The organism is Vibrio sp. S457-15 (genome assembly GCF_000960545.1).
GTDB classification, from domain to species: Bacteria; Pseudomonadota; Gammaproteobacteria; order Enterobacterales; family Vibrionaceae; genus Vibrio; species Vibrio parahaemolyticus.
The window spans coordinates 1-115,343 of sequence record NZ_JYOQ01000121.1 but is presented as its reverse complement, the minus strand read 5'-3'; the positions used below and the strand labels follow the sequence as shown (position 1 = coordinate 115,343).

Below are 115,343 nucleotides of genomic sequence, written 5' to 3'. Positions count from 1 at the left end.
AACGCATCAAAGACAATTTTAGAAAATTGGCACCAATTGCCAAATGTATTGTTATTCGCGTGCCGGTTGTGCCGGGCTTCAATGACACCATTGATGAGCTCAAAGCGATCATTGACTTCGCTGCTTCTTTAGAAAGCTGTCAAGAACTTCACTTGCTGCCGTATCACACCCTCGGCATCAATAAATACCGTTTGCTCGATATGCCTTACGAGTGTTCTGACAAACCATTAAATAATCCAGAACTGCTAGAAAACGCAATGCAATACGCAAGCGAACATACTCAACTTAACGTGATTGTTAGAGGTTAACCATGGACCTACATACCCTTCCAGAGCGAATCAAAGCCCACAAATCGGCACTGGTCAACATCGTAACGCCGCCTATCTGTACTGAGCGCGCAGAGGCTTATACTCGAGCGTATCAGGCAAATGAAGACAAACCTGTGATTGTGCAAAGAGCGCTGGCGCTACAAGAGCACTTACGCACTCGTACCATTTGGATTAAGCACGACGAGCTGATTGTAGGCAACCAAGCGAGCAAAGTACGCGCTGCGCCGATCTTCCCTGAATACACGGTGCGTTGGATTGAAGCGGAAATCGACGAACTGGCCGACCGACCTGGGGCTGGTTTTGCGGTAAGTGAAGAGGACAAACAAAGCATTCACGCCATTACGCCATACTGGCGCGGTAAAACGGTTCAAGATCGCTGCTATGGACTTTTTACCGACGAGCAACAAGAGATCCTAGCCAGCACTATCATTAAAGCCGAAGGCAACATGACTTCGGGCGACGCGCACCTTGCAGTGGATAACGAAAAAATCCTGAAGATCGGTATGAACGGTCTGCTGGACGAGGTTCGTCAGCATCGCGCTAATAACGACGTGTCGACGTATGAAGGGTTGAAGAAAGAGCAGTTTTATAAGTCCGTCGAAATTGTCTTGCTTGCGATTCAGGAGCACATGGTGAGTTACGCCGATCTCGCTCTGGAAATGGCACAAAACGAAACGCGACCAGAGAGGAAAGCGGAACTGGAGACAATTGCAGAAAACTGTCGTCATGTGGCTTTCCATGCGCCAACCAACTTCTGGCAAGCTCTGCAACTGAGCTATTTTGTGCAGTTGATGTTGCAAATTGAATCGAATGGCCACTCTGTTTCATTCGGTCGGATGGACCAGTTCCTAAACGACTACTACGTGCGTGATCTTGAAAGTGGCGCGATGAACAAAGCGTTCGCCCTTGAGTTATTGCAAAGCTGTTGGTTGAAATTGCTTGAAGTAAACAAGATTCGCTCTGGCGCGCACTCAAAAGCATCGGCAGGTTCTCCTCTGTATCAAAATGTCTGTATCGGTGGCCAAAAGCTGAATGAGAATGGAGAACCTGAAGACGCCGTAAATCCGCTATCTTGGGCGATTTTAGAGTCTTGTGGTCAGCTACGTTCCACACAACCGAACTTGAGTGTTCGCTATCATGAAGGTCTGAATCAAGAGTTCTTGATGGGCTGTATTGAAGTGATCAAATGCGGATTCGGTATGCCTGCATTCAACAACGATGAAATCGTCATTCCAGAGTTCATCAAGCTAGGCGTCGAGAAAGCAGACGCTTACAACTACGCGTCTATTGGCTGTATTGAAACCGCTGTTCCAGGCAAATGGGGTTACCGTTGCACGGGCATGAGCTTTATTAATTTTGCGCGTATTTTACTGGCTGCGCTTAACGAAGGTGTGGATGCAACGACGGGCAAAGCCTTCTTGCCGCATGATAAGTCGTTGGCAAAAGGCAACTTCGAGAGTTTTGATCAAGTCACCGCTTCTTGGGCGGAGCAAATTCGCTATTACACACGTAAATCGATTGAGATTGATACCGTAGTCGACAGCGTGCTTGAACAGCAAGCGCAAGATATTTTCTGCTCATCGCTGGTGGATGACTGTTTGGCGCGTGGTAAAACCGTAAAAGAAGGCGGAGCGAAATACGATTGGGTATCTGGCCTGCAAGTGGGTATCGCCAATTTGGGTAACAGTTTGGCGGCGATCAAACATTTGGTGTTTGAAGAAGCACAAATCAGCCAAACGGAACTGGCAAAAGCATTAGAAGAAGACTTTGATGGTATTGAGAACGAACAACTTCGCCAACGCTTAATCAACTTCGCGCCAAAATACGGCAATGACGACGATTATGTCGACCAATTGCTGGCTGATGCTTACCAAGTTTATATCGATGAGTTGGCGCAATTTGTCAACACACGTCATGGGCGCGGGCCAATTGGTGGTGGCTACTACGCGGGAACATCAAGCATCTCTGCCAACGTGCCATTTGGCGCATCCACGATGGCAACACCAGATGGTCGAAAAGCGAAAACGCCACTGGCGGAAGGCGCAAGTCCAGCATCGGGCTCTGACCGTTTGGGACCAACGGCGGTGTATAACTCAGTCGGTAAAATTCAAGCCAATAAAATCCTAGGTGGCGTGCTGCTTAACCAGAAGTTAAGCCCAGCGGCTGTCGCTTCAGAAGGGGATAAGCTCAAGCTTTCAATGCTGATTCGCACCTTCTTTAATCACCACAAAGGTTGGCACGTGCAGTACAACATCGTCTCTCGTGAAACCTTGCTGGCAGCGAAGAAGAACCCTGAGCAATATCGTGACCTTGTCGTGCGAGTTGCGGGCTATTCAGCCTTCTTTACCGCGCTATCACCAGACGCGCAGGATGACATCATCGCCCGTACCGAACACGAGTTGTGATGATCTAAACCCCAGTTAATGCAGAAGGCACCGATAGGTGCCTTTTTGTTTGAATACTTAATTAGCTAATTACTACGCCTGAACGCATTACAGCTTGCGCAAAATTTCCACGCATTTCTTTGTGACGTCGTCGTACTCTTTTGTCATGTAAGCGGTAGTGATGGCACCTTCTTTCATGATGCAGATGGCATCGAGTAATGATGTGTTGTCTGATTTGAGATAGCGTTGAATTAGCTCACGAACCTGTTGTTTATGGTGGCGGCAATACGTTGCGATCTCGCCGCTGTCGTCACTGAATTCGGCGGACGTGTTGATGAAGAAACAGCCGCGAAACTCGCCCAATTTTTCCTCAGAACCATGAAACCAGCCGTTAAGCGCGGTAAACAACTGGTCGATCACGTCTGTACTCGATTGTGCTGATGACAGTTTTTCCTCTAGCCACGCCATGAAGATTTGGTGGCGTTGTTCTAGTGCGGCGAGGATGAGCGCTTCTTTGCTCTCAAAATGGCTGTACAGCGTGCGTTTAGCCACGCCAGAAACTTTAAGGACTTCATTGATGCCAATAGAGTTGATGCCCTGTTTGTAAAACAGTGACAACGCGGTGTCGATCAATAACTGTTTCTTTTTGTTCATAACTACGTCCTCAAAAAGTTCTACAAACACATATTGACAAAGGTAGACAGATTTGTCTATTTTAATTTGTAGACAATTCGGTCTACTTTGAGGTGTTTATGAATAATTTAATTTTATCGTTGGTCGCGGGGCTTGGTGCGACATTGGCTATTGGTGTGTTGTCTTACGCCGAGGTATCTCTTACTGAGGTTGTACTTCTCATGGCGCCATTTGGTGCTACGGCGGTGTTGGTGTTTGGGGTGCCTAGCAGCCCTCTCGCTCAACCAAAAAACGTGATCATTGGTCACTTCATTACGGCATCTATCGGTATTGCGTTTAGCCAATACGTTGAGATCACGCCAATCACCCTCGCGATTGCGACTGGGTTAGGTGTGTCAGCTATGCTGATTACGAAGACAACGCATCCACCTGCGGGTGCAAATCCTATCTTGATCATGGCATCTGGGCAGGGGTGGAGCTTTCTGTTCACGCCAGTACTGATCGGCGCGGTGGTGATTGTGCTGGTTGGTAAGGCTTTGCAGTTGCTACAGAGTCAGTACTTAAACCCTCGTTTGAACGGTCAAAAGACCTAAGTGGGTTGTAAGTAAGGCCGCATTGGGAGATGACCTCTTTTGCGGCTTTTCTCTTTCGTGGATGCTTAAAAATAAAATCTGATTCTCTCTTGGTATTCAGTCGTATACATAGAGATGAAAGTTAAATTGGTATACTGCGATGAATAGAATTCACCCAAAGAAACTATTGCACAGCAAATGGACGGCGACGTCACCTAAAAATAAAGAGAAGCACTTTGTCGTAACTGAAATGGAACTGGATGAAGACGGCAATGTTGTGAAATGTGTCATTGAAGCCGTTATGAGTAAACGTGAGCAAGAGATGAACTGGCAAGATCTGAAAGACCCAGAGTTATGGCGGCAGGGTTGGAAGTAATTTGGGTTTTGCAGTAGATGAATCAAGCAAAAACGGTTGAGGTAGATAGGCAAAACCGGTGTGGTCTGATACGTTGAGAAATTCGTTTTTCAGCCTATTTAAAGGACGACTCATGATCGACTTCGATAACTCCTCTGTGTTCAAGCTTAAGCCTATTGACGTTTCCAAAGTCAGAGATGATTTCCACAAATTTTTGATTGATGGTGAGACCATTTTCGCCGCTTTTAAAACCGTTCGTGACCAAGTGGTGTTTACCAACAAACGAGTGATTGCGGCGAATGTGCAAGGGATTACGGGCTCAAAAGTGGATTACACGTCGCTGCCTTACAGTAAGATCAATGCATTCTCTATTGAGACTTCCGGCACGTTTGATCTCGATTGCGAAATTGAGTTTTTCTTAAGTGAAGTGGGACGAGTTCGGTTTGAAATTAAAGGCTCATTTGACCTTGTTGCGTTCAATCGTATGATCAGTGAACGCGTGCTTGATTAGGTTATGGGGCTCTTAAACCAGAAAAAAAAAGTAAAGGAAGCAGACAAAAGCGAGCAACGTTGCTGATAACACTGGGTAGATGATGTATGAGTCTTGCTTGTTGGTTCGTTGAAAACACAACGACACAAGCAGAACATTGTAAACCACGAGGAGCAGGCTGATCATGGTGCCACTGTTTAGGTTGAGGCTAGAGAGTTGGGTAAGAAAAAACGCCAATAATAAATAGTCGAAGATGATTAGCCATAAAAAGGCTTTCTTCAACATATCACGTCTTGTTGTGTCGGGCATTGGCTCGTGCATATTGAACTCTACTAAAAGTCACGGCAATTGGATTAGGGATTAAAAAGGTCACCAGCTGGGCGAGGTGACCTTTGTGGTTTATGGCGTTGACAAGCGTTATAGCGCTTGGATTTTTGCTTCTTGTTTTTCTGAGTCCGCCGAGTAACGGATCACTTCTTGTCGAATAACGGGTTGGTTAAATTCCGCTTTTTGTTTCGCTTTTTGCAGCTCGCTGTCATCTTGATTGCCAAATAGGGTCTCAAGCACTTTTGCTGCTGGTGTTGTCAGAATAAACAGTTCGATTCGACGGTTTTCGCTTGAATCTGGCTCATCTGGGTTCAGCAACGCTCGATCTGACATGCCGGTAACTTGCATGACGCGATCATCGGGCATTCCACCTTCAACCAGCGTTTTTCTCGCCACATCAGCACGCGATGCCGACAGCGCCCAGTTCGACTGACGGCCAAAACGTTTCTTAAACGGAATCGCATCGGTATGACCACTGATGATCAATGGGTTGGTTACTCGCTCGAAAAGAGGGGCAAGTGCCAACAGTAAATCTTCAAAAAATGGCGTAAGCTCGGCTCCACCACGACTGAACATGTGCTGTTTGTAATCGTCTTGCAACACGATACGCAAGCCTTGTGGTGTCACAGTAACGTTGACGTTTCCTTGCGCGTTGATCTGCGCGGTCATCTCTTCGATAACTTTTGCCAGTGCAGCAAGTTGTTCTTGGGTGTCGAAGGTGCCAGGAACTAGAGAGTTAATTTCTGGACCATCACCGTCACCTTGAAAGTAAGAGCTCACAACGTGATTGGAGTTGTGTTTACTTGGCACAGAAGAGTCCTGTGCCAAGTCGATAGGAGAGATACTTTGTGAGGTATCAAATGGGTTGCCGTAACTCTTGTCAAACACGCTTGAGCTATGCAAGTGGGCAACAATCGCTTTACGCTCTTCTTTATCCACCACTTGCATGACCCAAAGCACAAGAAACAGCGCCATTAGGGCGATCATGAAGTCAGCAAACGCGACTTTCCACGCGCCGCCATGAGGTTCGTCATGGCCGTGAGCTTTGGCACGTTTGAACACTACATGCTCTTGTTTTTGCATTATCCCTCCTGTTCAGCTAACCACTTCTCCATTTGGTTGAATGTTGGTTTGATGTCTAGCTGAATGTGTTTACGGCCAGCGTCGATGGCGAGCAATGTTGGCTTTTTAGCGACGTAAGCAACGAGTGTTGCGCGTACGCATTCAAAAGCGGTCATATTACGTTTCACTCGCTGAGCCATGGCATTACTTAGTGGATCTAGACCACAGTAACAACCAAAAATACCAATGAATGTACCTACAAGGGCAGCGGCTACGTGATAGCCAATGAGCGCAATAGAACCATCTATGGCTTGCATAGTGATGATGATGCCACCAACTGCGGCAAGAATACCGAAACCAGGTAGTGCTTCTGCGGTACGCTGTAATGAGCGTGAAGGCAGGAGCAGCTCGTTCTGGATAGCTTCGATTTCTTGTTCTAACAGTCCCTCTAATTCATGAGGCGACATTTGTCCCATCGCCATTAAACGTAAATTATCAGTAATGAACGAAATCAGACGATGATCCTCAGAAACTTGCGGGTACATCAGGAAGATAGAGCTTTGTTCTGGTGCTTCGATATGAGAATCCAAAAACTTGAAACCACGGCTACGCGCTGTTTCTAGCAGGTTGTTTAATAGCGCCATCAGCTCCATGTAGTACTCGTACTCTTCAGTTGGACCTTTGATGGTTGCTGGCACTTGTTGGCGCATCTCTTTCAGCACGTGTGGTGGGTTACCAATAATGAGAGAACCCGCTGCCGCGCCGATGATGATCAGAAATTCTGCTGGTTGCCAAATTGCACCTAGCTTACCGCCAGCCCACATGTATCCGCCGAAGACACACACAAGGATAGTGAGGACTCCTAAAAACTTTTGCATCTTGTGACTCCTAAGAGGACATTAATTGGTTGAGTTGTTTCAGCGCTTGTTTATGAAGCTGACAAATTCGAGGTGGCGTCAGATCCAAGACGAGGGCTATTTCGTGTAAATTGAGTTCGTGTTGATAAAACAGCGTCAGTAGCAATTGATCTCGCTTTGACAGTCGGCCTAGTGCGCTGTCTAAGCTACGACGAATGTGCTCGTGCTCCATGCCGTCGTATTGACCACCAAAGTGGCTGTCGGTGCTGTTTTCCATCAGTTGATCGAGACTTTGCATTTCACCTGCAAGCGCCGCGTTTTGACGGTTGTAATAATCCTGCTCGTTGGTGCCGAGAGCTTTGATGATTTCTGAGTCCGTTGGCATGCGACCTAACGAGCGGGTGAGGTCACGAGTGACGTCGTTAAGCTCATGGGCTTGCTGACGTGTCTTACGTGAGCGCCAGTCTAAACGGCGCAGCTCATCTAAGATCGCGCCACGTACGCGGCAAACCGCAAACGCTGGAAAGTGAGTATCGTCAATGTCTCCATAACGACGTCCTGCTTCAACCAGCGCGATAAGACCAATTTGCTGCATATCTTCGATACTGCAATGGGAAGTGGCATGAACGCGAAGCTGGTTAACTACGCGTTTCACCATCACTTGATGACGTTGCAAAAGTGCGTTTTCATCAATCGGGCGTGATGGTGTGTTCACTTCCTCTGGTGCGGTGTACGTTTCTTGAGGGTTCATGTCTAACATGGTTGTGCTCCGTTATTGCACAACGTATTTCGTCAGCAGTACATCATCGATATCACGCACGATGTCAGTCTTCGCAAAGGCTACCAACAGCGTTTGCTTCACTTCGTTTTGCAGAATATCGATCGCGCCTGTCTGTTGCAGTTCATCGAAAGTTTTGTCGCTAAACAGCTTCAAAAGCGAGTTTTGAACCATTGGCATGTAGTTATCGATGTCTTTAATACGTTCTGGTCGACGCGTCTCAATAGCCAGCTCTAGCATGACAAAGTGCGTCTGTTTCTTGCCTTTAATGCTCAGTACCACTTTGTCTAGAGGGTGAAAGCTTGGGCCTTTGCTAGTTGGCTGTTCAGTCACAAGAAAAGACAAAGGAGAGTTCTCAAGCAGTGAGCTGGTTTCTCCTGAATCTTGTGCCTGTTTATTGAGATACCAAATACCACCCATGATGGTGGCGGCCGAAACGAGGGCGCTGGCGATGATCATGGCGATAAACATGGCGATCATTTGTTGTTTGGTCATAACCTTTTTCCTCGATGACTAACTTAGGCTTGAGTGTTCAGCCAGTGTTCTGAATAGTTTGTTGTTGTATTGGATTGAAATGCGCTGGACTCACGTGCAGCGAAAATTGTGGTGTCTTCGTCATTCATCTGTTGTTGATGGCGCTCTTGACCTTGGTCGGCACCTACATTGACATCAACATGGACGAAGTTTTGTTCTTGTAGTTCAGTGCGTAAGCGTTCCGATACTTGCATCAAGGCTTCACGTGTTGCCGCCGTGTTTGCGTTGATCTGTACGCTCAATCGATCGCCCTCAACACGAACGAGTAAATCCAGTTTGCCTAGATCGGGCGGATCGAGACGTATTTTCGCTTCCTGAACACTTTGCTGTGCTTGCAAGGTGACTCGGTCATGCAGCACTTGCATCATCTGCTCGCCCCATTTGCCTGCACTTGTGTCCACTTTCACTGCTGCCCACTCTGAGCCTTGCGTATGAGCATGAGCTACTGTCGCAGCGCTCACTGCTTGAGCGGACGGAGCAGAAGTTTGAACGTTCAGTGGTGCAGTCGTTGCTTGCCCTTGCGCTGGTTGGTTCAACAAGACTTGAAAGTCTACGGCAGAGGTGTTCACGCGTGCATTCGCAGAAGTCGTTTGGCTAATTTGAATATCTTGCTGTTGCGGTGATGTGTTTAACAAGGCATTAGCTTGCGCTGGGCTTGTTGTTTTTGCTTCACCTTTTACTTCCAACGGATTGACTTTGTTGAACGACGCAACCGATTTCTCAGCCATGTTTAGCATGCCTTGCGTCAAGGTTTGCGCTTGCGCTGCAAGGTCTGATGTTTCAGTTGGCGTTGTTGCACTCAGAAGAACATTCATTCCTGTGGTATCAACCGTAGCATTTTCTTCTGTTGTTGCAGTTGTCGCCTCTTTGCGCTCTTCACTTGAGAAAGTTTGTGCAGCAAGGCGAAAGCTAGGTACTGCTTGCTCTGATAATGCTGCGGATTGATTCAGAGGTGTTTGCCCTGAAGCATTGCGCTGCGAAAAGCCTTGAACGTCTTTTGCTTGCGTGATTCGGCCTTCTGAAGCTGGAGCGGCGTTTGACGATGGCAGTGAAGAAGAAATCATCATTGTGTCATCTCCATTGTCATCGCTAGTTGATATGCCATGGCACGCTCTTGTTGATCGTTCGCCATGTTCATCTCTTTTTTGAGCTCACCAGTGGCTTTCTCTAATGCAGCAAAAGCATCCGCGTGCACGGATTTAGCACGCTGAATCTCAGGTGCTAATTTGGGATCTTTCAAAAACGGCTTATGACTGATAAGCAGCTCTCGAAGCTGCAAATCATGGCGTTTTAGCGCGTGCCAATCCGCCGTCTTAGTGGCGAATTGGATTAGCTGAGATAAGTGACGGAATCGCTCTGGCGACACTTTATGCTTGTTGTCCAAAATTCATCCAACCTTCACGAATATTACCCATTACACGTTCGACGTTCATTAAACGGTCAGCGTCATTTTGTACGCTTGCGTAGTACAGTTCGACTTGACAGAAGTCGTACAGTTGGCGCAAGTTCTCTGCAATTTCGCCACCATTTTCGTCATCAAGGGCACTGGTTAATCCAATTAAAATGTTCATACATTTATTGATGCCAGCGCCTTTCTCTGCCAAGCGATTGGCCAAAAGGTGGCCACGAATACGTTCAACTTCATCGAGTAAGCCATCAATAAGCATGATGACAAGTTGATGAGGGTTTGCTGCTGCTGCTTGAGCGTCAAGGTCGACTTGTTGATATGAGTCGTAACCAGAGTCCATAAGCATGAGATATTCTCCTAAAGCCTTAGCCAAACATTGACATGGTTTGGTTCATTTGAGTCATTAATGTATTCATTTGAGTGAATTGTTTTAGGTAACGCTTGTACGACATGTCGTACTTACGTTCTAAAGTGGTTTGTTTGTCTGAGAGGCGATCGATGTTTGCTTGCAGCGCTTCTTTACGAGATTTGAACGCACCAGAAGAAAATTTGAGGAATGGTTCGACCATGGCGTCCATTGAATCAAGTAGTGCACCATCACCATTGAACATCGCTTCTAAGCCAGCGCTGTTGTTTTTTTGTGCCTCTGCAAATTTTTCTTGGTCCACTTTCAGTTTGCCATGGCGATCCAATGTCACGCCGATTTCGCTTAAGCGCATACCGCCATGCTCGCCTCGAACAAGGTTTGATAGTTGGCTTTCAATTGATCGCATGGTTGGATCACTAGCTAACACGCCGCGTTTTTTATCCTCTCCACCAAGTTGGGTGTGTTGATCAATGGTTGAAACGAGTTTGTTGTATGATTCGACGAACTTGTTTAGTTGCTCTTTTGTCGCTTCGTCATCAGCGCCGATACCTAAACCAATCGCGGTTTCTCCAGAGGTCTGAGCCTTGGTTACGGTAATGTCTACGCCATCAATAACCCCCTCAAACGTATTGCTCGAGTTAGTGAGTTTTAGACCAGTATTCTCTGCACCCAACCAGATCACGGCATCTTGTGGTGCACTGATTTGATTGAGGTTTGTGAATGCATCTTCAAACCATGTTTGACCTGTGCCCGTCGCTGACACGTTGATTTGATTGGCAACGCCGGTTTCAGTGCTTGAAAGCATGAAGTGAGTTTGACCGTTTGAGCGGACTAAGGTTGCGTTTACACCAGGGTTGTCACTGTTGTTATTGATCGCTTTCGTTAAGTCACTCACCGTCGCTACACCATCACCGTCGGTATCGACCGTTGATAGATCAATCGTCATTGTTTTACCGTTGACGGTGAACTCAAGATTTCCCGTTGTTGGGACTTCAGTAGTCGCTTCTAGATTCGCTGGCATACCTGTAGAAACTTGGTGTGATGTTGCTACTTTCTCGACAAAGATCTGGTAGCTACCCGATAGGGCCTTGGCATCTGCATTGGCAGTGAAGTAGCCTTCTTGAGAGATGGAGGCTGAGTTTTTAATGATGCTGCTTGTGCTGCTGTTCATTTCGTTGAGTGCTGTGCGGAATTCACGCATAGCACTCTCAACTTTGCCCAAAGCAGATAGCTGAGCTTGGTATGTATTGGTTTGCAGTTGGTAGCGTTGTTTAAAAGGTTGAACTTCTATCTGCGCCAATTGGGCTGCAAAGGTTGCTGGATCTATTGAACTCACGAGCTTACTCCCTCTCTCATTGGTAATTGGCGTAACTCTATGCCTTGAAAATATGTCTTATCGCAAGATATGTGCCTAACTTAAATGTGCTTGTAAAACAGGGTTTTGCGATATTATTTGAGTTTGAGAGGAAGTAGGTTTTCCACCTTCGGTGTTCCGCCTTCCTCTAGAAAACATCTAGTGTTTCCCTATAAGACAAGGCGACTAAAAAGCTGAAAGTATTTAATCTATTTTAGGCATGAGATGTATTGGTTGAGTTGTCATCGACGCACGGTTTTAGGTGTTTCCTGCTATTTAAATAGGAGTATTCCTACAAAGGGAGTCGCTCAACTTTTGGTATCTTTTAATTAAGCATATTTTGGTGTTTTAGCGCACCTCGCCAACGTCAGGCTATCACTTAGAAAAGAACGAAAGAAATGAATGAATTTGTTTTTCGGCTGATGAAATGCGCTCGATCTTACGAGACGTTTATTAGTGCGAAGTTATTGAGTAAACAAAATATTAATGCGGATGAATTGGCCAGTATTCAGCAGGAAGCGATATCTACTTTCCCTGAGCTAAAAACTTATCAACAAGGGAAGGAAATAGAGACAGTTGAACTGGAGCTATTTAACAAAGTGCTTCACAACATGATGCGAAAAGTGGGCTTCAGGATGCCGGATGAACCGATTGGCAGTGCAAGTTCCATTTACATTCGACGTTAAGAAAGAAAAAGCCTCTATTTTAGAGGCTTTTTCTTTTTAAATAGTGACTTACGATTTCATTTTTGGGGCAATTTCATACATTAATATGTCTGCTAGTGTTGTGAAATCGTGGGCTTCTCGGGCTAGATTGATACGAGACAGCACTTCGAGCAACGCTGTTCTTTCAGCTGACACAGAGAAGAGTTTAGCTAACAGGTTGAGACACTGACCTAGCATCAGATCGCCAGTTAGGTGATCGCCATAGTAATAGACTTCTGCTGTTTTAATAAAAGTATCGTAAACAGAGTTAGCGACGGTTTCCATACAACTCCTCCACGTTAAAATATTCAGCGCCAATGATCTTCGCACCAATACGACTCCAGTTATAGAACTTAGTCTGTGGTGATGCTGCAATAAGGTTCTCTACACCGCTGCCAAACATCCGGTAAGCAGGAGAGGTTTTAATCATCTCGCCAAACCCGTTTTCAACACGAGCTGTCATTGTTGCGTTTGGATCATCTGCTCTGTTCTCTCGCCCTGAATGAATAATGTCTCCAGGGAAACCGAAGTCACAGCCAATCAATGAGATTCTTGAAGCACCTTGCAATAATGTAAAGTGGATCAGAGGGTGGATCACAGAACCAAATGAATATGGTCGATATTTTACTGGTAGTTTGGCCGCAAATCGGTCGTAGGTGAAATCACCCAAATGTAAATAGTACTTTTCACCGTGCCAGTTTTGGAAAATACGACTAGGCATATGGCTAGCAAAAACTAAAATGGTGTTTATAGCGAGCTCAAAAGGAATATGTTCGTCACCTAAATCCATATCCACAGCAAACACGACGTCAGGTTTGATGCCGTTCTCCATTAAGCATTTGCATGCGGTTGACGCGGCAATGAACTTTGGACGATTTGGTTGGCTATAAACGACTTTTAACTCTTCAATATGATGTTGGAGCGATGGGCCTGCACCAATGCAAATAGCGTCATCGACTTGATACATCAGATAATGATCAGAGGATTTAATTCGTTTTAAAAGGGGGGCGTTTTCTTCTTCTCTTGTTACTAGTTCAGCGTCGCTATGTCGGTAGTTTGCGTTCGCAAAGCCAATCAAAACACGATTTTCTAGTCGGAAGTAAAGCCATTGATGTGTATAACGAGAAATCGCTCTGTCAGCATTAATAATTATACAATCATCCCAGCACAGGCTTGATAAGTGTTTTCCGATTTCACAATGATCTTCAGAAACTGCGACTAGTGAGACGCGAGGATCGGATAACCAAGGTTGAGGAACAAGAGATAGTACCAATTTTGCTAGCGAAAGGTTGTAAAGATAAACGCAAATAGATCTGGCGCTTTGATCTTGAGCTAACAGGGATGGGACGTTGCCCATACCAATGCCCCAAATATGATATTCGTTGCTAGACGTTAGGCTTCGGTACTGAAAGGCTTCTTCGAGCGGGTCGTAGGCACTACTAAGCTGCACGCCATTGACTTTAAGCGTCATCGCCGCTTTTTCAACGACTTCGAAATGTAGGTCGCTAAAGTCAGCGTTGTCTAGAGCTTGTGCAACATCGGGCCAACGAGATCGAATGATATCAATATGTTGAGAATAAACTGGTGTCATAATATTCAGATAGTAAAAAACCCCACCGGATGGGTGGGGTTATAAGCTTCAATGATTAGCGTAGTAGAGACATTGCCATGCCAGGAAGCTGGTTAGTCTTAGAAAGAACTGTTGTACCTGCTTGCATAAGCATTTGGTTCTTAGTCATGTTTGAAGACTCTGTAGCGAAGTCTGCATCAGTGATACGGCCTTTTGCTGCAGAAGTGTTTTCAGTCATGTTACCTAGGTTAGTCATTGTGTGTTCTAAACGGTTGATGTTTGCACCGAACTCAGCACGCGCAGTACCAAGTTTCGCTAGCATACCACCAGTGCTTGAAAGCTTGCTAAGTGCAGTAGAAGCAGCTGCTGCAGTGCTGATGCTAGTTAGACCAGCGATAGCTGTTGAAATACCGTTTAGTTCAGTCTTAGCGTTTACAACAAGTTTTTCTGCGCCAGTTGCACCAATTTGGTAGCTCACGCTGCTTGCGCCAAAACCGCCGCCTTCAGCTAGAAGTTTTTGACCACCGAATGAAGTGTTGCCCATGATGTTGCCTAGCTCAGATGCTAGCTGTTTAAACTCTGCATCCATTGCTGCACGGTCTTCTGCGCTGTTTGAGCCGTTCAAAGATTGTGTTGCAAGGTCGTTCATACGGTAAGTGATGTTAGTCATCTCTTCCATAGCGCCTTCAGCAGTTTGCATCATAGAGATGCCGTCTTGAGCGTTACGCATTGCTACGTTCATACCGCGAGTTTGAGCTTCTAGACGAGTCGCAATTTGTAGACCTGCTGCATCGTCTGCTGCTGAGTTGATGCGGTAACCGGTGCTTAGACGCTCCATCGCAGTATTTAAAAGACCACTTGTGCTGTTTAGAGTGTTTTGAGTTACAAGTGATGCGTAGTTAGTGTGCATTGATAAAGCCATCTTAGTCTCCTTAGTTTATCACTATTTCTTTCAGGCCTTGGGATATTCCCTAGTCACTAACTAGAGGCGGTCGCTTGCCACTAATGATTAATTTGAAAATTAAAAATTTTCTAAAAAAGATCAAAATTGATGATTTTTAGTGACTTGCATTCCACTAAGTTGGGGGTTGTTACCGTTTTAGCGTTAGTTTCCGATGTGTTTTGATCGGCATAAGATTAAGGCAAAGAGAAAATCTAAAACGAGAAAAGTAAAAAAGCGCGAATCATTCGCGCTTTTTAGTTTAGCCATGAGGGTTGGGTTTCAGCTATTCCTCATCAAAGGAACGAAAAGACAGGGAAGTAGGGATGTCACTGAAGTAACCAAAGTAATAACTTGCACCGAGCAGTCGATAGCGGTTGAGTTCGACTTGGCTTGCAACGCGACCAGCCACCCACTGGTATTTGTGTTTTCTTAGAAATCGCGCAATGGGTAAAAATGAGTGTTGATCTTGTTTGTTCTCTATCGTTACCGAGAGTTTGATCATATCTGGATCAAATTCAGCAATGCGTTCAAAATGCGTTTGGGATGTGGCTACTTCAAACCACAATGCAAACGCATTTTCCTTTAGTTTTTCGACAAGCGTTTCCATGCGTTCGTGAAGGCACAATGTTTCATCTGCTTGTAAGGATGGGATTACATGCTGGAAAGCGGCTGAGTGAAACTGAACCATCTGCTCAAGAAAATACACGCCCGGATCCCACAGCAGTGCATCGACACGAATGGGTACGACGACGTTGCTGATTAAATCTGGATGAAAAGCTTCTAATTGAAATTGAGTTTGTCGTAAGGCGAGATAAAGGCTGAACAAATCTAAGCAGTATTGCATTTGCTCGGAAAGCTCAAACTGATAAACGCTTTGCTCTCCGCGCAATCCGAATCTCAAAGTGAGGTGTTGATACACCACCTCACCGGATTGAGTTTCACGAATGGCTTGGCAAGCGTGTTGGATGTCATTGTGTTTGAGTGCTTCAAATACCAATTGATCGTCGTCCGTGACGATGTGTTGTACCGCGAGACTACAAAGATATTCGTATATCGCGTGTGTTGAAATAAGATTAACCAAGGTTTCCTACCACATTGATCTGTTTGTTTTCTGGAATTTCGTTGTAAGACAGCACAGCCAATCCTTGAGTAAAAGTACGCGCATAACGCGCCAGTAATGGGCGTAACTGTGGCATTACAAGTAGAATTGGCGGTAAGCCTTGCTGCTTAAGTTGTTGTCGAATCAAAGGTAAGTTTTGTTGGAACTGACCAAGAATATTCGGTTCGATTGGGAAACTATCGAGAACCACTGTACCTGAAGCTTGCGCTTGTTGCAGCGACGTCAGTAGCATTTGTTCCAACTCATCCGATAAAGCGTAAACATTGATCTCAGGTTTTTGCCCTGCAATTAAGTTAACTAGCGTGCGTTTTAGTGCGCAGCGAACATCAGCAGCTAACAAAATCGGGTCTTTCGTGTTTTCTGAAGACTCCAGCATGGTATTCGCAATGGTTCGGATGTCTTTTAGTGGCACCTGATCAAGCAATAGCTGGCGGTACACTTTGAGCTGTTGAGCTGGGTTAAGTGCAGCGGCTAAGGCTTCTGCCAATTTCGGCGCTTGTTGGGTTAAGCGCTGCGTCATCGCTTCTACATCATCGTGTGTAAACAATTCTGCAAGGTTGGTTTTCATGATTTTGCTGATGTGCGTTGCGATCACTGTACCGTCATCCACGACTTGGTAACCCATGTTGAGTGCCTTCGCCTTGTCTTGATGTTCAATCCAAACCGCAGGAAGTTGGTATGCAGGATCGCTCCCTAGAATGCCATCGATTTCACCGTAGGTGTCGCCAACGGCAATCGCCATTAAACGCTCTGGTTCGATGAAGCCCTGCTCAATCACTTCGCCATTAAGCGAAATGGTGTATTGGTTCGGTTTTAGGCTTAGGTTATCGCGAATGCGAACTTCGGGTAGAAGAAAACCTACTTGTTCTGAGAGGTTACGACGTACGCCACGAATACGTTGCGAAAGTGGCGCACCTTGATCCTTGTTTACCAAGTGAACAAGACGGTAACCAAGCGCAAGAGACAGGGTGTGCACGTGTGGGATGTCGTCCCATGTGAGTGGTGTGTCTTCCTCTTGCATGGCTTGAGAAAGTGCTTCCACCTGTTCGACTTGCGTGTCTTGAACTGGTTTCTTACTTTGTCTCCAACCTGCAAACCCTAATGCGCCAGCAAATGCAAAGAATGCAAGGTGCGGCATGCCCGGAACCATACCAATGACGGCCATGATCCCTGCAACCGTAAACAAGGTCGCTGGAGTTGCGAGCAACTGTTTCTGCATGGTTTCTGACATGCCGTTGTCGCTGTCATTGATGCGAGTCACAATGATTGCAGCTGCGGTTGCCAGTAATAGCGATGGAATTTGCGCTACCAAGCCATCACCGATGGTTAGCAGTGCATAAGTTTTGAATGCTTCAGACGCTGGTAAGCCGTGTTCGAAAACACCGATGCTGATACCACCGATGATGTTGATGAATAGAATCAACAGACCCGCGACCGCATCACCACGAACAAATTTCGACGCACCGTCCATTGAACCGTGGAAGTCGGCTTCGTTTGCAACTTCTTTACGGCGCAGACGAGCGGTTTCTTGATCAATCAAACCGGCGTTTAAGTCCGCATCGATTGCCATTTGTTTACCCGGTAGGGCATCCAATGTAAAACGCGCGGAGACTTCTGAAATACGTTCACCACCTTTGGTGATAACCACAAAGTTAATGATCATTAAGATGATGAAGACCACCATACCGACAACGTAGTTGCCGCCGATCACCACTTCACCGAAAGCTTGAATGACTTTACCAGCGGCATCGCCACCGTTATGGCCTTCTAGTAATACGATTCGGGTTGAGGCGACGTTCAGCGTTAGGCGAAGTAAGGTTGCCACCAACAAAATGGTTGGAAAAACAGAAAAGTCGAGTGGTCGCTTTGCTGTGGTACTGACCAGCAATACCAAGATCGCCAATACGATGTTAAAAGTAAACAGCGCATCCAATAGCAATGGTGGTAATGGCAAAATAACCATCGCCAGAATCATCAGCAAAACAATGGGGATGCCAATGTAGCCTTTGGTTGAGGTTTGAAGTTGTTTTAACCGAGTAAGCATACTTTCGTGTCCTTGGATAAACGCGGGTTAATCAGTGCTGCAAGTGTTTTGGAATTGAAAAATGAGGCAAAGGTGTCGGCTTTTTTCCGTCTCCTTTACGAAAGGCTTTCAACTGCAAAACGTAAGTAAGAATGTGTGCCACGGCGATATAAAGTTGGCTTGGAATTGCTTGCTCTATCGCGGTGGTGTGATAAATCGAACGTGTCAGAGGTGGGGAGTTAATGATTTCCACCTGATTTTCTCGCGCGATACGTTGAATGTGCATGGCAGTTTCATCGACGCCTTTGGCGACCACAAATGGCGCATCTGAGAGCGACGGCTCATATTTTAGAGCGACCGCATAGTGCGTCGGGTTTGTGATCACTACGTCGGCGGTCGGTACCATTTTGTCGATTTTTCGGCGCGCAAACTGCTGTTGAATTTGGCGTATACGTTGCTTGACTTCCGGGCGGCCTTCGTTGTTTTTGAATTCTTCCTTCAATTCTTGCTTCGTCATGCGAAGTTCTTTGAGGTGTTCCCAACGTTGGTAAGGAATATCAATCACACCAAACAACAGCAAAGCAAATCCCATCAAGAGCAGTCCTTCAAACAAGATAGACATCACCATTGAAAAACCTTGGTTAAGCGGAAGGTTTTGAATGCCTAACAATGGCTGAAGGTGATTGTCCAAGTAGCCGTAAAGGATGCCGAAAATCACCGTTACTTTGATTGTCGACTTAACCAGCTCCACCAACGAACGCGTTGAGAAAATACGCTTAATGCCGCTGAGCGGGTTGAGTTTACTTAGCTTTGGCAACATGTTTGCGGGACGAAACATCCAGCCGCCCAAGACCATACTGCTACCGAACGTCACGATGATGATAACCGTGAAAAGTGGCAACAGCATTTCGATGATCATGCCAAGGCTCTGACCCACTTGTTCTACCATTTGCTGTGGGTTTTCTAGGTCGGCTTTCGTCAACGACATGTTATAGCGGAAAATGCCGAACATGCTTTCCCAGATGCTATTGATTTGAGAGTAAAAATACAGCGCTACAGCCATAAAAATGACTGCAGTGGTGAATTCTTTCGCTCGTGGAATTTGGCCTTCCTGGCGGGCTTTTTTGACTTTCTGGGGGGAGGCCTTTTCGGTTTTGTCTTGTGACGACTGATCGCTCATGCGCCCCCCAACATAAAGTTGTTTAAGTGTCGGATCGTCTCATGCACCAGCGCGGTGTAGCGGCCCGGAACACCGGAAACAGAAATCAAAACACTGAACAGGCCAAGTAGCATGGTCATCGGAAAACCTAGCGCATAAACGTTCAGAGACGGTGCGGCGCGGTTCATCACACCAAAGCTGATGTTCGCCAACAGCATTGACACGATGGCAGGCAGCGCAAGTGCGAGAGAAGCCGCAAACATCCAACCAAACACATTGATCACGCCTTGTAGTGATAGGGCCGTGATGCCTGAGCCAACAGGCCACACCACAAAACTCTGAATAACGATGTCGATCACCAGTAAGTGCCCTTCTAGTGACAAAAAGAGTAAGGTCGAAAAAATCAAAAAGATACGGCCTAGAATCGCCACCGACAGACCATTCACAGGGTCGTTCATCATTGCCATACCCAAACCCATCTGCAAAGAAATGGTTTGGCCGAGCATGGTGAACACGTTAAACAGCATGTGCAGAATCAGACCGAACATCAAACCCCAAATCGCTTGCTCAAATGCCAGAAACAAAGAGGTTAATGAGAAGAGTTCAACCGCAGGCATTGTTGGCATTAATGGCGCTGTGATGACCACGATAGAGAGTGCTAATAAGCTGCGAACCCAAATCGGAATCAACGCGTCACCAAAAAATGGCATGGATAAAAATACCGCTCCCACACGAAAAAACGGCCACCAAAGTTGACCGAGAATTGCGGAGAGGTCTGCAAATGTGATGGCCATCAGCCAATCATCCCCGGAATGTTGTGGAACAAGAAATCAAACAACTCCATGATTTTGCGAAGAATCCAGTGTCCTGCAAAAATCACCATCAACAGAGTGACGATCAGACGTGGTAAAAAGCTCAATGTCTGTTCGTTGATTTGCGTTGCCGCTTGGAATACCGCAATACCCAAACCCACAATCAGGCCTGGCACTACCAGTACGGCCACCATCAAGATGATAAGCCATACAGCATCAGAAAATAGAGTAACGGTTAATTCAGGTGTCATCATGAGCTCCTGTTAACCGAAACTGGCTGAAAGAGTGCCGACCGTCATCGCCCAGCCATCGACCAGAACGAACACCACCAACTTGAATGGCAAAGAGACGATAAGTGGTGAAAGCATCATCATACCCATGGCCATCAAGACGCTAGCGACCACCAAGTCGATGATCAAAAACGGAATGAACAGCATAAAGCCGATTTGGAACGCAGTTTTAAGCTCACTGATCACAAACGCAGGAAGAACAACGGCAAACGAGATGTCTTCTACTTTTTGATCGAGCGGCTCATTAGCAATTCGCAACATTTGCTCAAGAGAGCTTTGATGGGTTTGCGCCAACATGAAGTTGCGAACGGGCTTTTCCGCCACGGAAAATGCTTGAACCAGCGTAATTTCACCATTGTCGTATGGTTGGAACGCGTTCTCGTAGATATCCGTCCAAACTGGGCGCATGATGAGCAGAGTAAGCGTTAATGCAATACCCACTAGCACGCGGTTTGGCGGGCTCTGCTGCAAACCAAGCGCTTGGCGCAAGATAGCCAGCACCACAATAATGCGTGTAAAGCTCGTCGCCATCAAAATGAAAGCAGGAAGGAAACTGAGCGCCGTCATCAACAAAAGAATTTGTAGTTTAACGCTGTACTCTTGTTGTGCGTCGCCGTCCGTAACGGACAGAATTGTTAAGCCGTTGTCTGCTGCCATTGTTGGGAATGCAAACAAAAGTGACACCAATACCAACAAAGGTAACCAACGATGCCAAGCGCTCAGATTGTTCATTGTACTGCCTACCAAAAATTATCGACCAACGCCGCTTAATGCCGAATCGTGTACGTCAATCAAGCGAAGACCGTATTTGTCATTAACGACAACTACTTCCGCATGGCCAAGTAGGGAACCGTTCACTTTTACGTCCAACGGTTCGCCGTTCAGCTTTTCAAGTTCAATGACGGTGCCTTCGCCCGCTTTCATCAAATCACCAAGTGGGATCTCTTTACTTGCGACTTCAAGCGTGACAGTCACAGGGATGCTTTTGAAAAAGCTCAGGTCGCGCTCTGCAGCAACAGGCTCAGGTTGGCGCGTTGTTTCAGCTTCAAAGTCTTCTAATTGAAAATCATCAAAGTTCAGTTCATCTGTGTCGAACGCTTTAGTTTCAGGCGCTTCGCTCATCGCTGCGTTTCCTTATCCGGGTTAAAAATCAAAACAAGCTGTCCGTCTTGCTCAGCAATACGGCCAGTAAAGAGAGGTTGATTGCCAATGCTTACCGGTACGGTATTCAGTAATTCGATTGGCATGATGTCATCAGGTTTTAGGCTGACAACGTCACTTAGAGCCATCGTTTTTTTACTCAATACCACGTTAAGACGAACTGGCGTTGATTCTAGGGAACGACAAAAAGGTTCATACAAATCCACGTCTGATTGCAGCTCAAGCTGTTCAATCAAGGTTTGGATCAGATGCGTGTCCAGTTTTAAGTACATCGACCCTTGATAACCTTCAAAGGTGATATTTAATTGGACACATAAGCCTATGCCGCGTTGAGCTTCATACTCACATGCTTCCCACATGTCTTGCGGTGCTAGCCAACCGATAATAATGCGGCTGATTCTTTCCTGTAGGCGAAGATCACTGGCAGTCAGTGTTGCGACTGAACGCTCTGTATTAGCGCCATAAAAACGGTCTGCTAATTTAACGAGAGTCTGAGTATCACCGTGAACAAATACCATGCCACCTTCTTGGTGCTTATGGGTGGATGTCTGATCTTTGTCCATCATTGCAGGAGAGAATCGATGCAGGTCTACGGAGGTTAAGCTAGCTTCCACTTTGTTTGTACTGAGCCAATTTTGTAATTCATTCGTTAGGCTTGAACAAGATTCTGAAATTAAATTTTCAAGCTTATCTCGAATGATATGAATAGGCTTGCCTAATAATTCGACATCAAGAGGTTTGATATCGGAAATAGACTCACTAACTCTAGTTTCCATTTATATTTTACCGTGCGTTAACAAACTAAGTTCTTCTAACTTAATATTCGGTAGTCTACACAGAGTTTTTCATGATGTTTTAGTTTTAACTTCGAATTATGTGACTTTAGTTCACATGTTGCTTATGTCAGTACATGCGAAGCTTTTAATAAAAATTAAAAAGGGTTAGTTTCATTTATAAATCGGTTAATAAATTAAAATAGCAACTTTTGAGCAATGTTTGTTGTTATTTCACCAGGTTCCTCTATCTGGTGACTAACGTGATTATTATAAAAATATTAATATAACTAATTGTTTTATTGGTCTTATCTCGTTTGTTTTATGGGTGTTCCAGCTCATACTAAACGTTTGCCAATCAATTTAAATATTTCAGAATAGGTAATTAACATGATTAGCTATGCCAGTTATAGAGCTTCAGTGGCATATTTAATTAAGCTGCTTAAGTCATGGAAATGTAAGATATACCTTTCCTTTCGTAGTTTGATAATAATTTGTAACGTCTTTTTTTCTTTGGGTTTGGTCAATTTTAATCCAGCCATGTCTGGTGAGGTGTTGACAGTTCCAATGGATATTTCTAATTGGTCTTTCAAAGGAAATAAATTTGAGTGCAACCTGATGCATTCAAAAGTTCCAATGGGGAAGTTTTATTTCCGTGCGGAACCAAATAATCAAATTTTATTTATTTCCGATATACGCAACGAAGGGAATAAATGGCAAGGTGTGACATTAATTAGTCAAAATGCACCGTGGGGTAAAGAGCTTTATAGAAAAGTTGAATCTTCTCTTACGGTTACCAAGCCTTCTCGTCGATTTGTATTCCGTAAAGGCGCACCCTCACTAATGAAGGCGATTGCCGGTGGTAGTTGGATTACGCTGGTATTGGAAGGAAAAGATGCTTCCGCTTTGTCAGAGGTCAGAATCCCAACAATTCAAATTCAAAAGGCACTGAGCGAATTTAATGCGTGTCTTGAGCGACTACCGAAACTGTCGTTCTCACAAGCAAGAGACATCGTTTTGCCTTTTCAATTCGGTCAGAAAACACTAAATGCGACTCAGCAACAGACGTTAGCTGCGCTCTATAGCTATCTTTCTGTTGATGACCGAGTGACGAAAGTGCTAATCGATGGCCATACCGACAATGTTGGACCAAGGCTCACCAACCTTTCGGTATCACGTTTACGTGCTCAACAAGTGGCCGATGCACTGATTGCTCACGGTGTAAACCCAAATATTATCGAAGTCAGATCTCATGGTGACCGATATCCGGTCGCAAATAACAATACAGCAGCTGGTCAGGCCAAAAATCGACGTGTGACGTTGCGCCTAGTCAGAGACAACGAACGCACCATAGAAAAAAACACCATGTACGTACAACAACAGACTCAACAAAAGAAGGTTAAGGTTCAATGATGACGAAAACGAATATTTTGTTGGTTGAGCCGAACGAACACCTTGCTCAACCTGTACTGGATGTGCTGAAGAATGCCGGTTACACCGCAAAGCACACACGTACAGGGCGAAGCGCACTATTAGAAGAGCGCGCAAGCATCACGTTAGTGAGCTCTACGCTACCGGATATGTGCGTACGTGAGTTTGTTACGTGTCACCAGAAGCAGCGTAATGCTGGCGTTGTGATTGCGATTGTGGATCAAGAACAAGGCATTTTGGCGGCAGAGACTATGAAGTCGGGTGCGACCGATTACTTGTTGCGTCCATTTGAAGCGAATCAGCTCATCAATTTGCTAAAGCGTGTTGAAGCTCTTGGCAAACCAATGGCAAACATTGTGGCTGAGTCGTGGCGCAGTAAGCAGGTACTTCAATTGGCGCACCGTGCAGCGTGTACGAACGCGAGTGTGTTGATCACGGGTGAGTCTGGTACGGGTAAAGAGGTGCTAGCTCGATATGTACACGAACACTCTCCTCGCATTAATGGCCCATTTGTTGCAGTGAACTGTGCCGCGATTCCTGAATCGATGCTAGAAGCGGTGCTTTTTGGTCATGTGAAAGGCGCGTTTACTGGCGCGACGAATTCGCAAAGCGGTAAGTTTGAAGAAGCAAACGGCGGCACGATTTTGTTAGATGAAATCGGTGAAATGTCTCCTGCAGTCCAAGCCAAACTTTTGCGCGTACTTCAAGAGCGAGAAGTGGAACGTGTGGGCAGTCACAAAGCCATCAAGCTTGATATTCGAGTGATTGCAGCAACCAACAAAGATTTACGCGAAGAAGTGCAAAAAGGCACCTTCCGTGAAGATCTTTACTATCGATTGGATGTGTTGCCATTGCATTGGCCACCACTTCGCGAAAGAAAAGAAGACATTTTACCGATCAGCCAATTCTTTATTGAAAAATATCAAGATAGCAGCCGCTGTCACTTATCTCAGGATGCGATCAGCGCTCTGAGTCAGTATCACTGGCCGGGCAATATTCGTGAATTAGAGAACGTTATTCAACGTGCCTTGGTGATGCGCCATGGTGACTACATTACAGCGCACGATCTGATGTTACCGATTGAACTCATTGCCCCAGTGCCTTCCATGGAGCCAAAGTCCAGCTTTGGTCATGTGGAAGCGAAGAAGCAGGCTGAATACCAATTTATTTTGGACAAATTACGTCAGTTTGGTGGAAACCGAACCAAAACCGCAAACGCCTTGGGAGTATCAACCCGAGCGCTACGTTACAAGCTCGCAGCCATGCGAGAACACGGTATTGATTTACAGTCGGCTCTAGGCTCGGCTGCCTAATAGGAGAAAAATATAGATGGCAAGTCAACCTACTAATGCGGTCTCGGCAGAGCAACTCATGTTGTCAAAAATGCAGGCGATGCAGGCTCAAGTGCAGCCGCCTGAATTTATCGTGATTGCCAACCCTTTAGATCAACAAGCACTGAATGCTCCACTGTCGTTTTCTCAAGCGATGACGAACGTGTTGGATACAGTCAATCAACATCAATCTGCGGCCAGTCAAAAAATGACGGCGGTAGAAACTGGGCAAAGTGACGACTTAGTTGGCGCAATGGTCGCAAGCCAGAAAGCCAGCTTATCGTTCAACGCTCTTATGCAGGTGCGCAACAAAGTGGTTGCCTCTTTTGAAGATATTATGAAGATGCCGGTGTAATTCATGTCAGAACTAACCCCCCAAGTTGCCGGAAATACGGCCATGACGACCAGCACGACACAAGCGTTCTCGCCAGCAGGCAACATGGACGACGTGACAAATAAGCTAAAGCAGCTTTGGTCAAGTAGCCAACGAAATCTTGTTCTATCCGCTGTTCTCGCGGCGATTGTAGCGGCGATCATTGTGGTTGCGCTTTGGAGTTCTTCTCAAAGCTTCCGTCCGCTATACAGCCAACAAGAGCGATTCGATATTGGTGAGATTGTCTCGGTCTTAGAGAGTGAAGGTGTGAGCTACCGCATGCAGGAGCAGAACGGCCAAGTGCTGGTTCCTGAAGGTGAGGTGGCTCGCATTCGTATGTTATTGGCGTCAAAAGGCGTAAAAGCGAAACTGCCAACCGGATTGGATTCGCTGAAAGAAGACAGCTCATTAGGTACTAGCCAGTTTATGGAGACTGCGCGTTACCGTCATGGTTTAGAAGGTGAGTTAGTACGCACTATCATGTCGCTAAACTCGGTAGCGAATGCGCGTGTTCACCTTGCGATTCCTCGTCAAACTTTGTTTGTACGCCAAAACGGTGAAAACCCGTCTGCATCTGTCATGCTCGAACTCAAACCGGGTGAAGACCTTAAGCCAGAACAGGTTGAAGCGATCATCAACTTGATCGTAGGCAGTGTGACGGCAATGAAGCCTGAGTTTGTTTCTGTCATCGATCAATATGGCCGACTGTTGAGTGCAGATGTGGCGTCGGCAGAAGCGGGCAAAGTAAACGCGAAATATCTGGAATACCAAAAGAACGTTGAGAAGCAAATCATCCAACGTGCGGCAGACATGCTAACGCCGATTGTTGGCCCTAGTAATTTCCGCGTTCAGGTTGCAGCCGATATGGATTTCAGCCAAGTGGAAGAAACGCGAGAAATCCTTGATAACGCGCCAGTGGTTCGTAACGAACACACCATTCAAAACAATTCGATTGACCAAATCGCGCTTGGCGTACCAGGTTCTCTCAGCAACCAGCCTCCAGTGACTGGTGAGGCGGCGACAAACGACAGCCAAAACACCAATGCGCGCTCTGAAGTGAATCGTCAGTATGCGGTTGGCAGTAGCGTGCGTCGTACTCAGTACCAACAAGGTCAGATTGAGAAATTGAGTGTATCGGTTCTATTGAACTCAAAAGCATCGCCAGACGGCGTGGCTTGGAGCGATGCAGACAAAGCGCAAATCTCTACCATGATCACCGATGCCGTTGGCATTTCAGCTGCGCGAGGTGACAGCTTGAGCTTGATGAGCTTCAACTTCACACCGATTGATATCGATGCGCCAACAGCTCTGCCTTGGTGGCAAGACCCTACGGTTCAACAGCCATTACGTTACGTGATCGGCGGTATGTTGGGCTTGGCGATGATCTTCTTTGTGTTGCGTCCATTGATCATGCACCTAACCGGCGCAGACAAGCCAGTTCCTGAACTGAACTTTGCTGAGCCGCCACAAGAAGAGCCAGATTACGACAACTTGCAAACACGTGAAGAGCGTGAGCATGAAGAAGTGCTTAACCGTCGTCTGTCTGAAAAAGGCATTTCTGCCTCGACGGGTCTGGATGTGAACAGCGACATGCTGCCTCCTGCAGGTTCTCCACTAGAGATTCAATTGAAACACCTACAGCTTATTGCTAATGAAGAGCCAGAGCGCGTAGCCGAAATACTGAAACAATGGGTAAACATCAATGAACACAGCTCAGTTGACGTCAAAACAAACGCTTAGTTATGTAGAACAAACCGCGCTTGTGCTACTGGGCATGGGCGAGGATGCAGCGGCCAAAGTGTTGCAGCATTTCACCCGCGACGAAACACAGCGTGTGACTCGCGCAATGGCGAAACTGAATGGCATAAAAAGCGATTCAGCACGCGGCGTGATTCAAAACTTTTTTGAAGATTTTCGTGAGCACAGTGGTATTCGTGGTGCATCGAAAGAGTACTTGTCGAACACCTTGCGTAAGGCGCTCGGTAACGATCTTGCTAAAGGTCTGTTGAACAACCTGTACGGTGACGAAATTCGCAACAACATGCAGCGTCTGCAATGGGTAGAGGCTGAAACGCTGGCGCGATTTATCGTCAACGAGCACCCGCAGATGCAAGCCATTTTCTTGGCTTATCTGCCAGCGGATAGCTCATCTGCCGTGCTGAAGCATCTGCCTCAAGACTACCATGATGAAATCATCTTCCGTATTGCGCAGCTACAAGACATCGATCACCAAGTCGCGACCGATCTGCATGAACTGGTTGAACGTTGTATCGAAAAAGTGTCTGCAAGCCAAAGCGTACCGCTTTCTGGCGTTAAGCAAGCGGCAGACATCATCAACCGCTTTGAAGGCGACCGTGGTTCACTGATGGAAATGCTCAAACTGCATGATGAAGAAGTGGTTAACGCCATCGAAGAGAACATGTTTGACTTCATGGTACTGGGCCGTCAACGCGAAGAAACCATGGACATGCTCGTACAGCAAATTCCACTCGAGCTTTGGGCTACGGCACTGAAAGGTTCGGATATCACGTTGCAGCAAGCGATCAAACGCTCAATGCCACAACGTATGGTGAAAGCGCTAGAAGACGATATGGAAGCGCGTGGTGCAGTTGCACTGAGTCGAGTTCAGAAAGCACGCCAAGACATCATGCAAATGGTGCGCGAGCTTGATGAGTCGGGCGAAGTTCAGTTGCTTCTATACGAAGAGCCAACGGTGGAATAAAGCATGGCAGAACAAAGATCGAACATTATGCGACTGCCTCCAAGTGGTTACCGTTTACACCGTTTTCCGCCGCTGGCTCAGCCAGTTGCGGTTGATGAAGAGTTCGGCTTGGACAACCAAGGTTGGCAAGAGTCGCAAGTGGACATTCAGCAGCAACTTGAAGCAGGTTTCCAACAGGGGCTGCAACAAGGTCATGAAGAAGGTTTACGCCAAGGTATCGAGCAAGGTAAGCAACAAGGCTTGCTCGATGGTCAGAAAGAAGGCTTTCAGAAAGGATTTGTTTCTGGTGAACAAGCTGGTAAGCAAGGCTTTTTAGAAGCGGCGAAGCCAGTTAATGACTTGTTCCAAGCCTTATCTCGCTGGCAAAGTGAAAAAGAGCAGCAGCAACGCCACATGATTTGTGAGTTAGTACAGAAGGTGGCTCAGCAGGTGATTCGTGCCGAGCTTACTCTGATGCCACAGCAAATTCTGGCGCTAGTGGATGAAACACTGTCTGCGATGCCGGGCAAAGCGGAGACTGTGACGGTTCATCTCAACCCACAAGATCTAGAACGCATTACGCACATTAACGCGGATCTGCCTAAGTCTTGGAAGCTGGTTGCCAACAACGAACTGCCAATAGGTGGTTGTCAGTTAGTGACGGATGATGCGGAAGCAGACGCCAGTTGTGACTCACGCTTAGAGGCGTGTATGGACAACGTAAAACAGCACTTGTTAGACGAAGTCAGCATTCCACAGGTTGAGTCTGAAAATGAGTAGTACATTAAGCCACGAGCTATTAAGTGAGCGTTTGAGCGATGCATTAGCATCGCTTGATTCTATTCCCGTTGCGCGAGTAACCGGACGCTTGATTAAAGTGAACGGCTTGATGTTACAAGCGGTTGGATGTCGTTTTAAGCTTGAGCAACGTTGCTTAGTGGAAACCGCCGAAGGCGATATGATCGAAGCACAAGTGGTCGGCTTCGATCATACCGTTGCGTACTTAATGCCAATCCGCCGTTTAGGCGGTTTGTTTGCAGGTGCGAAGGTGATCCCATTAGACGGCGACAGTACCGTGCAACTCAGCTCTCAGTGGATGGGACGCGTGGTGAACGGCTTAGGCGAGCCATTGGATGACGGCATGCCGCTTAAAGGAGGCGATCGTGTTTCACTTGAACCTAAACCGATCAACCCCCTTAAGCGTCGTCCTGTCGATACCCCGCTTAATGTTGGCGTTCGTGCGATCAACGGTTTGCTGACGGTCGGTAAAGGTCAGCGTATTGGTCTAATGGCGGGCAGTGGTGTTGGTAAAAGTGTGTTGATGGGGATGATCACCAAAAACACGGAAGCGGACGTCATTGTGGTGGGTTTGATTGGTGAGCGTGGTCGAGAAGTTCGTGAGTTCATTGAACGCAACTTAACGCCAGAAGCGAGAGAAAAAGCCATCATCATTGCTGCGCCTGCGGATGAATCACCATTGATGCGACTTAGAGCGACACTGCTTTGCCACCGCGTCGCGGAGTATTTCCGAGATCAAGGCAAAGATGTACTTTTGTTGATGGATTCCCTAACGCGTTATGCGATGGCTCAACGTGAAATCGCGTTATCTTTGGGGGAACCGCCAGCGTCGCGCGGTTATCCGCCTTCAGTATTCAGTGTGTTACCGCAGCTATTAGAGCGAGCGGGTAACAGTGAAAATCCTCATGGCAGCTTAACGGCGATTTACACTGTACTGGCGGAAGGCGACGATCAGCAAGACCCAGTCGTGGACTCTGCTCGTGCCATTTTGGATGGACACGTTGTGTTGTCGCGCCAGCTGGCTGAACAAGGGCATTATCCGGCGATTGATATCAACGCTTCTATCAGCCGTTGTATGAGTACTTGTACGCAACCTGCTCATTCCACCATCGCAAACAACTTCCGCCAAATGTACTCCAATTACCTTCAGGTGAAAGAGTTACTGCCGCTTGGTGGCTATCAACCGGGTCAGGACCCTGAGTTGGATCAGTCTGTGTCGATGTATCCGCATTTGCGTTCGTACTTACAGCAATCAGCGAACGAGGCGGTGGATTACACCACAAGTTTGACTGAGCTGGCTCAAATGTTCCAAGGCGCACAGTAGAGAGCGAACGCAGCGATGAAAGCCAAACTTAAAGCGGTCGGCAAACTGCAACAAATGGAAGAAAAGCAGCGTGATAGGGTCGGGCAGCAGCTCGACGCTATGCGTCAGCGTCACAATCATCTTTCAACGCAGTTGCAACAACTTTCAGCTCTCAAAGGACACGCTGGTCAATCGGCGTTGTCCTCTCCGTCTTTGAATAGCGCGGCGTTGATGAACTTCAACCGCGTTGATCAGATGCTGCAAAGAATGCTTCGTCACCACGAGCAAGAACAAGCGGTGATGCAAGCTGAATGTGCATCAGTACAAAAAACGTTAGAACACAAACACGCTCGCGTTCAAGGGTTGGAAAAGGTATTAGAGAGATGGCGTACCAAGCAAAATTATGAGAAAGCCAAAAAAGAGCAAAAGCTGATTGAAGACATCATCAACTCTCGCGTGAAACGCAAAACGTTGTAAGCGTTTTGCGTTTATTTTTATCTAGTAAAGAGAAACGTTACGTCGTCTTTCTGCGTCGCAGCCAACCGAATAATCCTCCAAAGAGCAACAACCCTGCGCCTATTGCACCGCCGCTGCCGTTATCGCTAAATCCTGAAACATTAGTGTCTTCTGGATCAAAGCCTGAATCACCTTCGCTATGGTAATCCTCTAAGGCTGCTAAGCTCGCGTTATAAACGGTTTTGACCCCAGAACTGGTTCTTGCCTCTATCCACGAGGTGTAATTCAGAATCTCTGTGAAGACGCTCGGAATGGCTGCCGACTCACAAATGGATGAGCCGTAGCTCACTATCCCGATTTGCTGATACATACCGTTGCTGTCTTGATAGGTGAGAGGGCCGCCAGAGTCCCCACTACATATTCCGGTATAGCTACGGTCTGGAAAGCCATTTGCACAAATGTTTTCTTGATCGTTATACCCCACAACGAGAGAAGCGCATTGGGCATCAGAAAGCGGTTGAACCTCCGCCCATCGCAAATAGTTCGGGCCGCTGGTGTCGGTCGTAGACGTTTGTCCCAATCCAAAGATTTGATAAACCGATTCGCCGCTGTAATCGCCAAAATCTTGAGGCAGAGTGATGGACTGAACGTTATCGGTAATTGGTCGGGTTAACTCCAATACCGCCAAGTCGTTAATCCATAGGTCATTAGGATCATAGTTGGGGTGAATTGTAATAGTGCGAACGTCTTTGAACTCTTCGACATAAACATCGTTCATGGTTGGATTTTTTACCAGAACACGGAGATCGTTCGCTGTCCAACCGTCAGTAAAAACCGTGGATTCTACGCAGTGGGCGGCCGTTAATATGAAACGATCATTAACGATAGAACCACCACAAATATTCGCGAATTGTCGGTCGCCCGTTTTGTGTAAAATTAGCCGAGCAAAGAAGGGGAGCTGATTTTGAGACGCTTGCTGGCCTCCGATAATCGCGGTTGAAATGCCTTGCTCGTCAAGCTCCGACCCGTCACTGGCATTACCCACTGCTGGTACAACGAGACAAGCCCCAATCACTACTCTATGAAACAATCGCATAGCCTCATCCTTGAGTTTTTTCGCACTCTATTTACTTTAGCCGAGAGTTCACCAAGCTCAAGTTAACGTATTGAGTAACAGGCTCAGTTACGCAAATTCTTGTTTTAACCACGAGCGCAATAAGTGAAAGCTTTCTTGCTTAAGCTTATGCGGTGGGCACACAAAATAAAGCTGCTGATTAGGATTGATCACAGGCTCACCAAGTTCGATCAGTTGACCGTACTTGATGTCGTCTTTCACAAACAAACGATGAGTCACCAACACCCCCAAACGACGCGTGGTTGCCTGTACTGCTTGAATCGACATATTAAAAGTGATGGGCTTTTTGTTTTTTGGACGAGCGACTCCTGTCGCGTCTGACCAGACTTGCCAATCGTATTTTCTGCGCTCATTCGTGACCTCAATGAGCGGATACGTCTTTAAGATGTCAGAAAGGTTAACTGGATTGCTGTGGTCGATGAGATCAGGGCTGCACACTAATACCAGTTCGTCTTCACTGAGCTTTTCGCAATAGTAGTCTTGCCACTCTTCAGGGTTGCCATGCACCAACGCAGCATCAACGCCTTCTTGTTCCAAATTGAACCGTCCAGAAAGGTTAGAGAGGCGTACATCAAGTTGGGGCGCGTAGGCTTGAAGGCTTGGCATACGTGGGATCCACCAATGCAGTGCCAAGGAATTCACCATGTTTAGCGTAATGCGTTGAGAGTTTTGATCGTGCATCAGTGCTTCGGTTGCATCGACGATTTGTTCTAACGCTGGCGCGACTTTGCGGTAGTATTTTTTGCCTTCGGTATTGAGGTACACATGGCGTCCAATTCGGTCAAAAAGCGGTTTGTTTACTTGGCTTTCGAGAGATTTAATCGCTTGGCTGATCGCCGAGTGGCTAACGCTCAGAAGCTGGGCGGCTTCCGTCATACTGCCTGATTCCGCCACCGCCACAAACGCGTAGATGGATTTTAATGGTACTAATTTGCGCATGGAACGAACCTGTTTTCAATGTGTAAGTTTTACTTACAATAGTGGTTAATATTACTCGCTATTTCTATAAAGTCACTTTTCATAAAATGCTCCGAGAATTAAGGAGTATCTAATGAATCACGTTCACAAACCCATCGTATTTATGTTGATGTCTACATTAAGCTTATCTGTTACGGGCTTGCTAGCAAAGCAGCTGTCTGAGGCGCTTTCGGTAACCATGTTCAGCTTTCTGCGATTTTTCCTACCTGCGCTTATCTTGCTCTTAGTTCTGATCCCGAAAGGCATCAAACTGCCGAAATCGACCGAGTTGAAGCCCACTTTGCTACGCGCACTTTGTATTGGTCTGTCTCAATTGTGCTTTATTGCGTCTCTTCAAACGTTAACGCTGGTCGAAAGTGTGGTTCTTTTTGCTACAGGTCCGTTGTTTATGCCTGTGATTGAAAAGCTTGTCTGGCATGGAAAAATTCGCGCGTCCACCGTTTTTGGTATTGTGATGGCGTTTAGTGGTGTGGTGTTGTTGGCTGGAACGGAAGGCGAATTTACTTTGCGATACGACTTACTGCTTGGTTTGGCCGGTGGCCTGTTTAACTCCGGCTCACAATTGACGCTGTATAAAGTCAGCAAAAGTAATATGTCGCCGCTAGAGATCAACTTTTGGGCGTTTAGCTTTGCCGCGTTATTTATTCTGCCTTTGGCGCTTATCAACGATGGCTCTGGACTGTTGGGGGCTCATTCATTCTCACTATCCGTTGAGCCTAGTGTGCTGTGGCTATTAGTCATGTCGATGTTGATCATCAATACTCAAGTGTTTCGTGCAAAAGCCTATCAACTGGCCAGTAGCGGCTCTCAACTCGCACCACTGATTTTTACCAACTTGTTGTTTACGGCCGTTTGGCAATCACTTTTTTTCGCTGATGTAATGAGCCGCACTCAAATCGCGGGCATGGGCTTAATTGTGCTCGCGACGGTATTGAATGGGTTCTGGGATGTATTGGTCAAGCATCATCAAAGCAAGGCGTTACAAACGAGAACATCTTAGTGTCTCGTAAAAGTAAGTTGAGATAAGCATTTAAAACGCAAGCAAATTTGATTTTTCCTGAGAATAAACTAGCGTCAATGAAGGTTCAGGGAGAGAAAACATGCTTACATTAAACTATTACGTAGAAATAACCGCGACTCCGCAGCGCGTATGGAGAGTGCTGACGGATGCTGAGCTTTACAAGCGTTGGGCGCAGGCATTTTCACCTCAATCTCAATTCGAAGGAGAGTGGGAAGAGGGCAGCGACATCACCTTTTTTGATCCGGATATGGGCGGCACTCGCGCAGTGATTGATTCTGTGCAGCCACTGCATCGGCTAGAGTTTCATCATGTTGCCATCTTTAACCCCGACAATAGGCAACAGTTGGACGCCGATATCGCCGCCAAGTGGATTGGATCTCGTGAGATCTATCAGATCGACACAGAAGACGAACGCTTGTTGCTCAACATCACCATTCACACTCACAGTGACTTTGTATCGATGTTCAACAATGGGTGGGAAAAAGCGTTGCCATTGATTAAAAGTATTTGTGAGGAAACGGACTCGCAATAGCACTAAATATCGAGACTCACTTTTTCCATTTCTAGGCTGAGTAAGAGAGCGTTCACCGCCGCATTTTCGGTGTTCGCTACATCTTGACCGCACGAGGGTATACAATACCCGCAAATTTGAGCACTCAAGAGACTGGATGATGGAATTTAAGGTTGATACCCACACGCATACTTACGCGAGTGGTCATGCGTATAGTACGTTGATTGAAAACGCAAAGTCGGCAAAAGAGAACGGGTTAACCATGTTTTGCACGACGGACCATGCGGAGTCGATGCCGGGTGCGCCTCACTACTGGTTTTTCTCCAACCAAAAAATTCTGCCTCGTTTTCTTGAAGATGTTGCCATCGTTCGCGGAGTGGAATCCAACATACTTAACATTGAAGGTGAAATTGATATTCCGCCAAGCGTCGATCGCAATTTGGACTGGGTTATTGCCAGTTTCCACGAGCCCGTTTTTCCACCTGCCAATAAAGAAGCACATACTGAAGCGCTGATAAACGTCATCAAAAGCGGTCGCGTTGATGCGTTAGGGCATTTGGGTAACCCGAACTTCGACTTCGATTTTGAACAAGTGCTGAAGTGCGCTAGAGAGCACAATGTAGCGATAGAAATCAATAACACCACGCTCAAAGGCAACAGCCGTGTTGGCAGTGTGGATCGTTGTCATGAAATTGCGCAAATCGGCAAAGCGTTAGATGTGTATTTTACTACGGGAAGCGATGCACACTTTTGTCATGATGTGGGCAATCTGGAGCTTGTCAGTGAGCTGATGGACAACCTTGATATTGATAGCAACAAAGTGATTACTCACTCTGCTAAACAGTTTTTGTCATTTCTTGAACTGCGTGGCCGCTTGCCAATCGCAGAGTATGACGAGATTCGCAACGCATAAACTTGATTACATTTTAGGTATGCACCCTAGGTAAGATTGCTTTACACTGCCCCTCTTAAATACCCGAATATTCCTACAATGCGTATTAGCGTGGCGAGTTATTTGGGTAAACGAAGCCGACACAGAATTCGGCACTAAAATGGAGAAGTGAAAATGTTACGTCCTTTAGTTCTAGGGTGTGCGATTGCGTTGGGCTCAACATACGCGATGGCAGAAGCGGTTGATTTGAAGCAAAACATGAAGCAGATGAAGATGGAATTCAAACAGGCAGCAGAAGCGTCTGACGTGGAAACCATGAAATCAGCGATTGATAGCTTACAAGCCATTGTAGAACAGTCAAAACGTGGTAATTACCCACCAGAAAAGTTTGATACTTACCTAGAAGGTTTCAACAAACTGTCGGTAACGCTAGACAAAATCGAAGCGGATCTGGATGCAGGTAATTTGACAGAAGCAAAAGCGCAACTGCGTGAGATCGATAGCCTTCGTGAAGAGTACCACGACAAGCGTAATCCAAGCATTTGGAGCAAGCTGTTTGGTTAAGCAGCGCTTACGTGCATGAATGATTGAAAGAAAGCCCGCAAATTTGCGGGCTTTTTTGTCTCTGTCAACATAATGATTGTGAGGTAGTAATCACTTATTGATCCTCTTTTTGAGCTGAAACTCAGAATTGGCTACTCTGTGTGAAATTTGTTAAGTCACCGTTATGCGTAGATTAATTCCTTTTTATCGCTCCATGTTATTCGCTAGCGCCTTAAGTTGGGTGCTCGTGACACTGATGCCTGTTATCAATGCTCATGGTAACAGCATGGGCGTGTGGGCGACGCTTTGTACGCTAAACGGTTTCGAGCTGGTTCAGATAGAAGAGGGCGACAGCTCGGTGACGCACAAGGGCAAGCCGTGTCCATTTAGTCACTTTTCCACTTTCCACCAAGATTCACTTCCAACTACACCGATACTTTCACGACTGAGCTCGGTAATTTCTGAACGCTACACTTTTTTGGCTCTAAGTGTACGATTTGAAACGCCAGTTCCACGTGCGCCGCCTGTGGTTTCTTTTTCATAATCCATAAAAACAATAAGTAAAGTCACACATACACTGCTCATTCAAGCAGTCGCACTCCCAAACCTGTCCAAATTTCACCGCATAGAAAAGCATGTGGGGGGAAGCATTTGGTCAGCGTTTTTGGCGTGCAAAAATGAAAAGGAAATAAACATGTTGAGAAACTCAACAAAGCCTCAACTCAAGGAAGCGTCGCGCGCAAAATCCATCTACTTTATGACGTGGCGATGGCATTTCTACGCAGGATTATTCGTTATCCCATTTATGCTCATGCTGTCCGTCACCGGACTGGTGATGCTGTTTGATGATGAGATTGAACTGGCACGCTATGAGACTACGCTAAAAGTGGTGCCGCAAGAGCACAAAGTACCAGTGTCCGTCCAGTTAGAGTCGGTTAAGCAAGCCTATCCTGATTTCAGCGTTACTCAATTTGTGCCTGCCAAAACAGCGCATCTTGCCAACCGATTTTCAATTAAAGCGGAAGATGGACGTTCGCTCGTTGCTGCAGTCAATCCATACACGGGCGAGGTTCAAGGCACCATTGATCGCTCAGACAGCGTTTATGAGCTGATGAATAACATTCATGGCACCTTGCTGATTGGTGAGTTTGGCGATCGTTTAATCGAAATATCAGCCAGCTTAGGTATTTTACTTTTGGTGTCGGGTTTGTATCTCTGGCTTCCTCGCGACAACGCCAGTCGAGCGGGCTTTTTGAAAATCCGTGTTGCCCAAGGTTCTCGTATTGTATTGCGCGATGTGCACGCTAACTTAGGTGGCGTGTTGTCCCTCGTTTTACTGTTTTTTCTGATTTCTGGTTTGTCTTGGGCTGGAATTTGGGGGGCAAAGATGGTTCAAGCTTGGAACACGTTTCCGACCTATTACACTTGGGGTGAAAAGCCAGAGTCGACATTGACGCATCAGGATCTTAACCACGGTTCGTCAGAAGAAATGCCTTGGAACTTAGAGCTTGCTGCCGTACCTGAATCGAAAGATAAACCCGTCCATGATCACGCGAACATGGAAAGGGGGGCGTCTTACACTGGGAGCCATCGCGCGTTATCGATTGACGACATTATTCTTAAAGCAGAAATGATGGGCTTTACCAGCTACAAAGTATTCTTGCCTCGTTCAGATGACGGTGTTTACACCGTTGCATCCAACTCAATGGGAGGGGACATCTCTGACCCAAGACAAGATCGAACCAGCCATTTTGACCAATACTCAGGTCGTTTGCTGGTGGATGTGACTTGGCAGGATTACAGCTGGTTTGCCAAGTTAATGGCTGTGGGTGTCTCACTTCACCAAGGAGATGTAAGCATCATCAATAAGGCGTTGAATGTGCTGTTCTGTTTGGCATTTATTCTGATTGCTATTTCCGGAGTGGGGATGTGGTGGTTACGTCGACCAAGTCGCAGCGCATCGCTTGGCGCGCCGCCACAATTTCAACATGACGGAGTGTGGAAATTGGGGTTAGCCACATTGGTTGCCATTTGTGCCGCGTTCCCGATGGGCGGTTTAGCCATTGTGAGCGTTTTGCTTTTGGACTGGGTGGTGTTCAACCGTGTCGAGAAGCTAAAAGCAGCACTGAACTAAGGTGTCGAATTGGTATAAAACAAGAGCCAGCGAATTGCTGGCTCTTTTTATTTCTGATAAAGCTCCAATGGTAAGCCATCGGGATCTTGGAAGAACGTAAATGCTTTGCCCGTAAACTCATCAATGCGAATGGGTTCAACAGCGATGTGTTTGGATTCCAGATACGCTTTTACTTCTTCAACGTTGTCGACTTGAAACGCCAAATGTCGCAAGCCTTGCGCCTCCGGAAAGCTTGGTCGCTCCGGTGAGCCGGGAAAACTGAACAGCTCGATTTGGCTTCCGTCCGGCAACGCAAGGTCGAGTTTGTAGGAGTCTCGAGCTTCACGATAGTTTTCTGCGATGATTTGTAGCCCTAGCACTTCGGTGTAAAAACGCTTTGATGTTGGGTAATCACTGCAAATGATAGCGACGTGATGAATCGCATTAAACATGGTTGGGTTCCTTAGACACGAGATGTTCGTTTACAAAGTCGAGAAATACACGCAGACGTGCAGGCATGTATTTGGTTTGTGCGTACTGCATGGCGACCGCACCGTGGTAGTTACTTTTGATCATCCAATCGGACAACACTTCGACCACTTCTCCGCGCTCTAATGCCTCTTTCACCACGAAATCGTGGAAGATGCCAATCCCTAAACCGGCCTTGACGCCATTTAGGCGCATTTGCGAATGGTTGACCGCATACCGACCACTGACCGCGATGGAATGAAACGCCTCTTCTTTAAAAAACGACCAAATGTTGTCTTTGTCGTTTTCTGCTAGGTAAATACAGTCGTGCTGTTCAAGTTGCGTCGGATGTTCTGGCATGCCTCTTTGTGCGAGGTAGTCTGGCGACGCACACAAAACCAGATTGGTTTTGCTGATCTCTTTGAGCACCAAATTTTCATCCGGTTTATCGGTGAGTTTAAAGGCAACATCAATGCCCTGACGAAACAGGTCGATTTCCCCGTCGGCAGCGCGCAGCTTGAGCTGAATTTTTGGATAACGTTGCAAAAAAGGCAGCACGAACGGTTGCAAGACCGAGTTTAAAAACGCCTCTGGTGCCGCTACCGTGAGCGCGCCAGTTGGTTCGGCATGTTCTTCCGCAGATAGCTCAACGGCTTGCTGCGCGGCATTAACCATCGCAATGCTTTGGTCATACACTTTTTGCCCTGCTTGAGTAATGATCAGCTTGCGCGTGGTGCGTTCAAACAACTTCACGTTGAGGGCTTGCTCCAAACGGGTGATCAGTTTGCTTAACGCTGATGGGGTAACGCCAAGCTGTTTGGCTGCGGCAGTAAAACTGCCTTCGTTGACCACCAAAATAAAGGAGGCCAAATCGGGCAGTAGAGCAATGAGTTTTGGATTAACCATAAAGATTCCGTTCTAAGCGGCGTATTAAAAGTATTGTCTGGCAGGGCTTTACGAGGTGCAAGTGTGCCAGTCTCGCTTTAACGATATTTTGCCAAAAAGGCGTGAAGAATCGGCAACCCAGACTCGTTAGTATGATAACGCTGCCAACATTGATAAATGGCGGTTTCATGTTCTGCGACTAAATCAAATGCAGTTTGAAAATTGACAGCGTTTGAATTCTTCTCTATCGCGAGAGTTTGCCATTCTCGGTATGTCACTTCGTACGGCTCAACCCAATTGAGTAGCGTGGCAACCAGCTCTGACCAAGGTAAATCGATCCACTTTTCTGCATCGGAAAGACCTTTTTCCATCATTTCTTGATGACGGTCTTCTATCTCCATTCCATGTGCTTGCAAAACAGGTTTGAGTTTTTCAGCGGTCAGTTTTTCCACGTCGACTAAAGTTTGCCAAAGCGCGCGTTGCTCTGCCTGTTTGTAGTTGTTGAGATAGTGACTGAAAAAGGCAATACCGTAGATTTCTCCATAGTATGCAGTAAGTAAATTGTTGAGCATTTTAATGTGCGTTTGGGGAACGGATGGACGCTATTTTATAACGGAATGAAAGAGATAAGAAGTTGTGAGAATTTTATGAGAATTCGATGAAGTTACCGAGATATTTGCTCGTCATGCTTAAAGACAAGAATGACAAACGTTCGAAAGCAATGCTGCTCAAGCCAACAAAAGACGATGTTCAAGGGCTTGGGGTTTCACTCTCATAAAAGGATGGATTCACAATGAAAAAACGTACCCAACTTAGTCTTGTCATGACGTCTGTTGCTCTGGCGGTTGGCGCGGCATCAGCTCAAGCGGCGGAACTAGAAATTACGGTTACCAACGCAACCAAAGGCATTTACTTTACACCGCTTATCGTCGCGGCGCATGGCTCAGATCTGCACATGTTTAAAGTCGGAGAATTCGCCACAGCAGAGCTTGAAGCGATGGCTGAAGGTGGGGATATTTCTGGATTATCGACCGTGATTGGCAACGCAGGCGGCGCAGTTGTAGAAAACCCTGCGGGCGGTATTCTCAATCCGGGCGCTGCGACCACGTTTACTTTGGATAGTGGCGATCACGGTTACCTCTCACTTAGCGCGATGCTATTGCCAACCAATGATGGTTTTGTCGGCTTAGACAGTTGGAAAATTCCAACCGAAGCGGGCACTTACAAAGCGACCTTGAACAGTTACGACGCGGGCACTGAAGCGAACGATGAGTTAGCGTCCAGCATTCCTAATCCTCCTTTTATTACCTTCGGTAGCGGTGGTACTGGCGTAGAAACGGCGGTGAGCAACGACAAGGTTCACATTCATCCGGGTAATTTGGGTGACAGCGATCCGGCTGGTGGCAAGAGTGATCTCGATAGCAGTCATCATCGTTGGTTAAACCCAGTAGCAACCATCACAATTGTTGTGAAGTAAGGAGGAGGTATGAAATACAAAATCTTACTGGTAGCGGCCTCTGTCGGAGTACTCGCTGGTTGTCCGAATGATGACGATAATGATGTCGCGAAGTCATACCGATATACGGTGAATGTCGAGAACTTAACGGCGAATCAACCGATGTCTCCATTGGCGGTGCTGACTCACAATAGCAATTTTCAGCTATTCGAAATTGGTCAAAGTGCGTCGGTTGAGTTAGAACACTTAGCCGAGGGTGGCAGCAATGCCGAGCTGATTGCTCTGATGAACAGTGACGACAACGTCTACCAAGGTGTATCTGGCAATGGTTTGCTGCTGCCGGGCTCATCGGACGAAGTCTCCATCACGGTCAATCCTCATCGTTATGGTTATTTGTCGCTGGGTTCGATGCTTGTGAACACTAATGATGCCTTTGTTGGCGAAACGGGATTATCGATCAAGTCACTCGCAGTGGGTGAGAGTTACGAGATGAACATGAACGTGTGGGATTCTGGCACAGAGCTTAATGACGAATTGGCGGCCACGATTCCCGGCCCTGCGGGTGGCGGAGAAGGATTTAACTCAACTCGAAACGATATGAATGATGCGGTCGCGTTTCACGCTGGCGTCATCAGCCATGATGATGGACTGGCGGATTCAACCTTGTCGGCAAACCATCGTTTTCTAAATCCTGGAGCGAAGGTCACGATCACGCGCGTTGAATAACTCACCTGCTCTGGTGGCGGATCCTTTCCTAAAAGTGTTTGTTCATGCTTTTATCCCTCATTCCACCACCAGAGCACTTTCTGACCTTGTGGGAGACTGACCTTGTTGAAAGAAATACGGCTCCGTTCCGGTCATTTGCAGAATGAGGCGTCTCCCAGACAAGGAAAGGATTATGGAACGGCACACAACCAACGTGGTGGCGAACATATTGTTGATTGAAGACGATGATGACTTGGCCGAACTAGTTCAAATGCATCTCAAGTTTCAGGGGCATCAAGTCAGTCGAGAATCCAGCGTTGCAGCGGGTAGAAATACTTATCAGCAGCAGTCGTTTGATTTGGTGATCCTCGACAGAGGTTTACCCGATGGTGATGGTTTAGATATCTGCCATCACTTGCGTCAACGGCAAGATTGGACGCCGGTTTTGGTGTTGACCGCAAGAGACGGTGAGATGGATAAAGTGGATGGGTTGGAAGCTGACGTCGATGATTACATTACAAAGCCGTTTAGTGTTTTAGAGTTTCAAGCTCGGGTGAGAAATGTACTTCGGCGCGTTAATCAAGTCGCTGAAAAGCCGACTCCAGAAAAAGCAGAAGATGGGGCACTTAACTTTGGTGACTTGAAGATCATTCCCCAATTGCATCAGGTTTCGCTCAACGATAAAGACGTCGCGCTGACGGCAACCGAGTTTACCTTACTACAGTTTCTCGCCACTCGTCCCGGTCGAGTCTACAGTAAGGACGAGCTGTTGGATCATGTCTGGAACACCAATCATGCAGGGTATCATCACACGGTTTGTAGCACCATTAATCGCTTGCGCAGCAAGCTGTCGTTGTCGGACTCAGAGCATCATTTTATTCAAACGGTTTGGGGTGTTGGGTACAAATTTCAGCCGCGCCCATAATAGGCGGTGTGAGGAGGCGATAAGATGAGCTTCAAATCTCGTTTGGTGGTATTCACCACGGTTTGGTTTTGTTTGGCGATGGCGGCCATTGCGCTGACTTACAATTGGCAAAAAGAGACCATTGAGCTTCGCACCAAGCAAAGCTTACATCAAGATCTAGCCAGTCACATGCGGGATGATAATCCGCTCATGATTGGTACGGACTACAATCCCAAAGCACTCAAGTCGATTTTCCACACCCTCATGTTGATAGGGCCTGATTTCGAAATCTATTTTCTTGATAGCCAAGGCAACATTACTACGCACGCTGCGCCAGAAGGGACGGAATTGATGGGAGCGGTGAATCTGGCTCCTATTCGTCAGTTTCTCAGTGGAGAACCTTTCCCGATTCTAGGCGATGACCCGCGTAATCGTGATGAACACAAAGTCTTTTCTGTCGCAGCGATAGAGGAGCTTGGCTCAACCATTGGTTATTTGTACGTGGTGATCGGAAGCTCTCGTCATACGGCCATTGCCAACGCTCAAGTGGATTCGTCGTACTTGGCGCTTGCGGGTTTAGTGCTTATTTCGATTTTAGGTTTCGCTTTTGGCTCATATTTCTTGGTTAAGCGCAGCTTGTTAAACCCGATTGAACGTGTGACCGATCAACTGCAAAAACAAGCCGAACACGACTTTCGCCTACAACCCGATTTTGCACATCAAGTGCCGGAGCTAGTGCCGATTGCTCGTTCGTATCAATTGATGGCAAAACACATCCAGCAGCAATTTTTACAACTTGAATATCAATCCTCTCATCGCCGCCAAAGTCTTTTGCAATTGAGCCACGATTTAAAAACGCCGCTTTCGAGTGTGCTTGGGTATTTGGAAACTTGGCGTTTGCAGCATCCTGACCCCGATCCGCTCATTGAAGTGGCGTTTCGCAACAGTGAAAAACTCTCCCAGCAATTGCACGCTCTGTTGGATGTGGCGAAACAAGAAGCTCCGCTACCAAGCTATGAGTATCTTCCGATTGATATTAGCCAACTAATGGCAGAATGCGCCGAAACCATGCAAAGTCAGTTTCAACGTAAAGGCGTGACGTTGAACATTACCGTAGATGAGCCAATCCAAGTGATAGGTGATAAGGGGTTATTAGAACGATTGATATTGAATTTATTGGAAAATGCACTTCGGCATAGTCCGTTGGATGCGACCGTGAGTTGCGATGTAAAACGGGGCGATAATACATCTCAAGTTCGTTTTACTTTTTCCAACCAAATAGAGCTGAATGCGCAAGCTGGCGCGCTAGGCATTGGTACTAAAATTGTCCAGTCCATTTTAATGCTGCATCACAGTCATCTTGAAACCGATGCGACATCGCATCAGTTTACACAACGATTCACACTTCCTGCCGCATGAGGAAGTGTGAATCAGACAGATCATGATTTAATCGATCACGCCACACACAATGCGTGCACCGCCGCCACCTAATTTGGCTGGTTGATCCGAGTGATTGTCCCCACCGGCATGAATCATCAAGGCTCTGCCTTTTAAATCAGACATTTTGAGGCGCGGAGCTAAAACTGGTTGGTTGGCGTTTCCTTCCATGTCGGCGTACAACGCTGGCAGATCGCCAAGATGGTTGCCATCGGTCCATGGAAAACCATGTTGGCCAGTATTGTCTGGGTCGTAATGGCCGCCCGCACCGCCACCTACTACGGTTTTACCGTCCTTTTCTGCACTGTCACAGGATGGGTTAGCGTGGACGTGAAAACCATGTAGTCCGGCTGGAATTCCTGACAGATTCGGCGTGAATACAATTCCGTAGTCACTCTCCGATAATTCCACCGTACCGACGGCTTGGTTAGTACCCAAATCGGTCATGGTGATTGATTGGGCCAACGCGTTTGGTGTCATCACGAAAGCAGCCGCCGCTGAGATGCACAGCAATCCTTTTAACATGCGATTTCCTTCTTTATAAAGTATTCATTTGAGCGTATATCCAAGTGGTTTGTTCTCGCAGCTAAGAGTTAGACCGTACATTTGTTTGAACTACTTTAGATCTCGCTATATATGGTCTAAAAATTAACTGTTCATTTAAACATCAAGCCATTTTATGAAACTTAACATATTGAGATTACTTGGTTATAAAAAGAATAGTCGCAGTTGAACAAATATGACGCTGAATTTTCTAATTAATACAAAGTTAAATTTTTAATGAATTTATAACAAAGCTCACTGCTTGTTTATAGATAAAACTATTATTAAGCGTTTGTCATAAAAATAGTCAATTTAATGAATATTTTAATATGTATTCAGTTGTTTATTGGTTGGAGGCGAAACTGTTGCTTATGTCATCAAATAAGCTAAAAAAGTGGAACTAAAGTCACTTAATGGCAGAGTAAAAAATTAAAGTCTGGTTTGAATAGGTAATAATGTTTTAGTAACAGATAGTTACGCGTTTAAAAATTAATAATATGGCTAATTTCCGACAAGGATCGAAAAAAATGAGCGACAAGGATTCTATTCAGACTAATCGCAGCCGACGTAATTTTCTTAAAGGCGCAACGGGTGCCGTTGTAGCTGGTGTTGGTGCTTCTGCTTTTTCAGGTGTAGCACAAGCTCGAGAACAGAAAATTGATTGGAGCAGCCGCGGGCTAGGTAGAAAGCACGATAAGCGTTTTTGGCGTAAAGTGCAAAAGCAGTTCGTTTTGGATAAACGAACGACTTACATGAACATTGGTACAACAGGCTCAATGCCGAAACATGTTCTTGAAGGCTATGAAGACAACAACAAATTAGTGGCGAAGTTCCCATGGGACATGAAAGGTAAGTTTGGTAAGTTCCCTTACGTTTCAGACATGATCGCAGAGATTGCACCAGGTTTTGGCGCAAATGCTGACGAAATCATCCTAAGCCGCAACACGACTGACGGTCTATGTTCGATCATTAATGGTCTGCATTTCGAGCCGGGAGACGTGATTCTTACTACACACCACGAACACATTGCAGCGACATCTCCGCTGAATGTTGTAAAACACCGCTTTGGTGTAGAAGTCGTGGAAATTCAGTTACCAGTGTTTACAGGTACTGAAGACGTTTCTGAAGAAGACTACATTCGAGCATTCCGTGACGCTATTGAAGCGCACCACAATGTTCGCCTGATTGTGTTCTCTCACATCACATACAAGACCGGTACTGCGCTGCCAGCAAAGGCAATTTGTTCTCTTGCAAAAGAGCACCAAATTCCAACGTTAGTGGATGGTGCTCACACGGTGGGTATGTTCGATCTTGACCTACATGATCTGGATTGTGATTTCTACTCTGGTTCTGGCCATAAATGGCAGTGTGGCCCGGGCGCAACAGGCATTTTATACGTGCGCGACAACGGTAATCGTTTGAACGAATACTGGAGCGACCGGGAAAATCCATTGTGGTTGATAAACTCGTCGCTTTCTCATGCGGATTACTTAGGTAAGCAAATCCAAATGCAGTACATTGGTAACGACAACTACCCAGCTAAACAAGCGCTGGCTGATAGCTGTAAAATGTGGGATGAGATTGGTCGTGACCGAATCCAAGACCGCATTCTAACGTTGAGTGACCAATGTAAAACCTCACTCCAAGACGTGCTGCCACATGCGAAAATGTTCTCGCCAAATGTGGAAGGGCTGACGAGTGGATTAACGACGTTCAACCCATTTTATGATGTGACGAACGAAGAAATCCTGACTGAGTTCCGTGACCGTCTGCGTGAAGAATATGGCTACATCATCCGTACAACGAACTTCAAGCTGTACAAAGATGATGGACACGACACGTACGCGCTTCGTATCTCTACACACTTGTTCCATGATGAGCGAGATGTAGAAGGATTGGTCGAAGCGATTGCTGATCTGTACTACTCGTTCTAACGTCGTTGTTTATCACTCAAGCGCCCATTTATGGGCGCTTTGTTGAAGGGAAGGATATACACAATGTCAGTCAAAACACTTAAACGAACCATCACTGCTGTGGCGATTTTGGCCGCGTCCGTGATGTCTTCTTCGGCTTGGTCTAATGACCTTAAAGAAATCCGTGAACGTGGTGTGCTTCGTCATATCGGTGTGCCTTATGCCAACTTTGTTTCTTACATCGAGCAAGGTGAAATGCACACGCTGACAGGATTAGATGTCGATATCGTAAAAGGATTTGCGAGCTCGTTAGGTGTGCGATATGAGTACGTACCGGCTCAGTGGAGTGACATGGTCGGTAAGCTGACAGGTCAAGATGTTCAATACCGACACAACCGCGCAGTAGTGGGTGGCAGTGTGCCAATTGAGGGTGATCTGATTGCCAATGGCGTGACGATTTTGGATTGGCGGGAAGAGGTATTGGACTTTTCTCAGGACTACTTCCCATCGGCGGTATGGCTTGTTTCTCGTACCGATTCAAGTTTAAGTCCAATTAAGCCAAGTGGCTCGATCGACGAAGACGTCAAGACAGTGAAAGAGTTGATCGATGGACGAGAAGTGTTGGCGCTAGAGCATTCGTGCCTAGACCCAAACCTTTACGACTTGTACGACACGGGTGCCAAAGTGATTTTGCCCGATGGCAAACGACTCTTAAACGAAATGGTACCTGCCATCATGAAAAATGATGCTGAAAGTACCTTATTGGATGTAGCAGACACATTAATTGCTTTAGAAAAATGGCCGGGAGAAATAAAAGTCATTGGCCCTGTTTCTGAAAATCAAAAAATGGCTGTTGCGTTCCGTAAAAATTCACCGGAATTACGCGAAGCGTTTGATCGTTATTTAGATTCTATTAAAAAAGATGGGACGTATGAAAAGCTCGTTAAAAAATACTACCCGTCCATTTACTACTTTTATAACGATTACTTCTTAGAAGATAGTAAGAAAATTCGATGAAAAAGGCTGTTAAAAAAATATCCAGTAAAAAGATAATAACGATAAGCGCAATAATCGTTTCTATTTATTTAGCGATACTTATTGTTGTTACAAGTCTTGGACAGAATAAATTAAAAGACTCTCAATATAGAGAGCTGGATTTAAAAGTAAAAAGCTATGCAAGCACACTAGACAACTTATTTACTATCGCAAGTGAAGACGTAGATAATTTATCGAGTGACAAAACCGTTCAAACTTTTTTTGCAAACTTAGCATCTGGTATGTCGATGGAATATGGCCTAGGTGCAAGTTTAATCAACTTAAAACGTAGATTTGATGAGAAGATTGACGGCAAGTTGATCAACAGTAGCAACATCTACAACAAGTTAACGCTGGTGGGCAGTGACGGAACAACCATCGTCACGACTGGCCCAAAAGATCTCAAGCCAATGGATATTCATGATTTGATGACCCAACACGGGCATCCGGAAGAAGTTTGTGCCACTCGTGATGCTGACAACATTCGGATTCAAGTGATTAAGCAAGTCAAATTTTCTGGGAAACCAGTGGCTTTTTTAATTGCGGACATCAATAAAGATATTGTTATTGAGCAATTAACCAATCAAGAGCACGAAGACAGCTACAGTCGCATGGTGCTGAAAATAAAAGATGTTGAAATGGTGGTGTGGGATTCCATCACTAAAAATTCAACCACTAATGCAGATGAGAATCATTTTCTTTCTAAGGTTTTGGATGGGAAAATATATTTCGAAGTGCCAGTGGAACAACATCACTTTAAATTGATGGCATGGTTTGAACCGCTCAACGAGCGAGATATTTTTACTTCTCGACTCTTTATTGTTGGGCTAAGTATTCTCGCCGTGATGATTGTTATTGCGCTGTGTTATGCATTTATCGCAAACAATAATAAATTGGAATTAAAGATAAAGCTTGAGGAAGAGAAAAAGCGTAAAGATATTCTTTCTCAACAAAACCACAAACTCACCAAAGAAATAGAGCGTCGAAAAGCATCGGAGAAAGAGCTTGCATTCCAAGCCAAATACGACACCTTAACAGAATTGCCAAATCGCAGTTATGGCTCAGAACGATTGGCGTTGGAACTTATTCGAGCATCTCGCACGGGTTCGAAAGTATTGGTGATGTTTATTGATTTGGACCACTTCAAACAGATCAACGATTCTATGGGCCATTTTGTCGGGGATGAAATTCTCAAACTCAGTGCTCAGCGTCTTCAAAACGTCGCGAGAAAAACCGATTTGCTCGCCAGAATCGGTGGGGATGAGTTCCTGTTGGTGATTCCAGATTTACCAGATAACGATACCGCGAAGCGCGTTGCTTCGAGTGTGTTATCGGCCTTTAGTGAACCGTTTGTTTGGAATAATCACGAGTTTTTCCTGACGGGCAGTGTCGGCATGTCGGTTTTCCCAGACGACGGTGATAACGCCGAGCAACTGTTGGCGTGTGCCGACATGGCAATGTACCGCGTGAAGCAAGATGGCCGCGATGCGTTCTGTTTCTACAACCACAACATGAACCAAGATCTACAGCGTTACTTGGATCTAGAAAGTCGATTGCGTAATGCGATCTCGAACCAACTGCTCGAAATGTACTATCAGCCAATCATTGAATTGAAAAGCGGTAAAATTGTTGGCGCAGAAGCATTGATGCGTTGGAACGATGAGAAGTTCGGCTTCGTCAATCCAGAAGAGTTCATCTCGATTGCAGAGAAAAACGGATTGATTCATCAACTTGGCGAGTTCGCCATTCAGCAAGCGTGTCATCAAGCCTCGCAGTGGCAATCCATTTCGCCGTTGTTTGTATCGGTGAACTTCTCTAGCGTTCAATTCCGCTATTGTGATCGCTTATTGGCGTTCATTAGGCAAAGCTTAGAAGAATCGGGTTTGCCTGCTGAGCAATTTGATGTCGAGGTAACCGAAAGCTTGTTGTTTAACCATGATGATGAGTTGGTGTACATGCTGGATAACCTACGTGCGCTCGGTACCAAGCTGACGATTGACGACTTCGGTACGGGCTATTCTGCACTGAGTTACTTGCAGAAGTTCCCGTTTGACCGTCTGAAAATCGACCGCAGTTTTATGCAAAACGTGTTTGAGAACGACTCTGATCGTGAACTGGTCAACGTGATCATTGCTATGGCCAAAGCCTTGCGTCTTAAAATTGTCGCAGAAGGTATCGAAGAGCAGCGCCATGTGGATTATCTCAACGAGCTAAACTGTGAGTTCGGCCAAGGTTTCCACTATAGCCGCCCTGTGCCAGCGAAGGAGTTTGAGCAACTTCTAAACCAACCTACTTGGTCATAACTCCTTTCAATACAACCTCATAGAAAAGCATTGATGTTATTTGTTCCCCAAATTCATTAATGCTTTTCCACCTTGAGGGATAATCGTTTTCCTTTCCTTGTTTTACACTACAATTAATTGATAGCTGATGGCCTGTGACGCCCGTCAGGTAAAGGCTAAACCAAATTCGAAATGAGTGAAAACTCGTCAAAACAACTAGGAAGGAATTGCGAATGTCTTCTGCATTTTACCAACAGATTCAACAGCAAATTGAAGAAGTGAAGGCTGAAGGTCTTTACAAAGCAGAGCGTATCATTACCTCTCAACAGCAAGCCGCTGTTAAAATCTCGACAGGTGAAGAAGTACTGAACTTTTGTGCGAACAACTACCTAGGCCTAGCAAACCATCCAGCGCTTATCGAAGCGGGTAAAGCTGGCATGGATGAGCACGGCTTCGGCATGGCATCAGTACGTTTTATCTGCGGTACTCAAGACATCCACAAAGAGCTAGAACAAAAGCTTTCTAAATTCCTCGGTAAAGAAGATACGATTCTTTACACCTCTTGCTTTGATGCAAACGCAGGTCTGTTCGAAACCATTCTTGGTAAAGAAGATGCGATCATTTCTGATGCACTGAACCACGCTTCAATCATTGACGGTGTTCGTCTATGTAAAGCAATGCGCTTCCGTTACTCAAACAACAACATGGAAGAGCTAGAGCAACAACTGATCGCAGCGAAAGAAGCAGGTGCTCGCCACATTCTTATCGTAACGGACGGTGTGTTCTCTATGGACGGCGTGGTGGCTAACCTTCCGGCTATTTGTGACCTAGCTGAAAAATACGGCGCATTGACCATGGTTGATGACTCTCACGCGGTTGGCTTCATGGGTAAAACGGGTGCAGGTACGCACGAGTACCACAATGTGGTTGACCGTATCGACATCATCACTGGTACGCTAGGTAAAGCAATGGGTGGCGCTTCTGGCGGCTACACATCTGGTAAAGCGGAAGTGATTGACTGGCTACGTCAGCGCTCTCGTCCATACCTATTCTCTAACTCTGTTGCACCAGCAATCGTAAACGCTTCTATCCGCGTTCTAGATCTACTAGAAGAAAGCGGCGACCTACGTGACCGTCTATGGGAAAACGCAGCGCATTTCCGTGCTCGTATGGAAGCAGCAGGTTTCACAATGGGCGGCGCAGACCACGCGATCATTCCAATCATGCTGGGCGATGCAAAAGTTGCAGCGGAGTTCGCTGAGCGTGCTTTAGAAAAAGGCATCTACGTAATCGGCTTCTCATTCCCTGTAGTACCAAAAGGCCAAGCGCGCATCCGTACTCAAATGTCAGCAGCGCACACTCGTGAGCAGCTAGATCGTGCGATCGATGCGTTCATCCAAGTTGGTAAAGACATGGGCATTATCTAAGTTCGATATCTCTCATGTTGATGCGGTTTGATGACAAAGGCTTGCCCAAATCTCCGTTGGAGCAGGCTCATTGGGTTAAGCCTTTTATCCCGCATTGTTGAGTGATGATGAACCTTATAGAGATTTTTTGTTTCGCACTGAGCGGGGCAATATTTGGTGAATACTATGAAAATTAAAGCACTATCAAAGCTAAAGCCTGAACAAGGCATTTGGATGACCGAAGTAGACAAACCTGAGGTTGGCCATAACGACATTCTGATCAAAATTAAGAAAACCGCGATTTGTGGTACAGACGTACACATTTACAACTGGGACGAATGGTCACAAAAGACAATTCCAGTACCTATGGTTGTCGGTCACGAATACGTGGGTGAAGTGGTTGCGATTGGTCAGGAAGTTCGTGGCTTTGAAATCGGTGACCGCGTATCTGGCGAAGGTCACATCACTTGCGGTCACTGTCGTAACTGTCGTGGCGGCCGTACTCACTTATGCCGTAACACTATCGGTGTGGGTGTAAACCGTGAAGGCGCATTTGCAGAATACTTGGTTATCCCAGCGTTCAACGCGTTCAAGATCCCAGACGAGATCTCTGACGATCTAGCGTCTATCTTTGACCCGTTTGGTAACGCGGTACACACTGCGCTTTCTTTCGACCTTGTGGGTGAGGACGTGCTGATCACAGGTGCTGGCCCAATCGGCATCATGGCGGCAGCGGTTGCTAAACACGTTGGTGCTCGCCATGTAGTTATCACAGACGTAAACGAATACCGTCTAGAGCTTGCTCGTAAAATGGGCGTAACTCGTGCAGTAAACGTGGCTGAAGAGAAGCTTGAAGATGTAATGGCTGAACTAGGCATGACAGAAGGCTTCGACGTAGGTCTTGAAATGTCGGGTAACCCAGCAGCATTCAACTCAATGCTAACAACAATGAATCATGGTGGTCGTATCGCTCTGTTGGGTATTCCGCCATCAGACATGGGTATTGACTGGAACCAAGTGATCTTCAAAGGTCTGGTTATCAAAGGCATTTACGGCCGTGAAATGTTCGAAACGTGGTACAAGATGGCTTCACTGATTCAATCTGGTTTGGATCTATCGCCAATCATCACGCACCACTACAAGATTGATGATTTCCAAGAAGGCTTTGACGTTATGCGCTCTGGCATGTCGGGCAAAGTTATTCTTGATTGGGAATAATCAGTTCTAGTAAGAAAAGCGCTCCAAAAGGGGCGCTTTTTGTTTATTTTAGCCCTATCTTTTTCGTCCATTTTCTTAATTTCAGCCTAGAATTTTACTGCCGTTTAATAACCAATTTCCTGCTCGACTCTGTTCAAATCGACTTTATTTTCTTCTGAAACTTCAGCAAAGCTTCACTTTTCGTATTTAGAATAACCAAATTACTTTTTTATTTTTTAAGGGTGTTTTTTGGTTTTATACCTCGTAAAAGTTGTCTTTTGTGGTTATTTATTTTTCAAGTGTGCCTGTTTTTATACCTAACTTACTTCTTTTATATGTTTCGTATTTTATATGCACTTAGTTTGTAATGCTTGAGCTATAACTAATAAAACAATCATCGATATACAGTGGAATGTTAGAAAATGGAGCTTTATATGAGCTTTGTTGCTTAATTCATAGAGAAACCATGCCTGCCCCATCGTGCTTAATTCTTAAACGATATACTGAGTTTCAGGCATACCTAGCCCTGTAAGCTTATTCAGCGCTTTGATCATAGCGTAAGTCTCACCAACTTGAGCGTTGTAGTTCCTCAGACTTAATTTCCCACCTAACAACAGCTTCACACGATACATGGCTGTTTCAGAGAGCGAACGCTTGTGATAACCATAGCGCTTTTTCCACTTCTTGTTGGAGCCGTAGAGCTTTTGGCTGCCCACTGCTAAATTGCGAGGATGTCCTTGTTCCCAGAAGGCAGCCCCTTCTCTTGGTGGGATAAGCGGAACAGCTCGCTTAATCCGTATGGCATCATGGAAATTCCTTGTGTCGTAAGCACCATCTCCAGATATCTCGATGATTCGTCGACGTGTTTGCTTGAGTAAGTTGGGGAGCACTTCGGCATCGGTTACGTTAGATAAGCTCAGCTCTGCTGCGACTATTTCGTGGGTGCTTGTATCTACTGCGATATGCAGCTTACGCCAGATTCTGCGTTTCCCATCAGTACCATGCTTCTTGACCTTCCATTCACCTTCGCCATAACCCTTGAGGCCAGTGGCATCAATTGCCAGATGTTGTATTGCACCTCTGGTTTTGGTTTTAAATGAAACCTCAACTTCCTTAGCTCGGCGGCTTATACAGGTGTAGTGCGGACAAACTAGCGGGGTGTTAGCCAGCTTAAATACTGAGTCTAGAAAACCTTGCAGCGCTCTCAATGGCATAGAGAAAACGCGTTTCACCATCAGTGCGGTAGTAATGGCTAAGTCGCTGAATCGGCGAGGTCTACCACGCTTGCCTTGTTTGTTTTGATTCCACTCGGCTATCGCTTCCTCATCAATCCAAAAGGTCAGAGAACCATGGTTGATTAAGGCTTTATTGTACTGCTTCCAGTTAGTTGTTTTGCAACGAGGTTTAGGCATGAGGCTACGATGATTGATGGGTGTAGCCGATCAGATCGTAGCTTCTTGATTTAGTTCCATCGATTTAAGCAACAAAGCCACTCACCCAACAGTTTTTCTGAGTTACCGAATCCTGAAAACTTTTCCTTTGATAAGTTTAACAATATTAGCTTGAAACTAGAATTGGTGATCAATCAAAGAGCGACGGGGCATATTGCCGAAGTCGAGCGCATTGGCGATCAGTACTTTCTCCAGCGGCAAGATCTAATAGCGGTTGGCGTTACGGCCAAATCGTTGCCAGGAACGGAAGACAGGATTGACGTTTCTTCTATTGCTGGGGTTAACGTGCGTTATTTGCAATCGTCATTGCAACTGGCGATCGACGTTCCGCCTAACTGGCTGCCGATGCAGAGTTTATCTGCACACGATATGGGGCGGTTCTCTCCAGCTAAGTTTGGTCGTGGGGGACTGTTTAACTACAACGTTTTTGGTGTTTATGAAAACGAAAGCCAACAAAAGGAGGTTTCTATCGATCATGAAATCAGAGCCTTTTCTGAGTTTGGCGTTTTTTCTACAACGGGAATATTTAAATCCAATTTTCATCGCGATGTTCAGTCTCAGCAAAGCAGTCAATACACCCGTTTCGATACAGGGTATGAGTACGCCAATCAGGCGCGCCGACTTCGTTTGGAAGTCGGAGACTACATCGTCCGTCCTTTGTCTTGGGGTCAGCCGGTGAGAATGGCGGTCATTCAGTTGTCGCATGACTTTTCTATGCGCCCCGACGTAGTGACGACGCCATTGCCAGCGTTTTATGGTGAGGTCACTGCGCCCACGACCTTGGATTTATTCATCAATGGCTTTAAAACCGACTCAATGGCCGTCGGGCCAGGCCCTTTCGTTATTAACGACATTCCCATGATCTCTGGCGCGGGTGAAGCAACCGTCATTGCGACTGATGCTCAAGGCCGACAAACGGTCATGACCAGTCCGTTTTTCCTCTCTTCCGATTTGTTGAAAACAGGATTTACTTCCTACAGTGCCAGTATTGGTGCGCTCAGAGAAGATTTTGGAAACGCATCGAATGAATATGGTGCTGGTGGCGTTGTTGTAGCGATGCGTCATGGAATGACGGATTGGTTAACCTTGGAAACACAAGCTGAAGCAAAAGATGACCTAATTGTGGCGGGGCTGGGTTTTGTTAGTAATGCGTTCAACTTAGGTACGGTAGATGCATCTTTTCGAGTAAGTAATTTTAAAGACCAATCCAGCTCATACGCGCTGAGTTACAGTTACCAATCTAGGTTGTTTAGCTTCGCTGCTAGAACGCAAGTGGAGCAAGCTGATTTCTATACCCTGTCGCATTTGCCAAATTACGAGAAGCTTAATAAAGGGGAGGAGGCATCGCTGAAGTCTCGTCATGTATCGTAAGTCAACATGGGAGTACGGCTAGGGGATTGGGGCTCACTTTCCGGTGGCTATTTCGATATTCAGCAAACCGATTCTAGCTCGCGTACGCTCAATCTTACGTACAGTTATGCTCTGCCTTTTGACATCAATATGTCGCTCTCTTACAACCACAGTATTGGTGGTCAGGCAGTGACATTAGCGCAGTTCTCGTTGCCCTTTGGTTCGCTTGGCGGCAGTGCCGGCTTAACGCTGAAAAGGGAAGATGATGGCGATGTGCGAGGACGCGTTGGTTACAGTCGCCTCGCGCCTATAAAAGGTGGGTGGGGTATCAATTTAGCGCATGACCTCAATGAAGATCCTGAAAACCGTAAGCAAGCCGATTTGACCTATCGTGCCTCGTGGGCTCAGTTTCGAGGAGGGCTCAATGGCACCAGTGGGAATTATGATTATTTTGCGGAAATAGCGGGTTCAGTCTCGACATTGGATGGCAAAATCTTCCCTGCTAACGAAGTGTATGACAGCTTTGCCGTGGTCAGCACCAGTGGTTTTGACGGTATTCCGGTTAAATATGAAAACCAAATTGTTGGCGTGACTGACGAGGATGGCTATTTGCTAGTGCCTTGGGCTACCGCGTATTACACCGCCAAATATGAAATTGACCCACTCACTTTACCAGCGAATGCGGCATTTTCGACGACAGAGCAGTTCGCTTCGATACATGCAGGTTACGGTTATTTATTAGAGTTTCCCATTGAGCTGCAAATTGCATTGAGTATGACCGTTGTGGATGAAAATCACCTAGTCCTGCCGCTTGGCACGTTTGGGCGTTCAGAGACAGGATTAGTCAGTCAAATTGGGTGGGATGGGTTTACCTATTTTGAAGGCGTTGATCCGGGCAGTTACATTCTGTTTTATCCTCAAGGGCAGTCACCATGTAAAGTTTCAATTGAAGGGTTGTATGAGCGCGAGAGTCAAAAAATACAAACACTGAATAGTCAGGTTTGCCTCAAAACGGAAGATGAGGCGGCACTATGATTTTGCATCGCTGGCTGGCTAGTCTACTTCTCTTTTTCTCGTGCTCGACAATAGCTTGTCAGCTCACTGCGTCAACACCTTCAATCCAGTTTGGTAGCGTTTCCTCATTTACGGTGTCGAGCACTCAGCAACAAAGTTCAGCCCAGCCTCATGCCGGGATTAAGTGTGACTTTTCTACACTTGTGTCGTTGTTGAGTGGCGACTATGTGTCCGTCACATTTACCAGCCTCAATGGTGGGCAGATGACCACCCAAGGAGATGCCAGTTCGGTAATTAACTATCAGATCTTTGGCGATTCAAGCCTTTCAGAAGAGTATGTTTTTGGCCAATTGTACACTTTCACAGACACCGACTTGTTAGATTTGCTGGGGCTGTTTGGAGATCAAGTTGAGTTCCCTCTTTATGCTCGGACGGGAGCTGGAAGTAACCTTTCGGCCGGAACTTATACAGACCAAATTATGGCGTCTTGGAATTGGAATTACTGCAAGGGCGTAGGTCTACCAGGAGTATGTATTATGCGGACTGAGGGGAGTGCTCAAAGTACTATTACGGTCGAGTTGGAAGTGACTCCCGACTGTATGATAACCGCGCCGGATATTGATTTTGGTTCATCCCCATTGGTGGCGGGCTTCGATCCCGTTAGTCAGGTTATATCGTTAACTTGTACCAAGAACAGTTCCTTCACCATTGGTTTAAACGATGGCGTAAATGCTTCAGGAGGCCAACGAAGGATGGCATCTGATGGTAACTATTTGGAATATGAAATCTATAAGTCTTCATCGACGGAGCGCTGGGGCTCGGCTAGTGCAGAGCGCCGCGAACAGAGCGATGTCGATACTGGCGATGCCATTCCAGATGGTATCACTCCACAGAACTACAATTATCGCGCGCAGATAATGACAAGCCAAAATACCCCTCCAGCGGGCACTTATACCGACTCAATAATCGTTGATGTTCAATTTTGAGCATCATATCAATTGCATGACTAGAGGAGTTGATTCCAAAGTTTGTTTGCAATCATAGTTTCCACTCTGTAACGACCGAATCCTGTGAGATTAGTATGGCTTTGCTTTTACAACACTTCACTTGAAGGGATAAGGAAAATCATGAAAAAGTCACTTACAGCGATTGGATTGTCTTTGGTATTCGTTGGTTCGGCCAACGCAGCAAACTGGGGCTACGAAGGAAGTCACGGGCCAGAGCATTGGGGCGAGTTTGCTTCTGAATGTGCGCAAGGTAAAAACCAAAGCCCGATTGATATTCATTCGGCGACGCAAGCTGAATTAGCAAAACTGCAATTGAATTACCAAGGCAAAGTGGTTGAGCTAACAAACAATGGTCACACATTGCAAACCAACGTTGAGGGAGAGAATGTTCTGACCATTGATGGCAAAGCGTTTGCTTTAAAGCAGTTTCATTTCCACACACCATCTGAAAACCATGTCGACGGCAAATCTTACCCATTGGAAGCGCATTACGTTCATGCCGATGAGCAAGGCAATCTCGCAGTAGTGGCGGTATTTTTTGAACAAGGCAAAGCGAATCCTGCTTTGGCGAATCTGCTAGAAAATGTGCCGGAAAGAGATCAAAACGTAACGATTCGCGCTCCTTTCGATGCAAACGCTTTGATTCCTAGCGACAAAGACTACTACCGATTTAACGGCTCATTGACTACGCCACCATGTTCAGAAGGCGTGCGTTGGCTTGTGATCAAAGATCCACAAAGCATTTCGGCAGAGCAAATTGCGCAATTTGAACACGTCATGGGGGAAAACAATCGTCCAGTTCAACCGCTCAATGCGCGTATAGTTCTTACCAAATAACCGATGTTTTTTGAGGTTTTGTAAGCCCGAAATAAAACAAAGCCCACTCAATGTTGAGTGGGCTTTGTGTGTTTAAGAGCGAATTAAAAACCGCTGTCTTCTTGGTTTTTCGCCATTTGAATCGGGTCGAGCTTCAGTGTTTGAGTTGGGAACGCGATATCTGCGTTGTGCTCTTTAATGATGCCGACGACTTTCAATAAGACGTCTTGTTTCACTTCGTGGTATCTCACCCAGTTCACGGTTTTCGTGAAGGTGTAGATAAAGAAGTTCAACGATGATGGGCCAAAGGTATCAAAGTTCACAATCAAGGTTTGGCGCGTATCGATATCTTTGTGATTCTTTAACATTTCGCGCACTGCGGTGATGATTTCTGGCACTTTGTCGGCATCATCGTAACGCAAGCCCACCACTTCGTAGATTCGACGGTTTAGCATTCGGGAAGGGTTTTCAACCACGATGTTGCTAAACACGGAGTTAGGCACATAAAGTGGGCGTTTATCAAACGTGCGGATGCTGGTCATGCGCCAACCAATGCGTTCTACGGTGCCCTCGATTTGACGATCTGGAGAGCGAATCCAATCGCCTACTTTGAATGGACGATCGAAGTAAATCATCAAACCACCGAAGAAGTTCGACAGCAAATCTTTTGCAGCAAGACCTACGATTAAGCCACCCACACCACCAAACGTCAGCAGACCAGACAGAGACAAGCCAAATGCCTGCATGATGGTTAATACGCCGATAGTGATGATGAATAAGCGCCCAACTTTTGCGATGGCTTGAACGGTGGTTTCGTCTCGGTTTTTCTGTTCCAGAACGAAATCTTCGATATTGGTGATCAGCCGCATGACGGTCCATACGAAGACGCTGATAATAAGAATCAGCTTGAGCGTGCTCAGCCAATTGATCTTGTCATTCAGTTCGCTTTCTAAAATGATGCCGAGTGACACCGTAGCAGGCCAACACCAAATGAGTGTGCTCACTGGCGCTTTGAGCGCATCAAGCAACATGTTATCCCAATGAAAAGGGGTTTTCTCGACAAGAATTGCAAGACGTGAACGGACCACTCGCCAAGCGATCCATGCGATAAAACTGGCTAACGTGATAAAAAGAACACTTCCGCTCCAATCCTGACTATGCGCTTGTACATAGTTTTGTAAATCGGTAAACCACTGTGACATAAGTAACTTTTATTTCTGATGAACCATGGAGGGAAAGGTAGCAGATATTGAAGTATCACCCCAGTAATTTCCGGGATTTCATCCATTTATCACTATTATCTGATGAATTTTGAATCGAAAGCGGATGCGTGCAAGCCTTGCCATACCTTTGCTGAGCGCAAATATTCGAACGATCAATTATAAGTTCTCTGACTTATCGCTAACATTTATCTCAAGCAAGTGTGAGAGTGTATTGGCACTTGAATTATCGGAGGCCGATATGGAATTTACAGAGCTGGATAGAAACGCGCTCTACGACATCTGGATGTCACAAAAAGCCAAAATGCACATCACTCAAATGGAAATGGCAAAGCGCCTAGGTTTGAGCCTACATGAGTTTTCTGGCTTGTTACGTGGTAATTCGCCACTGACGCTAGGTTTTATCAAACAACTTTGTGAACAGCTGCATGTGCGTCCTGGGCAAGTGATTCCATCATTGACTGAGAGAGAACTGTCGGCGGCGGGATCGGTTCATTTGCAAAACCGAGTGACAGTGGATGGTGACATCCGCAATGTGTTCATCGAAGGCAACCAAGTCGTCATTGAGTACGTTCACCAAGTTAGCTAACTTGCTCGTCAAATTATCGGGTTGAAGAGCAATAAAAAAACGAGCCAATTGAGGCTCGTTTTTTCGTTTCTGCTTTCTGCGTATTCATAAAGATTATGGGATTTTCACCAACGAATCGCGAGATAGGTCAGCAATGGTTTTTGCGCCAGTCAGCGTCATAGCCACGCGCATTTCTTTGTCGTATAGGTCGAGTAGGTTTTCTACGCCAGCGCCACCTTGTGCAGCAAGCGCGTAAACGAATGAACGACCAAGCAGCGTACAGTCTGCGCCAAGTGCAAGCATACGAACAACATCCAAACCAGTACGAATACCAGAGTCTACGAAGATCTTCAGATCGCCTTTTACGGCGTCCGCAATGCTTGGCAGAGCTTTCGCTGTTGATAGTACACCATCGAGCTGACGACCACCGTGGTTTGATACCACAATGCCATCTGCACCGAAACGTACCGCATCTTTCGCGTCTTCTTCATCCAGAATACCTTTGATGACCATTGGGCCATCCCAAAAATCACGAATCCACTCAAGATCTTTCCAAGAGATCGATGGGTCGAAGTTCGCGCCCAACCAGCCGATGTAGTCTTCTAGTTTCGTTGGTTCACCACGATACGTTGAGATGTTACCAAGATCGTGTGGCTTACCTAGCAAGCCAACATCCACCGCCCAGCTTGGGTGACGCATGGCTTGGAATACGCGGCGCATTGCTGCGTTAGGGCCACTCATACCAGAGTGCATGTCACGGTAACGCGCACCTGGAACTGGCATGTCTACCGTGAATACCAATGTAGTAACGCCTGCTGCTTTTGCACGCTCAAGAACGTTTTTCATAAAGCCGCGGTCTTTTAGCACGTAAAGCTGGAACCACATTGGACGCTCAATGGCTGGTGCCACTTCTTCAATCGGACAAACCGACACAGTCGACATGGTAAAAGGAATGCCTTTTTTCTCTGCCGCTTTTGCTGCTTGTACTTCACCACGGCGAGCGTACATGCCAGTTAGACCAACAGGTGCCAGTGCGATTGGCATCGAAAGTTTCTCACCGAAAATCTCGGTCTCCAGACTCAAGTCTGTCATATCGCGTAGGACGCGCTGGCGTAGTGCAACATCGCCTAAATCGTCAGTATTACGCTTCAGAGTGCGTTCGTCGTAAGAGCCGCCATCAATATAATGGAATAGAAACGGAGGTAGCTTGGCTTTCGCGGCAGCGCGGTAATCGGTAGAAGCTGAGATAATCATAATTGTGTCCTAGCGGTTATTCTAAGCAAAGTTGTGGAGCATTTGCTCTTAAGTGAGCTTTCATCGCACTAAGCGCTAAAAGCATCAAAATGAGTATAGTTACCTTTGCATCACTTACTTTTGAATATGCGATTTAGGTAACCCACTTACATAATTGGTTGAACAATCTTGATTTAATCGCTCAGTCAGTTATGCAAACTGGAAAGGCGACACAGCTGCCGGGGGAATTGATGTAGCAAGCTAAATCAACATGTCGGGGTAGTAGTGCTGACAGCTGTGTCAAATCGGGCAGGGCAGTGAGCCCTGCATTCGTATTACTTCATCAAGACGTCGGTGAGTTGGAATCCGTAAATCAGAACCAAACCGATAATGCCTGTCATTACTAGGTAGTAGAACGTTGGGATGATCGTCTTACGCAAGGTTGCGCCTTCACGACCTAGTAGACCGACGGTTGCGGATGCCGCCACCACGTTGTGAATGGCAATCATGTTACCCGCAGCCGCGCCAACGGCTTGCAGTGACACTACAACCACGCTTGAGATAGACAATGTCTGCGCGACTTCGAATTGGAACTGGCTGAACATCATGTTCGATACGGTATTCGAACCCGCGATGAATGCACCTAGCGCACCAACCGTTGCACTTAATGCTGGGAATGCAGAGCCAACGAGGTCTGAGGCAAAGTTCGCGGTTGTTACAGGCATACTTGCTAGGTCAGCACCGTTCACTCCTGAGTTGATGAAGATACGTACCATCGGGATAGTGAACACCAATACGAAGCCTGCACCGATTAGCGTTTTGCTTGACTCGCCGAATGCTTCACGCAAAGGTTTTGCGCTACCGCTTTGCAATACAGCAGCAAGCAGAGCAACGAACACCAGTACACCACCAGGAAGGTAAAGCGGCTGGATTGCAGCGCTAACGCCTGTCTCGCCTAGAATGTTGCTAAACGACACGCTGATGCTTTGCAGTAGACCTTTAAACTCAGAGCTTACGCGGCTTGCTACCAAAATAACGGCCAGCATTACATAAGGAATCCACGCTTTTACCAAGCTCATTGGCTTACCAGGATTGTCGTGCAGATCCACTTTCAAAGAGCCTAGCCACTCTGCTGGCCATTTGTCTTCGCTTTCAAAATCCCATTTTGTTTTAGGAACTAGGAAACCTTTTTTCGCAGCAGTTACGACGATAGAAAGACCAACCAAACCACCAATCAGCGATGGGAACTCAGCGCCCAAGAACACGCCAGTTAACGCGTAAGGAACGGTAAATGACACACCTGCGAATAGCGCAAACGGTAGAATATCCAGACCTTCGCTCCAGCTTCTGTTCTTGCCGAAGAAACGTGTTAACATCATCGCCATCAATACAGGAATCATCGTACCAACTACGGCATGAATTACGGCAACGTTAGCCGTGATGTGCTGTAGGTATGCTTCCCATGTTGAGCCTTGAGCTGCCAACGCTTCACTGATGTTGTGCGTATCCAAACCTTTGTTTACACCCACGATAATCGGCGTACCCACTGCACCAAACGATACTGGCGTTGATTGAATCATCATGCCCATTAGTACAGCTGCTAGGGCAGGGAAACCGATCGCAACCAATAGTGGTGCGGCGATCGCTGCTGGTGTACCAAAGCCCGATGCACCTTCGATGAATGAGCCAAAACACCAAGCAATAATGATGGCTTGAACTCGACGATCGGCAGAGATATCGGTAAATCCGTTACGGATAGTGGTGATCGCTCCAGTGTGTTTTAAAGTGTTGAGCAAGAAGATGGCACCAAACACGATCCAAAGAACAGAGACAGTAATTCCTAAACCTTGGAGTACTGATGCCAGTACGCGAGTAGCTGACATATCCCAAAACATAAGGGCGATAGCGACGGTTAAACCGAACGCAACAGGCATAGCTTTTTTAGCAGGCCAGTTGAGACCAACCAATAAAATGGCGGCAACAACAATTGGCGAAAAGGCCACTAGGGCTAGTAGGGTTTCACTCATTTGTACATCCTTCGTACGCTGACTTCTCGAACGGTGTCAATCCGCTGTAGAGGCGACTTTTTGTTGTAATGGTTTTGTTAATTTGGCGTGAATTTACTCCTTTATTTTTTATTGATATAGGGAAATAATGAAAATAATTAATTCCAAAAGTGACATAATTGTATGCGAGCAGACGACTTAATCCTGTTTTCTCAGGTCATCGAATTAGGTAGTTTTAGTAAGGTTGCAGAGGCAAATAACCTTACAAATTCGGTAGTTAGCAAAAGAATGGCGCGACTAGAAGAAGAGATAGGTGCACAACTATTATATCGAACTACGCGCAAATTGACCCTGACCGAAGCTGGGAAGGTGTTGTTACACAGTGCTAAAAATGTGAAGCAAGCCACTCAGGAGGCTATGGACGCTGTTGCAGGCTTTGGAGAGAATGTGAGCGGTCATATCAAGATGTCGGTGCCGACTATCTCCGGTGACTTGATTCTTGCCGACGCGGTGGCGGAGTTTTGTAACCTTCATCCGGGGCTCACTGTCGATATGTCGCTCGATAATCGCTTTGTTGATCTTGTCGCAGATGGTTACGATTTAGTCATCCGAACCGGTTACTTGGAAGACTCCAGTTTAATTGCTCGGCACATACTCGACTCTCAATGGGTGGTATGCGCATCGCCTTCTTATATTGCTAAAAACGGCAAACCTATCGAACCTATCGATCTGACTTCGCACAACTGTTTGCAATACGCTTATCAAACCACCGGTGCATCGGAGTGGGAATTTAAGAGTGACGAAGGCAATTATATTGTTCGAGTCTCTGGAAGCTTTTCAACCGACAATGCCACCGCTCTGCGCAAAGCAGCATTAGGCGGACACGGCATTGCGTATGTGCCTCGCTGTTTGGTGTACCACGATATTCGTAATGGCCAGCTGGTGGATATTTTCCCCGAACTGGTCGGCAAAAAGCTGGGCATTTACGCGGTATATCCGTTTACGCGTCAGCCGCCGAATAAGGTTAAGCTGCTCATCGAGCACATTCGCGAACGTTACCTCACCATTTCTCATTACTTCTAGGTGCTTCATATTGTTTGCATTTTTTTGTTGAATTTCGCCACTTGAGCCCTAATCTAGCTATTGAGAATAAATCTCAATAAAAACAAAACACTTCAAACGGAGTAACACGGACGTTATGCATTACCCAAAAACACGTAAAGATTCTGTCGTGGACACTTATTTTGGTCACGACATTGCCGACCCTTATCGCTGGTTAGAAGATGATCGCAGTGAAGAAACCGCACAATGGGTTTCGGGTCAAAACTCAGTGACCTTCGATTTTCTTGGTCAGATCCCGTACCGCCAACAAATCCGTGACTTAGTCGCGAATAGCCAAAACTACGAAAAATATTCCCAGCCATTTGTACGTGGTGACTACACCTACTTCTACAAAAACGACGGTTTGCAAAACCAAAGCGTATTGTATCGCCGTAAAGGCGAGGGAGAAGCCGAGGTCTTCCTTGACCCAAATACTTTCTCTGAAGAGGGCACAACCTCTCTTGGCGAAGTCAGCTTCTCGAAAGACTATCGTTTGGTGGCATATTCCATCTCGGAAGGAGGCAGTGACTGGCGTAAGATCTTTGTCATTGATACGGAAACTAAAGAACAGCTAGAGCCAGAGATCGTTGATGCGAAGTTTACGTCGATTTCTTGGCTGGGCAGCAAAGGCTTCTATTACTCAAGTTACGACAAGCCGCAAGGCAGTGAGTTGTCTGCTCGAACTGAGCATCACAAGCTTTATTATCATGAACTTGGTACCCCTCAATCTGAAGACAAAGTGATTTTTGGTGAGCAGGGCGCTCAGATTCATCGCTATGTGTCTGGTACGACGACGACAGATGATCGCTTCCTCATTATTGCTGGCGCAGAATCCACATCGGGTAATCGTCTGTTTTATATCGACTTACAGTCTGACTCCCAAGCGATTGTGACACTGCGCGATACGACGCAAGGCGACACCTACTTGATTGATAGCCAAGACGAAACCTTGCTGCTTTACACTAACCTAGAAGCGCCGAACGGCAAAGTTGTCAGCTACAACACTCAGACAGAACAATGGGCTGACGTGATTGCTGAACAAGAACAGCCGCTAGAAATCAGCAAAGGTGGCGGTTATCTGTTTGCGACTTATATGGTGGATGTGCTTTCTAAAGTGCAGCAGTTTAATTACCAAGGTGAGTGGATTCGAGATGTAGAACTGCCGGGAGAAGGCACGGCTTACGGTCTAGCAGGTAAAAAAGAAGAAACCACGCTGTATTACACCTTTACTAACTACGTGACACCACCGACGATCTTCTCATTTGATGTCGAATCTGGTGCATCGACGCTTTATCAAGAATCAAAAGCGCCGTTCGATCGCAATGAGTATGAGTCAAAACAGGTGTTCTACACCTCAAAAGATGGCACGCAAGTTCCAATGATCATCTCATACAAGAAGGGCATCTCGCTTGATGGCAGTGCGCCAACCATGCTGTATGGTTATGGCGGTTTTAACATCAGCCTCACTCCGATGTTTTCTGGCAATGTGGCCAACTGGCTAGAATTGGGTGGCATTTACGCTGTCGCCAACATGCGAGGCGGCGGTGAATATGGTAAAGCTTGGCACAATGCGGGCACTCAGCAGCAAAAGCAAAACGTGTTTGATGACTTTATTGCGGCGGCGGAATACCTAATTGAAAACGACTACACCAGCTCGGAGCGCCTAGCGATTCGTGGTGGTTCTAACGGTGGTTTGTTAGTTGGAGCGTGTATGACGCAACGCCCAGAACTATTCAAAGTTGCGCTGCCTTCGGTTGGTGTGCTTGATATGCTGCGTTACCACACATTTACGTCTGGTGAAGGCTGGAAGTACGACTACGGCACGTCAGAACAAAGTGAAGCGATGTTCCGATACTTACTTGGGTATTCACCTGTTCACAATGTAAAAGAAGGCGTGCAGTACCCTGCTACCTTGGTGACAACCGCTGATCATGACGACCGAGTTGTGCCTGCTCACTCGTATAAGTTTATTGCCGAAGTGCAAGACAAACAGCAAGGCAAAAATCCGGTGTTGATTCGTATTGATGTGAATGCAGGTCATGGTGCCGGTATGCCGCTCAGCAAGCAAATCGAACTCACGACCGATGTGTACGCATTTACGCTATACAACATGGGTATCGAGTCGATTTGACGATTTTGAGCTTTAGAGAATAAAAAATGCCGCGACAGAATCGCGGCATTTTTCATGGTTGGGGGAACTCAAGTAATACTGTTTTTCAGTATTGTTGAGTCAGGTTGACTAAGTCTGACTCGATGAACCAACCAGTCTCGGCGGCCAAACCGAAAGGCAGCTACGCCATTCTCAAGTAAAGATGAAATAATCATCTTTACTTAATCCTAGTTCATTAATATGAAACTGTGATGAATCTAAGCAGCATCATTTTGATTTTCATTGTTTTCAAGATCAAATGAGGCATCAATCAGTTTTCTAGTGTACTCACTTTTTGGGTGATGGAAAATCTCTTGAGCGCTTCCTTGCTCCATCACTTCTCCTTTTTGCATCACCAATACGCGATCAGAAAGCGCCTTAACCACTGATAAATCATGGCTTATGAACAAATAACCAATATTGTGTTTTTTCTGCAAGTCTTTGAGAAGATCGATGACAGTGAGTTGCACTGAGCGATCTAAGGCTGAGGTCGGCTCATCAAGCAAGATAAACGACGGTTCCAAAATCAAGGCTCGTGCAATCGCAATACGTTGACGTTGCCCACCGGAAAATTCGTGCGGATAGCGGTTTATAGATGCGGGATCCAAACGTACTTCGCGCAGAACATCACGCGCTTTTTGCATGCGTTCTTTCTTGTTTAAATATGGCCGATGGACGGTTAACCCTTCAGTGATGATTTCCCCGATGGTCATACGTGGTGAAAGCGAACCGTATGGATCTTGGAACACCATTTGTATGTCTTTTTTCAGATCGAACCGCTCTTTATCACTGAGTGAGGTCATGTTTTGACCTTTAAACTCAATTTTTCCGGTAGACGGTAGCAAACCGATCAACGCACGCCCTAACGTGGATTTACCCGAACCGGATTCACCAACAATGCCTAGTGTTTCGCCTTGTTTCAGTTGTAACGAGATGCCTTTTACCGCTTCGAAGTACTCGTTTTTGCTTGCGATAAAGTGAGGCTTCACCAAAAACTTCACACGAATGTCTTCAGCGTTGAGCAATTCCGACGCTTTCTCATCAACGGGGGTTTTGCTTCCTTTCGGAATCGAGTTAATCAGCATTTTGGTGTATTCATGCTGAGGTTCAGAAAACAAGTGCTCAGTGATGCCTTCTTCAACGACCTCACCTTTGCACATCACCAACACACGATCGGCAAAGTGTTTCACCACGCCTAGGTCATGGGTGATAAATAAAATAGCCATCCCCATTTTTGCTTGAATCTCTTTAATCAGCAGTAGCACTTCCGCCTGAACGGTAACGTCAAGCGCGGTTGTCGGCTCATCGGCAATTAAGATGTCTGGTTCGTTAATTAGCGCCATGGCAATCATGATGCGCTGTAATTGGCCTCCAGAAAACTCATGGGGATACTTATCATAGGCTTGTTGCGGGTTCGGCAAATGAACCAAATCAAACAGTTCAAGCACACGTTCTTTGGCTTTGCGCTGATTGACGGAGCGATGACACATCATGGCTTCCGCCACTTGAATACCGACCCGCATATACGGATTCAGTGAAGTCATTGGCTCTTGGAATATCATTCCGATGCGATCGCCGCGAATGCGCTGCATTTGTCGCTCAGTTTTGTCCAGAATGGATTCGCCTTCAAACATGATCGACGAGTCTGGATGGACAATGGCGTTGTCTGGTAGCAGCTTCATTAAAGCGTTGGTGGAAACTGATTTACCCGAACCAGATTCGCCGACGATAGACAGCGTTTCACCCGCTTGTAGCTCGAAGCTAACATTCTTTACTGCATCGACGATCCCATCGTTTGTCGTAAAGCTGACAGACAAGTTGTTCACCGAAAGAATGGTTTGAGAAGACATCACGTATCCTTGTGTTTGATATAGCAAATAAACCTAGAGCAATGGTGATGGCGCTGAAATCCTGCTGCTTTCCATTGCTCTGGTACTCATTAGTTGTAGAGGTGGGGAGCAACCGCTTCTGCTGAGCTCATTGCCTGTAAATGCAAAAACTGTTCATGGGCGCGAGTGACATGGTCCAGCTCTATCATCCATTGAGCATTGCGCTGCGCAGAGCAAAATGCGGCCATGTGCGCAAGTAAGTCCTCACTTTGCTGACCGAGTAGGTGGCCAACACGCTCAATCAGCTCATGGCTTTCAAGCTGCAAAAATTGGAACAGCGCATAAGTTTGGTTGAGAGCCGAAAATGCGTCGCGTTGCAATCCTAGTTTGTTGAGGATCTCCGATTGCGCCACGCTCGCATCGCGTAATCCGCTGACCAGACACACAAATTGGCAAGGCTTGGTAAGGTCATTCTCTAGCGCCTTATGGATATGGCTAGGCAAGTGATTGAGCACATCTTCGTATAAGCGATGAGCTTCTGGCCAATGGCCTTGCTCCATCAATTGCTCCGCTTTCAAATAGCGCATCCAGCATTGCTCAATATTCATGTCCATCTCCACAAAAGTTGATTTGCTGAAGATATTAAATGAAATTGATTATCAATTGCAAGTGCGTATTGTTTTCATTTTTATGGTCATAAAGTGTGCGATTAAACCATGGTGTAAGCTAAATCACTTAAAATTAAACAAATAATCTCTACACTCAAGTTACGACAATAAGAAAAAGGAAGCGGATATGGCAATACTAAGATTGGAACCTCAACAGCTATATTCTGTAGCGGATCTAGAGAATATGCCATGTAAGTCGACCAAGGAACTGCCTCCTATTGACGAAATCGTGGGACAAGAGCGTGCGCAAAAAGCGGTCGAGTTTGCGATGTCAATTAAGGAAAAAGGGTACAACATTTACGCCATCGGTCAGAACGGGCTAGGCAAGCGCACGATGATTCTGCGCTATTTGAATCGTCACCAGCATGACGCCGGTGCGTTATTTGACTGGTGTTACGTCGCGAATTTTGAAGATACACGCACGCCTAAAGTGTTAAAGCTCCCTTGTGGAATCGGTAACAAACTGCGTGTTGATATTGAAGCCTTAATGGGGAAATTGCTTAACGCGCTGCCATTAGCTTTTGATAACGAAATGTACTTTAGCCGTGCTGATCGTTTGAAAAACCAGTTGGCAAACAAACAGCAAAATGAATTGGACCGCATTAGTCGTGAAGCAAAAGAGCACGGCATCAGCCTGACGATCACATCGCAAGGCGATTATCAATTTGTCGCCATGAATGGCGATGAGTTGCACACAGAAGAATCTTTTGATGCCTTGAGCAAAAAAGAGCAAGAACAGTTCAGTGACAGCATTGACGCGTTAGAGGTGAGTTTACGTTCCATGGTGCGTGAACTGACCGAGTGGGAGGATACCTACAGCGACAAGATCAAAAAACTGAATGATGAAGTTACGCTCGATGTGATTACTCACTTCATTAAAAAGCTCAAAGTGGATTATTCAGAATACTCCGAAATCAAAACCTATTTGACGGAGTTGCAAAAAGATATCGTTGAAAACGCGGATATTTTCCTCGATCAAAGTGGTGAACAAGGTGAGATTGCTGCTGCGTCTTTAGATAAAAAGTTGCCTCGTCGCTACAAAGTGAACGTGTTAGTGAGTCGTAACAACAGCGATTTCCCAATCGTGGTGGAAGAGAACCCAAATTACCACTCACTGTTTGGCTCGATTGAAACTGCGACATTCAAAGGAACAGTCTTTACCGACTTCTCACTGATCCGTGCAGGTAGTTTGCACAAAGCCAACGGCGGCGTTCTGTTAATGGACGCGCAAAAAGTGTTGGAGCAGCCGTATGTCTGGGATGGCTTAAAACGTGCGCTGCGCTCTCGCCAACTAAGCTTTACGTCATTAGAAAAAGAGGTGACGTTGACGGGGGCGGTTTCATTAGATCCTGAACCGATCCCGCTTGATATCAAAATCATCTTGTTTGGTGATTACCGAACTTACCAATTACTCCAACATTACGATCCAGAGTTCAGCGAGTTGTTCCGTGTGACGGCAGATTTCGAAGACGAAATGAAACGTACGCCGGAGTCTGAGCTGCATTACGCGCGCTTTATCTCTAGCGTGGTACATGACAACAATATGCTGCATTGCGATCGCAAAGCCATTGCTCGAATCATCGAATACAGCTCACGTTTGTCTGGCGACCAATCCAAGCTATCTCTGCATTCGGCTAATATCGCCAACTTGCTTCGAGAGTCAAACTACGTGGCTCGCCAAGCAAACTCAAACATGATCCGCATTGGCCACGTCGAAGAGGCGATGAAAAATCAGGAGATGCGCGTCAGCCGTTTGCGAGACAGTGTGATGGAGACGTTCTTAAACGGCACTACGTTGATTCTCACTGAGGGTTCGGCGATAGGGCAAGTAAACGCTTTGTCGGTGTTGAGTACCAGCGATTATATGTTTGGTGCGCCTAACCGTATTACTGCCACAACATGCTACGGCGATGGCGATGTTATCGATATTGAACGCAGCGTCGATCTTGGCGGCAGTATCCACTCGAAAGGTGTGATGATCCTATCGGCTTATTTGTCTTCCGTATTCGGAAAAACCGCGCGAGTGCCACTCACGACGACGATTACCTTTGAGCAATCATACGGCGGAGTCGACGGAGACAGCGCGAGCATGGCGGAGTTTTGCGCGGTCGTTTCGGCTTTTTCTAAACAACCAAATCGACAAGATATCGCGATCACGGGTTCAATGAACCAATTTGGTGAAGCGCAGCCGATTGGTGGCGTAAACGAAAAAATCGAAGGTTTCTATGATGTGTGTGTGATCAAAGGTCGTCACTCCGGACAGGGCGTGATCATTCCTCGTTCGAATGTTCATAACTTGATGCTACGCGCTGACATCGTGAAAGCGGTAGAAAAAGGGGAGTTCCATATTTGGGCAATTGACCACGTTACTGAGGCCATTGAACTGTTCACCGGCAAGGTGGCAGGTGAGCCGACAGATGAAGGTTCTTACCCGATTGATACGATTTTTGGCCTTGCTCAAGCGAAGCTCAATTCGCTGAGAAAGTAAGCGATATTCGCTCTGGATGTGAATAAATATCATCACAATTAATCACAACCTGTAATAACGACAATATCCCGACACTAGTGTCGGGATATTGTCAATAACAGATTGAAAATGGGGACTTTTTGTACTAGACAAAAGTGTGATCGACCTCTAATATTCGCCACTTGTTTATTCGTCCGGGAACAATCCCGTCGCATGGAAGCAAGTAGGCATCACGCATATAACTGAGGTCCAGTCATGCAGCTATCACTGAAAAACTTGTCAGTACGAACCCAAATTTTGGTTCCGGTATTATTTACCGCTATTGTTTTGTTTATTGCTCTGTGGATTACTAAAAACAATCTTCAAGCGGAGCAAGACGTTATTGCTTCTAACCAAGAGTCTTTGGTTTTCCATAAAGACACTTTGGCGCGTATCGACGATCAAATTTACCCATTGCGCATCAGCGCGGTTTACGCAATTTACGATGCTTCTCGTCGTGAAACTTTCCTAAATGAGCTAAAAGCAGGCTTGAAACAAGTTGAAGCGGATCTAAGTGCAATCGAAGCGCGCAACCTGTTTCGTGAAGATGCGATTGAAGTGCGTAAAGCGATTGAAGCGTATGTGCAGTACTCACAGCGCTCTGTAGCGTTTTTCAACCAATACGATCAAGGTCTGAAATCAGACAACGAATACCGTGCATTTATTTCTGAGTATCGCCGTGTTGGTAACGAAATGGTGCAAGGCATCAACACTTTGTCTAAACACGTGAATGATCAAGCGGTTGAATCAACAGCAAAAAGTAACGCACAAAACGAGCGTGTTCAAACTAATGCGATGCTGACGGTTCTTGCTGTGTTTGTGTTCTCGCTTATTGGCGCTTGGTTCCTATCTGGCATGATTGTTACACCAATCCAAAAGCTGCAACGTGTGATGCGTGAACTGGCGGCTGGTAACCTTTCTGTTCGTGCGGATGTCGAAGGCGACAACGAGATTGCTCAGCTAAGCAAAGACGTTAACCAAACCGCGTCTCAACTTTACAGCATCGTTGATCAGTTAACTCGAATCAGTGAAGAAGTGGCGTCTGCATCGACAGAACTTGCTGCAGTAATGACGCAAGCAGAAGCGAACGCTCAACAAGAATTGGCAGAAATCGAACAAGTTGCTTCTGCGGTAAATGAGCTAGCAAGCACTGCAAACAACGTAAGTGACAATGCGACCTCTGCTGATGCAACAGCACGCGAAGCGGACGGGCTAGCTCAATCTGGTTTGGCTATCTTCCAAGAAAGTGCAGACGCAAGTGCGCAAATGTCTCAAGCATTGAACGATGCCGCGCAAGTTGTACTGCGTCTAAAAGAGCAATCAGTACAGATCAACGATGTTATCGAAGTGATTCGCGGTGTATCTGAACAAACGAACTTGTTGGCGTTGAACGCAGCGATTGAAGCTGCACGTGCTGGTGAATCTGGTCGTGGTTTTGCGGTAGTAGCGGATGAAGTTCGTATGCTAGCGGCACGTACTCAAGATTCAACGCAAGAAATCTCAACAATCATTGAAGAGCTACAAGCGCAATCAGGCCTTGCTAACGACAGCATGCAAGTTAGCCTAGAAATGTTAACTCGTAACAACGAGCTGACTCAGCAAGCGAACGATGCGTTGATCGGTATTACAGAATCTGTTGCGAACATCAACGATTCAAACACGCAAGTAGCGACAGCTGCGGAAGAGCAATCTCAAGTCACTCAAGACATCAACCGCAACGTGGTTAACATGTCTGAACTTGTGAACCAAAATGTAGCGGGCATCAGCCAAAGCGCAAGCGCAAGTAGCGAGCTATCACTACTGGCTGAAAAGCAAAAAGAACAGTTGAGCTTCTTTAAGCTGTAAGCTTTTGCTTTACGTTTTTAAATATGGTCTCAGCAAAAAGGCACCCTCGGGTGCCTTTTTAATGCTCGTTTTTCAAGAACGAATACGTGCTCTAGCAACTTCATGGCTCTAGGCCGTTCGAATTTATTTTAACTTCAGCTTGGTGCCGTCGAATTTGAGATGGCTCAGCAGACTCTTGGCGTTAGTTTTGCCTACCTCATCAAACTCCATTCCGTAGCGGGCATAGTGAGTCGATTTTTGAAGGTTGCAAATACGACCATTCAGTGGCGCTAACATGCGACCATCACTCGGCATGGTGAGGTCTAGAGTGATACGGTCGCCAACTTGTAAAGGCCGGCTCATTGGCGATGTCACAAAACGACAGCCGCTGCGAGACAGATCTCTGATCTCACACTCACTTCGATATTCATCCAAGCGGACTCGCGCTTTCAAATTCACCTCATAACGCACTTCTTTACGAAGTTGGAATACCTGCATTGTATTGGGAAGGCTAAGCACTAAAATGGGATAAGGGTCGCCCAAGCGATGTTGAAGCTGAGCCCTAAAAGGGATGACTGCGCCTTCGCCACGATGAGAATACGCTTTTACGTTTATCCAAAAGCCTTCTTGAAAATAGAATTTCAAATCTTCATCGGAAATATTCGGAACTTCGATCAATGCCGTATTGTTAGAGTGGCAGCCGACAAACGTACTGGTGGTGATGAACTTCGTTCCAACAGGCGTGGTCACATTGAGAGTGACTTCACTACCATGCTCGACCATCGCCATTGCATCGGTGCTGTTTAATGTGGTGGCCTGACGTTCTGGTGCTCTCTTACTCTGCAGAGGTAGATTGCCGTCTCTGGCACTGGTTATCATATTTCTCATTCTTATTGTCGTACCTGATTTGAGAAGAGGTGACTGCTATGAAATTTAGCACTAAACGACTGGGTGTCTTTGCGTGGTAATGATTTTATTCAGTGATATAGTTTGATTCAATAAATCCGTAACAAAATTAGAGAAGAAGATATGCATAAAGTGATTCACGACACTGAAAGTGGCCTCTTTTGGGTTGATTTAGAGCAAGACTTCAAAGCAAAAGTGGTCTACGAGTTGAAAAATGATGTGATGCACATAACATCGACGGTCGTACCAGAAGAGCTGCGAGGCAAAGGTTATGGCAAAGTAATGATGGAAGCGGTACTCCCAGAAATTGAAGCTCTGGGTTATAAAATCGAACCGGTTTGCCCGTATGTGGCGCATTACATCAACCGTAACCAAGCTTGGTTGCATCTTCTTGCTTGAGTATGAATGACCACCACCTTTTGTATCAAAATATCAGCCAGGATCTTGATCTCGGTGCATTGCTGTCGAGTGAAGTAATCCAGTCACTTTGGGGCGGTTACGGAGAATTGGTTCGGCTGATATTCGCTAAACGCTCTGTCATTGTAAAACACGTCAAATTGCCTAAACCTTCTGAACACCCTAGAGGCTGGAATACAGACCGTTCTCACCAAAGAAAGCTGCACTCTTATCAGGTTGAAGTCAGTTGGTACGCGCATTTTTCCGGAGTCATGGACTCGCACTGTCGAGTACCACAAGGCTTAAAAACGTTCCAGTCGGAGAATGAATGGCTCATTGTGATGGAAGATCTCGCCGAGGCGGGTTTTCCAAAAGTCATCACCGATGCAAAGCTAGAACATCTACGAGCCAGCCTTACTTGGTTGGCGAATTTTCATGCGCGCTACATCGGTGTTTGCTCGGATAAGCTGTGGCATACCGGCACGTATTGGCATTTGGCAACCAGACCCGATGAGCTTGAGGCGTTGCAAGACAGTGAGCTAAAAAATGCCGCTCGATTGATTGATCAAACGCTTTCGCAAGCCAAGTTCAAGACGCTTGTACACGGTGATGCCAAATTGGCGAACTTCTGTTTTGAGCAAGATGAATTGAGCGTTGCTGCGGTCGACTTTCAATACATCGGACATGGCTGTGCGATGAAAGATGTGGCACTGTTTATGAGTAGCGCCGTCAAGCCAGAGCGTTGTGCAGAGATGGAAGTTTGGGTCTTAGATACGTATTTCGCTCAGTTGCAACAGGCGTTAATGGTTTATCAGCCGAATCTCGACCCCGATGAAGTCGAGCGTGAATGGCGTCCTTTGTTTGCGGTTGCTTGGGCTGACTTTCAGCGCTTTGTGAAAGGTTGGAGTCCTGACCACTGGAAGATCAATCCCTACACAGAAGCATTGACTCGCAGAGCGTTGGCTTACTTACGAAAGTGAGTCGAAGTTTAAAAAGAAAAGCCTCCAACTAGTAGGAGGCTTTTCTTTATTTTTTACTTGGTCTGATACGTGCCATGTAATAGGTATTGATGAACTCGCCATCTCGGAATGAGGCATCAATCGCCTCTCCTTCAATTTCAAAACCATGCTTTTTGTACAGGCCAATCGCGGCCTCGTTGTCGGCATTCACTTCTAACTGAATGCGTCTTACATTCAACCAGTTATCCGCCAACTCGGTGATGGTTTCAATCAACTTACTTCCCACGCCTAGGCCGTGACACTGGTCGTGAACGCCAATACCAAACGCGGCCGTGTGCGCCGTTCTTGGGCGCTGCGAGTGATGAAAGCCAATGTTACCCACTACTTTACCATCGATTTCAGCGACGTAGCTGTAAACGCCAGCGGGCATATTTGACAATCGTTCTACCCACATTGCGAGCGAAGGTTTTGGGAGTTGCAGGGTTTCACGTTGTGCTTTTGGTTGTGAATAGACTTCTACGAGTGCCGCTGCGTCTTCAACGGTCGTTGGACGTACGATAATTTCCATGCTTCTCTCCTTCGCTTTTTAGTATTAATTTTCAATCTAACCACAGTTCCTTATTTTGGATAGTATTTTTTGATGTTTGAGAGATAAACACCTTTTAAATTAGGTTGTTATAGCTATGTTTCTCTAAATTTTAGTAGTCATTTATCTTCGAATTTAGCGAATAGATTGCAAAGGTGTTGAATTATTGTACTGAAAATGGCGTGCACGGCAGAGTATCGTGGTGAATTTCATGTTGGAGGAAATAAATGGAATTATTCAAACTGTGACGACGGCACTGTACATCAGTTGACTTGCATCAATTGAGGGTGGAGTTACCTCTTATGAGGTATGGGGAAGAGGTACGTTTAGCGCTATTTATGCTTAACTTGATAAAGGAGTTTCGTTGAGGAAATAGCATGAAATCCTCTCAGTCTAAAACATCGCAAAGTCGGCGCCGATTTTTGCGTGATACTGTCCGAACTGCGGCAGGCGTTGGCGCAGTGGCGTGTGTGTTGGGCTTACAATCGCTGCAAAGCCAAGCTCGAGAAACCAAAGGTGTGCCTATTCGCCCACCCGGTGCATTGCCAGAAGGCGATTTCGAATCAGCCTGTATTCGATGTGGCTTGTGCGTTCAAGCATGCCCTTACGACACATTGAAACTCGCGACATTACTTTCTCCTGTAGCCACTGGTTCTCCTTACTTTACTGCGCGCGATATTCCCTGCGAAATGTGCGAAGACATTCCTTGTGTGGTGGCTTGCCCGAGCGGGGCGCTGGATCCGAAGTTAACCGATATTGATGATGCTCGAATGGGTACAGCGGTTCTTATTGACCATGAAACTTGCCTTAACTGGCAAGGGCTACGATGCGACGTTTGCTATCGCGTTTGTCCGCTGATTGATGAAGCCATCACATTAGAGATGGTTCACAACGACCGAACTGGCTATCACGCCAAACTTATCCCTACAGTGAATTCAGAAGTGTGTACTGGGTGCGGTAAGTGCGAACAAGCGTGCGTGTTGGATGTCGCTGCTATTAAAGTTGTCCCGACGGATTTGGCGAAAGGCAAAGTGGGCAGCCATTACAATTTTGGTTGGAAAGAGATCGACAAACCACTCGAAAATACCCTCCCCAGTGAGACGCCTGTACCGGAAGGTGCGCTTGAATCGCTAAAAGGAGGTAAGTAATGGCAAAGAACTTAGCTCAAAATGCTGGCAAAGAAGCGGTAGAAAAGCTTGGTTGGTGGCGCGCGCATCGGTTTCTGATTTTACGCCGGCTATGTCAACTCACCATCATTGCGCTGTTTATGGCTGGGCCGACATTAGGGGTTCTAACCGGTAACCTCTCATCGAGTATGTTGTTCGACACGGTCCCTTTAAGTGACCCGTTAATTGTGCTTCAAGCTTTGGCGACAGGGCATATCCCGGAGTTTAATGCGTTGTTAGGCGTAGTGATTGTCGTGCTGTTCTACGCGATGTTAGCGCCGCGCGCATTTTGTGCTTGGGTATGCCCGTTGAACATCGTGACGGACTTGGCGGCGTGGCTGCGCCGAAAGTTCAACATTAAAGCGAGCTATCGTTGGTCTCCTGCTATTCGCTATTGGCTGATCCCTGTTTTGATGTTGGGCAGCGCGCTGTCTGGCGCGATTCTTTGGACATGGTTAGATCCAGTAGCGGCACTGCATCGCGGATTGGTGTTTGGTATGGGCGCAGGTTGGGTGCTGATCGCACTGGTGTTCGTACTGGATTTACTCTTAGTTGAGCATGGGTGGTGTGGGCACTTATGTCCACTGGGTGCTACCTATGGGGTGATAGGCCGAAAAAGCCTGTTGCGCGTTACCGCTGTTCGCCGCGAGGATTGCACGAAATGCATGGATTGCTTTTATGTTTGCCCAGAACCAGAAGTGCTTCGGCAGCCTTTGAAAGAGGGAGATCGTCGAGTTATGGATCAAAACTGCATAAGTTGTGGCCGCTGTTTGGATGTTTGTCCAGAGCATGTGTTTGAGTTCAAAAATCGCCTTAATGTGAAAAACATCGACTAAGTCGATAAGTCACTCATCAACCTTTTTCTTGCCTTTTACACATCGCGCTCACTTTCATCATTGGGCGCGATGTTTTCTGTATCGGTCATATCCTCAGTGCACTTAGAATCGCAACAGTGCGTATGTGATCATAAATAATAATGATATTGCGAATTTGTTACATTTAAAGCTATGATGATGACTTCATATCTAAAGGATGCATCATGAATACCTCTTCTCACGGCTGGAGAACGCCGCAAAATTTCCTTCTGTTGATCTCGATTATTGTGCCCATTGCCTTTTCTACCTGGATGGCTTTGCTGAATAACTTTGTTATTGAAAAAGCGAACTTTGATGGGGCGGACATTGGCTTGTTACAAAGCGTGCGTGAGATACCGGGCTTTTTAGCCTTTACCGCCGTGTTTGTGTTGTTGTTTATCCGCGAACAACGATTCATGTTGGTGTCTTTAGCGATGCTAACGCTTGGTACAGCATTAACAGGTTACTTTCCCACTTTGTACGGTTTACTTTTTACGACCTTGTTGATGTCCACTGGTTTTCACTACTTTGAAACATTGAAGCAGTCCCTGTCTTTGCAGTGGCTATCGAAAGAAGAAGCGCCAGAAATGCTAGGCAAGTTTATCTCGGTCGCCGCGCTGGCTTCTCTGTTTACCTACGGCGCGATTTGGATTTTGCTAGAGCAGCTTAAATTTGATTTCAAAACCGTGTATTTGCTGGCGGGTGGCGTTGGCTTTGTGTTGATCATCGTGATGGCACTGGCGTTTCCTCAGTTCAAAACAGCAGTGCCACAAAATAAGAAACTCGTACTGCGTAAACGCTACTGGTTGTATTACGCGCTCACTTTTATGAGTGGTGCGCGTCGACAGATTTTCACCGTATTTGCGGGTTTCTTAATGGTAGAGAAGTTTGGCTATTCTGCAGCAGACATTACCTTACTGTTTTTGATCAACTACCTGTTTAACTTTTTATTTGCCAAGCGCATTGGCCGTTTTATCGGTGTTGTCGGTGAGCGTAAGGCATTAACGTTTGAATACGTCGGTTTGATTTTCGTCTTTGTGGGATATGGTCTGGTGCAAACGGCGGAATGGGCTGCGGTACTGTATGTTGTCGACCACTTGTTCTTTGCGCTTGCCTTGGCGATTAAAACGTACTTCCAGAAGATTGCTGACCCGGCCGATATGGCGTCGACCGCTGGCGTTGCGTTTACCATCAACCACATCGCAGCGGTGGTAATTCCCGTTACATTCGGGATGATTTGGTTGGTGTCGCCTTCTAGCGTTTTTTACATCGGAGCGGGTATGGCCGCCGTTAGCTTGTTGTTGTCACTCAATATTCCAGCGAAGCCGGAAGAGGGGAACGAAACGCGATTGTTGAGGTGGAGTTAGTGCTCACTACTCAAAAGACTAAGCCATAATCTGGATAGAAAAATGGGATGCATCGGCATCCCATTTTTATGATTATCTCGCGTTAAAACGGATACCAGAACAGTTGTGTGTCCAGAACACGCTTGCTGATAGCAGCAATCACTATCACCGCAATCCCCGCCATGCAGATCATATCGGCTTTGGTCAGGGGTTTTAGGCTGTACCAGGTGCGAGATGAGTGACGGCCGAAGCCACGCAACGTCATCGCGTTTGAGATTTGGTCGGCTCTGTCCAAACTAGAGAAAATCAGAGGACCAAGAATCTTCGCCACGTTCTTCATACGAGTGAACAACGGAGCCTTCTTACTCAGTTCTACTCCGCGTGCTTGTTGCGCGTGCATGATGTTAACAAAGTCCTTTTTCACTTCCGGCAAGTAGCGCAGCGTTAAGCTCACGGCATAGGCGATTTTGTAAGGCACACCTAAGCGGTTCAAGCTGGCTGAAAACTCCGTCGGGTGAGTGGTAAATACAAACACCAACGCGATTGGGAACATGCTGAAGTATTTCAATGTCACTGTTACTAAGTAAAACAACGTCTCTTGAGTGAGTGAGTAATTACCGGGTAACGAGAGTAAAACCGTTGATGAGCCCATGAACTCAGTACCTTGTTGCGGCGCTAACGCGAACATAAACAGGGCATTGATCAGCAATACCGTGCCTGTACCCAGTAAAAGCGGTTTGTAGACATGAAATGGCACTTTGGTCATTTTCAATAAGCCTAAACCAAGCACGATCAACAGCGCGATGATTCGCAAGTCAAATGTGGTCAACACCACCGTCACCCAAGCAATGAAAAGCAAGAACTTAGTAATGCCATTCAACTTATGAAGTGGCGATTGGGTATCGATGTAGTTGATACCAAACTTCATCTTATGGTCTTTCATGCCACTGCTTTCTCTGGTTGGTTTACTTCGCTGCTTTTTTGTTGGCGGTGCGCTTTTTCTACATTGATAAAATGCTGCATAAAGCCATTGGTGTCTTCGATGCCAACTTTCGTAGCCAACTCAAACAGACTTGTTGTGGTGAGGTTCGCTTGGTCTAGTAGCTCTGGACTGCTGAATACCTGCGTCATTGGTGCATCCGCGACTAATTTACTGTCTGCAATAACGATAGAGCGCGTGGTGTATTCCAGCACTAAATGCATGTCATGAGAGATGATCATCACGGTTACGCCCAACTCGCGATTGAGCTTTTCGATGAAACTCAGCATAGACGTGTAGTTCCGGTAGTCCTGACCTGCCGTCGGTTCATCAAGGATCAGAAGCTCTGGTTCCAAGACCAAAATTGACGCAATGGTTACGCGCTTTTTCTGGCCGTAGCTCAATGCTTCGATTGGCCAGTGACGGTATTTGCTCAAACCGCACAGCTCAAGGACTTCAAGTACTTTAGCTTCGATTTGTTTCTCTTCAACGCCACGATTACGGAGGCCGAAGGCCACTTCGTCGAAAATCATGTGATGGGAAATCATGTGATTCGGGTTTTGCATCACCACGCCCACTTTCTGGCTGCGCTCGAAGATGGTCAGTTCGTTTAGATCTTGACCATTCATGCTCATTGAGCCGCTATCCGCTTCAATAACGCCCATAATCAGTTTGGTGATGGTCGATTTACCCGAGCCATTTTTGCCAAGTACAGAGACAAACTCGCCACGCTTGATGTCAAAACTCACGTCTTCTAGCGCATTTTTCTCACCGTCGTAAGAATAGGTGAGGCCACGGACTTCAAGCAAAGTCTCGGCTGGCGTTTTAGGTGGTTGTGCTGTTGAACCATCAAACCATGCTTGTACTGCTGGTTTATATTGCTCCAACGGTAAGGTAGTTAAGCTAGAAGGTTTTGCATCGCCCTCAATCGCGCAGCCTGCTTCTTTCAGAGCCGAAATATAAAGCGGTTCGCGGATGCCGTAATCTTCTAGCAGAGGCGACGCTAAAATTTCATCTGGCGTTGTATCGGCAATGATTTCGCCGCTTTCCATCAAGATAATACGGTCAACTGAGCGATGCAGAACGTCCTCAAGACGATGCTCAATGACTACGATGGTTTTGCCTGTTTCGCGGTGTAGGTCATCGATGATCTCAATGGTTTTTTTACCCGTTTTAGGGTCAAGCGCAGCTAGTGGTTCATCAAACAAAAGGATATCGACGTCATCGACGAGAATGCCCGCCAAAGAAACACGCTGTTTCTGTCCGCCAGATAAATCGTGGGGAGAGCGATCTAACATCTGTTCCAAGTCGACCATTTTGGCCGTGGCTTTGACCAATGGGTACATGTCGATGTTAGAAGTTAGCTGGTTTTCCAGCGCAAATGCGATGTCTTCGCCAATGCTCAAGCCGACAAATTGGCTGTCCGTATCTTGTAGTACGGTGCCAACTTGCTCAGTGTATTGGTGCATGTCGAAAGGGGCGGTGTCTTGACCATTGATGGTCAATGTTCCACTGGTTTCCCCTTTGATTGCGTGTGGGATCAGTCCGTTAAGACATTGCCCAAGGGTAGATTTACCACTACCACTTGGACCAATAATGACGATTTTCTCTCCTTTCTCTATCCTTAGATTGATATTTTTTAGCGTCGGTTTGTCCAGCGACTCATATCTAAAAGAGAAGTTAGAAAATTCGATTGTCATTCGACATTAAGCCTCTGTTAAGTTACGGCTTTGCTTGTTACGTTTAGCGACAGACTTAAGAATGAAGAAGCCAACAATAGCAATAAGAATGGTGTTACCGATCGCGATAATAGAAAGCTGGGTAAACACTTTAGTGAACGGTTCTGCGTACAAAATCGTGTCGAGGAATGCAGAGCAACCGTAACCAAATACGTTGCCTAATAGTGCAAGTACCACGAATAACGCGAAGTCTTTCATATTGAAATCACCTTTCTCCAAACGGTAGCGCGTTAGAGAGGGGAATAGACCGATAATCAAACCAACAATACCTGAACCAAGTACCCAAGTGAGCCATACGCCCCAACCTGCAAATAGGTCGGTGACCCAGTGGCCAATAAAACCAACCAAAAAGCCAACAAGTGGGCCAAATAGTACTGAGAACAATGCTAATACTGCCATTGCTGGTTTTAGCGTTGTGTTTGCAAACACAGGGATGCCAAACATAGGTAAGCCACCGATGCCGTAAAGTGCAGCACCAATTGCAATAACCACAACGGTTTTAGCAGAAAGATTCATAGATAACCTCAGTTCAATTGTCGATTTTAAAGAACGTTCATTTATATTGTTGGAAAGCATTGGTTATTTGATTGTGTTACATATATCCAAAACAACCAAGCTGCTTATTGTTTGCTCTATTTTTCTTCAGGAAATGTGTGATTTGATTCACGTATCCTTTTGACTGGCTTTGTTTTTTAGCAAGCATTAAAAATAAGGCGCGCATTATACAGAATATTGATAAAAGTGGGAATGCTATCTGTCTGGATGGCTAGAATGAAATCGGAGGCTGATTGTCAGCCCCCGATTACACTTTCTGATGCTATTTTCATCGATAAATGAATGAGCTAGCAGTTCATTAATGGTCTAGGTACAAATAGTTCTGCCAGCTCTTCATGCGAATAAGCACTTTGCGCATCACTGATACGTGAGTAAAGCTGTCTGAGTAAACTGCGACTTCAACCGCAGTACCCATTGGCAGGTGGTATTCGCTCAAATCGTCCGTGATTTTTAGCTTCGCAAATACACGTCCGCTCGTGCGCAAGGCATCGGTACCAAGTAGAGCACCTCTGGCTTGAATTTGACTTTCACCAATGGCCGGAATCACGTCAATGACTTCGCCACGGAACACTTTGCCCGGAATTGCGCGGAACATAAATTCTGCTTCAAAGCCCGGTTTCAAACGTTGTAGCGAGTTTTGTCTGAACGCAGCGGTGTACGTAATGTCTTCGGTATGCACGAAGGTCATTGCAGGAGCAAGCGGTAACGGCACAGCCATCACACCAGGACGCAAAGCCAATTGCGTAACGTAACCATCGGTTGGCGCACGAACGATAGTTTGTTCTAGGTTAAACTCTGCTTTACGCAGCTCTGCGAGAAGTTGCGCGACTTGAGTGTTTTCACCACCAATTTCAGAGTCCAGAGCGATTTGCGCTTGTTCTTGTTGCAAAATCGCAACGTCTAACATGGCTTCTGCCGCTTTATACGCTTGGCGTCGAGTATCTAAATCTTGTTCAGTAAACGCGCCGCGATCAAAGCCTCTTTGATATCGGCTAAACTCTCTTTGCGCTTTATCTCTATCTGCTTGTGCTTTTAAAACCGCAGCTTCTGCTTCTCTTAGATCAGACTCTAAACCCAACGCACCTTGGCTTGCTTCTTTGACTTTCGCTTCAAGGCGAGCGACCTCCGCTTCAAATGGCACAGGGTCTATTTTGAAAAGAATATCGCCAGTTTTGAGCGGTTGGTTCGCTTGAACTGGTACTTCCACAACGCGGCCACGTACACCAGAGACGATAGGCGTAGTTGGGAACACTTGGTTACCTAACTGAGTAAATGGGTGGTTGTAGTTCATAAGCAGCACAAGTGTGCCCACCAACACTACGCCACCAAGTACAGCTGTCGGGACCGTCCATTTGTTTAGAGGAATATTGAAGATTTTAAAAATGGCGATACAAAGAGCTGCGTAAGTCAGAATCAGCAATAAATCCATTATTCGTCCTCTTTACTTTGTTCAGTCAAAGGCTTTTGCTGAATCTTTTGTTGTTTCAACATCGATACTTCGTTTTTGAGTTCGTTGACTTCGTCGATGAGTTCTTCAAGACGGTGATGAATGTCGTGTGTTTCTTGCTCAAGTTGTTTGAAACCCCAACCACGCTCTTTGCGCCACAATGTTGCCCATATCCAAAGGAATGGCCAAAGTGCGTGCAGTGTGAACAGGCTAACCCAACCTGCGTAGTGAATTGCGTCTTGGTGCGGGTGTTCACGCTCTTTAGCAATTTCATACGGGATGTCATGGATAACAATGATTCCGTAGAAGATAACTAAAGCAACGAAGATGAGTAACCCAAGTGCAAAATAGTCTAGAAACATCTTACTTACCTGTGCTTGTTGCGAATTGGAAAAACTTACGTAAATTAACGGTTTAAGTATTTGTCTTAACTATAGATGAATCAAGCGCTTTTTATGTGCGAATTATGTTTATGCGATATCAGTACGTACTGATAGTTGTAGGCAAGTTTGGCGAGATTGAGTACAGATTTAAACAAAAAGTGAATAGATTCGGGTAGGGCTGATAAAAAGCATGATAAAGCCCCAGATTTCAACTGGGGCGTGGCTTAAAGTTCGGTACAGACTTGGTTTCGGCCATTGGCTTTGGCACGATACAAGGCTTTGTCGGCGCGGTAGAAGGTGCGCTGAGTGTTTTCCCCTTCGCGATGGAGTGTAATACCGATGGAAACGGTTAGGCCGCGTTCGCCAAGAATGTCTCGCCATGCATATTTAAAAATACGCTCGCGGTAGTTTTCAGCGTGCATTTCTGCGCGTTCCAATTGGCTGTTCTCAAGAATTACAAGGAACTCTTCACCACCAAATCGCACGCACGATGCACCTTTAAATTTGAAGTAGGCTGCCAGCTCCTGTGACACACTTTTGATCGCTTTGTCGCCCACCAAATGGCTCAATTCGTCATTGATGGATTTGAAGTGATCGATGTCGATGACCATCAATGCGAATGGAGTGTCGTGCAGCAACATGTCTTTCAATTTTACCTCCAACCAGCGGCGGTTGTGCAACGAGGTAAGGGGATCGGTAAATACGTCTTGTTGTAACTGAGCTACGGTATTTTTGTGTTGTTTGGTCGTCTCTTTAAGCTCTTTATTTTCAATCTCAGACAGAATGAGTTTTAACTGTAATTCAAAGCGAGACAATCGACGCAGTTGAGCCGCGCCCAATTCGCTGATTGGGATGTGTTTTATTAAGTCTGATTCAATACGAAAAGCGCGTTTCTCACAGCTTAAAGCTTGCTGAAACTGTCCTTGTGACGCACTGACTTTGCTCATTGCGTTGTAAAAACGTTTCGCAAGAATGGGCGAAGAATGCTTTTTAATTCGCTTCCCAATGGACTCCAACAGCAAATTAGCCAACGAAGTGTGGCCAACACCATTCAAGCAATAGGCCGTTTCAATTTTGACCATGGTTGAGAGCCAATAGGTGGTCGCACTTCCTGTGGTGTACTTAATGCTGGATATGGAGAGCAGCGCTTCGGAATACTCTTCTTGCAGACGATGCAATTTAGCGCGATACAAATGCGTTTGAGCGGCGAGGTTTTTGTCGCTTACTAGGATGCTGAGCTCTTCACATTCACCCAATAATTCGCTGGCTTCGGCCACGCGTTTTAGACTGATGTAACAGGCGAGCATATACAGTTTGTAACGCAAACGAAGTGAGCGACTGCTGATGGCGTGATCAATCGCGTCGATCTTTTGGTAGTAACGTAGGGCACGGTTGTGATCGCCATAAGCATCACACAAGTTGCCCATGCCAATGATCGCTAAAACGTATTCGTCGATAAAACCGTATTCCACTGCGATGTTGGTGGAGGCGATGTACTCGGTGAGGGCAGAGTTGTAATCACCAACTTCAACTAAGCGTTCGCTTAAACTTGCTTTGACTGACAGTATATCTTCGACATCCTCAGGTAATGAGAGCAGCTCTAATGCTTGTCTAAGCTCTTCGATACTGTCACAAAGCTGTTTGATTTCGCGGCGGTATTCTGCGCTAATAATTAGGCAATGTGCTTTTTCACGGCTGGTGGACGCAATGTGTCGACCGATATGTTCCCAAAGCGTGATGGCTTCTTCCCCAGAAACAGAAGAAGGATCGATGCCTGCGTCAGTGACTTTGCTAAGCAGTAGTTCCATTCTTCATTACCTCAATATAGCTTTCTTCCAACTGCTCTAAAGTAAATGGGAAAGTCAGGATGTCTTGTAAATACAATGTCGGTTTTGGCCCTTTGAGGCCACGTCGTTCCCATGGATAAATGTCTAACATGGCATGCACGGTTCGGTAGAGCTCTTCTGCGGCTTGATCTTTTTCGGCAATCAACATAGCGAGTCGATCGCTAGATAGGCGTGAAATGAGATCGCTTGGTGTCGTTAATGAGTGAACCAGTTCAGTGCACGCATCGAGAAACGCAGGATTGGAGTGGCGAATCATGATCACGGCATGGTTAGAGCGTTTAAGCTCAGTCTTAAATAGAACCAGTTGTTCCCACCAGTACGTTTCAGAAACGACGTTAGAAAACTGCTTTTCGGGATCGTATTCATGTTGAGAGCGAATACGATTGATGAGCTTGCGAGCACGTTGTTCTAGCTGGCGTTTTGAGCCGCGCGCTTTATCCATGCTGACACGATTGGTCTGCTCTTTGAGCATTTTCAGTGCATGTTTTCGGTATTTTTTAAACGCATTAAATGCCGCTTCGAAATCGCCTTGCTCTTCAGCAACGCGAGATTGCTGAAAACAGATCTGACTTAGCAGTTCGCCGTTATCGAAATTAAGCGCGGATTCTTCTGCGGCAAGCAACAACTCGGCTGCGCTGTCCGTGTTTTTACGCAGTAGCTCTAGTCTTGCTCGACTGATGAAAGAGTGTGCTTTCATCCATGTTAGATCGTGCTCAATGGCCAGCTTGTGCGCTTTTTGGGTTGCTTCTTCCGCAGCGTCTAGGCGTTCTAAGCCAAGGAGTGCCAAGCCTTTAAAGTCCCAAATTTCGGCTTGCCAAGTGCTGTCTTCATGGTCTTTGAGCACTTCTGTTGCGCCATCAAGTACCGTTAGCATCTCAATAAAGTTGTTGAGGAGGTAGTAGTCCCAAGCAAGCAGAATGCGAGCTTTACCTTCTAACCATGCAATTCGGACGTTGTTTGCCACTTTAACTGCAAGCTCATGAGTCGATGCGGCAAGTTTGTGTTCGTTGGTGATGCGCCAAACATTGCCAAGACCAATCAGGGATTCAATCTGAATCTCAATATCATCGACCAAAGCCGATTGCTCCAAGGCATTAATCCAATATTGCTGCGCCGAGTAATATTTGGCTTGTCCCCAGTATTGAAGGGCGAAGATATGCAGAATTTCTGGAAGGTGATCGTCAGTGTCTAGTTGGATTTGCTTATTGTAGGCGTCTTTGATGAATTTCAGCCCTTGGCGATATTCCATCAAACACCAACAACTGTGCGCCATGATGAGTAACGCTTTGATTTCTCCGTCAATAAACAGTATTTGTTCCGCGCGAATGCGGCACTGCTCGGCGAGGCGAAGAGTGCGTTCAGGGTGCGTTTTCACTTGCCCTTTGAGTGAGTTAAGCTCGTCTTCTAGCTGAATTTGGGTTTTATCCAACGTTCACATCCATGACTATCGAACTGGAATTTACACCTAAATAATAAGTGGTTAGATGCGTACTTCATTACGAGTGCAGCATGAAAGCCACATCATAAAATATCAGGTGCCGTAATGTATACCGTCACTGCCCCTAATTACCACATCTAAATGAGTTAAATAGTTACGATAGGAGCTGCTTAATGGTTAGAGGTGCGTCAGTGACTTCTAGCCTTTGTGCGGCAGTAAGACCTTGTTTGTCCTGATAGCACAAATTATGCCAAGCTCTGAATATATCTAAAAGAGGTAAAATTCCGGCAGGTCGCAATTTGCGACGTGGCTCGTTAATGAAACTTTCGAACAACAGCTGGAAGCGATTTTGATAGAACTGCACATGGCGAGTTGTTGCCACGTTAAACCACTTTTCTGGTTCATTTTTATCGCCAGCAAGGTAGCAAATGCCTTTGTGGCTTTCGCCTTGACTGGAGATCGCCCAGCGATCGCGCCACCAACTCATGTAGGCAATATCCACTTTGCCAAACGGAGCGGTCATGTCCCAGCCAGCGTCTTCTTCTACATACATCAGATCGACGTTTTTCTCTTGAATACGAGACAAACAAACGCTCAACGCTGCGGAGCGGAGCAGGGGATCTTGTGGCATGTAAATCGAAACCCGCTTGTTAGGGCAACACATATCAAGTACATGCAAATAGTGCGCGTACGAGGTGTAAGGAGGACGAACTAACGCGCCTTTCGATGGGTAATGAAATACCGATAAGTTACCGAGTGGATCTTCGACGTTACCACGAGCCAAAATCGTTTGGTATTTTTGGTCAATACGCTCTCTAAGGTGATTAGAAGGTTCCGCTGGTGGCTCACTTGCTTCCGCTGTGTACTCTTGAGAGACAAAACGAGAAACTTCGTCGTACGGGTTGTGATCCAGCGTCGCGATAGGTTCTTCATCCGAAGAGTAGTTCACGTGTTGGCAAAGAATGTAGCCCGAGTGCGCTTCACCAGACACAATCCAGTACACTCCATTATTGCTGTGTGGCTGCAAGGCAATGTAGCTGGAAGCCAACTCGTAGTGACTGGCGTGATTAACCCAACGAGCATCAATGGTCGCGAGCTTACGACGACAACGACTGGCGATGTGGTCAACGTGATCATAAAACGTTTTTGGGTTGATGCTGAGTTTGCGGCAAATTTCGCGCACGGAATAACCGGTGAACAAAAGGCCCATCAGGTTTTCTTGAAACTGCAGCTTTTTATTGGCGCCAGACCATTTATCGACAAAAGTGCTTTGGCACGCTTTACAACGGTAACGTTGACGATCGCCACTGTAACCGAATGCGTGATAGAGGTGTTTATGAGTGTGGACAGAGAGTCCGAAGTTGTCACACGCGTCGTTGCGACAAGCAGGTAACCCGTCACTGTGGACGTGTCGGAGGCGATGAAGCTCGTTCACGACATCGCGGTTGTTAAGTAAGGGGGGGAAAGCTCCACATTCACGGCATACCATCGCCGGACGCTTAGGGTTCGCATGTTGCAGAACGTAACGCTTTGCATCACTCAATCCAAAGTTGTCACACGCCAATGTTTTACAAAAGTTGAGTTGTAACCCATCTGCGTCTTTTGGCAGTTCGCCGTTAGACACAATCGCCCCCTCGGGATAATTCGGGCAGCCAGTCAGGCACTGGCTGCAAATTATTACTTAATAACTTCTTAGATGTTGATTGCTGTTTCAAGAGCAACTTTCATCATGTCGTTGAACGACTTTTGGCGCTCTTCTGAGCTTAGTTTTTCGCCACGGATGATGTGGTCAGAAACCGTTAGGATAGTTAGAGCTTTCGCGCCTAGGTCTGCAGCTACGCCGTAGATACCTGCCGCTTCCATGTCTACACCTAGGATGCCTAGTTTTTCCATCTTCTCGAAGATGTCTGCTTCTGGTGTGTAGAACAGGTCTGCAGAGAATACGTTACCTACTTTCACTGGCACTTCTTGAGCGCGAGCTTGCTTAACCGCTTCTTCTAGAAGGCTGAAGTCAGCGATTGCAGCGAAATCGTGGTTGTTGAAACGGATACGGTTAACTTTTGAGTCTGTAGAAGCACCCATACCGATAACAACGTCCATTAGGTTAACGTCGTCACGTACCGCACCACAGCTACCTACACGGATAACGTTTTTCACGCCGTATTCAGCGATTAGCTCGTGTACGTAGATACAGCATGAAGGGATACCCATACCGTGACCCATTACAGACACTTTTTTACCTTTGTAAGTGCCAGTAAAGCCGAACATGTTGCGAACGTCACAAACTTGCTTCACATCTTCAAGGAAAGTTTCTGCAATGTATTTAGCACGCAAAGGGTCGCCTGGCATTAGAACTGTTTCAGCGAAATCACCTGGTTGTGCGTTGATGTGTGGGGTTGCCATAAGTGCTCTCCAAAGTTTTGTTCTGATAAAACGCATCTATTATAGGATGCTATTACCAATTCTGTTGAACTTGTTCGTTTTCGTTGAGGCAATAATATCGGGACGTACAGTGATCCCTTGAGAGGTTAGTCACAAAAACCACCCTTTTCGAAACTAACCAAGCTATTGATAACTAAATCTGTTGAAAGCAAAAAGGCAATCGATTTGCTTTTGAGCGATTTGTTGATTGCGCACACAAAATAGTCAAAGAAAAAGATAAATATTTTTTAAATCGAGCTGATCGAAATCGCGGAGGAGTAAGTAAAACGATTAAATTGTACAACTAATTTTCTTGTACAATTTAGGGTGGCTTGCTATAAGTTATACAACTAAACTTTTTGTATAGGGATGACGTTGCTATGGAATCTTCAATCAAAGTAGGTATCAGTTCTTGCGTGTTAGGTGAACGCGTGCGTTTCGATTCTGGTCATAAAGTCAGTAACTTTGTGACTAAAGAGCTTAGCAATTATTTTGACTTTGTTTCTGTATGCCCAGAGGTGGGGGTAGGCATGCCGGTGCCACGCCCGACGATTCGTTTAATCAGTAATGAAGAACGCATCGCGTTGGTTGAAACGAAAAATCCCGACAATGATCACACAGATAACATGCTGACTTACTCCGCAAATAAAGTGGACGAGCTTCAAAATGAGCAATTGTGTGGTTACATCGTTTGTGCCAAATCGCCAACATGCGGTATGGAACGAGTAAAAGTGTATAGCAAAAACAACGCTGCAAAAGAAGGGGTTGGTCTTTACACGAAAACGTTGATGGAAAAAATGCCGTGGTTACCTGTCGAAGAAGATGGACGCTTAAATGATCCCGTTCTTAAAGAGAACTTCATTACTCGCATTTACTGTCTCAACGATTTTTATGAATCGATGGCAGGTGAGCCGACACGCGGTAAGATCATCGATTTCCATTCTCGTTATAAGCTAACGCTTATGGCGCATCATCCAGAGTCGTATCGATCTTTGGGGCGCTTAGTCGCAGATGTTGCCAGCTATGAGATTGACGAGTTTTACCGAGAATACCGATTAGGTCTGATGACGGCGCTATCGAACCGTGCCAGTCGCAAAAACAACACGAATGTGTTGATGCATCTTCAAGGGTATTTCAAACGCTCTCTAAACAAAGATGAAAAAGAAGAACTCGCGACCGTGATTCAAGACTATCGTACTGGCACGCTGCCATTGCTCGCGCCACTAACATTAATTAAACACTATCTAAATGCTTATCCAGATGAATATCTGCAAAAACAGAAGTTTTTAGAGCCACACCCGCAGGAGATGAGATTACGCTATGGTTTGTAGTTCAGAAGAAAAACTATACGCAATTCGAGATGTTGCAGAGATTACGGGCGTTAAGCCTGTGACGCTGAGAGCGTGGCAAAGACGCTATAACCTAATCCAACCGCAAAGAACGGAAAAAGGGCATCGCTTATATTGCCAGCAAGATCTCGATACGATTCGTGAAATTCAAGGTTGGTTATCCAAAGGCATTGCGATCGGCAAAGTGAAAGGATTGCTCGGCCAATCGGATGTAGAAATCAGTGCAGAAAACCATTCGCTTGAAGAAGTGGAAACCGTACTGTCTGCGTTGTCGCAACTCAATCGTGGCAAAACGGAAAGCGTCCTTTCATCGGTATTGAAAGAGTACCCGCTCAACTTAGTCGTAGATCAGTTTATCAATCCTGTGTTCGAAGCATTGGATTTGGTTAAGGGCTCGCTGCGCTCGTTGCAGATGGGATTGTTCCAAACCTGTTTAATCACGCGTTTGGCATTGGTGATCGATTCTGAAAACAAAGCATCTACTAAGGGGAAATGCCTGTTGATCAGCTTTGAACAAAGTCGAGATGCGGAAAGCTGGATTCAGGCGGCGAAGTTGTGTGAGCAAGGTTACCACATCACCTTAATCGACAAGGTGGACGACGTTTCTGGCTTGGTGGATCACGACGTGATTGAACGCTACCAGCGTGTTTATGTGTTCTCGAATAAAGCGCTACCTGCCAAGCAAGTGGAAGCATTCAAAGCGCTGTTAGCGCGTTATCCTGAGCAAGTGCAGTGTTCGGAAGTTATTGAGAAACTTCATCTTGCACAGACACAGATTCAGTAAGGAGACCACATGATTCTGGTTTGGTTTAGGCGTGATTTACGCACGTTAGACCACACGGCGTTAAAGGCGGCACTTGATACAGGACAACCTGTTGTTGCTTGTTTTATTGCAACGCCAGAACAGTGGCAAGAGCACCACATGGCGCCGATGCAGGCGGATTTAATCGCTAGGCGTCTTGAGCATGTTCATCAAGAGCTCACAGAGCTAAACATTCCTCTTCTGTATAAAGAAGTTCCGCGTTTTAACGACTGTACACAAGTCATTTGCGATTGGGCGGATAAGCTCAACGCAACAGCGGTAATGGTCAACATCAATTATGAAGCGAATGAAGTTGAGTTGGATAGAAAGGTATCTCAAACACTGGATAATCGTGGGGTAGAGTTTCACGCCTTTCACGACAAATGCGTTCATGCGCCAACGACCGTACTCAACAAGCAAGGAGAGTATTTCAAAGTATTTACGCCATTCAAACGAGCATGGTTGCAAAAGTTTTCCTTGCCAACGGTATCCAAGCCTCAGAGACAAAATGAACTGCCTAGTGAGCAGTTAGAAGCGGTAAAACAAGACGGTTTTGATGCCGATTTTACGTTCTCTTATCCGAGGGAATCGAGCGAAGCTTGGTGTGCATCGACCAACGACATTCTCAAGCAGTTGAGGACGTTTGCACGCGAGCGTAGTGATGGTTACCAGATGAAGCGAGATTTCCCCGCTATCGATGGTACGAGTCAGCTCTCGCCTTATCTTGCCATCGGAGCATTGTCGCCAAGACAGTGCATCGCGAGGTTGTATGCTGAGAATCCACAACCAGATTTGTCAGAAGGCAAAGCAACGTGGCTGAGCGAGATCATTTGGCGTGAGTTCTACCAGCACTTATTGGTGTTTGAACCTAAACTTGTCAAAGGTCGTGGATTCATCGACTGGGAAGATAAAATTCAATGGTCTTACGATGAGCAAGCTTTTGAATGTTGGAAAACGGGGACGACTGGATATCCAATTGTTGATGCGGCAATGCGTCAGCTCAATCAAACTGGCTGGATGCACAACCGACTTCGTATGATTGTCGCAAGCTTTCTTACCAAGGATTTACATATCGACTGGCGCTGGGGCGAAGAATACTTTATGAGCAAGCTCGTCGACGGCGACTTTGCGGCAAATAATGGTGGGTGGCAGTGGTCGGCATCGACTGGCTGTGATGGCCAACCATACTTCCGTATCTTCAATCCAATAAGCCAAGGTGAGAAGTTTGATTCCGACGGTCAGTTCGTGCGTCATTGGGTTCCAGAAATTAAGAGTGTGCCGAATAAGTTCGTCCATAAACCATGGACTTGGGAGGGATTTTCTTTACTGGAATATCACAAGCCGATGGTTGATCACAAGGTTGAAAGAGAGATAACCTTACGGCTCTTTAAAAGTGCCAAGGAATAGAGTGAAATGCTTAGCAAAAAGCGATCAATGAGTTTTGCAAAACGAACCCTGTTATCTGTCTCGTTATCATTAGTGAGTGGATTGTCATTCGCCAAAATGTACGAGTTACCAGAGGACGGCAGCCGTTTGATTGGTCGCATTGAAAACCACGTCGTGCAAGAAGGCGAGACCATGGCAAACATCGCCAAGCATTACGACGTGGGCATGCTAGCGTTGATGGCAGCGAACAAAGGCGTTGATCCATTTCTTCCTCAAGAAGGGCGCGTGCTTACTATTCCATCTCAACTTATTCTTCCTGAAGTTCCTCACCAAGGCATCGTGATTAACTTGGCAGAGCTGCGTTTGTACTACTTCCCAGAGGGCGAAGATGTGGTGCATGTTTTCCCTGTTGGTATTGGCCGAATTGGTCGAGATACACCAGTGATGACAACCAGCATCAGCCAAAAACGTCCGAACCCAACATGGACGCCACCTGCGTCTATTCGTGCAGAATACAGAGCGAAAGGGGTGGATTTACCTGCGGTTGTGCCAGCAGGCCCCGACAACCCACTTGGGTTGTTTGCACTTCGTCTAGCTTACGGAAATGGTGAGTACCTTATTCACGGTACCAACAAAGATTTCGGCATCGGAATGCGCGTGAGTGCTGGTTGCATTCGTATGGACCCAAGTGATATCGAATGGTTGTTCGACAAAGTTCGTCGTGGTGAAAAAGTAAACATCATCAATCAGCCAGTGAAAGTGTCACTAGAGCCGGATCGTAGTGTGTTTGTGGAAGCGCATGAACCGTTAACTCGCAGCAATGGCGAGAAAGATCATTTACAAGTTCCGAAAGAATTGGGCTGGTGGCTAAATGAATTTGGATTGACGAATGTGAAAGCGAAAGCCGTTATTGCCGCTCAGAATGGGGTTCCAGTAGAAATAACCGCGCCTTAACGGGCGTTAAAGCGCGGAACAACATCTTACTTAGTGTAAGACTGAGCGATGTTATCGATACGCTCGTTAGCACGTGCTGCTTCTTCTTGAGCAGCCATTGCTGCGTCACCTGATTTTTGAACGTCAGATTGAAGAGATTGTACGTCTTGGCTTAGTTGGCTAACTTGGTTGCTTAGTTCATCTAGTTTAGCTGCGTTTGCTGTTGCTGCGTCATCAGATGAAGCACAACCTGCTAGTAGAAGTACTGAAGTTGCTGCAGCTGCGATCAACGTTTTGTTCATATAAGAACTCCTTGCTTATAGTGAAAGTCTCGCCCTATAACTCTTTTTTTATACAGTAGCGAGGTTAAATGTGGTTACATTTTATCAGTACATGATGTAGCAAAAGTCAAAAAAATCCAAGAATTTCATGGAGTACCTGACGTTAACTTTTACCTGAGCCTAACAAAAGTAATTACTCATCCTTTCGATTGCTCCCACAACAGTCCACATAGCAGGTATTTTTGCCACGTTCCTGATATCAATAATTTAGACGATATTGACACAAATGAAAGTTTCTACCCCTAAATAACTGCAATCGGCTCAGTTCTGCGAAGTGAATTCGACACTTTTATGGGCGCGTTTTTTCTCGAATTCTAGCCAAGGTTTTCGCCAGTTACAGACGACGCTTCTTCTTCACTGGGCTGCAAATGATGTTTTGTTTTCATCCGTGGGAATTAGTTTGTGTGATCTCTATCTATACTCCTATGATTTGCGGTATTATACCGAGCTTTATTTTTTTGCTGCGTTAGAGCGGAAACGACATTACAGAGCGCTCAGACGCTGACTGATTTATTGGAGAATACTTTGCAATTTAAAGATCTAGGCCTAGACAACCGATTGTTGAAGAACCTAAAACACTACGATTTTAAAAAACCGACTGACATTCAAAAACAGGCTATTCCTGTTGCGATTGCAGGCAAGGATTTATTGGCATCTTCGAAAACGGGTTCGGGTAAGACTTTGGCGTTTGTATTGCCAATGCTTCACAAGTCACTGAAGACAAAATCGTTTTCAGCGAAAGATCCTCGTGCTGTGATTCTGGCTCCAACGCGTGAGTTGGCTAAACAAGTGTATGGCGAACTTCGCTCTATGCTGGCTGGTCTATCTTACGATGCAGCGTTGATTCTTGGTGGTGAAAACTTTAACGATCAAGTCAAAGCACTGCGTCGTTACCCGAAATTCATCGTGGCAACACCAGGACGTTTGGCTGACCACCTAGAGCACCGCTCTCTGTACCTTGACGGTTTGGAAACGCTGATTCTTGATGAAGCAGACCGTATGTTGGATTTGGGCTTTGCGCCTGAGCTACGTCGTATCCATAACGCGGCGAAACACCGTCGTCGTCAAACGTTGATGTTCTCAGCAACGTTGGACCACGCAGAAGTGAACGATATTGCTTCTGAAATGCTCAATGCGCCAAAACGTATCGCAGTTGGCGTATCTAACGAAGAACACAAAGATATCACGCAAAAATTCTACTTGTGTGATCACCTTGATCACAAAGAAGCGATTCTGGAACGCGTACTTTCTGAAGCGGAATACCGTCAAGTGATCATCTTTACGGCAACGCGTGACGATACCGAACGTCTAACCGCGAAGTTGAACGAGAAAAAACTGAAGGCCGTTGCTCTGAGTGGTAACTTGAACCAGACGCAACGTAACACCATCATGAGCCAGTTTGAGCGTGCGGTGTTTAAGATTCTGGTAACGACTGATGTCGCTTCTCGTGGATTGGATATTGCGACAGTGACTCACGTCATCAACTTCGATATGCCAAAGCATACAGAAGAATACGTGCACCGCGTTGGTCGTACTGGCCGTGCGGGTAACAAAGGTGATGCGATTTCTCTGGTTGGTCCAAAAGACTGGGATAGCTTCAAGCGTATCGAAACTTACCTACAGCAAGATCTTGCATTCTCAGTGTTTGAAGATTTGAAAGGTAAATTTAAAGGTCTGAAACCACCTAAGAAAGATTTCCGTAATAAGAAAGCGACGACGAAAAAATCGCGTCCTCAAGCGAAGAAAGTGGCGAAGCAACCAGCTAAACGCGACAAGAGCTTCTACAAAAACGTATCGGTGGGTGATGACGTGTTCATCCCTAAGAAAAAGCCTGCGGCACCAAGCTCTGAAGAGTCATGATTGCCTCAGTTCTAAACTGATTCTGATGTTTACAAAATCCGAGTGTCTGCACTCGGATTTTTTATGCCCGTCACTTAGCCAACCCTTGTCTTTTCTTACTAACTGTTTCTCCCAATTCTTACTAACCGTTTCTCCCAATGCTTATATTTGTCTGACTTCATATAAACAGCACAGATTGCTAATTTAGCAAGATGTTGATTGTGTTTACACTGGTTAAAGCAAACGTTTTTTCAAGCAGGTTAGATAAAAATATTATTTAATTATGAAAATGATAATTGATCTCATTTTTATTTAAGGGCAGAATACGCGGATTCCATTAATCCTATAAATGAATTCGCTCTCTATATGAAATTTACTCATGTTTTTTTAGGGCTCATAGTTACCTCTGGTTTTGGCGCTACTGCCGCTGATGATTTTAACTGGCTGCGAGATGACGCTCGTAAAGATGAGCGAGTTCTTACCTACTTGACGCAGCAAAACCGCAAGACCGAACAGTATCAAAAAAGTTATCAGGCACTGACACAAGATCTGCTGGCACAGTGGGAAACCATGGTGGCAGACAAAGGCGAGCAGCCATGGTCGATTGTGAATGGACGAGAGTGGACGTTAACGCGTCGTGACGGTCGCTACGTGTTGTTATCACGTGCGAGTCAGCATGCACCAGAAAACGCGGTGTTTGATTTCGCTGAGCGACAATCGGCGCATCAATACTATCAACTTGGTCAGTGGCATGTGAGTGGCGATAAACTGCTTTTCACTGAGGATATCGACGGCAGCGAGCAATATCGAGCCGTGGTCGTTGATTTACTCTCAGGCCAATCTTCGGAACTGGCAACACACGTCGATAGTGGTGCACTGTTATCACAAAATGGAAAAATGGCGTACCTTGTAGCAAAGGACAAGCGTACCCAGCGACCTCATCAGATCCTACGTATTTCCACGGAGTCTTTGGCTAAAACAGTAGTATGGAAGGAGTATAAATCAGATTGGTTACTCTCTTTTTATCGCGCGGCAGACACCCGTTACGCTGTGCTGCAAAGCAACAACGAGTCAACAACAGAGCAGAAGCTTGTCGATCTAGAAACGGGCACCGTCACCGACTCATTGCGAGTGCCAGAAGTGGGCGTGGAATATTACGCAGATGTCGCGAAAGGGCATGTTTACCTCAACAGTAATCTTGAAGGAAAGTTCGCTCTTTACCAAGCCGAACTCACGCCGCTTAGCGCAACATGGCAACGCTTTACCAACCCTAGTGAGCCGCTTGAGCAGTTCTACCTTTATGATGCAGGAGTTGTGGCACTTAGTAAGCCAAACAATGTGTCGACGTTGACGGTGTATTCTTATCAAGGTCAGGAAAAAGTGATACTGCCATTGGAACACGATGGCAATGTCGCTTGGTTGAGCACGTTAGGCGATTTTGAGTCAAACAAGATTCGTATCCGAAGCATGTCGATGACCACGCCTCCTCAATGGGAAGAGTTTGATGTAAAAACGCTGACTAAATCTTTGTACTCTCAAGATGCTTACCAAGATTTTGATAGCCAACATTATGTTTCAAAACGAATTTTCATTAAGCACGATGGTGTTTCTGTTCCCGTTTCTTTAGCGTATCGCAAAGACAAATTACACGCACAATCACCCGTGATGATTTATGGCTATGGCGCATACGGTTTTACGATGAAACCGTACTTTATGCCTCAAGTCATAAGCTTGCTCGACCAAGGCGTGATTTACGCTATCGCCCATGTTCGTGGCGGTGGGTACTTTGGCGATGAGTGGCATGAGCAAGGACGTGGTGTGCGCAAAGCCAATTCTATTGGCGACTTTGTCGCAGCCGCTAAGACGATGAAAACGTTTGAACGCGGTAATAGAGAGGTTTTCGCCATTGGTTCTAGTGCTGGTGGCACGTTGGTCGCGGGAGCGGTTAATCGAGATCCTAAGTTGTTTTCAGGTGTCGTGCTTAAAGTACCTTTTGTTGATGTGGTAGCCAGCATGTCGGATACCTCACTTCCGCTGACCACACAGCAGTATGGCGAATGGGGTAACCCAACCAAATCTGAGCAACTGGCACTAATGAAGGCGTACGATCCAATTCTCAACATTCACAAAGACGCTTACCCACCGATGCTGGTTCAAGTCGGTTTGATCGACCAGCGCGTGCCTTACTGGGAAGGTGCCAAGTATCTCGCCAAGGTTTCTGAGCTAAGTGAGCACACCGGGCCTTACTTGTTACAGACCGATTTTAACTCGGGTCATCAAATGGACCCACGACAAGCGCAAGAACAACAAGCAAAAGAATACGCCTTTCTTTTATCACTGATTAATACATCTAAAGCGGAGCAGTAAATGAAGCTTACCCCAGTGTCAGCGGCAGTACTTTCGGTACTAGCTGCCAGCCAAGTGCACGCCAAATCTGACGTTTTCTCTATGGAAGAGGTTGTGGTGACGGCGAATCGGATTGAACAACCTGTGTCTGAAGTAGCAGGCAGCGTTGCGGTTGTTTCCAGCGAAGAGATTGAACAAAAGGGCGAAACAGAGCTTTATGATGCGCTGCGTCACGAGCCTGGGGTAAGTGTGTCAGGTGGCGCTGGTCGTCCACAAAACATCACAATTCGGGGCATGACGGGTAACCGCATTATGATCATTCGTGACGGCATTCGCTCTGCAGACGGTTTTGGTGCGAATGACAACAATGACAAAGTGGGCCGCGATACGTTCGATCTATCTAATCTTGAATCATTAGAAGTAGTGAAAGGGGCAAGCTCCTCAGTCTTGGGCTCTGGTGCCATTGGTGGCGCTGTGATTTTAAAATCCAAACAGCCGGGCGAGTTTTTAGAAGATCGTGACTTTTATGTTGACGCCACGGGCACTTATACAGGGATCAGCAATAAATACAAAGGCGCGAGCAATTTGGCATTTCGTTCTGGCGATACGGAAAGCTTGGTCAACGCGGCTTATTGGCAAGGTGAAGAGACGCGTAACTTCAGCCAAGATTTGTACAACCGCGATTTGGATGGTTACAGCGCGTCATACGCCATCAATCATTTCTTCAATGATGAGTTGATGATCAAAGCGCGTGCCGAACTCTATCGACAAGAGCAGCAACGCCTTGAAGGTTCGTCATCCATACAAAAAGATGGCAAGTGGCCTATCGAAGACTTTGCAGAAGATGAATCGACAGAAGAATACAGTGCATATTTAGGTGCCGAGCTAACGCCGCTTGATCCAACATGGTTTGAAGAGTTGGATACCAAAGTTTATTGGCGTCATACCGAAGTGATCACAGACACCAATCGCTTAATGAACTCTACCGACGCCAATGGTCTGTTGATCAAGCGCCGCGAACTTGAGCACAAAACATTTACCGATAGCGCCGTCGGTTTGAGAGCGGATTTCAAACAGACGCTTCACGCCTCATCGGCTGAGCACAAGTTAGCGTATGGCGTTGAGATAGCATCAGATTATTACCAACGTGAAGATAATCAGAAAGTCCTCGATTGGACGGGCTCCAACGCATCGCAAAAACAACCCTTTGCCGCTGCACGTGCTTACAACATTGGGCTTTATTTCCGTGACATGATTGAGCTGGAGAAATGGACATTGACTGGCGGTTTGCGTTTCGATGCGCACCGACTTTCACCTGATGGCCAGAATGATATCGGTGGATATCCATTGAAAGATATCGACAGTTCTGAAATTTCACCAAGTTTGTCGATTTCTCGTGAAGTGTTCGAAAACAACCGCGTTTACCTCTCTTACGATCACGGCTATCGAGCGCCAGAATACGATAAAGCGTATGGCTTCGTAAGCCATGACTTTGTGCCGCTGACGCCTTTTGTTATTGCACCAAATATGGATCTAGAGGCTGAAACTTCGGACTCGTTTGAAATCGGCAACAAATTCGATAATGGCCGAGCGCAACTTTACGTTTCTGCGTTTTACAACAAGTTCCAAAACTTCATTGATGTTGTTACCACGGGTCAAGATAACTTCGGTAACTACGTCAAGCAATACCAAAACTTACACGGCGTTGAAACCTACGGCGCGGAGCTTTCTGCTGCGTATGCTTTCACATCGTCTTGGAAGCTAAGTACCAAGCTTGGTTATGTGGACGGAAAGGACGCTGAGGGCGAATACGTTCGTAGCATCACGCCTTTTGAGGGCAATGTTGGGCTGAACTACCAGCAACAAGACTTTAATGCGTTCGCGACGTGGAATTGGGCTGGTTCGATGGATCGTGTGCCGAGTTGCCAAACGTCGCTTGGACAAAAGACTGAATGCGCACAAACAGAGGCATGGAACACGCTCGATTTGGGGGCAAGTTACCAAATCAACAAAGATTTTCGTTTGAGTGCGACCATCATCAACCTATTCGACAAAGAATACATTCGTTACCAAGACGTTGCTGGCATAGCAGATGAGAGCAAACGTTACTCAACGGAACCTGGTCGTTACTTTACGGTTAACGCGAAGTACATCTTTTAGTAGGAGCCCTGCATGAAACTCAAACTTTTAGCGCTTTCTCTTGCGTTGGCAGGCGTTCAAGTGACGAACGCAGCGCAGTGGGATTACCCTAGCGCGGCTATTACGGTTACGGTCACGAACCAAGCCGAAGCGCTACGCTACTTACAAGCCAATTACGCTAGCGCTGGCGAACTTAAGTTTCGCTATCAAACCCGTTCTAAGCTTGGAGATCATTATAACTTTGATGTGTGGGTCGATGGTCAGTATCAACCGCAACGCACCATTGTGTTGTCGACTAACCAAGACCGCCAAATCGAGCGTATTTTCAAAAGCCTTGAAAATACGGTTATTCGTAATGGCGAGGCGATGCCAGCCGCAGAACTGGAATTGCCTGTTCGATTGGAAGTGACCGAGCCGCCAGCGTTGAGCTCCGGTGAGTTAGTGACGGTTCCCGTCTCAGTCTTTGCTCCTGATTTACGTACGATGCAGCAACAAGCTGCGCCTGATTCCGCTTGGAATTCGTTAGAGGATTATCCGCAGCCACTTCAATATGTTGAGAAGCAGATTCAAGTTTTGCAGTCTGACGGCAAGTTCTACCTAGCCAACGAGCGCGTTAAACAGGTGGATGCACTTGCATTACTGCCTACACCTGCGGTAGGTGCGGAGCCCGTACGCGATACAAGCAGTATTTTGCCGCCTGAAGGTGTTCAATCTTTTGCTGATGTAAAAGCGATGCAAAGTGCTCAGCTTGGCGACAATGCCTTTTTGCAGTTGATGGCGTTTTACCATCTTGACAACTCACTGCAGTACTTATCGAGCTTGAGCTATGACTTATTTGAAGAGCCGCTTCGTTTTGATGGACGTGGTTTAGCGCTAGACAACTCTTCTTACTACACAGGTTCGCGTGCGCTGATGTTAGGCGTGGGTGGAGTATCTCCGGATGCTGCGGATGCAGATGTGATTTTGCACGAGCTAGGACACGGGATTCACTATCAAATTGTTCCCGATTGGGCGTATGGCCACACTGGTGCGATTGGAGAAGGTGTCGGTGATTACTGGGCGGGCAGTGCGAGCTACCGAACACAGTATTTAGATGCGGCTCGCCGTGGTCAGGAATTTGAGATTGATACGGTGTTCAACTGGGATGGCATGTTTGGCGTTCGCCGCGCAACACGCAGTCTCTGGAACCAACGTGCTCGCTACTTTGAAGGAGCGGAATACCGAGCGCATGAAAGTGTTGGTGGTGAATTGGGCGACGAGTTGTGGTCGACACCTTTATTCCAAGCCTTGAAAGCGTCCGTTGCTCGTTATGGAGATGGTTCGGATCGTGTTTTCCGTGACTTTGACTCGATTGTGCTTGAAGGCATGTACGGCGTGGGTCGTGGTGTGAAAATGCATGATTTGGCGGAGTCCACCGTGTTTGCCGCGACAATGCTTTTCCCTGAAAAAGAGTACGCACAAATTCTGAAAGATAGCTTCGCACAGCATAACTTACTCAAAGTTCCTTTTAATGCCCGATATCAATCTCGTTACATCAACGCTGGGGAAACGGTCGAGTTGACGCTTTCTCACACCGGCCGATCTGCAAGCGTAAAGGGCAATTGGTCACTGAACAACGACACATCGAAAGCGGTCGATGTGCAACTGGCAAACTCGGCCTCTTTCAGTGCCAACTTACCAACGGGGCTGACGTGTGGTGCACCGTTTGAATCTAAAGTTTCAGTGGATTATCAGTTTGCTGAAGGGCTTAAGGCGCAATCTTGGCAAAACGTGACGGCGCTAGTGAATGGTATTCCTCTACTTTTGAATAAGCCCAAGACTATCGAGGATGCGCTCACCGATGCGAGTATTAACTCGCGCGGTCAAGAAGTGCAAGGGAACAAAATTTTTGTTCAAACACTATCAGACAAAACGCAGAAAATTGATGACTCATTTGCCGTTTATCTCGATATCGAACACGCGAATTTAGCGGATTTACACATCACGTTGACGTCGCCACAAGGCCAGTCTGTAGTGCTGTTTAACCATCAGCCGAGTCAATCGGGTGGGTTTACGGGTTATTTCACGGTTCAACACGATTCAGAGCTGCAAGCATTGGTTGGAGAGCCTAGTTGGGGAACGTGGCGACTAGAAGTCTCCGATCGGGTGGTCGGCAACTCGGGCGCACTAAAAGCGTGGGGTGTGAGTCACTTTAACCAGTATCAGTGCGGTGCTGATACCACTTTGAAAAGCAACGGCAATGGCTCTGGTGGGAGTGGCTCACCTTGGGCGCTCTTTGGCTTGCTTGTGCTTTCAATGTTGAGAGTGGTTCGCTCTCGTAATAACGATTCATCAAAAAGAAGATAAGACCTATGAAGTTTCAATATTCTCTCATTGCAGTCTCACTGGCCCTTGTTGGTTGTGGTGGCGGTTCTGGTGGTGGTGACGCAACGGCGCCAAGTTACAACGTAGCGGGAACCATTTCTGCGAAAGGTACGTTGTTAGATACACCAGTGTGCATCGACCTCAACCAGAACTTTGTGTGTGATGCGACTGAGCCGAGCACAAAAAGTAATAACGCAGGTGAGTTCTCGATTACCTCGACAAACAAGAACATTTTAACCAGTCCAATTTTGGCTCCGGTTGACCAAGGCGACGAGCTCACACTGAACATGATGACGCCGGGACGTGGTTTGAGCAAAGGTAACGACATTAATGGCGTTACCACATTAATCGCAGCGCTGGTTATTGATGGTAAAACCGTCAGCCAAGCAGAACAAGTTCTAAAAGATTGGCTTGCACTTGCTAACGTGAAGCTGCCTGGCACCGTGATGTCGGATCCCAATGCGTCTGAGTTGGAATACATCGAGCAAAACACGGTCGGGTTGCTAAGCAAAATGAAGCCAGAACACATCACACTTGGCATGACGACGATGGCGCAAACACTCAGCTATAACGACAAATCTCTCGCAGCGTACTTGTTGAGTGATGCGGAGGTCTCTGAGTTAGCGGCCAAGTTGTCTTCTTTATCTGCGCTTGGTTCGGTAGGTAATGATACGGGTACCGTTTTGTATTATACGGTCGCTAAAGGACATTCGAACACAGCGACGCCTCAAGAACTTTTCCCAGGACAAGATGCTGAATTTGGTTTTGACAAATTAGAGAAGCAGGCGGCGACAGGTAATGGCTTCAAGTTTGTTAAGTTAAGTGCAACGGGCGAGAAGCTAAAGGTGGATGCAACCACTTGGGCTTGTACATTAGATGAGCGCACGGGTTTGGTTTGGGAAAACAAAAGTGCTGACGAAAATTCACTTCAGTTTAAAGATCGTCTGTTTGTTTACGAATCAGATGACTTTAAGCCGTTTTCTAAAGACTTGGAACAGGTTGGCTGTGTTAACGCAAGAGATGATATTTGCTCAACTAAGCAATACATTGAGCACATCAACCAGAAATCACTGTGTGGCATCACAAATTGGCGCTTACCGGATTATCAGGAGTTTTATGATGTTCTCGACTTCGGTGAAACAGAGAAAGATGCAAGTGGCGTCGTTTATGGAATGAATTTTAAGTTCTTCCCACAGCAAACGTTAGGTAGTCCTTATTTGGAATACGGTTCGGTTTGGTTCCAGGCGTTTACCTTTACTGAAAATGACAAGGTAAAAACGCCCGAGTACTTAAGAATGCCGTTGGTAACGGTTCGAGGTGCCGACCGTGGACAATCTAGCTCGATTGAGATTTATTCCGATAAAAAAGATCCAACAGCTGATGACTCATACCAATTTCCAATTCGTCTAGTTGCTGAGAAAGGAGAGTAAGATGAAAAAACTTATTACCGCATTATCTCTTGTACTTGTTTCTTACGCGTCGATGGCCGCTCAGGAATGCTCTTTGGATTTTGTGAAGTCAGCGCCGAATTCTCGCTACTTATACTCTGATCTAGGTGTTGTAACAGATTTAAAAACAGGACTCACTTGGATGCGCTGCCCAGTTGGTATGACATGGGATATGTCTCAAAAGGCGTGTTCTGGGGAAGCTCAAAAAGTAACATGGCAAAACGCGCTGCTTACTGCGGAGCAAATTCGGAATGCCTCGGGCAACCATGTGCTACACAATTTTGCAGATAAAAAACAGTGGCGATTACCGAATATTAAAGAGTTAGTTACACTCACAGAGCGAGCGTGTTTCCATCCTTCAATGAATGGTACGGCGTTTGAAAGCGCATACTCGCTTGAAACTGGTGATTTAGGTAGTTATATCTGGAGCAACACGCCCGGCACCGACGCTAGACAAATCATGACGTTCGAAAGCGTGAATGGAGATGTTATTGGCTATTCTCCTGAGGCGAACCAGTTTTCAGTGTTGCTTGTCACAGACGAAGATTAATCGACAAGTGGCTGTTAAGACAATGACGTTAAAAAGCTCCGCATTTGCGGAGCTTTTTTCGTATTTCATCCAGTGTTTCGCATGTGTTTACACCACAATGAGTGATTATACTTGGAACTGTCTTAACTGTTGCTGCTGGTTTTCCGCTAGGCCAGAAAGCTCTTGAGCTGCAGCGGCGGATTGCGTAATGCCAGTTACGTTCTGGCTCACCAGCTCATAGATGTTCGTTAAGTTGTTGTTGATATCAGCCGTGACCTGTTTCTGCTCTTCTGATGCGGTCGCCACTTGAGTGTTGATTGAGTTCAGATCGGCGATAGCGTTACTGATATTAGCAAGTGATTGGCTAACTTCTTGTGCAAGAGCTTGGTTGTCTGACAGCATGGCTAAGCTAGAGTGCATGCTTTCATTCGCATGACCAGATTGCTGTTGAAGCTCTTCAATGATGGTCTGGATCTCTTTTGTCGATTCCTGAGTTCGCGCCGCTAGCATACGGACTTCATCGGCTACTACCGCGAAGCCTCGGCCACTTTCGCCCGCACGTGCTGCCTCGATCGCTGCATTCAGTGCAAGCAGATTGGTTTGCTCAGAAATGCCTTCAATCACTTCGATCACGCGACCAATGTGTTCTGATTGATCTTTTAGCGACGTCACGACGGCAGCGGCTTCGTTGAGTTGCTCCGCCATTTTTTCGCTTGCACGAGTGCTTTCTTCAAACATACTCAGGCTTTGTGAGGTCAGCATGCGTGCTTGATTTGATGCGCTATCGGCTTCTTGTGCATTGGTTGAAACTTCAGCTGCGGTAGATTCTAGCTGGTTGATCGCCGAAGCCACTTGCTCAACTTCTTGTTTTTCTTGATCCGAATTGACGCTGCTTTGAGTCATAACTGTCGCTAACTCAGTCGATGCTGATGCCACATCTTCACTAATGCGAACTAATGCACTCACTGTTTCACGCAGTTTGTCGATGGTTTGATTTACATCCTGAGCCAGCTGCGACACTTCGTTTTTTCCGATGGCTTCGGCTTTAACCAATAGATTTCCCTTCGCGACTTCTTGCATGGTTCCTTGAAGGTTACGAATCGGTGCAACGATATAGCTGGCTAGTATCCAACTAATAAGCGAAGCGGCACTCAAGATCACCGCAAGCGAGACCGCGCTGTAAGTGAGCGTGGTTGAATGCTGTTCGCCATTAGCTTCCACTTCATCGGTGACGATTTGATTCAATTGCTTAGACAGGTTGTCGATGGCGTTGATCATTGCTTCGCCAGCCAATCGATATTCTGCCATCGCAGATTCGTACTTTTGATTGAAATCGGATGTGGTGTAGCCAGAAGAGTGTTTGGTGGTGAGCAGAGGTGTCATGGTGACGCGCGTGAAATCAACATAGTGATCCATGGCTTTGCGCATGGCATTCACTTCGATTTGAACGCCTGGGAGGCTATCGATGGAATTCAGAAAATCGCGGTTTTTGTTTTGTCTATCAGACAGTTCTTGGTTGAGAGATTGGACATCTTCGGCTCTAAATAGACTGTAAATGGCTTTGATGCGCATGGCGTAGGTGTTGTCTACGATGGCGCTGAGTTCCTCTTTATGAATGATCAGCTTGCTGGTGGAAGTGGAAACCTTATTGAATGCTTGGTCGAGCTTGCCGATTCCGACGCTCAATCCAATGACGAGTAATACAACGGTGAATAGAACAGGTAAAAAGACCTGAAGTTTAATAGAAAGCGTACTAAGAAATTGACGCATGATTGACCCTCTATAGTTTTGATTATTATCATTATTATTAATAACCTTAAGGATTCTAATGAATACATTTTTCAAATCAATTACTTACTAATGCCGAATTGTTATGAAATGTAGCAAAATTGAAGGACTTGGCATTTTGTATAGATGTAGAAAGGCGCGGAAGTAAGCGAGGAAATAACACAACCTGAAATGTTGCGGAATTAATATACAGAAATGACAACGTGTCATAGAGGGTTCAACTAAGTGAAACACAACTGTCATATTCGGATTCTAAAGTGGGCACCGTTCAAGTGAAACACAACGGCAATAAAGCCACTTTAAGGAAATTGTGATGAAAAAGACAGTAATCGGTGCAATCGCACTTCTAGGCGCAATGGCAGTGACTCCTGTTTCTGCTAAAGAAACTATCTCTGCAGTGGGTTCTAGCAGCGTAACTCCACTGATGGAAGTTTTCTCTGAAACATACATGAAGACGAACCCGAACGTATTCATCGAGGTTCAAGGCCCTGGCTCTTCAGCTGGCGTTAAAGCGGCGAAAAACGGTTCAGCAGACTTAGGTATGTCTTCTCGTAACCTGAAGGAATCAGAAAAAGAGCCAACACTTGTTGAAGAAGTGGTTGCTCGTGACGGTATCGCGGTTGTTGTTAACCCACAAAATAAGCTAGCAGGTCTAACGGCTGAGCAAGTGACAGCAATCTACAAAGGCGAAGTATCAAACTGGAAAGAAGTGGGCGGCGAAGATAAGCCAATCGTAGCAATCACTCGTGATACCGCTTCTGGTACTCGTGGTGCATTTGAAGACATCATGGCGCTGAAAATGAAAATTTCTGGCAAGAAAGTTTCAGCAATCTCTCAACGTGCTCAAGTTGCTAACGGTAACGGCGCACTTAAAACAATGGTTGCGTCTAACCCATACGCAATCGGCTACATCTCACTAGGTACGGTAGACAACACAGTTAACGCTCTAGCAATCGACGGTGTTGATGCAACAGTTGCTAACGTGAAAAACGGTTCTTACAAAGTAGCTCGCCCATTCCTTGTGCTTTACAAAGAAGGCAAGCCATCTGCAGAAACGCAAAAATTCCTAGATTGGATGCTAACTGAAGATGCGCAAAAGCTAGTTGACCAAAACGGTTACATCTCAGTTCACTAATTTATCGGGACTCTTAAGTTTGCTCAGCCCACCGTTTAGGGCTGAGCCTTTTCTATCCATAGCGTTCATTGGCAATACCCAGAACCGTGAGATTTTTAAATGACCATCGCAACAAATAGTGAAAAGCTTATGAATACTGACGCTAAAGCTATCAGCAAGCCAGGCCTACGCGAGAAACGTCGTGTAGACTGGAAAGAGCGTATCTTCCACGGCTTGTTCCTAACCAGTGCTGTTATCGGCATTGTGTCGTTAGCAGTAATTGCTTACTTTATTGTTCGAGAGAGTATTCCTGCCTTCCAAGAGGCCGGGGTATCGGGCATCGTTCTTGGCCAAAACTGGCTTCCACCTGCGCTTTACGGCGTAGCAACAATGATTGTCGCTTCTGTAGTCTCTACTGCGGGTGCGGTGATGGTTGGCGTTCCTGTTGGTGTGCTTACCGCAATCTTCATCGCTGAAATCGCGCCTAAGCGTTTGGCTGATGTTATTCGTCCTGCGGTTGAGTTGCTAGCGGGTATCCCTTCGGTGGTGTATGGCTTCTTCGGCCTCGTTATCATCGTTCCTTTGATTCAAGACATCTTCAATGTGCCAGCGGGTAACACCATCTTGGCGGGTATTATTGTTCTTGGTGTGATGATTCTACCGACCGTAATCACGGTATCTGAAACGTCTATTCGAGCGGTGCCTCGTGCTTACAAAGAAGGCTCTTTGGCTCTTGGCGCTTCAAAAATCTACACAATCTTCAAACTGCTCGTTCCTGCGGCTCGTTCAGGCATCATGACTGGTGTGATTCTTGGTATCGGTCGTGCGTTGGGTGAGACAATGGCAATCATCATGGTGATGGGTAACGCACCGGCAATGCCAGAAGGCATTCTCGACTCAGCACGTACGCTGACCGCGAACATCGCGATTGAAATGTCTTACGCAAGTGGTGTTCACGCGAACGCACTGTACGCAACAGGTGTGGTACTGCTGGTCTTCATCATGTCGTTGAACGCTGTACTTCTTTACCTAAACCGAGAAAAAGCGAAGTAATCGCTCGTTAAAGGTGACTATTATGGATCGCGCAAAACTGAAAAAAGCACGCCAGTTCAAAGATAACGTCTTTAACGCTTTCGTTTGGATTTCGGCTGCACTAACGGTAGGTTTTCTGTTCTGGATTATCTGGTACATCCTATCAAACGGTCTACAACACGTAGATTGGAACTTCATTACTGACAATTACACTCGTACCGGCGATGAGCACGGTATCTTCCCGATGATTGTGTCGACCATTTACATGGTTATTGCATCCATCGCGGTAGCGGCACCACTGGGTATCATGACGGCAATTTACCTGACTGAATACGCAAAAGTAGGCAGCCGCTTGGTGAAAGTGATTCGATTCTGTACAGAATCCCTAGCAGGTATCCCGTCGATCATCTTCGGTCTGTTTGGTATGACTTTCTTCGTGGCAATTCTTGGTCTTGGTTTCTCGATTCTATCGGGTGCACTGACGCTAAGTATTCTAATCCTGCCAGTTATCATCCGTACCACGGAAGAAGCATTGATGGCAGTGCCACAAACGTATCGTGAAGGCTCATACGGCCTTGGCGCTTCAAAAATTTACACTATCTGGCGTTTGATTCTTCCGAGCGCGATGCCAGGTATCTTAACCTCGGTCATTCTAAGTATTGGTCGTGTCATTGGTGAGTCTGCTCCAGTATTCCTGACAGCAGGTATGGTTGCTCGTATTCCGGATTCTCTATTGGATTCAGGCCGTACGTTAACCGTTCACCTTTACAAACTGACTACCGAGCTGTTTACCATTGAAGAATGGAATCAGGCTTACGGTACGGCAACAGTGCTGATCGTCGTTGTTCTTTTGATCAACATGGTGACTAAACTGATTGCAAGACGTTTTAACACAGCAACTTACTAACAAAACCAATTAAGAACGCACGTTAAAAGACACGAATTCAAGATTTAAGAGATTAAGACAATGAACAAGTTTGATATTGAAAACCTAGACCTATTCTACGGTGAAAACCAAGCACTGAAATCGATCAACCTGCCTATTCCTGTTCGTCAAGTGACGGCTCTTATCGGCCCATCAGGTTGTGGTAAATCAACGCTTCTACGCTGTTTGAACCGCATGAATGACCTTATCGAAGGCGTAAAAATTACGGGTAAGCTCGCAATGGATGGCGAAGACATCTACGGCAACATTGACGTTGCGGACCTTCGCATCAAAGTCGGCATGGTATTCCAAAAGCCAAACCCATTCCCAATGAGCATCTACGAGAACGTGGCTTACGGCTTGCGCGCTCAAGGTATCAAAGACAAAAAGACCATTGATGAAGTGGTAGAGCGTTCGCTGCGTGGCGCTGCACTTTGGGATGAGGTGAAAGATCGCCTTAAATCACATGCATTCGGCCTTTCTGGTGGTCAGCAGCAGCGTTTGTGTATCGCGCGTACTATCGCGATGGAACCGGACGTAATCCTGATGGATGAACCGACGTCGGCACTTGACCCGATTGCAACCCACAAAATTGAAGAATTGATGGAAGAACTGAAGAAGAACTACACCATCGTAATCGTGACTCACTCAATGCAACAGGCGCGTCGTATCTCTGACCGCACCGCGTTCTTCCTAATGGGTGAACTGGTTGAGCACAACGATACTCAAGTGATCTTCAGCAACCCTCAAGACGACCGTACGCAAGGCTACGTAAACGGCGACTTCGGTTAATAACCGCATTTTTGAAATAACCAGATAACTATAAGCGATGGTAACTTTGCCCCTCTTTATGAGGGGCCTTTTTCTTTTTAAGATACTGATTTATAAAATCTATCTGCATAAATAATTATTAAAAATTAAGCGACATTGGCCACTTTTATGCAACATGTAATTCTCGTGAAACATGGTGCTAAAAGTGCTGAAGAGTTCTCGAATGTGAAATTTAGTCCGAAAATTTTGCGAATTACTTAACAGCTCAAAATTGATTATATTGATTGCATATCACCACCTGCGTAGTTTTTTATCGAGGATAAAAAAGTAAATTAGGTTGGTAGGGTGAATTTAAAAAGTTTTACGAGAAAAGTGTCTTCAACGAGGGACCACCGGCTACTGGCCGAAGCAATATTCGATCAATTAGAGAACCTCTTTTCCCCCCACGCGATCGCCATTTTTGAAGACCCTTTAACCAATCCTCGTTGTTCTGTGAGTTTTTCTCGCGGAGAGCTTTACCCTATTCAAAAGTACCCTGAGATTTTCTGGGATTGGGCCTGCCAATTTGATACATCCGAAAGCATTATTCCTCTGGCGATTAACACTTGTAACTGGAATCACACCCAAGATTTAGGTGGCGACAGCTACATAATGATGCTCGACAACACGCCAATAAAACGCACCTATTTACTTATCCAATCTGTCCAAGCTCGCACCGCACACAATATTTACGAAGAAAGCTACGACGCAATGCAGCTCGCGGCTGCGCGTTGGCAATGCATTCGAGCCGAGAAAAATGCATCACAAGAGATGCGACATCGAGACATCCGTGAAGCTCAATACGTTGATGAAATTAGCCAGCGCGAACGCTTTATCGAAAACATGAAGTTAGTTCAGCAAGTCGCACTCGAGATCTCCAACCCTGATTCCTTAAAAGATTTGTATTACAAAGCCGTCGAAGCCCTGCGTGAACGATTGGGCTTTGACCGCACCACACTGATGCTACTGGACATGAAAAAGCGCAGTTTCAGCGGTACATACGGCACAGATGAGTCTGGCGTTACGATCGATGAATTCCACACGCAATACGACCTACATCAACTGAGTGAGGAATACATCGCTGCGCTGTCGAGCCTTGAGAGTAATTTAGTGATCATCGAAGATGCGCCAATATACACGGCGGGCAAAGTGGTCGGGCAGGGATGGAACGCGATGTTAATCCTGCGCGACGGCAATGAGCCCTTCGGTTGGTTTGCGCTCGATAACTTTATTCATCGCAAGCCGATAACGGCGTATCAAAAACAGATGTTGGACTCGTTTGGTTCTCTTTTCTCACAAATTTATATCCGTAAGCGCCAAGAGCAAAATGTGCGCATGTTGCACTCAAGCATGGTTGAGCTATCACGCTGTACAACCGTGAGTGATGTGTGTAAATCGGCAGTGACTTTCGCGATTAAAAACCTCGGCATTGATCGTATGGCGGTATTTTTGACCGATGAAAACTGCTCATACATGCAGGGCACTTGGGGCACGGACATTCAAGGGAATGTCGTCGATGAGTCCTATTTCTTTGGTGAGACGCAAAACTTTTCTCTGATCAATTTAGCTCGCGCCGTACCGAGTGAAGTCGCATTCGAAGAATCCGTTCCCATTTACCACGACTGTAATATCGTCGGTTTTGGTTGGGCGGCAATGACGGTTCTCACCTCAAACAGCAGTGGCCCCATCGCTTTTATTGCCGTCGATAACCTGCTCACTCGCGCGCCGTTAACCTCTCAACTGCGCGAAGTGATTCGTATGTTCTCTTCCAGTTTGGCCGAGGTGCTGCAACGCACTCAAGCTCAAGAGGCGATTCGAGAGTTAAATGAAAACCTTGAGTTAGAAGTGCAGAATCGAACCAAAGAGCTAGAAGAGGCGAATCGCCAGCTCGAAGTACTGTCTAAACTCGATCCACTTACGCGCCTTGGCAATCGCCGTATGCTGGAACATGTGATGCAAAAATACTGCGCATTGGATTGCGAAGAGGCGATGTCATTCGGTCTGATTCTGATTGATATTGACCATTTTGGTTTGTTTAACAATCACTATGGTCATCTTGAAGGCGACATTGCACTGATGCGCATTGGGAACATTCTTGAACACCATACCAAAGATGAAGACGAGGTCTTTTGTCGTATTGGGGGTGAAGAGTTTGTGTTATTGATGATCGGCTCGAACCAAGAAGAGGTTCGGTTGAGAGCGGAATGCATTCGTCAATGCATTGAAGATGAAGGCATCAAGCATCAACATAACCCAGAAGGTGAACTGCTGACGGTTTCGGTGGGGTACTCATGCTACAAAACCAAAGGCAAAGACTTTAATTTCGACCACTTGTATCAGTTGTCCGACAAGGCGCTCTATCAGGCGAAAAGCAGTGGGAGAAATTGCGTGAAGCGATATGAGTTAAAAGACCCTCAAAAAGATCAAATTGTAGCGTGAGTTTGTTTTTACGTACTTCCTGAACATCAGAAACCAAAAATGGCAGCGTTTAGAGCGCTGCCATTCTTATTTATAGTTTTTCTAGCTGGTGGCTAGATTTGTCACGTTTGGCCTTGGCCAGTTTTTGCACTTTCTCCAACAGGGCTTTGTGACTCCATGGCTGTTGATTTGGACTAAAACGTGCTCTGTTCATGGCATCGAGTTCGAGTTTGACCGCTTGAACATCTTCGGGATTTAGTCGGTCACGATGGGTACTCAAGTACTCGTTTACCGAGCGTTCGATTTTCGCTTCGTCGCCTTCATTAATGATGCGTTTCAACGCTTCAACGCAAAGTGGTCTTTCTGATGCCGACAATGGTTCTGTGGAAGCAACAGGACGCTTTTTCCAAATTACGAATGCAATTGCGGCAGTAAGAATCCACAAGCCTGCAAAAACAAAAGTGAGCGTTTGCCAAAGTTTGTTTACGCTATTTTGTTGGGCAGGAGCTGCATTTGAAACGGTTGGTATAGGAAGCGCGGTTTCAGGTAAGGTAATCAAGCCGGCATCGCTTTGTTCCACATTCAGTTTCAGCTCAGACAAGTTTGCCTGCTTTGCTTCATCGCTTTTACTATCCCACCAATTCAGTGCGTAGCCTGGCAGCGTGAATTCGCCAGCTTCTGTTGGGATCAGCACTTGTTTTACCGTCATGATTACCGTGCCATCTCTTGCTGTGTCGAATTGAGGCTGTTCAGGGTAAACGCGTAAGGAGTTTGGGTAATCCATAGTAATACGCGGTAAGTATTCGGCTTGTGTACCGCGAGCTTTGATTTGAATGGTACGAGTAATAGACGAACCTTGTTTCACGTTATTTACCGTATTGGCGGATAGCGTATTACCTTGATCGTCTTGCCAGCTCTGAGTCATTTGCAATGCCGATGCGGGTAACCAACTGCCTTTAAACTCACTAGGTATGGCTTTTACCGTTATTGGCATTTGCTCCACTTTTGTGCTGATCGGCATGATCTTGGTTGAGCCCGTCAGACTATCGCCATAGATATAAGATCCAGTCAGTTGTGGGCCAAGGAGCGTGAATGTTCCCGGTTGTTCTGCGGTTAAGCGGAAAGATTGCTCCACCACTGTCACTTCAAGCCCAGAAATGACTCGCTGCCCTTGTTGCATTTCACCAACAGGTTCGATCTTCATGCCTTCAATACGTGGTGGCACAACTTGTGGGTTGTCTAAACGGCGAGTGTCGGCCTTGATGATCAGTTGCATGCGTAAATTCGCAGATTGCTGCGGATATAGCGTATGGTTATCGACACTCATATTGAAGCTGAACAAATCATCCAGATCGGGTGCCGATTTGTTCGCCGTGACTCTTAGCTGAATTGGCTCGGTTTTCATGCCATCGGCCGAAAAACTCGGGATCGTAATTATCCCTTCTTTCATTGGCGCTATAGAAATGCTCCATTCTGTGCGTTGATATTTTCGACCATTGATGTTGTTACTCGAACGCCCGTAGCGAGGCTGTCCTAAGAAGAAGTCTTTTTCCAATACGCTGAAGTCGATGGCGTCGGACGCCACTTCTGAGTCTGCCATTATCCGTAGGTTGATGACTTCATTTTTAGCCACTTCAGTTTTGTTGACGCTTGCCTGAAGGCTTTGTGCCATCACCGAGAAACTAGATAACAGGCTGGCCACAAGAATAAAGACCAGATGTACGCCTTTTTTCATCACGGGCTTACCACTCCTTCTGAGATTGTTGTGGACGTTGTTTTTGTTGAGCTTGCAGCTGCATTTGTGCACGAATCAAAAAGCTTGGATCTCGAGCACTTTCGACAGCTTCTAGGCGGCGGAATTCAGGATCATCCTGAGGTGTTTTTTCTGGTTGGTCTTGCGCTTGCGTAGGTTCACCTTTTTTTTGCTCACCTTGCTTTTCTACTTCCGTCTCAGCCTTTTTCTGCTTAGCTTTGTGTTCGGATTTTTGTTTTTCTTTTTTATTTTCAGCGTCTTGCTGATTTTGTGACTGCTGTCCTTGATCTTGTTTAGTACTATTCTGAGACTTTTGTTGCTGTTGCTGTTGCTGTTGCTGTTGCTGTTGCTGTTGCTGTTGCTGTTGCTGTTGCTGTTGCTGTTGCTGTTGCTGTTGCTGTTGCTGTTGCTGTTGCTGTTGCTGTTGCTGTTGCTGTTGCT

The 115,343-nt window shown here is 46.2% G+C and carries 103 protein-coding genes and 2 pseudogenes (1 of these 105 running past the window's edge); 57 read left to right on the top strand and 48 right to left on the bottom strand.

All coding sequences use genetic code 11. The annotated features are described in order from the left end of the window. Positions 1 to 308, top strand: partial view of a glycyl-radical enzyme activating protein gene (locus tag UF05_RS11640; RefSeq protein ID WP_045545543.1) — the final stretch only. 622 nt of this gene lie to the left of the window's left edge; the window shows 308 of its 930 coding nt (coding positions 623–930); its start codon lies off the left edge, out of view; the stop codon is at positions 306 to 308. Between the two features lie 2 nt (positions 309 to 310). Then, a complete protein-coding gene (locus UF05_RS11635; protein WP_045545542.1) occupies positions 311 to 2,734 on the top strand; it encodes a formate C-acetyltransferase/glycerol dehydratase family glycyl radical enzyme in 2,424 nt (807 codons plus the stop codon). A gap of 87 nt (positions 2,735 to 2,821) precedes the next feature. Here UF05_RS11635 and UF05_RS11630 read toward each other — a convergent pair whose 3' ends face one another. Then, entirely contained in the window at positions 2,822 to 3,367 is a 546-nt protein-coding gene (locus UF05_RS11630; protein ID WP_025788520.1) for a TetR/AcrR family transcriptional regulator, read from the bottom strand. Between the two features lie 98 nt (positions 3,368 to 3,465). Here UF05_RS11630 and UF05_RS11625 point away from each other — a divergent pair, with 98 nt between their 5' ends. The 3 genes from UF05_RS11625 to UF05_RS11615 all read left to right on the top strand — a co-directional run bounded on the left by UF05_RS11625 (position 3,466) and on the right by UF05_RS11615 (position 4,784). Continuing rightward, positions 3,466 to 3,939 carry an HPP family protein gene (locus UF05_RS11625; protein ID WP_005462762.1) on the top strand — a complete coding sequence of 158 codons (474 nt, stop codon included), beginning with the start codon at positions 3,466 to 3,468 and terminating at the stop codon, positions 3,937 to 3,939. A 139-nt stretch (positions 3,940 to 4,078) separates the two neighbouring features. Further along, positions 4,079 to 4,294, top strand: a complete 216-nt coding sequence (locus UF05_RS11620; protein WP_023623752.1) for a TIGR02450 family Trp-rich protein — start codon at positions 4,079 to 4,081, stop codon at positions 4,292 to 4,294. A gap of 112 nt (positions 4,295 to 4,406) precedes the next feature. Next, positions 4,407 to 4,784, top strand: coding sequence for a PH domain-containing protein (locus tag UF05_RS11615; protein ID WP_005499881.1), 378 nt, complete (start codon positions 4,407 to 4,409; stop codon positions 4,782 to 4,784). A gap of 12 nt (positions 4,785 to 4,796) precedes the next feature. Here UF05_RS11615 and UF05_RS11610 read toward each other — a convergent pair whose 3' ends face one another. The 9 genes from UF05_RS11610 to fliD form a co-directional block, all read right to left on the bottom strand. After that, positions 4,797 to 5,084, bottom strand: a complete 288-nt coding sequence (locus tag UF05_RS11610) for a hypothetical protein (protein WP_045545541.1) — start codon at positions 5,082 to 5,084, stop codon at positions 4,797 to 4,799. Positions 5,085 to 5,180: 96 nt separating this feature from the next. Next, on the bottom strand, positions 5,181 to 6,173 hold the full coding sequence (locus UF05_RS11605; protein ID WP_025443053.1) for a flagellar motor protein MotB: 993 nt from the start codon (positions 6,171 to 6,173) through the stop codon (positions 5,181 to 5,183). Further along, positions 6,173 to 7,030, bottom strand: a complete 858-nt coding sequence (gene motA, locus UF05_RS11600) for a flagellar motor stator protein MotA (protein ID WP_020841477.1) — start codon at positions 7,028 to 7,030, stop codon at positions 6,173 to 6,175. Before motA ends, UF05_RS11605 begins: the two co-directional genes overlap by 1 nt. Positions 7,031 to 7,040: 10 nt before the next feature. Further along, positions 7,041 to 7,769: a lateral flagellar system RNA polymerase sigma factor LafS gene (gene lafS, locus UF05_RS11595; protein ID WP_020841476.1), complete on the bottom strand. Its 729-nt coding sequence runs from the start codon at positions 7,767 to 7,769 to the stop codon at positions 7,041 to 7,043. A gap of 12 nt (positions 7,770 to 7,781) precedes the next feature. Then, positions 7,782 to 8,282: a flagellar basal body-associated FliL family protein gene (locus UF05_RS11590; RefSeq protein ID WP_020841475.1), complete on the bottom strand. Its 501-nt coding sequence runs from the start codon at positions 8,280 to 8,282 to the stop codon at positions 7,782 to 7,784. A 23-nt stretch (positions 8,283 to 8,305) separates the two neighbouring features. Continuing rightward, positions 8,306 to 9,388: a flagellar hook-length control protein FliK gene (locus tag UF05_RS11585; protein ID WP_025793711.1), complete on the bottom strand. Its 1,083-nt coding sequence runs from the start codon at positions 9,386 to 9,388 to the stop codon at positions 8,306 to 8,308. After that, a complete protein-coding gene (locus tag UF05_RS11580) occupies positions 9,385 to 9,705 on the bottom strand; it encodes a hypothetical protein (protein WP_005478392.1) in 321 nt (106 codons plus the stop codon). The genes UF05_RS11585 and UF05_RS11580 overlap by 4 nt, the downstream gene beginning before the upstream one ends. After that, positions 9,689 to 10,075, bottom strand: coding sequence for a flagellar export chaperone FliS (gene fliS, locus UF05_RS11575; protein ID WP_017447226.1), 387 nt, complete (start codon positions 10,073 to 10,075; stop codon positions 9,689 to 9,691). The genes UF05_RS11580 and fliS overlap by 17 nt, the downstream gene beginning before the upstream one ends. A gap of 19 nt (positions 10,076 to 10,094) precedes the next feature. Beyond that, on the bottom strand, positions 10,095 to 11,432 hold the full coding sequence (fliD, locus tag UF05_RS11570; protein WP_017447227.1) for a flagellar filament capping protein FliD: 1,338 nt from the start codon (positions 11,430 to 11,432) through the stop codon (positions 10,095 to 10,097). Between the two features lie 416 nt (positions 11,433 to 11,848). Between fliD and UF05_RS11565 the strand changes: the two genes are divergently transcribed. Next, complete coding sequence (locus tag UF05_RS11565; protein WP_025631072.1) at positions 11,849 to 12,136, top strand: hypothetical protein; 288 nt, start codon at positions 11,849 to 11,851, stop codon at positions 12,134 to 12,136. Between the two features lie 48 nt (positions 12,137 to 12,184). Here the strand turns inward: UF05_RS11565 and UF05_RS11560 are convergent, their stop codons facing one another. The 11 genes from UF05_RS11560 to UF05_RS11510 form a co-directional block, all read right to left on the bottom strand. Continuing rightward, positions 12,185 to 12,439: a hypothetical protein gene (locus UF05_RS11560; protein WP_025631074.1), complete on the bottom strand. Its 255-nt coding sequence runs from the start codon at positions 12,437 to 12,439 to the stop codon at positions 12,185 to 12,187. After that, a complete protein-coding gene (locus tag UF05_RS11555; protein ID WP_025631075.1) occupies positions 12,423 to 13,745 on the bottom strand; it encodes a 6-hydroxymethylpterin diphosphokinase MptE-like protein in 1,323 nt (440 codons plus the stop codon). The genes UF05_RS11560 and UF05_RS11555 overlap by 17 nt, the downstream gene beginning before the upstream one ends. A 55-nt stretch (positions 13,746 to 13,800) precedes the next feature. Further along, complete coding sequence (lafA, locus tag UF05_RS11550) at positions 13,801 to 14,646, bottom strand: lateral flagellin LafA (RefSeq protein ID WP_025631029.1); 846 nt, start codon at positions 14,644 to 14,646, stop codon at positions 13,801 to 13,803. A 304-nt stretch (positions 14,647 to 14,950) separates the two neighbouring features. After that, the gene (locus UF05_RS11545; protein ID WP_011106532.1) at positions 14,951 to 15,748 is read right to left on the bottom strand and encodes an EAL domain-containing protein; all 798 of its coding nucleotides are present in this window, start codon (positions 15,746 to 15,748) and stop codon (positions 14,951 to 14,953) included. Further along, a complete protein-coding gene (gene flhA, locus UF05_RS11540; protein ID WP_045545540.1) occupies positions 15,741 to 17,831 on the bottom strand; it encodes a flagellar biosynthesis protein FlhA in 2,091 nt (696 codons plus the stop codon). Before flhA ends, UF05_RS11545 begins: the two co-directional genes overlap by 8 nt. Before the next feature lie 31 nt (positions 17,832 to 17,862). Then, positions 17,863 to 18,990: a flagellar biosynthesis protein FlhB gene (gene flhB / locus UF05_RS11535; protein WP_005462787.1), complete on the bottom strand. Its 1,128-nt coding sequence runs from the start codon at positions 18,988 to 18,990 to the stop codon at positions 17,863 to 17,865. Then, a complete protein-coding gene (gene fliR / locus UF05_RS11530; RefSeq protein WP_021484135.1) occupies positions 18,987 to 19,763 on the bottom strand; it encodes a flagellar biosynthetic protein FliR in 777 nt (258 codons plus the stop codon). Before fliR ends, flhB begins: the two co-directional genes overlap by 4 nt. Then, positions 19,763 to 20,032 carry a flagellar biosynthesis protein FliQ gene (gene fliQ, locus UF05_RS11525; protein WP_005462792.1) on the bottom strand — a complete coding sequence of 90 codons (270 nt, stop codon included), beginning with the start codon at positions 20,030 to 20,032 and terminating at the stop codon, positions 19,763 to 19,765. The genes fliR and fliQ overlap by 1 nt, the downstream gene beginning before the upstream one ends. Before the next feature lie 12 nt (positions 20,033 to 20,044). Beyond that, positions 20,045 to 20,803 carry a flagellar type III secretion system pore protein FliP gene (gene fliP, locus UF05_RS11520; protein WP_005462793.1) on the bottom strand — a complete coding sequence of 253 codons (759 nt, stop codon included), beginning with the start codon at positions 20,801 to 20,803 and terminating at the stop codon, positions 20,045 to 20,047. 18 nt (positions 20,804 to 20,821) lie between these two features. Next, entirely contained in the window at positions 20,822 to 21,193 is a 372-nt protein-coding gene (fliN, locus tag UF05_RS11515; RefSeq protein ID WP_005462794.1) for a flagellar motor switch protein FliN, read from the bottom strand. After that, positions 21,190 to 22,008, bottom strand: a complete 819-nt coding sequence (locus UF05_RS11510) for a FliM/FliN family flagellar motor switch protein (protein WP_045545539.1) — start codon at positions 22,006 to 22,008, stop codon at positions 21,190 to 21,192. The genes fliN and UF05_RS11510 overlap by 4 nt, the downstream gene beginning before the upstream one ends. Before the next feature lie 387 nt (positions 22,009 to 22,395). Between UF05_RS11510 and UF05_RS11505 the strand changes: the two genes are divergently transcribed. Genes UF05_RS11505 through fliJ form a run of 8 tightly spaced genes read left to right on the top strand, consistent with a single transcriptional unit; the run spans position 22,396 to position 30,419 of the window. Further along, positions 22,396 to 23,418, top strand: coding sequence for a MotY family protein (locus UF05_RS11505; protein WP_045545538.1), 1,023 nt, complete (start codon positions 22,396 to 22,398; stop codon positions 23,416 to 23,418). Continuing rightward, positions 23,418 to 24,749 carry a sigma-54 interaction domain-containing protein gene (locus UF05_RS11500; RefSeq protein ID WP_025534251.1) on the top strand — a complete coding sequence of 444 codons (1,332 nt, stop codon included), beginning with the start codon at positions 23,418 to 23,420 and terminating at the stop codon, positions 24,747 to 24,749. Before UF05_RS11505 ends, UF05_RS11500 begins: the two co-directional genes overlap by 1 nt. Before the next feature lie 16 nt (positions 24,750 to 24,765). Continuing rightward, positions 24,766 to 25,122, top strand: a complete 357-nt coding sequence (gene fliE, locus UF05_RS11495) for a flagellar hook-basal body complex protein FliE (protein WP_045545537.1) — start codon at positions 24,766 to 24,768, stop codon at positions 25,120 to 25,122. Positions 25,123 to 25,125: 3 nt separating this feature from the next. Next, the gene (gene fliF / locus UF05_RS11490; protein ID WP_011106531.1) at positions 25,126 to 26,880 is read left to right on the top strand and encodes a flagellar basal-body MS-ring/collar protein FliF; all 1,755 of its coding nucleotides are present in this window, start codon (positions 25,126 to 25,128) and stop codon (positions 26,878 to 26,880) included. Beyond that, complete coding sequence (locus UF05_RS11485) at positions 26,843 to 27,862, top strand: flagellar motor switch protein FliG (protein WP_005478340.1); 1,020 nt, start codon at positions 26,843 to 26,845, stop codon at positions 27,860 to 27,862. Before fliF ends, UF05_RS11485 begins: the two co-directional genes overlap by 38 nt. Before the next feature lie 3 nt (positions 27,863 to 27,865). Continuing rightward, positions 27,866 to 28,621, top strand: a complete 756-nt coding sequence (gene fliH / locus UF05_RS11480; RefSeq protein ID WP_005478070.1) for a flagellar assembly protein FliH — start codon at positions 27,866 to 27,868, stop codon at positions 28,619 to 28,621. Beyond that, entirely contained in the window at positions 28,614 to 29,963 is a 1,350-nt protein-coding gene (gene fliI, locus UF05_RS11475; RefSeq protein ID WP_005478244.1) for a flagellar protein export ATPase FliI, read from the top strand. The genes fliH and fliI overlap by 8 nt, the downstream gene beginning before the upstream one ends. Positions 29,964 to 29,978: 15 nt before the next feature. Then, a complete protein-coding gene (gene fliJ / locus UF05_RS11470; RefSeq protein WP_005462826.1) occupies positions 29,979 to 30,419 on the top strand; it encodes a flagellar export protein FliJ in 441 nt (146 codons plus the stop codon). 37 nt (positions 30,420 to 30,456) lie between these two features. Here the strand turns inward: fliJ and UF05_RS11465 are convergent, their stop codons facing one another. Both UF05_RS11465 and UF05_RS11460 read right to left on the bottom strand, forming a co-directional pair. Next, on the bottom strand, positions 30,457 to 31,494 hold the full coding sequence (locus UF05_RS11465; protein ID WP_080338558.1) for a S1 family peptidase: 1,038 nt from the start codon (positions 31,492 to 31,494) through the stop codon (positions 30,457 to 30,459). Between the two features lie 87 nt (positions 31,495 to 31,581). After that, entirely contained in the window at positions 31,582 to 32,472 is an 891-nt protein-coding gene (locus UF05_RS11460) for a LysR substrate-binding domain-containing protein (protein WP_045545536.1), read from the bottom strand. Between the two features lie 112 nt (positions 32,473 to 32,584). On the opposite strand from UF05_RS11460, the gene UF05_RS11455 reads away from it, so the two are divergent. The 6 genes from UF05_RS11455 to UF05_RS11430 all read left to right on the top strand — a co-directional run bounded on the left by UF05_RS11455 (position 32,585) and on the right by UF05_RS11430 (position 37,612). After that, positions 32,585 to 33,511 carry a DMT family transporter gene (locus UF05_RS11455; RefSeq protein ID WP_045545535.1) on the top strand — a complete coding sequence of 309 codons (927 nt, stop codon included), beginning with the start codon at positions 32,585 to 32,587 and terminating at the stop codon, positions 33,509 to 33,511. Between the two features lie 100 nt (positions 33,512 to 33,611). After that, the gene (locus UF05_RS11450; protein WP_005462830.1) at positions 33,612 to 34,064 is read left to right on the top strand and encodes an SRPBCC family protein; all 453 of its coding nucleotides are present in this window, start codon (positions 33,612 to 33,614) and stop codon (positions 34,062 to 34,064) included. A 139-nt stretch (positions 34,065 to 34,203) separates the two neighbouring features. After that, positions 34,204 to 34,956: a phosphatase gene (locus UF05_RS11445; RefSeq protein WP_031791281.1), complete on the top strand. Its 753-nt coding sequence runs from the start codon at positions 34,204 to 34,206 to the stop codon at positions 34,954 to 34,956. A gap of 153 nt (positions 34,957 to 35,109) precedes the next feature. After that, the gene (locus tag UF05_RS11440) at positions 35,110 to 35,499 is read left to right on the top strand and encodes a cytochrome b562 (RefSeq protein WP_023584529.1); all 390 of its coding nucleotides are present in this window, start codon (positions 35,110 to 35,112) and stop codon (positions 35,497 to 35,499) included. A gap of 163 nt (positions 35,500 to 35,662) precedes the next feature. Next, positions 35,663 to 36,022: a hypothetical protein gene (locus UF05_RS11435; RefSeq protein ID WP_071936908.1), complete on the top strand. Its 360-nt coding sequence runs from the start codon at positions 35,663 to 35,665 to the stop codon at positions 36,020 to 36,022. A gap of 150 nt (positions 36,023 to 36,172) precedes the next feature. Further along, positions 36,173 to 37,612: a PepSY-associated TM helix domain-containing protein gene (locus UF05_RS11430; RefSeq protein WP_045545534.1), complete on the top strand. Its 1,440-nt coding sequence runs from the start codon at positions 36,173 to 36,175 to the stop codon at positions 37,610 to 37,612. Between the two features lie 47 nt (positions 37,613 to 37,659). Here the strand turns inward: UF05_RS11430 and gloA2 are convergent, their stop codons facing one another. The 3 genes from gloA2 to UF05_RS11415 all read right to left on the bottom strand — a co-directional run bounded on the left by gloA2 (position 37,660) and on the right by UF05_RS11415 (position 39,516). Continuing rightward, positions 37,660 to 38,043: an SMU1112c/YaeR family gloxylase I-like metalloprotein gene (gloA2, locus tag UF05_RS11425; RefSeq protein ID WP_023584531.1), complete on the bottom strand. Its 384-nt coding sequence runs from the start codon at positions 38,041 to 38,043 to the stop codon at positions 37,660 to 37,662. Then, a complete protein-coding gene (locus tag UF05_RS11420; protein WP_020841459.1) occupies positions 38,036 to 38,965 on the bottom strand; it encodes a LysR family transcriptional regulator in 930 nt (309 codons plus the stop codon). Before UF05_RS11420 ends, gloA2 begins: the two co-directional genes overlap by 8 nt. Before the next feature lie 77 nt (positions 38,966 to 39,042). Then, positions 39,043 to 39,516 carry a hypothetical protein gene (locus UF05_RS11415; RefSeq protein ID WP_015313591.1) on the bottom strand — a complete coding sequence of 158 codons (474 nt, stop codon included), beginning with the start codon at positions 39,514 to 39,516 and terminating at the stop codon, positions 39,043 to 39,045. Positions 39,517 to 39,737: 221 nt separating this feature from the next. On the opposite strand from UF05_RS11415, the gene UF05_RS11410 reads away from it, so the two are divergent. From UF05_RS11410 to UF05_RS11395, 4 genes are all read left to right on the top strand, one after another. Continuing rightward, positions 39,738 to 40,421 carry a spondin domain-containing protein gene (locus tag UF05_RS11410; RefSeq protein WP_045545533.1) on the top strand — a complete coding sequence of 228 codons (684 nt, stop codon included), beginning with the start codon at positions 39,738 to 39,740 and terminating at the stop codon, positions 40,419 to 40,421. Positions 40,422 to 40,430: 9 nt separating this feature from the next. Then, entirely contained in the window at positions 40,431 to 41,126 is a 696-nt protein-coding gene (locus tag UF05_RS11405) for a spondin domain-containing protein (protein WP_045545532.1), read from the top strand. A 172-nt stretch (positions 41,127 to 41,298) separates the two neighbouring features. Beyond that, positions 41,299 to 42,030 (top strand): response regulator transcription factor, encoded by a 732-nt coding sequence (locus UF05_RS11400; protein ID WP_025542025.1) that lies wholly within the window; start codon positions 41,299 to 41,301, stop codon positions 42,028 to 42,030. Between the two features lie 24 nt (positions 42,031 to 42,054). Next, positions 42,055 to 43,428, top strand: coding sequence for a sensor histidine kinase (locus UF05_RS11395; protein WP_045545531.1), 1,374 nt, complete (start codon positions 42,055 to 42,057; stop codon positions 43,426 to 43,428). 27 nt (positions 43,429 to 43,455) lie between these two features. Here UF05_RS11395 and sodC read toward each other — a convergent pair whose 3' ends face one another. Beyond that, entirely contained in the window at positions 43,456 to 43,971 is a 516-nt protein-coding gene (gene sodC / locus UF05_RS11390) for a superoxide dismutase family protein (RefSeq protein WP_005462859.1), read from the bottom strand. Between the two features lie 545 nt (positions 43,972 to 44,516). Between sodC and UF05_RS11385 the strand changes: the two genes are divergently transcribed. The 5 genes from UF05_RS11385 to tdh all read left to right on the top strand — a co-directional run bounded on the left by UF05_RS11385 (position 44,517) and on the right by tdh (position 51,843). Then, positions 44,517 to 45,923, top strand: a complete 1,407-nt coding sequence (locus tag UF05_RS11385; protein ID WP_020841453.1) for an aminotransferase class V-fold PLP-dependent enzyme — start codon at positions 44,517 to 44,519, stop codon at positions 45,921 to 45,923. 63 nt (positions 45,924 to 45,986) lie between these two features. Beyond that, entirely contained in the window at positions 45,987 to 46,919 is a 933-nt protein-coding gene (locus tag UF05_RS11380; RefSeq protein WP_005462861.1) for a transporter substrate-binding domain-containing protein, read from the top strand. After that, complete coding sequence (locus tag UF05_RS11375; protein WP_045545530.1) at positions 46,916 to 49,240, top strand: putative bifunctional diguanylate cyclase/phosphodiesterase; 2,325 nt, start codon at positions 46,916 to 46,918, stop codon at positions 49,238 to 49,240. The genes UF05_RS11380 and UF05_RS11375 overlap by 4 nt, the downstream gene beginning before the upstream one ends. A gap of 212 nt (positions 49,241 to 49,452) precedes the next feature. Then, on the top strand, positions 49,453 to 50,646 hold the full coding sequence (locus UF05_RS11370) for a glycine C-acetyltransferase (protein ID WP_005485813.1): 1,194 nt from the start codon (positions 49,453 to 49,455) through the stop codon (positions 50,644 to 50,646). A gap of 165 nt (positions 50,647 to 50,811) precedes the next feature. Then, positions 50,812 to 51,843 (top strand): L-threonine 3-dehydrogenase, encoded by a 1,032-nt coding sequence (tdh, locus tag UF05_RS11365; RefSeq protein ID WP_005478141.1) that lies wholly within the window; start codon positions 50,812 to 50,814, stop codon positions 51,841 to 51,843. 470 nt (positions 51,844 to 52,313) lie between these two features. Here tdh and UF05_RS11360 read toward each other — a convergent pair whose 3' ends face one another. Further along, positions 52,314 to 53,234 (bottom strand): IS5 family transposase, encoded by a 921-nt coding sequence (locus UF05_RS11360; RefSeq protein WP_045545529.1) that lies wholly within the window; start codon positions 53,232 to 53,234, stop codon positions 52,314 to 52,316. A 75-nt stretch (positions 53,235 to 53,309) separates the two neighbouring features. On the opposite strand from UF05_RS11360, the pseudogene UF05_RS11355 reads away from it, so the two are divergent. From UF05_RS11355 to UF05_RS11345, 3 genes and pseudogenes are all read left to right on the top strand, one after another. After that, positions 53,310 to 55,658, top strand: a pseudogene (locus tag UF05_RS11355) (fimbria/pilus outer membrane usher protein); the annotation flags it as partial. After that, a complete protein-coding gene (locus UF05_RS11350; RefSeq protein ID WP_045545528.1) occupies positions 55,655 to 56,623 on the top strand; it encodes a Csu type fimbrial protein in 969 nt (322 codons plus the stop codon). The pseudogene UF05_RS11355 and the gene UF05_RS11350, both read left to right, overlap by 4 nt. Positions 56,624 to 56,764: 141 nt before the next feature. Beyond that, on the top strand, positions 56,765 to 57,481 hold the full coding sequence (locus UF05_RS11345) for a carbonic anhydrase (protein ID WP_024702141.1): 717 nt from the start codon (positions 56,765 to 56,767) through the stop codon (positions 57,479 to 57,481). Between the two features lie 83 nt (positions 57,482 to 57,564). Here the strand turns inward: UF05_RS11345 and UF05_RS11340 are convergent, their stop codons facing one another. Then, positions 57,565 to 58,662, bottom strand: coding sequence for a mechanosensitive ion channel family protein (locus tag UF05_RS11340; protein WP_045545527.1), 1,098 nt, complete (start codon positions 58,660 to 58,662; stop codon positions 57,565 to 57,567). 259 nt (positions 58,663 to 58,921) lie between these two features. On the opposite strand from UF05_RS11340, the gene UF05_RS11335 reads away from it, so the two are divergent. Continuing rightward, a complete protein-coding gene (locus UF05_RS11335; protein ID WP_005462888.1) occupies positions 58,922 to 59,269 on the top strand; it encodes a helix-turn-helix domain-containing protein in 348 nt (115 codons plus the stop codon). 93 nt (positions 59,270 to 59,362) lie between these two features. On the opposite strand, the gene lldD is transcribed toward UF05_RS11335, so the two are convergent. Both lldD and UF05_RS11325 read right to left on the bottom strand, forming a co-directional pair. Beyond that, on the bottom strand, positions 59,363 to 60,502 hold the full coding sequence (gene lldD, locus UF05_RS11330) for an FMN-dependent L-lactate dehydrogenase LldD (RefSeq protein ID WP_045545526.1): 1,140 nt from the start codon (positions 60,500 to 60,502) through the stop codon (positions 59,363 to 59,365). A 314-nt stretch (positions 60,503 to 60,816) separates the two neighbouring features. Further along, complete coding sequence (locus UF05_RS11325) at positions 60,817 to 62,508, bottom strand: L-lactate permease (protein ID WP_045545525.1); 1,692 nt, start codon at positions 62,506 to 62,508, stop codon at positions 60,817 to 60,819. A 162-nt stretch (positions 62,509 to 62,670) separates the two neighbouring features. On the opposite strand from UF05_RS11325, the gene UF05_RS11320 reads away from it, so the two are divergent. Then, positions 62,671 to 63,570 carry a LysR family transcriptional regulator gene (locus UF05_RS11320; protein WP_005499789.1) on the top strand — a complete coding sequence of 300 codons (900 nt, stop codon included), beginning with the start codon at positions 62,671 to 62,673 and terminating at the stop codon, positions 63,568 to 63,570. Between the two features lie 115 nt (positions 63,571 to 63,685). Further along, positions 63,686 to 65,719: a prolyl oligopeptidase family serine peptidase gene (locus UF05_RS11315; RefSeq protein WP_045545524.1), complete on the top strand. Its 2,034-nt coding sequence runs from the start codon at positions 63,686 to 63,688 to the stop codon at positions 65,717 to 65,719. A gap of 236 nt (positions 65,720 to 65,955) precedes the next feature. Here the strand turns inward: UF05_RS11315 and UF05_RS11310 are convergent, their stop codons facing one another. Continuing rightward, complete coding sequence (locus tag UF05_RS11310; protein WP_020841442.1) at positions 65,956 to 67,587, bottom strand: ABC transporter ATP-binding protein; 1,632 nt, start codon at positions 67,585 to 67,587, stop codon at positions 65,956 to 65,958. Between the two features lie 89 nt (positions 67,588 to 67,676). After that, the gene (locus tag UF05_RS11305; protein WP_015313576.1) at positions 67,677 to 68,174 is read right to left on the bottom strand and encodes a hypothetical protein; all 498 of its coding nucleotides are present in this window, start codon (positions 68,172 to 68,174) and stop codon (positions 67,677 to 67,679) included. Between the two features lie 187 nt (positions 68,175 to 68,361). Between UF05_RS11305 and UF05_RS11300 the strand changes: the two genes are divergently transcribed. Continuing rightward, positions 68,362 to 70,722, top strand: a complete 2,361-nt coding sequence (locus UF05_RS11300; RefSeq protein WP_025526746.1) for a Lon protease family protein — start codon at positions 68,362 to 68,364, stop codon at positions 70,720 to 70,722. Positions 70,723 to 70,956: 234 nt separating this feature from the next. Beyond that, complete coding sequence (locus UF05_RS11295) at positions 70,957 to 72,585, top strand: methyl-accepting chemotaxis protein (protein ID WP_005478090.1); 1,629 nt, start codon at positions 70,957 to 70,959, stop codon at positions 72,583 to 72,585. A gap of 123 nt (positions 72,586 to 72,708) precedes the next feature. Here the strand turns inward: UF05_RS11295 and UF05_RS11290 are convergent, their stop codons facing one another. Next, positions 72,709 to 73,443 (bottom strand): flagellar brake protein, encoded by a 735-nt coding sequence (locus tag UF05_RS11290; RefSeq protein ID WP_005478273.1) that lies wholly within the window; start codon positions 73,441 to 73,443, stop codon positions 72,709 to 72,711. A 150-nt stretch (positions 73,444 to 73,593) separates the two neighbouring features. On the opposite strand from UF05_RS11290, the gene UF05_RS11285 reads away from it, so the two are divergent. Then, positions 73,594 to 73,869, top strand: coding sequence for a GNAT family N-acetyltransferase (locus UF05_RS11285; RefSeq protein WP_025622352.1), 276 nt, complete (start codon positions 73,594 to 73,596; stop codon positions 73,867 to 73,869). 2 nt (positions 73,870 to 73,871) lie between these two features. Continuing rightward, positions 73,872 to 74,846 carry a phosphotransferase gene (locus UF05_RS11280; protein WP_045545523.1) on the top strand — a complete coding sequence of 325 codons (975 nt, stop codon included), beginning with the start codon at positions 73,872 to 73,874 and terminating at the stop codon, positions 74,844 to 74,846. Positions 74,847 to 74,892: 46 nt separating this feature from the next. On the opposite strand, the gene UF05_RS11275 is transcribed toward UF05_RS11280, so the two are convergent. Then, on the bottom strand, positions 74,893 to 75,393 hold the full coding sequence (locus UF05_RS11275; RefSeq protein ID WP_045545522.1) for a GNAT family N-acetyltransferase: 501 nt from the start codon (positions 75,391 to 75,393) through the stop codon (positions 74,893 to 74,895). A gap of 395 nt (positions 75,394 to 75,788) precedes the next feature. Here UF05_RS11275 and napG point away from each other — a divergent pair, with 395 nt between their 5' ends. The 3 genes from napG (at position 75,789) to UF05_RS11260 (ending at position 78,798) form a co-directional block, all read left to right on the top strand. Then, complete coding sequence (gene napG, locus UF05_RS11270) at positions 75,789 to 76,559, top strand: ferredoxin-type protein NapG (RefSeq protein ID WP_025793751.1); 771 nt, start codon at positions 75,789 to 75,791, stop codon at positions 76,557 to 76,559. After that, positions 76,559 to 77,413 carry a quinol dehydrogenase ferredoxin subunit NapH gene (napH, locus tag UF05_RS11265; RefSeq protein WP_045545521.1) on the top strand — a complete coding sequence of 285 codons (855 nt, stop codon included), beginning with the start codon at positions 76,559 to 76,561 and terminating at the stop codon, positions 77,411 to 77,413. The genes napG and napH overlap by 1 nt, the downstream gene beginning before the upstream one ends. A 203-nt stretch (positions 77,414 to 77,616) precedes the next feature. Continuing rightward, positions 77,617 to 78,798, top strand: a complete 1,182-nt coding sequence (locus UF05_RS11260; RefSeq protein WP_045545520.1) for an MFS transporter — start codon at positions 77,617 to 77,619, stop codon at positions 78,796 to 78,798. An 82-nt stretch (positions 78,799 to 78,880) separates the two neighbouring features. Here UF05_RS11260 and UF05_RS11255 read toward each other — a convergent pair whose 3' ends face one another. From UF05_RS11255 to deoD, 9 genes are all read right to left on the bottom strand, one after another. Beyond that, complete coding sequence (locus tag UF05_RS11255; RefSeq protein ID WP_045545519.1) at positions 78,881 to 79,720, bottom strand: energy-coupling factor transporter transmembrane component T family protein; 840 nt, start codon at positions 79,718 to 79,720, stop codon at positions 78,881 to 78,883. After that, positions 79,717 to 81,456 (bottom strand): ABC transporter ATP-binding protein, encoded by a 1,740-nt coding sequence (locus UF05_RS11250; RefSeq protein ID WP_045545518.1) that lies wholly within the window; start codon positions 81,454 to 81,456, stop codon positions 79,717 to 79,719. Before UF05_RS11250 ends, UF05_RS11255 begins: the two co-directional genes overlap by 4 nt. 6 nt (positions 81,457 to 81,462) lie before the next feature. Next, positions 81,463 to 82,011, bottom strand: a complete 549-nt coding sequence (locus UF05_RS11245) for an ECF-type riboflavin transporter substrate-binding protein (protein WP_005375133.1) — start codon at positions 82,009 to 82,011, stop codon at positions 81,463 to 81,465. Between the two features lie 337 nt (positions 82,012 to 82,348). Beyond that, complete coding sequence (locus UF05_RS11240; protein ID WP_005478401.1) at positions 82,349 to 83,479, bottom strand: HlyD family secretion protein; 1,131 nt, start codon at positions 83,477 to 83,479, stop codon at positions 82,349 to 82,351. Continuing rightward, positions 83,479 to 83,859: a DUF3302 domain-containing protein gene (locus tag UF05_RS11235; protein ID WP_005478107.1), complete on the bottom strand. Its 381-nt coding sequence runs from the start codon at positions 83,857 to 83,859 to the stop codon at positions 83,479 to 83,481. The genes UF05_RS11240 and UF05_RS11235 overlap by 1 nt, the downstream gene beginning before the upstream one ends. Before the next feature lie 245 nt (positions 83,860 to 84,104). After that, on the bottom strand, positions 84,105 to 85,688 hold the full coding sequence (locus UF05_RS11230) for a GGDEF domain-containing protein (protein WP_005478159.1): 1,584 nt from the start codon (positions 85,686 to 85,688) through the stop codon (positions 84,105 to 84,107). After that, on the bottom strand, positions 85,672 to 87,156 hold the full coding sequence (locus tag UF05_RS11225) for a hypothetical protein (protein WP_025550874.1): 1,485 nt from the start codon (positions 87,154 to 87,156) through the stop codon (positions 85,672 to 85,674). The genes UF05_RS11230 and UF05_RS11225 overlap by 17 nt, the downstream gene beginning before the upstream one ends. Positions 87,157 to 87,319: 163 nt before the next feature. Continuing rightward, positions 87,320 to 88,789: a transposase gene (locus UF05_RS11220; protein WP_005462928.1), complete on the bottom strand. Its 1,470-nt coding sequence runs from the start codon at positions 88,787 to 88,789 to the stop codon at positions 87,320 to 87,322. Between the two features lie 68 nt (positions 88,790 to 88,857). Continuing rightward, positions 88,858 to 89,568 carry a purine-nucleoside phosphorylase gene (gene deoD, locus UF05_RS11215; RefSeq protein WP_005462930.1) on the bottom strand — a complete coding sequence of 237 codons (711 nt, stop codon included), beginning with the start codon at positions 89,566 to 89,568 and terminating at the stop codon, positions 88,858 to 88,860. Between the two features lie 398 nt (positions 89,569 to 89,966). Here deoD and UF05_RS11210 point away from each other — a divergent pair, with 398 nt between their 5' ends. From UF05_RS11210 to UF05_RS11195, 4 genes are read left to right on the top strand one after another with little or no spacing between them, the layout of a single operon-like run. Continuing rightward, a complete protein-coding gene (locus UF05_RS11210; protein ID WP_015313567.1) occupies positions 89,967 to 90,917 on the top strand; it encodes a YbgA family protein in 951 nt (316 codons plus the stop codon). Further along, positions 90,907 to 91,719, top strand: a complete 813-nt coding sequence (locus UF05_RS11205; RefSeq protein WP_025793762.1) for a MerR family transcriptional regulator — start codon at positions 90,907 to 90,909, stop codon at positions 91,717 to 91,719. Before UF05_RS11210 ends, UF05_RS11205 begins: the two co-directional genes overlap by 11 nt. 9 nt (positions 91,720 to 91,728) lie before the next feature. After that, on the top strand, positions 91,729 to 93,144 hold the full coding sequence (phrB, locus tag UF05_RS11200) for a deoxyribodipyrimidine photo-lyase (RefSeq protein ID WP_045545517.1): 1,416 nt from the start codon (positions 91,729 to 91,731) through the stop codon (positions 93,142 to 93,144). 6 nt (positions 93,145 to 93,150) lie between these two features. Then, positions 93,151 to 94,077 carry a L,D-transpeptidase family protein gene (locus UF05_RS11195; RefSeq protein WP_025535247.1) on the top strand — a complete coding sequence of 309 codons (927 nt, stop codon included), beginning with the start codon at positions 93,151 to 93,153 and terminating at the stop codon, positions 94,075 to 94,077. A 26-nt stretch (positions 94,078 to 94,103) separates the two neighbouring features. Here UF05_RS11195 and UF05_RS11190 read toward each other — a convergent pair whose 3' ends face one another. Beyond that, positions 94,104 to 94,358 carry an Lpp/OprI family alanine-zipper lipoprotein gene (locus tag UF05_RS11190; RefSeq protein WP_005462467.1) on the bottom strand — a complete coding sequence of 85 codons (255 nt, stop codon included), beginning with the start codon at positions 94,356 to 94,358 and terminating at the stop codon, positions 94,104 to 94,106. Positions 94,359 to 94,910: 552 nt separating this feature from the next. On the opposite strand from UF05_RS11190, the gene UF05_RS11185 reads away from it, so the two are divergent. The 6 genes from UF05_RS11185 to UF05_RS11160 all read left to right on the top strand — a co-directional run bounded on the left by UF05_RS11185 (position 94,911) and on the right by UF05_RS11160 (position 105,083). Next, positions 94,911 to 96,257, top strand: a complete 1,347-nt coding sequence (locus UF05_RS11185; protein ID WP_020838163.1) for a DEAD/DEAH box helicase — start codon at positions 94,911 to 94,913, stop codon at positions 96,255 to 96,257. Between the two features lie 345 nt (positions 96,258 to 96,602). Then, positions 96,603 to 98,603 carry a prolyl oligopeptidase family serine peptidase gene (locus tag UF05_RS11180; RefSeq protein WP_045545516.1) on the top strand — a complete coding sequence of 667 codons (2,001 nt, stop codon included), beginning with the start codon at positions 96,603 to 96,605 and terminating at the stop codon, positions 98,601 to 98,603. Beyond that, complete coding sequence (locus UF05_RS11175) at positions 98,604 to 100,742, top strand: TonB-dependent hemoglobin/transferrin/lactoferrin family receptor (RefSeq protein WP_045545515.1); 2,139 nt, start codon at positions 98,604 to 98,606, stop codon at positions 100,740 to 100,742. It abuts the gene before it with no gap. 12 nt (positions 100,743 to 100,754) lie between these two features. Further along, positions 100,755 to 103,067, top strand: coding sequence for a proprotein convertase P-domain-containing protein (locus UF05_RS11170; protein ID WP_045545514.1), 2,313 nt, complete (start codon positions 100,755 to 100,757; stop codon positions 103,065 to 103,067). 5 nt (positions 103,068 to 103,072) lie between these two features. Then, a complete protein-coding gene (locus UF05_RS11165) occupies positions 103,073 to 104,515 on the top strand; it encodes an Lcl domain-containing protein (RefSeq protein WP_045545513.1) in 1,443 nt (480 codons plus the stop codon). 1 nt (position 104,516) lies between these two features. After that, positions 104,517 to 105,083, top strand: coding sequence for an Lcl C-terminal domain-containing protein (locus tag UF05_RS11160; protein ID WP_020841427.1), 567 nt, complete (start codon positions 104,517 to 104,519; stop codon positions 105,081 to 105,083). A gap of 105 nt (positions 105,084 to 105,188) precedes the next feature. Here UF05_RS11160 and UF05_RS11155 read toward each other — a convergent pair whose 3' ends face one another. Beyond that, positions 105,189 to 106,832 (bottom strand): methyl-accepting chemotaxis protein, encoded by a 1,644-nt coding sequence (locus tag UF05_RS11155; protein ID WP_045545512.1) that lies wholly within the window; start codon positions 106,830 to 106,832, stop codon positions 105,189 to 105,191. Positions 106,833 to 107,163: 331 nt separating this feature from the next. Between UF05_RS11155 and UF05_RS11150 the strand changes: the two genes are divergently transcribed. The 5 genes from UF05_RS11150 to UF05_RS11130 all read left to right on the top strand — a co-directional run bounded on the left by UF05_RS11150 (position 107,164) and on the right by UF05_RS11130 (position 113,170). Continuing rightward, the gene (locus UF05_RS11150) at positions 107,164 to 107,985 is read left to right on the top strand and encodes a phosphate ABC transporter substrate-binding protein (RefSeq protein ID WP_005462954.1); all 822 of its coding nucleotides are present in this window, start codon (positions 107,164 to 107,166) and stop codon (positions 107,983 to 107,985) included. Positions 107,986 to 108,084: 99 nt separating this feature from the next. After that, positions 108,085 to 109,017, top strand: coding sequence for a phosphate ABC transporter permease subunit PstC (gene pstC, locus UF05_RS11145; protein ID WP_005462956.1), 933 nt, complete (start codon positions 108,085 to 108,087; stop codon positions 109,015 to 109,017). A 22-nt stretch (positions 109,018 to 109,039) separates the two neighbouring features. Continuing rightward, positions 109,040 to 109,903: a phosphate ABC transporter permease PstA gene (pstA, locus tag UF05_RS11140; protein ID WP_005478161.1), complete on the top strand. Its 864-nt coding sequence runs from the start codon at positions 109,040 to 109,042 to the stop codon at positions 109,901 to 109,903. 60 nt (positions 109,904 to 109,963) lie between these two features. Next, positions 109,964 to 110,713, top strand: coding sequence for a phosphate ABC transporter ATP-binding protein PstB (pstB, locus tag UF05_RS11135; protein ID WP_005462960.1), 750 nt, complete (start codon positions 109,964 to 109,966; stop codon positions 110,711 to 110,713). Positions 110,714 to 111,091: 378 nt separating this feature from the next. Further along, the gene (locus tag UF05_RS11130) at positions 111,092 to 113,170 is read left to right on the top strand and encodes a sensor domain-containing diguanylate cyclase (protein WP_024702122.1); all 2,079 of its coding nucleotides are present in this window, start codon (positions 111,092 to 111,094) and stop codon (positions 113,168 to 113,170) included. 70 nt (positions 113,171 to 113,240) lie between these two features. Here the strand turns inward: UF05_RS11130 and UF05_RS11125 are convergent, their stop codons facing one another. Both UF05_RS11125 and UF05_RS11120 read right to left on the bottom strand, forming a co-directional pair. Then, positions 113,241 to 114,887 carry a BatD family protein gene (locus UF05_RS11125; protein WP_048852486.1) on the bottom strand — a complete coding sequence of 549 codons (1,647 nt, stop codon included), beginning with the start codon at positions 114,885 to 114,887 and terminating at the stop codon, positions 113,241 to 113,243. 4 nt (positions 114,888 to 114,891) lie between these two features. Further along, positions 114,892 to 115,343, bottom strand: a pseudogene (locus UF05_RS11120) (hypothetical protein); the annotation flags it as partial.

Bases quoted from the DNA above. Each gene is read 5' to 3' on its own strand.
- UF05_RS11445 (WP_031791281.1), top strand. From the start codon at position 34,204: ATGGAATTTAAGGTTGATACCCACACGCATACTTACGCGAGTGGTCAT.
- UF05_RS11625 (WP_005462762.1), top strand. From the start codon at position 3,466: ATGAATAATTTAATTTTATCGTTGGTCGCGGGGCTTGGTGCGACATTG.
- UF05_RS11560 (WP_025631074.1), bottom strand. From the start codon at position 12,439: ATGGAAACCGTCGCTAACTCTGTTTACGATACTTTTATTAAAACAGCA.
- napH (WP_045545521.1), top strand. From the start codon at position 76,559: ATGGCAAAGAACTTAGCTCAAAATGCTGGCAAAGAAGCGGTAGAAAAG.
- fliE (WP_045545537.1), top strand. From the start codon at position 24,766: ATGGCAAGTCAACCTACTAATGCGGTCTCGGCAGAGCAACTCATGTTG.
- UF05_RS11585 (WP_025793711.1), bottom strand. From the start codon at position 9,388: ATGATGATTTCTTCTTCACTGCCATCGTCAAACGCCGCTCCAGCTTCA.
- UF05_RS11335 (WP_005462888.1), top strand. From the start codon at position 58,922: ATGGAATTTACAGAGCTGGATAGAAACGCGCTCTACGACATCTGGATG.
- UF05_RS11380 (WP_005462861.1), top strand. From the start codon at position 45,987: ATGTCAGTCAAAACACTTAAACGAACCATCACTGCTGTGGCGATTTTG.
- napG (WP_025793751.1), top strand. From the start codon at position 75,789: ATGAAATCCTCTCAGTCTAAAACATCGCAAAGTCGGCGCCGATTTTTG.
- UF05_RS11305 (WP_015313576.1), bottom strand. From the start codon at position 68,174: ATGAATATTGAGCAATGCTGGATGCGCTATTTGAAAGCGGAGCAATTG.
- UF05_RS11345 (WP_024702141.1), top strand. From the start codon at position 56,765: ATGAAAAAGTCACTTACAGCGATTGGATTGTCTTTGGTATTCGTTGGT.
- UF05_RS11155 (WP_045545512.1), bottom strand. From the start codon at position 106,832: ATGCGTCAATTTCTTAGTACGCTTTCTATTAAACTTCAGGTCTTTTTA.
- UF05_RS11320 (WP_005499789.1), top strand. From the start codon at position 62,671: ATGCGAGCAGACGACTTAATCCTGTTTTCTCAGGTCATCGAATTAGGT.
- UF05_RS11500 (WP_025534251.1), top strand. From the start codon at position 23,418: ATGACGAAAACGAATATTTTGTTGGTTGAGCCGAACGAACACCTTGCT.
- UF05_RS11325 (WP_045545525.1), bottom strand. From the start codon at position 62,508: ATGAGTGAAACCCTACTAGCCCTAGTGGCCTTTTCGCCAATTGTTGTT.
- UF05_RS11315 (WP_045545524.1), top strand. From the start codon at position 63,686: ATGCATTACCCAAAAACACGTAAAGATTCTGTCGTGGACACTTATTTT.
- UF05_RS11415 (WP_015313591.1), bottom strand. From the start codon at position 39,516: ATGCTCAACAATTTACTTACTGCATACTATGGAGAAATCTACGGTATT.
- sodC (WP_005462859.1), bottom strand. From the start codon at position 43,971: ATGTTAAAAGGATTGCTGTGCATCTCAGCGGCGGCTGCTTTCGTGATG.
- UF05_RS11255 (WP_045545519.1), bottom strand. From the start codon at position 79,720: ATGAAAGACCATAAGATGAAGTTTGGTATCAACTACATCGATACCCAA.
- UF05_RS11340 (WP_045545527.1), bottom strand. From the start codon at position 58,662: ATGTCACAGTGGTTTACCGATTTACAAAACTATGTACAAGCGCATAGT.
- fliS (WP_017447226.1), bottom strand. From the start codon at position 10,075: ATGCTTATGGACTCTGGTTACGACTCATATCAACAAGTCGACCTTGAC.
- UF05_RS11615 (WP_005499881.1), top strand. From the start codon at position 4,407: ATGATCGACTTCGATAACTCCTCTGTGTTCAAGCTTAAGCCTATTGAC.
- UF05_RS11450 (WP_005462830.1), top strand. From the start codon at position 33,612: ATGCTTACATTAAACTATTACGTAGAAATAACCGCGACTCCGCAGCGC.
- UF05_RS11180 (WP_045545516.1), top strand. From the start codon at position 96,603: ATGAAATTTACTCATGTTTTTTTAGGGCTCATAGTTACCTCTGGTTTT.
- pstC (WP_005462956.1), top strand. From the start codon at position 108,085: ATGACCATCGCAACAAATAGTGAAAAGCTTATGAATACTGACGCTAAA.
- fliI (WP_005478244.1), top strand. From the start codon at position 28,614: ATGAGTAGTACATTAAGCCACGAGCTATTAAGTGAGCGTTTGAGCGAT.
- UF05_RS11190 (WP_005462467.1), bottom strand. From the start codon at position 94,358: ATGAACAAAACGTTGATCGCAGCTGCAGCAACTTCAGTACTTCTACTA.
- UF05_RS11170 (WP_045545514.1), top strand. From the start codon at position 100,755: ATGAAACTCAAACTTTTAGCGCTTTCTCTTGCGTTGGCAGGCGTTCAA.
- UF05_RS11605 (WP_025443053.1), bottom strand. From the start codon at position 6,173: ATGCAAAAACAAGAGCATGTAGTGTTCAAACGTGCCAAAGCTCACGGC.
- UF05_RS11160 (WP_020841427.1), top strand. From the start codon at position 104,517: ATGAAAAAACTTATTACCGCATTATCTCTTGTACTTGTTTCTTACGCG.
- UF05_RS11420 (WP_020841459.1), bottom strand. From the start codon at position 38,965: ATGGTTAATCCAAAACTCATTGCTCTACTGCCCGATTTGGCCTCCTTT.
- UF05_RS11440 (WP_023584529.1), top strand. From the start codon at position 35,110: ATGTTACGTCCTTTAGTTCTAGGGTGTGCGATTGCGTTGGGCTCAACA.
- UF05_RS11485 (WP_005478340.1), top strand. From the start codon at position 26,843: ATGAACACAGCTCAGTTGACGTCAAAACAAACGCTTAGTTATGTAGAA.
- gloA2 (WP_023584531.1), bottom strand. From the start codon at position 38,043: ATGTTTAATGCGATTCATCACGTCGCTATCATTTGCAGTGATTACCCA.
- UF05_RS11410 (WP_045545533.1), top strand. From the start codon at position 39,738: ATGAAAAAACGTACCCAACTTAGTCTTGTCATGACGTCTGTTGCTCTG.
- UF05_RS11175 (WP_045545515.1), top strand. From the start codon at position 98,604: ATGAAGCTTACCCCAGTGTCAGCGGCAGTACTTTCGGTACTAGCTGCC.
- UF05_RS11230 (WP_005478159.1), bottom strand. From the start codon at position 85,688: ATGGAACTACTGCTTAGCAAAGTCACTGACGCAGGCATCGATCCTTCT.
- UF05_RS11195 (WP_025535247.1), top strand. From the start codon at position 93,151: ATGCTTAGCAAAAAGCGATCAATGAGTTTTGCAAAACGAACCCTGTTA.
- UF05_RS11235 (WP_005478107.1), bottom strand. From the start codon at position 83,859: ATGTTTCTAGACTATTTTGCACTTGGGTTACTCATCTTCGTTGCTTTA.
- UF05_RS11635 (WP_045545542.1), top strand. From the start codon at position 311: ATGGACCTACATACCCTTCCAGAGCGAATCAAAGCCCACAAATCGGCA.
- UF05_RS11360 (WP_045545529.1), bottom strand. From the start codon at position 53,234: ATGCCTAAACCTCGTTGCAAAACAACTAACTGGAAGCAGTACAATAAA.
- UF05_RS11165 (WP_045545513.1), top strand. From the start codon at position 103,073: ATGAAGTTTCAATATTCTCTCATTGCAGTCTCACTGGCCCTTGTTGGT.
- UF05_RS11245 (WP_005375133.1), bottom strand. From the start codon at position 82,011: ATGAATCTTTCTGCTAAAACCGTTGTGGTTATTGCAATTGGTGCTGCA.
- phrB (WP_045545517.1), top strand. From the start codon at position 91,729: ATGATTCTGGTTTGGTTTAGGCGTGATTTACGCACGTTAGACCACACG.
- UF05_RS11400 (WP_025542025.1), top strand. From the start codon at position 41,299: ATGGAACGGCACACAACCAACGTGGTGGCGAACATATTGTTGATTGAA.
- UF05_RS11405 (WP_045545532.1), top strand. From the start codon at position 40,431: ATGAAATACAAAATCTTACTGGTAGCGGCCTCTGTCGGAGTACTCGCT.
- UF05_RS11300 (WP_025526746.1), top strand. From the start codon at position 68,362: ATGGCAATACTAAGATTGGAACCTCAACAGCTATATTCTGTAGCGGAT.
- UF05_RS11430 (WP_045545534.1), top strand. From the start codon at position 36,173: ATGTTGAGAAACTCAACAAAGCCTCAACTCAAGGAAGCGTCGCGCGCA.
- fliR (WP_021484135.1), bottom strand. From the start codon at position 19,763: ATGGCCATCACATTTGCAGACCTCTCCGCAATTCTCGGTCAACTTTGG.
- UF05_RS11250 (WP_045545518.1), bottom strand. From the start codon at position 81,456: ATGACAATCGAATTTTCTAACTTCTCTTTTAGATATGAGTCGCTGGAC.
- UF05_RS11370 (WP_005485813.1), top strand. From the start codon at position 49,453: ATGTCTTCTGCATTTTACCAACAGATTCAACAGCAAATTGAAGAAGTG.
- pstB (WP_005462960.1), top strand. From the start codon at position 109,964: ATGAACAAGTTTGATATTGAAAACCTAGACCTATTCTACGGTGAAAAC.
- fliH (WP_005478070.1), top strand. From the start codon at position 27,866: ATGGCAGAACAAAGATCGAACATTATGCGACTGCCTCCAAGTGGTTAC.
- UF05_RS11285 (WP_025622352.1), top strand. From the start codon at position 73,594: ATGCATAAAGTGATTCACGACACTGAAAGTGGCCTCTTTTGGGTTGAT.
- UF05_RS11505 (WP_045545538.1), top strand. From the start codon at position 22,396: ATGATTAGCTATGCCAGTTATAGAGCTTCAGTGGCATATTTAATTAAG.
- UF05_RS11280 (WP_045545523.1), top strand. From the start codon at position 73,872: ATGAATGACCACCACCTTTTGTATCAAAATATCAGCCAGGATCTTGAT.
- UF05_RS11455 (WP_045545535.1), top strand. From the start codon at position 32,585: ATGAATCACGTTCACAAACCCATCGTATTTATGTTGATGTCTACATTA.
- pstA (WP_005478161.1), top strand. From the start codon at position 109,040: ATGGATCGCGCAAAACTGAAAAAAGCACGCCAGTTCAAAGATAACGTC.
- UF05_RS11375 (WP_045545530.1), top strand. From the start codon at position 46,916: ATGAAAAAGGCTGTTAAAAAAATATCCAGTAAAAAGATAATAACGATA.
- UF05_RS11290 (WP_005478273.1), bottom strand. From the start codon at position 73,443: ATGATAACCAGTGCCAGAGACGGCAATCTACCTCTGCAGAGTAAGAGA.
- lafA (WP_025631029.1), bottom strand. From the start codon at position 14,646: ATGGCTTTATCAATGCACACTAACTACGCATCACTTGTAACTCAAAAC.
- motA (WP_020841477.1), bottom strand. From the start codon at position 7,030: ATGCAAAAGTTTTTAGGAGTCCTCACTATCCTTGTGTGTGTCTTCGGC.
- deoD (WP_005462930.1), bottom strand. From the start codon at position 89,568: ATGGCAACCCCACACATCAACGCACAACCAGGTGATTTCGCTGAAACA.
- UF05_RS11385 (WP_020841453.1), top strand. From the start codon at position 44,517: ATGAGCGACAAGGATTCTATTCAGACTAATCGCAGCCGACGTAATTTT.
- UF05_RS11350 (WP_045545528.1), top strand. From the start codon at position 55,655: ATGATTTTGCATCGCTGGCTGGCTAGTCTACTTCTCTTTTTCTCGTGC.
- UF05_RS11205 (WP_025793762.1), top strand. From the start codon at position 90,907: ATGGTTTGTAGTTCAGAAGAAAAACTATACGCAATTCGAGATGTTGCA.
- lldD (WP_045545526.1), bottom strand. From the start codon at position 60,502: ATGATTATCTCAGCTTCTACCGATTACCGCGCTGCCGCGAAAGCCAAG.
- fliQ (WP_005462792.1), bottom strand. From the start codon at position 20,032: ATGACACCTGAATTAACCGTTACTCTATTTTCTGATGCTGTATGGCTT.
- UF05_RS11555 (WP_025631075.1), bottom strand. From the start codon at position 13,745: ATGACACCAGTTTATTCTCAACATATTGATATCATTCGATCTCGTTGG.
- UF05_RS11590 (WP_020841475.1), bottom strand. From the start codon at position 8,282: ATGACCAAACAACAAATGATCGCCATGTTTATCGCCATGATCATCGCC.
- UF05_RS11275 (WP_045545522.1), bottom strand. From the start codon at position 75,393: ATGGAAATTATCGTACGTCCAACGACCGTTGAAGACGCAGCGGCACTC.
- UF05_RS11465 (WP_080338558.1), bottom strand. From the start codon at position 31,494: ATGCGATTGTTTCATAGAGTAGTGATTGGGGCTTGTCTCGTTGTACCA.
- UF05_RS11310 (WP_020841442.1), bottom strand. From the start codon at position 67,587: ATGTCTTCTCAAACCATTCTTTCGGTGAACAACTTGTCTGTCAGCTTT.
- UF05_RS11610 (WP_045545541.1), bottom strand. From the start codon at position 5,084: ATGCACGAGCCAATGCCCGACACAACAAGACGTGATATGTTGAAGAAA.
- fliF (WP_011106531.1), top strand. From the start codon at position 25,126: ATGTCAGAACTAACCCCCCAAGTTGCCGGAAATACGGCCATGACGACC.
- fliN (WP_005462794.1), bottom strand. From the start codon at position 21,193: ATGAGCGAAGCGCCTGAAACTAAAGCGTTCGACACAGATGAACTGAAC.
- fliP (WP_005462793.1), bottom strand. From the start codon at position 20,803: ATGAACAATCTGAGCGCTTGGCATCGTTGGTTACCTTTGTTGGTATTG.
- UF05_RS11510 (WP_045545539.1), bottom strand. From the start codon at position 22,008: ATGGAAACTAGAGTTAGTGAGTCTATTTCCGATATCAAACCTCTTGAT.
- UF05_RS11620 (WP_023623752.1), top strand. From the start codon at position 4,079: ATGAATAGAATTCACCCAAAGAAACTATTGCACAGCAAATGGACGGCG.
- UF05_RS11210 (WP_015313567.1), top strand. From the start codon at position 89,967: ATGGAATCTTCAATCAAAGTAGGTATCAGTTCTTGCGTGTTAGGTGAA.
- flhB (WP_005462787.1), bottom strand. From the start codon at position 18,990: ATGAGCGATCAGTCGTCACAAGACAAAACCGAAAAGGCCTCCCCCCAG.
- tdh (WP_005478141.1), top strand. From the start codon at position 50,812: ATGAAAATTAAAGCACTATCAAAGCTAAAGCCTGAACAAGGCATTTGG.
- UF05_RS11630 (WP_025788520.1), bottom strand. From the start codon at position 3,367: ATGAACAAAAAGAAACAGTTATTGATCGACACCGCGTTGTCACTGTTT.
- UF05_RS11565 (WP_025631072.1), top strand. From the start codon at position 11,849: ATGAATGAATTTGTTTTTCGGCTGATGAAATGCGCTCGATCTTACGAG.
- UF05_RS11395 (WP_045545531.1), top strand. From the start codon at position 42,055: ATGAGCTTCAAATCTCGTTTGGTGGTATTCACCACGGTTTGGTTTTGT.
- UF05_RS11435 (WP_071936908.1), top strand. From the start codon at position 35,663: ATGCGTAGATTAATTCCTTTTTATCGCTCCATGTTATTCGCTAGCGCC.
- UF05_RS11260 (WP_045545520.1), top strand. From the start codon at position 77,617: ATGAATACCTCTTCTCACGGCTGGAGAACGCCGCAAAATTTCCTTCTG.
- flhA (WP_045545540.1), bottom strand. From the start codon at position 17,831: ATGCTTACTCGGTTAAAACAACTTCAAACCTCAACCAAAGGCTACATT.
- lafS (WP_020841476.1), bottom strand. From the start codon at position 7,769: ATGTTAGACATGAACCCTCAAGAAACGTACACCGCACCAGAGGAAGTG.
- UF05_RS11240 (WP_005478401.1), bottom strand. From the start codon at position 83,479: ATGGATTTATTGCTGATTCTGACTTACGCAGCTCTTTGTATCGCCATT.
- UF05_RS11150 (WP_005462954.1), top strand. From the start codon at position 107,164: ATGAAAAAGACAGTAATCGGTGCAATCGCACTTCTAGGCGCAATGGCA.
- UF05_RS11460 (WP_045545536.1), bottom strand. From the start codon at position 32,472: ATGCGCAAATTAGTACCATTAAAATCCATCTACGCGTTTGTGGCGGTG.
- fliJ (WP_005462826.1), top strand. From the start codon at position 29,979: ATGAAAGCCAAACTTAAAGCGGTCGGCAAACTGCAACAAATGGAAGAA.
- UF05_RS11295 (WP_005478090.1), top strand. From the start codon at position 70,957: ATGCAGCTATCACTGAAAAACTTGTCAGTACGAACCCAAATTTTGGTT.